The organism is Bradyrhizobium sp. 76 (assembly GCF_023073025.1).
In the GTDB taxonomy this organism is placed as follows: domain Bacteria; phylum Pseudomonadota; class Alphaproteobacteria; order Rhizobiales; family Xanthobacteraceae; genus Bradyrhizobium.
This window is the reverse complement of record NZ_JADPIS010000109.1, coordinates 1-112,903: the sequence shown is the minus strand read 5'-3', so window position 1 is coordinate 112,903 and position 112,903 is coordinate 1. Positions and strand designations below refer to the sequence as shown.

Below are 112,903 nucleotides of genomic sequence, written 5' to 3'. Positions count from 1 at the left end.
GTAGCCCCCCCAACCCTTAATGTCGATGCCGGGTAGAATGTTGGCACGACTCACCACCTTCCGACCATCACATGGGTAGAAAAAGTAGAGATGCTCTCCGCCGCTCGGCGTCAGAGCGGTCAAGGTACGGGGCAGTGGACCATGATGCGCCGTGAGTTCATCTAGGGATGCATGACCGTCGCGCCCTTCGCCGTGCCCCTTGATCGTATCGATGTCGACCACGAACACTCCCGAGTCAGGACCGGTTGCAAGACCGATCCATGCATTTTGGGCCCTCGGGCGAGCAAATAGCCTGTCGAGGTAGGCTGGGTCATTTGAACTGCCCCATCGACTGCCGTTCGTCTGGCGGCCGCTGAACGCGGGTATCTTCTTGGCGAGTCGTTGATCCTCTATTACGGGGAAGAGATGCCAGCCACGCGCCATCGCCAAGTGGCAGGCAGGGTGGTTGAATGTGGGTTGTGCGGCGAGTCGCTGTGCGCTAATGTTAGCCACGTTGATTTTCCTAGCTTGCCAGTTGGGAAAAGAGAGAAATGGCCCGCGCAGTTCGTAGCTGCTCGGGCCTTTTTATTGCGCTAAGCGGATCTCCTGTCCTTGCGATGCAGGTGAACTTGGCCCTTGTGGTGGACGGGTGCGTCAACTGCGGGCAAGAGACCGTTCAGGTATTCCGCGACCTCGTCCTCGTAGAAGCCTGTCGAGAACGTGCCCACGCGAAGGGGCTTGGGGAATCTTGGGTCGCGCTTCACGAGCCTGGCTACCGTCGCTCGTGTTTTCCCGATCGCGTCGCAGACCTCTCGGTAGCTGATGATGCGCCGCAGGCGCGGTGAATCAGCTCGAGATGAATGATTGCTGGCCATCGCCATGACATTCGCTCCTCTAAATAGGCGCGCGAAAGCGATCGCCATTGATCGCGAAAATCCGCGCGCGTGATTGGGGGGTTGCGTCCAAAGGACGCCGTCAGGATGCCAGGGCCAGCGGTAGACCTCGAGTGGTTACGGGTGCCGTGGCGGCTGCAGTGGGTAGCAAACTAGGTGCGCCCAAGTTCGCGCAAGCGCGCGCCTGGGCCGGGTGCAGTTACACACAGGTATTTTGGCTGCATTGGCCTGCAACTGCGTACCTCGCCAGGCACCGCGCACCAGGTGGCAGCGGGTTAGCGCCGCTGCTACAGGCACTTACGGGCTACTGCACGCCTGCGCACCTTATGCCAACAGCGTTTGCCCGCGGGGCAAGGGGTACAACAGCGCTAGGCACACCTTTTTCTCGAAGTAGGTAGGTAGGTTAGCAGGTTTGCAATGGTGGCACCGTTAAGCGATTTTTGCTGCACACCTGCATTGGCCTGCGCCAGGTTTGCAGCCTGGCTATTCTGCCATGCCTTGTGATGGCAATTTCAGGTGGCGGTCGGAAAATAGCGGCCAATTAGCGGCCCGCTTGCACAACAGACGGGCTTGCATTAACTTTCAATACAATCTGAAATTGAGCCTCGCTCTGTGGCGGACCTTTGACAATGGGCAACTCGCAGCTCGCTCGCACGACATCATTCAAGAAGGGCACGGCCAAGCCCGCCAAAAGCGGCCGAATGAAAGGTACCCGCAACAAGACAACCCTCGTCTTGAGAGAGGCGGCACTCTTCGCGGCCGAGGCAAGCGGTGAAGACGGCAGGGGCAAGAACGGGCTTGTTGGGTTCTTAACTTCCTTAGCGCAGCACGAGCCAGCCGTATTTGGTCGGCTGCTTGAGAAGATTCTGCCGATGGAAGCAGCGGCGACCGAGCGACGACAGGCCGGCTTACCGTGGCGGAAGCCGCAGCGCGGATGAAAGAACGGGGGCTGCCAGTACCTTCGCCCGTCGTCGTCCCGCCTGATGGCGCTAAGCATCGAGCGGAGATGCAGCCTTATTCAGCGTGAAGCATCGGTCTAGGTTCAGGAGCAGAACTTGCTTCACTCGGTCAGCCAGCCGGGATCATCCTGTGGGACATCCAGCTAATCTGGTGGCAATAAAAGGCCTGCGAAAATCCGACAGCTGGCGGTGGCCAGTGGCAGTGGCAGTGGCATGGAAAGATAGAGTTCATCCGCAGCCGCGTGCTTTGTAGAGCCCATCAAAATAGAGCAACGCTTTTGTGGAAACAAAATGGGCAGTGATGTCGTCGCAAACCTTTGCCTTGTTAATGCCCTCGAGTCTCGAATTGGCAATTCTCCAACCCTTGATCAGGCCGAGATTCCATTGGGCGAGAAGCTTGGCCGGTCCCTCAGCGCCATACTCCAGGATCTTTCCTAGTATCTCGATACCCTGAGAGCTATTGGCAAGCTGACGCAGGAATTCATCCCGCCCCTGCAAGTCTTTCAGAAATTTGATATCATCTTGGTCGAGAACATACTCGGTCTGGCTTGTTTGATCGGGCCCTTTTTCAACCTTTGTCAGCTTGGATGCACACCCATGTAGACCTCTAAAGTAACCGAGCGAAGCACATTGAACCCATTTTGAAGCTTCGTCGCACGGATTTTGGTAAGTCACCGGACCACCGTTCGTGTTTGGACAGCCGCCCGACACCGTTTGGAAGCTACCTTTATACGACTGCTTGCACAGCGCATCAGCGGCTCGCGCCCGCGATATGATTTCGTCGAAATGCGCTTGATAGGAACGTCCCCAATTCAGACACGCGTCCTCGCTCTTCGGCTTCGCCGGTATGTCTGGCGGCCCCGCTTGGGTGACGGCGGTCGTTAGCAGAACGACGAGGAAGCCAACCACCAAAAGCGGCAACACTCGCGAGCCACTCGCAGCAGGTACAAAGCCGTCGCACTTCGACCGCATCCGTAAGACCTTAAGCAAAGGTATCTGCAATGTTAGTTGCACGAAGACTTCAACAGACGGCAACGCACGCCGTCAGCATCTTTGCAGTTTTGGTAAGCTTCGGATTGAGCGTTAGACCCCGTCGCCCATCCTAACGATTTGCTACCGCCGAAGAGCACAAGGCAATCGTCGTCACGAACCCATCTCGCCACCTCGCAGTCAGAGGCGTGCTGGCTGCAGTATTCCAACGCAATTTTTTGCGCCTCTTCCACTGAAGGCTGCTGCGCTGACCATCCCCAGACTGCGGCAGTAGGCGAATAGGCTAACGCGACGAAGGTCCATGGCTTAGCATCAAGCCGCCAAGTATACGTTTCTCGGTTGTCGCCGAGGTTGGAATGGCGACCGAAGGTCTGACTTTGCTCATCACCTATACACTCGTCATCAGATACGTTTACCCGCGTAAAGGGTTTGCTTTCTGTGCAGAAGGATCGCTTTTCGTTTCCCATCCATTCGGCTCGCGCGCTTTTAGCACGCAGATAGAATTCTCCTCTTACCAATTTCGTGATTATTCTGCATTTGCCCGATCCGACCGAGTACCAGCCTTCCGTAGTCATCATTTGTGAGAAAACGTCTCTTCGGCCAGCGACGGCGACCTTAACGTCTGCGTAGTCGCTATTACAAATCTCCAGATCAAACACCTTGCCGTTCGCTTCTGCTACACGTTGGTTGATTTCGTCGAGGGCATCCCTAGCAAATTCACATACGCTGCAGCTCGCCACATACTGCTTGAGCGCTTTGAAGTCGCCCCGTGCAGTCCGATACTGGCCGTCCTCAATCTGCGCCTGAAGCTTGCTTTCTTTCTTTCTGCGAGTTCCATCTAATTCGGCCAGGGCGTCGCCAGCAAATTTGCATTTGTTGGTCTCACACGCAGAAAGGTACGCCCTCAGCGCTTCCTCATTCCCAAGTGCCGAAGTGAAGCTCTCAGAATCCTCGGTCTCGCGGCTAGCCCGTTCGATGGCCTCTAATGTTTCGAGGCGCGTCTTGTCCAGATCTGGCTTATCTGGACAGGACTCGCCGCATTCTTGCAATCGCTGTTCAAGCTCGGCTTGCTGAGCAGCGCCTTGCTGCCTTTTCATATGGACCGAACTCTGCGCGGCGACGACGTTTGGCGGCGCGGGCGGTTTAGGTAGCTGGCGTGCGGATGCAAGTCGTGCGGCATCAATGGCAAAGACTCTGAGCCTGCCGCGGCCTTGACCGTCATGGCTGCCTACCCATGCATAACCGGCACCGCCCTGTATGCTAAAGACGGGCAAACCTGCCTGAGCGGAGCGAGTATAGTCGCCGATATAGTCGACCAAAATGCCCTTTAAGACCCGCTCGTCGCGGCGCAAGATCGCCATGTCAGCGTCCGGAAGCGATGCTAGTTCAATCGTTCCCCACGTCGCGATGGTGGCCGTACGATTAGGGAGTTCCTGCCTATGTGGTTTCTCGCCGTATCTGCTCGAGAGCCTACTTATCTCGCTTTCAAGCTCTTCCCGCGTAAAGAAGGCGGGGTCGATGGATTGATTCACATAAGCAACGCTGCCATCGGCGGCGTGCAATATTGTCGTCGTCGTCGTGATGTTGCGGCCCCCCCGAACCTCAGACTTCACCCGCCTGCAAGATCTGAAATCGCGAAATTGAGAGCTGTCCTCGCACGTGTACTGGCCATAAACCGAACTCTCGGTGCGCACCTTCGCACCGAGCGCGAGGCCGTCGACCACAAACTTTTCGAGCTGTTGGGCATCAGCGGCAGATCCAATTGCACTCGCCGCCGCCACAGCGGCCAGCCAGATTAATTTTGCAAAACCCGCAGAGCCGTTAGTCAAATTCCGCCCCTCAAGCCGTGGTGATTTAACCAGAGCCTCGCAACGAAGGCAACGGGGGGTTGACGACGGTTGCGCGACGATAGGATATTCATAGTGGCGTCATGAGTATCGGGGTTCTCAGTGTGCAGAAAACTCGCGGCCGTATTCTTCATATCGATTTGCACAGCCCCGGCGGCGTTTGCCATCGACCAGCGTGAAATCGAGGGGGCCCTTCAGAAGCATGAATGCCCGGCAGAAGCGATCGACACCAGAGGAATGCCGAACTTCAAGCTCTGTACGCAATATGAGCCCGACTGGACAAAGGTAAACGAGTGCCAAGATGAGCAAAGCCATTTTTGGCAACTCGCCCTGAAGTACAACGCGCTGTACAGGGCGTGCCACCTGCCCAGCCACGGCGCTGCGGAAAAAGATCGGCCGTCGGGCATGGCACTTGCAAAGGCTGCTCAGGACGCGAGTCTTAAGGCCGAGGAAACAAGGCGCAAGGCCAGGGAAGCGGCTGCCCAAGCCGCGTCGTCCAGAAATCCAGACGACTCAGAAAAGGAGAGGCTAAAGACGCAATCAAAAGACGCTGGGACGTCGCCGGGTTGGTGTCCCCACATGGTTGCTGCATGCGAAGAGCGTACGAATGATATGAAGAATGCCGATCAGGCCGCCAAAACACAATGTGAAGATTACTGTCGGATGCTGAGGAGCGAAAATTGCGATAGCACGTCGGTCTCGTTGAGGTATACGGCCGGCGCTTGTACCGCTCGCGCAGAGCGCAGTCAGACGCAAGAAATTGCGAGAGAGCGGGTAAGGAGAGAAGAGAAAAGGCAACAGGAAGTGGAGCGTCAAGAAGTTCGCGAACAATCGTCAGGGCGGTACGTGCCGAGGCGGACTCACGAGCCACAGTATTTCGATGACGCACCTCTCGGGTACGGTACTCAGCAATCCGCTGCGCCGAGCTATCAGAACCCCGCCCCGTCGCCCCGATATAATCCTCCGGCGGCGCCTTACCGAGAACCTCGCCCTATCTACAGGGCGGCACCAGCTTCCCGCTATGTTCCGCCGCCGCCGCCGCGGTTTGTTGCGCCAGCCCCGCGACAGTGCGTCCAAGGTCCTGGTCGACCTTGCACCGTCCAATAGCCAGCTGAGGCGCCGATGCCGCGTTAGGACGCACGTCTCGGCCTGCGGTAACGATCTTCGGGGAGGATTAAGCCGCACAACCGGCGCGATCAGTTGCCACCGCAACGGGGCGTTTAGATGACCTATCGGCGGCCAGGACGATGCAGCCGGACTATTGGCTGAACGCCTGTCAAGCTGCACTGGGCGGGCCAGTGCTCGGAAACAAGAAGCCTCAGGCTCAGTCTTGGGCGGCCTACCTCGTCGGTCGGTTCGTAGGCGCAGCGATCACCCGGAGCAAGATTGCCGCATCGCTCGCTACCGCGATGAGGTTTAGACGACAACTGGCCCGAGCAGCGCAGGTGGCTTGCCAAAGAACCATCAACCTGCACCACACGGTCACGCGGCATTGTGAACGCTCTCAAAGCCGGCGTGACCGCGGTGGTCATGCTCGAAGGGGAGCGGCCGGCCTGGGCGGCATGGGCTGACCTGAACGGCCGGCGCACTTCTGCCAAACTGCCTAGCGGTAATATAATACCTGTTTGCGGGCGTAGGGGCGCGGCCGTGCTTATTTCCGTGCCGCCCTTTAGCGACTCTCTGGTGCTCGCAACTGGACCCGACCGGGCGGCGAGCCCGGCGCCTGCAGCCGCCGCACGCGGGCCTGCAGGACTCGCGGACCGGCGGTTAGCTAAACCGCGGCTCAGCGCTTCTAAGCATTTGCATCTGCACCATAAATGGCCAAAGCGGCAACAGCCGGGTAACAATGGGGTACATAAAAATCTACTTTTTCAACCCAAGGTTGAACGCTATAATGGTCCATGACTTATGCCGCTGCTCGCCGATTGGCTCGGTACCTGAGGGCCCTGGGCTATCGAGTGCGCCTTCAAAAGCACTCACCTCCCACGAGCGAACCTTTTTACACCGTTAAGGGGTTCTACGGACACACCTTCGGGTGTAGCGACCACGACGGTATGCGTGCTTGTCGCGCCAGAAGAACGCGCCCAAGTTGAACGAAGCTTGATCGCAGAATGCTCGGGCCATTTCGATTCGCGGAATCGTTTGCCGCTGCAAATGTCATAAAAGTCGGCACCCCTCGGCGAATAGTATTAACTCGGGCGCTAAGGAAGCGCTTCGACTTCAGCTCACAGCCTCCGAACTGAGCTGTTCCGCCTCCCACTCCTTATAGGTTTGTCCGCTTAGCGTTTTCCATTCCATCGTGCCGTTCGCCGGCCGTCCATAGACCACCGCCGCCGCAGCACTGGGACTTTTGAAGGCGTAATTTTTCGCGAAGACGCACACTGCGCCCTGGGGCTGCAGGACGCCTCGTTCCGAAGCTCCTGGTGAAGCTGGCCGTAGCTCGTCATCTCGGAGCCCACGCCTTCCCACGCGAGGCGCGCCGTTGATCCTGCTTCCACGACAAATTCGCCGTCCACCAGCACAGCTCTGGCCTTCAAGCTATGCTTCTTTGTTTCAAGAACGAACTCAGCTGAGGGAGCCTGTGCAGTTGGCGCTACGGTCGCCGTAGACCGTGTGCGCTGAATGAAGAGGTCAACGCGCACCGCGGGCAGAACAATAAAGATATTCTCCAGGAAGGCCTCCATCTTCGAGACGTCGGCTCGCTAAGGGTTGGACGAGGTGGATTGGTCCCGTTGTCGAGTGGGGTTCGTCCGACGGACTTGGCCTGCTCGATCAGCCGTGCTTCCAAGTATCGCACATGAGCCTTGTTAAGATCGTCTCGACCAGGGTTGAATCCACGGGCGCGAGCGGCTCCATTCCGATTCAACGACACCGCCCCGCCACCTAATCTGAAAATATTGACCTAGCGCGCGCGCCCTTCCAGAACCGCATCCTGCCGAGCCGCGTGCCCCCGCTGATGCAATGATCGCAGCCGCCCATGTGGGACTCCTTCCCGCCCTTGAACGCTTGGGTAGCATTCTCATTGACCTGGCGAGTCAATACGGCGCAGATGGGCGTCGGTGGTGCGGCGCTCTTGCGGTGAAAAACACCTGCATCGAAATTGCGAAAGCGGGGTCGCCAGCGCGGCTGAATTTTCTCGCCCCGACTGCAGACCGGCGACGATGGCAGGCACCCGGTCCGCCGGCTCGAAAGCGCCACACAAAATGCGGGGGCTACCTACCCGACACGTTGAATACTCCATTGAGTTACTTGGTCAACAGTAGTACAATTTAAAAGTGCGCATAAGAAAAATGCGAGGAGGGTTGTCGATGTGGCGCTTAACCTTTCCGTTTTTTGCATTTTTTCTTATGGGATTCACACACGCTGTCGCGCATGACGGTTGCGGACAGAATAAATGCTGTTGCGGATATACGAACAGCATTGGCGGCACGAGCTACGTCTGCACAGTGGAGTCGATTAACGAATGCGACGACGCTTATGGTGGGACATGCGGAAACATGGGAAAATGCCCGCTTCCCCGAAAGCGCTCTTCTAGTTTTGAATTACATAACTCGAAGCGTCCGGCAGCCACGTTTATTGCACATTTTCCGCGCGTTGATGATCTTTTACCTTAATAATTTGGGACAGTAAAAGTGAATAGAAACCTCCTGGTTCTCTTCGTTGGTCTTTTGCCTCTTTCTGCACCTGTACCCTCCGCAGCCTGGGAGCAAACGTACCCTCGCGGCCCAGTTCATATCGCGCCGACAAAGCACGTTGATAAGAGCGGCAAACCTGGGCCCGAGCTGGGAATAAGAACACTAGGTCCCAGTTTACCGCACCTTTCTAGGAGCACAGCAGAACGTACCGACCATCCTGATGTGGGCAGCGTTTTGTCCGTTCGGACGGTTACCTATCCTTCGCAGCATGGCGCTTCGGTCGGCGTAGGTTGGGACTTCCTGATCAACCAAAAAAAGTACGCTTCGTGCATCACATTCGACCAGATCGATGAAAATAAGTATCAAACCGCTGACGTAAGCCTCCAAGAAGTCACGGACGACGAGACCATCGATATAACTCTCAATGCGGAATTTTCTGGTTCTGTCGGAGGAACGATTGAGATAGTCGAGGCCAAGGCGGACGCCACATCGACTTTGAATTCGTTACACCACACGACGTCCAACGACCTGATCTTTACCAGTCATGCATCGATTACGAGCGGAATTAAGTACGCATGGAAAAAAGACGGGCAGAATAATCAAGCCGTCAAATTGACCTCTGAGATGGAGGCTCTCGCCAGGAAGGATCCACCAGCCTTTAGAGCTAAGTGCGGTGATGGCTTCGTAGGGTCTGTAGGTTTTGGAACAGACCTCAATCTACTTCTTCACTTCCACCACCTAAACATTCATGACCGTCTAGAGCTGTCGTTCGATTCCAAAGCATCTGCCGGAATTGCGGACGTTTTTAGCGCGAAAGGGTCGAGCAAGTTGAAGTCAACTATCGACCTGCTCTCCGATCGAGGATCACTCGAAATTAGTTTCATTCAAAATGGCGGTATCATTGAATCCATACCGACGAACCTCAATGATGCACGGTTGAAAATCCAAGGCTTGGCGAAAGAAGAGTTCGCGGGACCTCGTCCAATTTTTCTTGGTATCGTTCCTTACTCTGAGCTGCCGAACTGGCCGGGCTATTACTTGTTAGACACGTCTAACATTCGGCAGCGCGCAGTCCGATACGCCATCCGGTTGCGAAGCATTTATTTTGAGGTCATGAACATTCGAGAGGATTATTATCGCGACCGAGCAAGTCTTCCGTCCCAGCCGGATTGTAAGCCCGGTGGAATATGCCGTAGCGCCGATGCAGTAGATGATCTTTACTTCTATTCATACAGACACCGACTTCGTCTCGAAAATCTGGGAGAAATAGCTAAAGAGATCGCCGATAAATTGGCTCTGGTACAAAATGTTCTGGCGATCTTGAACGGCCCTAAGTGTAATCCAGCTCCGGTCGCGTCTTTTGCAGGTGATGGTTCGAGGAAATCCTTTGAAGATTCACTCAACCGCTTTAACAAAAGCAAGGATGATTGTGAAAACGCGTCAAATGACCTCATCAAAGAGACCAATAGTTTTGATGATTACTCTCTTTGGAGCTTGCTTCCGATCCCACAGAATTCCATTCCCCAGTCGGCAATCAACTCTCTTCTCGATATGAGTTCTGCAATTGATGTAAGAAGAAATGCGTACTCTCAGTACGTTTTTAGGCACTGGGTCGAACGTGTCGAACAGGTACGTTGTCGATTATTCAGTGAATGTCTCACTCCCGATGAGAGGCGGGTCCTATACGATGCAATCGTAAAAACGATGATCGGGAACGCCAATCCGCCGAGTGGTTCGACGCTACTGTTGGGAGAGCACAAGCTTTGCACCGGTCAATACCACTCGGAGGACGGGCAAATCGCTGATCCAGGTTGTCAAAGTGAACTATTTTTAGATTGCGACCACCGTACCGCTCAAGATTTCGAGCAAAAGGCGAAGGACACTTGCGAGATAAAAACCGGCGCATACTCTCACTCCTATACACCCGTCGGTGGAAGCATTGATGGCAATCAGTGCGGTTATCAATACTACAGCGTGGCCTGCTTTGGTTTTCAGCCTGCATTTCCTTGAAAACCAGGACTGGTACGTCTTCGTTTTACATGCCTCAACAAGGGCTGTTCTGCCCGAACGCACCTCGCCTGAATGTGCCTAAGTCGCGGCCGCCGATGGCAGAAGCCGTCGTTTCCATCGGGATGCGGTCGAGCAGACCGCAGCAGTATTCGCACCGTTTGGCCGCCGCAAATCAGGCGTTGGACGCCAAAGGATTGGCAGCGCAGTTCAAGCGAACAAAGACGACCGACAAGAAGGTCGCGGATGTGTTGGATTCACTCGCGCGGCTCGGGTACGTCAGTTCGGCTGATGGCAAAACATTCGCGTTGCTGCGTGTCGCGTGAATTCAGGCATCTTCGTGAGTCACAAGACGCTGTAAATGCTTGGTAAAATAGAATCAGTATATTTTTATGTCTTTTTGCAGATGCTGCCTTATAGTGAGCTACCGAATCATGGGGCTCCATTGCAAATGGCCACGCAAGACGACGTTCAGAAAGTTCTCGATCCCTATCACCAGCGTATCCGGGGCGTCGTGGAGAAGGCATGGGAAGAGCGTCGGGCGGAGGCTGCATGGCGCGCCGAGAACGGCATGGACCCGCTGCTCTATTCTCGCACGGTGGCGAATTACATCTTTGACGCGATTGCCCGTATTGCCGTGAACGAGTTTGCCGGGGATGCCTCGGTTCATGTGAAGGTCGAGCCGCAGACCATTAAGCTGTTCTTTAAGGGCGGCGTCTGCGCTCGCTTCAAGAAAGGCGACGACAACAAGCTCGGTCAGAACCAACCAACACAGGCGTCACTCGCATTCGAGATAGCCGATGCCGTTCTCCTTTGGTTTCCTCCAGAAACCGCAAAGGTTGAATTCATTTGGCTGGCCAACGAATTGAACACCCGACTTGAGCGTGTGCTGGTGATCGCACGCGATGGAGATCGCCTTCTCTGGGAATACGACATTGATTCTGTCGTCGGGATGCTGGTGGCGCTCCCTATCGCGCCCACACCCGAGCCGCCCAGCGTCGCCAGTTTGATCACGCCCAAGACCACCGAGATCAAGAAGACCGAAGAAAAAGAGTAAACGGCTAATGTCGTCACCGGGAGATATGCTGCGCCTCGCGCGGCAGCGATTGGGATTCAACCAGAAGACGGCTGCCGAGCGTATCGGTATTCCCCAGCCGGTAATCTCCCGAATCGAGAACGGCCTCTCCGCTCCCGACAGCGCCATCCTGCTAAGGGCAGCGCAGGTCTATCAGGTTCCACCAGAGTTTTTTGAGCAGCGCGACCCAGTATATGGGCCGCCCGTCAGCGTGCATGCGATGACCAGAGCAAAAAGCGATGTCACGGCCTATCAACTAGATCAGATAACAGCCGAACTAAATATCCGCCTCATGCACTTAACACGATTTCTAGAAGGCGTTGATTTCAACGCAACAGCGAATGTTCCCACGCTTGACGTCGAGCAATACGGCAACCCCGAGAAGATCGCGGCCACTGTTAGGGCGCACTGGGGCGTGCCTTCGGGTCCGGTGAAGAATCTGATGCAGTGGGTAGAGCGCGCCGGGGTTGTTGTTGGCTTCTCCAGATTTGGAGGCGCGTCCGTCAGCGGAGTCACGTTCAAAGTGCCAGGAAGGCCGCCTTTAGTACTGCTAAATTCGACCCACCCAGCAGATAGAGCAAGATTTACGCTTGCTCACGAGATCGGCCATTTGGTTATGCATCGCTTCCCGACCGACGACATGGAAACGGAAGCTAATACGTTTGCATCAGCTTTCTTGCTGCCAGCAGCCGAGATCAAACAATCTTTCCGTGGACGAAAGATAACGCTTGAACTGCTTGCTGCATTAAAGCCCGAATGGCAGGTCGCGATGCAGGCCTTGCTGATGCGTGCGAGCGGCCTTGGCCTCGTTAGCGCCAATCAAAGCCGCTATCTCTGGCAACAGATCAGCGCAAGAGGATGGCGGACAAGCGAGCCGGCAGAACTGGATTTTGCGAAAGAGATGCCCACGGTATTGCCCTCAATCGTAAAGGCTTATCTTTCCGACCTCGGTTACTCGATGGAAGACCTTGCAAAACTCGCCCGACTTCATGAAAGCGAGTTCGTTGAGATGTACGGAGTGCCCGGATCGTCGGCTCCAGCACGAGCTAAACTTCAAATTATTAGATGAACGCATTGCGGCTGCCCGGCGATATTGCATCAGTTCATTCAGAGGGGCGGTATAACGAATGAGTGATCCATGGGCGTGGTGGAGTCGTGGTTACACCAGTATCGATTTGATTGCAACTCTGGCGCGCATTTAGTAAAGGAACCGATCTTCATTCATGACCTGAGGGAATTGACTTGGATCGGGAGAACACAGAGGCAGCAGGAGGCGAATTGAAACTCCGGCTGGACGATCTGTACCGGATGACATCGTTTATTTATCACGATGGCAATCTCGGACGAAGCCGCGAAGCGACCTTGCTCCACTTCGTCGAGGTCTGCGGAATGCTGACGCTCCTTGATCGAAAGAAGAAACGTGATCGGGTTGATGTCCCTGGGGCACTTTGCAAGGCGTTGGGCTGGTACTTTCCTTTGCTGGCTAAAATGGGAGTGGAGAGCGTTGAGCGCCTCCTTTTCACGAAGTATCCGGCGGTCTGCCCTTACTGCCGGAAGTCGCCGCACGCCGAGCAGCAATGCAAGTTGGTCAAAGGAACGGAAGGAGTTGTGTCGCACGCGCTCGTTCGCGAACTGACCGAGGCCAATTGGGAGTCCCGACCTACGGGCCTTAACGACTGGCAGCGCATGTTCGCCGATATCTACCCACGCTCCCTAAATGCCACGGGAGGCTTTAGTATCATCGCTCTGCTCGAAGAACTCGGTGAACTGGCTGAGGCGATTCGCGTATTCGACCGCTATCCACATTATTTCTATGGGGAAGCCGCAGACGTTTTTTCGTACCTCATGGGGTTGGCGAACGAGTATGCGATCCAATGCGCGGAGCGGGGAGAGACGTTCAACTACGAACTGGAGTTTCTGTCCCGATATCCGGGGCTTTGCATTGCTTGCGGGGGCCGAGTTTGCATATGTCCCACGGTACCTCCGGCAACGGTTGGCCGGATGGCTAAGGAGATGCCGATTAGCGTGCCCGGCATCTTAGATGCTGCTAAGTTTGACGCTGCCGGTCGTGAGACCGCTGATAAGGTCCTTGAGAGCATTGGCCGCGTACCGGCGCTTGCCAAGTACTTGCCCTACGACCGTGGCGACATGAATACGGCGCTAACTCAACTCGCCTTTCGGCTCGCCAATGCGCTGGAGATCGACCACAAGGATACTGCCGACCGCTTACTCGCATTAGCAATTGAATTGGGACGCGAGAAGCGGCCAAGCGGAACGGTTGCGCATAAGATCACCGCTGACATTCTCGACGTCCTCAAGGAAGCATGGCTTCAGGCCGATCCCGCCGTGCAGCAATCGATCGTGATTGAACAACCCGAGCTCGGTAAACTGGCCCATATCTTAGAAACCCGCGTTCTAATCGTTACCGGCAATCCGCGCGGCAAGAATGAAGCCCTTCGGCTGGATAAAGAGGTCAGTGCTATTCGCCTTAGGGTAAGGCTCGGAGCGGCTCGAGATCGAATTCATATCGAGACGTTGACAGCGGCCACCGTGGACAGTTTGCGCCTCGCCCTACTATCCCACAATTACGACATCATCCACTTCGCGGGACACGCCGATGCGGCGGGCCTAGAATTGGTTGGCGACGATGGGGTCCATAACCTTACGTTCGACGCTTTTGGAAAGATGCTTGCCGGACAAGAAACTTTGAAATGCGTTGTTCTCAATGCATGTAGCGCGATGCAGGGGTTAAGCACAGCATTTGCGCCGCTTGTGATCGCGATGGTCGATGACATAGACGACGAAGAGGCAATCGTATTCGCCAAAGGGTTCTACGATGCAGTCGGTGCTGGCCAAAGCCCGTTGAAAGGATTTGAGAGCGGAGTTACTGCCCTCGAGTCAGAGGGACTCGATCCGCACCTTGTAGCCAAGATGACACGTTGATTGTCCCACATCGGGGCCAAACTGACATTGCCGGACTTCCGCAGAGCCAACCGAGCAGCCAGCGCCGATGATGATTTCCCTGAGAATGGACGACTGGGCCCGAAGCTCTGGCCATGGCGACCATTGCCTTCTATTCCTGCGCCGTGCTCGCCGAGCGACGCGCAGCCGGTGAGCTAGACGCCACGCCTATCGTCAGCACCCCGACCGGGGACAAGCCGAGCCCATGGCTCCCGGTGTGGCTTGGAGCGCTCAGGGCCTGCACGACATTGGCGCGACGGCTGAACATCAACCCGGCCGGTCGCGTGGCAACAAAGCCCGCCGAGCCAGAGCCGCCGCGCTCGTACTACGAACGCCAGCGCCTACTGGAGGCGCGCGATGATCACTGACACCGATCTCGATGCCCTGCGGCGAGCCGTCGAGGTCAACTGCCACGACCCGGCACGACTGCGGCAGGTTGCCGCCAAGCTCGCCGCCGGTGAGGACTGGGCGCGAGCCGCAAGATCCTGCCTACCGTTGCTAGATCGAGGCGCTGCATCTGCAGCCGTGGGAATCGACAGTGGTCTACGCCGGTACGCCGGAAGCTCACGCCTTGCTGCGCCGGTTGAAGGCCGCCGGCTTGTCGAGATTCGAGCCCGATCCGATTGCCGCGCTAGGCCATGTCTAGGGTCTCTAGCTATCGCCATAGGTTGGCACTTCATATTTTCATCGTTTTGAGCGGTTCAGGGCTTCAGTATATCTCGCAGAGGTTGTACGATCTCTTTTTTACTGAGGATAGGCCCTTTGAAACATGGCAGACATAAAGTCCGGTGAACCCTTTGGCATGGAGTCCAGCTATCTCGCAAAGATCGATTGGGATTTAGCGCGCAGGAGGATCACACAGGATTCCCGCTCCGATTTCATCTACGCACCTCACCTGAATTTTATCTATAGCAAAGCGGGAGTTGAGCTGGAGACCGCACTGGTAGCCGAGTTGAAGGCAGGGAACTACAGTCCGGGTCTCCCTCTCACGATTGAAGTTCCGAAATCTTTTCGAATTCGTGTGGCTGCCCAAATAAAACGGCTAGGCCCTAATTACTCTAGACCTGGCAGCATATTGTTGCCGCGAGATCGGATGCTCTACCAAGCCTTAGCTGATCAGGCCGCTCCCATCATAAAAACGAAAACTAATCCATCCCGGTCCTTCAGTCACAAACTCGCTGCATCTGACAGCGCTAGTATGTTCATGCCGACCAGGACGTGCTGGAGCGAGCTGCAAAGCGCGCTGCGCAAATACTCTAAGGATGAGGAGCTGCGATATATATTGAAAGTTGACGTAGCGAACTATTTTGGATCCCTGAACCAGCACATCCTGATTAACGTTCTAAGTGATTCCGGCTTTCCCAAAGCGCTTCATTCGCGGCTCGAGGCCATTTTGACAAGTTTCACGGGAGAAAGAAGCTCCCGTGGCATACTCCAAGGAATGTATCCATCCGACTTGTTTGGAAATTTCTATCTGGCTCCCGTTGACAAAATCTTGCGAGAGTTGGGGGTGCCGTCGGCGCGATATGTCGATGACATCTATATCTTTGTCAGAACAATGAATGGAGCCGAGAGGCTCTTGAGGGAGTTGATTCCCGCGTTACGCAGTTACGATCTTGTCTTGAATGAAGCGAAATCAGTGGTGATGCCAAAGTCATCTCTCATGACCGAGGAGCCGGACTTAGAATCCTTGTTTGCTGACGCCGTGAGTGAGATCGCGTCGCAAGTGGACGATGAGGACTTTGATGCTGACTACGGATTTCAATCCGATTGGGATGAGGCCGAGGTCGCTGAAGATGACGACGATCTAGAACTAAAGGCCACCAAAGGGCTGTTCGATTCTATTGAAGCGTATCCGGGCCACGAAGAGAATATTGAGAGATTTTGTCTCCCCCTGTTCTCCAAAGCGGGATCTGATTATGCCGTTGCGAGTGTGTTAGACGCCTTTGAAAAAAGGCCCGCAATGTCCCAAATTTATGCGTCATATCTTGCCAAGTTTCTAGATAACAACGAGGTGCGCGAATTTTTGCTGGAATTGCTCGCGAATAGGTCCCTTGTGGACTGGCAAAAACTTTGGATCTTGGCGGCCTTGTCGCAGGTCTCAGAAGCTGATGATTCCTCGGTTAAGGTCGCCATGGGCATCCTCAAGGATGGCGACCGGCACGAAACACTGCGAGCGGTGGCTGCTATCTATGTGGGTCGATTTGGTGATCATCAGCGGCGGAAGGCGCTTGTCTCCTACTACGGTTCGGTTTCTCCTTACATTCAGGCGGCGATTTACTTCTCCACGCGGGGTTGGCCGGGTATGGAACGGTCGAATGCTAAAGCGAGTTGGGGCAGCCAAAACCAGCTTAATGTTCTTTTGACTGCGGGGATGGCAAACAAGTGATCTCGTTGCGACGTGGTCACGGCGCTCCGCCACGCAAGGGTGCAGTGTCATCAATGGTGCCGATGCCTCTGCAAGTCTGACACACACCGTATCGGACACGTTCTTATTTTGGCTGCTGCACACCGGACAAGTGAGCCATTCCTTTTTGCCCTCGTTGTAGATTTCCATCCGCCCGTCACATGCGACGCACAGGCACTTCCCTTTGCAGACGGGACATAAAACGATTGCCATGTATTCACCCGTAAAACAGCCATTTCAACCCGAAGAACAGCGCTACCAAAAGGAGCAGAAAAAAAAAGCCCGCACCGCCCACCGCTGCCACGACGGTGCGGCGGACCGCAGTAGCTCGCGCTCGATGCGGTGCGTGTCACGCTCAATGTTGCGATGGCCCCTGCGTCTCACTTCCTCGCGCAGTTGCTGTTCCCATTCGGGTGAGCCGAAGGGTGGCGTTTCCGGAGGCGTGTTCATCTTGGTCATCGCGGCGAGCAGGCCTTTAGCGACTCGCATCGACTACACACGCCCGCACTTTGGGATGGTGCCATGACCATGCCGAAGGGATCGATTGAATGACGTGAATTGATCACACGCAAGTCCTTCTGCACCGTAAGCAATCCGACTGGCGTGCCGTCAGTATTCAACTCAACAAACGCGACAGCGCCCATGCGGTCCGCAACAACAAAGGCCTTGTTTCCGATGCCGGGGGATACGCCGATCCGCGCGTATTGACCGTCATTTTGATTGGTGTCGGGCGCAGAAGTGATGAAAATGTTGTCGCTGAGGCCGTCGATTTTGCACTTCAACACGTCGGCTGAAGCGTCGGTCGCTAGAACGTTGAACGTCAGGAATGCGAGCAGTATCTTGGTCATTGATTGCGTTATCACTCCAAGTATTTTGCGGTGAATGCATCGAATTCCTCACGGGACGCGCAGAGGACCCTTGCTTTGCCGGGCGGAGATAGATCGCACGTCAACATCGTTCCGCCGGTATCCGTCCAAAAGGCGTAACCGTGGCGCGAGATCGCGTCGGTCAGGTCGACTTGCGTGGACAGCCTGCGGTTCATGTCAGTGAACGATCTCTCGAGCATGATGAAGCAACGCTGCAAGCGGGTGTTCAGATAACTGGCGAACGTGCTGCTGATGTCGGTGTTGAGATATTTCAGCATCTCCGGCCTTGTGCGTGTCTCGATTTCATTGAACGCGAGGCGTGCTTGTGCCGCGCATTTTGCTTGGTCATTTAGGGTTTGCGCTTGAGCCAGCCCGCTACCCACACAAATCGCCGCAGCCAACAGCGCGACCACAACCGCTTTCATGAAAGATCCCGTCCCCAAAGTGTCATCGTAGCGCGACCGTCAGGCCCACCGCCAGCCTCTAGCCTTATCCACAGCGCTTGATAGGCATTCATATAATTTTCTCGCAGCCGGACCGCACCGGATCGCGACACAAATGTAGATACAACGTCACACGGCATTGATAAATCTGTGTTTTGCCTTTGCACCTTCCCTGCGCAGGGGAAAGACTCCTTACTGTCCAACAACTGAAGTTAGCATCCTTCGGGAGCAAGATATTTTGCAAACCTCTTCGAGCCCAAAATCGGGCGCTTAGACTACGAATTCAAGTGCATCACGATCCGTGTGTCTGACTAGCCATTTTGCATCCGGCGGCTTAGGATGGTTTGTGAGCTACCGAGTCCTTATCGACGACAATTATCATTACCAGGACGAATCAGGACGCGTCCTCCATGGCACTTTCGAAACCAGAAGAGGCGGTGTCAGCCTGCCAGAAGATTATTGATGAATGGCTGGCTGATGCCCATAGGCCAGATATGGCCTCAGCGGCCTTGTACGAGGTCTACATGCACTTTGGCGACGATCCCTTCGTTATCCCCGTCGATCCCAAAGACGCACCAGCGGTCGATTTTGACGCCTGGGCGTATGCTCGGGAACGGTGTGAACTTGTGGGAAGGAGCGCGGATGAGACTGATCTTCCAGCGCGGTAAGATTGAGATATGGGAAGTCGGTTCAGAGTTCTTCGTCTATGGCATTACGAAGAGCGGCGACCCTATTTCATGTCCTTCAATCGGCATGGCCTATGAGGTGGCCGCTCGTTAGGCCGATCAGGACACGGCTATGCGCCACCGACTCCCTTGTCACCTTGCCGCTGCCGCTAGAGTTCGAGCAGGTGGGTGCGATCGACCTTCCCCCTTGCCGTTACACGCTGGGCAAACATCTTCACCCGTTCCGACAGTCCCCAGACCCGCATGCTCTCCCGCGTTTTGAAGCGTCGGTCTGATTCGTCTACATCATCTGACACTCCTGATCAGGACAGCAACGCGCCGTCGCACACCACAGCTTCTGGCAGTTCAAACGCAAGCCGCTTGCTTCTTTTTCCTCGCCCGGAACGCTAACCAGTTTTCGGCGTTCTTTTCGTGCATCGGGGAGGCGCGCGGCATGGCATCGAAGGCAAGCATTTTCTTCGCAGGAGTGGGAACTACGTTCCTTATCCTTGGCGCGGGGTTCGGTAGCGGACTGCTCATGGCGAACTCGGCGCTGAAGGACCCCAACAGTTACGTCGGGGCGAAAGAGGAAGTACCTGCCGCTATTCGCGTGGTCTTGCCTTCTTCAGCCGAAGCCGCAGAGCCGAGGATGATCGCGCGACCGGAACAGCACGCCGCGACACCGCAAATTCAGTTACCGGCGAAAGAACCGCAACCGGCTCCCGACAATGCTGAGAAGTCGGATAGCAAGAAGGCCGATGCTGATAAGCGGCGGAAGCGAGTCGCAGAACGCAAAGCCAAACGGTTGGCTGCCCGGCCCAATCATCGGTCTCAAGAAGCGCCTGTCATGGCATCCGGCGGCGATGAGGCGCGCCCGGCCGGGACAAGCTTCAACTTGTTCACCAATTGATCAGCGCCGCAACTCAACCTGAGGCGTCCGGACGTTGAGCGCGGCGGCCCGGCAGGTGGTGAAAGCTATCGGCCGGGGCTTGCCTTGGAACGAAAGCGGCATGGCTGATTTAAAGCGCATGCCTCGCTACCATTTCGATCTAGTCGACAGCAAAACGGTCGCCGATCAGGGCGGGCAGTTGCTTGAGGACTCGTCGGTTGCCATCCAAGTCGCTAATCGGTTGGCTCAGGAATTATCCGAGACCCGGCCCGAATTGCAGGGCAAAGGTTACAAGGTCCTCGTCACCGACGCAGATGGCGAGCTTGTTCACCAAGCACCGCTAGACAAGTTCAAGCTGGTTTAGCGGCGTCAACTAGTCATGACACGATTGCGGCCTGCATCCTTCGCCTTGTACAGGGCTGCGTCAGCGCGCGCCAAGATGTCCTCCGGCGCATCATTGGGGCGAACCTGCGCTATGCCTGCGGAGAACGTCACGCGTAATTCGTCTGAAATAGAATTCCAGTCCAGTTCTGAAATAATTTGCCGCAGTTGGTCCATTGCCGAAAGGGCTTGATCCTTCGAGCCAAGCGGCATGACCACAAGAAATTCTTCGCCGCCATATCTGCCAAGCTTGTCTATGGAACGCATGTTGGCAGCAAGCGTGATTGCAAAGCCTCGCAGAACCTCGTCACCGGTTGGATGACCATAGCCGTCGTTGATGCGTTTGAAGAAATCTATGTCCAAAATAGCGACTGCGCACGGCGTACCTGCACGTTGCGCCCGTGCCATTTCATCGTTCAAACCGCGCAAGATGTAGCGCCGGTTTAGCACACCGGTGAGTTCATCGATGTGTGCAAGCTCTTCGATCTTGGCGTGCGCAACCTTCAGTTCATTGCCGCGCTTGTAAAGCGCTTCGCGGAGAGAAGCGCCATAGAGACCGGTGAACGCGCATCGGCCAAGAGCAGTGACAAAGCACAGCAAAGTTAGATGCCGCTCTGCAAACGACTCCATAGGCATGGCGATGGGCTGGTGAGTCAGAGTAAAGATGGACGTAAGGCCAATCGCAGCATACGCCCAAACGATGCCGGTCTGCCGAGCAGACATACGGAGTGCCCCAAACCCAAGGACCACGAAGACGATGCAGGCGAAATAGAATCCGACCTGGGGAATGAAATAGATTGCGGCTAGTTGGATGCCTATGCTTCCGAGACTCTGCGGCACCGTGAGGTAGTGATCCTGGAAGCGGTCATTGAAGTGCATTTCTGACAGGATCAACGTTATCGCGGTCCACCCAACTCCTGCCGCGAGGTACCAGGCTGAAGCGAAAGCCGGTATGGTGCCGTTGAGGGAGTAGAGAAATAGGATAGCAGCATCCAAGATGAAGCTGACCATCTGCGCAAGGTACATCTGCCGCCGCAAGCGGGCGCGCTTTTTAGAAGACTTATGATTGAAGGTGCGAGCGTCCGCCACCGCCGCACTTTGAATAGCAGACTCCGCCATGCCGGATTTTCCCGATTTCTGCCAAGGAAACCCGAAATGCGTTAAAATTCAACGGAAGACCGTTGGTTAGCGGATGGTTAAGCGCGCCTCATCGACGGAGTGCAAATCTATTTCGCATGGCTGTGAGAGGAAGGGCCGCCTGGCGGGCGATCCCTCCAAGGCAGCGCTAGTGAGGAGAGACCAACGCCGCCAAACTGAATGCCACCACGGAGGCGGCGGCTAACGACCACAATGCTATTGCTATCTCTCGCGGCATACGGATTTAACGGGACTCAATTCTTCGCGTTCCTAGCCGCTCCCCTAATTAGCTTTGGTTACAAAGTGCACACTCGCCACGCGAGCTTCCCAAGGAACATACGCCATTCACATATGTTAACCTGGCGAGGGGCCGTCGCCATGACCCACACGGTTTTGATAGTAGACGATGATCCTGACGTGCTCGATGTGATCGCAAGCATGCTGGAAAATATTGGGTGAAGTAGTCACCGCCCATAGCGGCTTCGAAGCTTTGGACAAGCTTCGCACTAACGAAAAAATCTCGATCCTGATCACCGACATAAACATGCCGGGGATGGATGGTCATGAACTGGCCGAACGAGCGCGACGCATTCGTCCATCCCTGAAGATGCTTCAACTGTCAGGGCGCGAGCAACGGAAGGGTGGACTACCATTGCTTAGAAAGCCTTTCACCGAAAATGACTTGGCTCGAGTGATGCAACAAACGACCGGCATTTGTTAGGGCAACAGCGACCCTAAGCATCGCTGAAGCTCTTCAAGTGGAAGGGGCTTCTGAAGAACGGGGCATTCCGCAAAGCTCTGCAGCCCCCCGGCACCATATCCGGTCGCTAAGGCGAATGGGATGCCCCTCGCCTGGGTGGCCCTTTTCGTTGAGCGCCGGAAGATGCCTCTGAGTCATTGCGTTGGCGACGGGCTTGGCTCAGGCGCCATAACAGCGCCGGGTCCGTCATGCACGCATGTGCCGGTGTTGCTCAACAAGCGCTTGGCTTGCGCAGGCATACGGCGGGCTTCGCTGCACAAGTCGTTCAAGCTGAACTTCGATGATTGGTTCTACGCGATTGATGATCGCGCGTGCATTGTCCGTGGAAGTGCCAGTCGTGCTGGCATTCCGTTCGCAACGGCGCACGTTACTTACAGGAAGCTCTAAACCTTTGGCGTGAACTCACGCATGAACTGGCTTGCGTGCTCGATTTGATTCCGCAGGTATTCCGCCTGAAGTGAAACAACCTCTTGAAGGCTTTTCGCCGCCGCAAGCTGCCGCGCGTATTCCAATGAAGTGGCGACGTTCTGTTGCGCGAAGTTCAGTGCAAGATCGCCCGGCAATTTGGCATGCTCAAAAAAAGAACGAGAATGCCTCTCGGTCTGGTCAATAGTCTTCTCAACAAGCTCGCGCACGTCGGGCGGCACGTCCAAATATTGATGTCGCATTTTATTGCCAGCGGATGGGCGTATACCGCAACTTGCGGTGCTCAATTTCGTTTTGAAGCTGTTCGGCGTAAGCGCGAACGTTCGGTCCAATGAAGCGGTAGCGACCACCGGTGGCATCATCGGCGGCCACTTGCCGCCGAATGCTCTGCCACATGGCAAGCAAGCTTTGATCTGTACTGCTTTTAAAGTTCATGTTCGCTCCGTTACTGATCCCTTCCAGATCGTAAACGGATGCGCAAGACCGAAGCGCGAACAAAAGCATGGCTAACCAGCTCGTCCGGTTAGCCAGGCGCTATTGCTAAACCTATGTAGTTTCTGGATTTCACTTGACGGATGGCGCTCCCTAGGGGAATCAAACCCCTGTTACAGCCTGGAGAGGTTATCGCTCTTTCAACAACCGTTGCTGCTAGTGGCAAGGGCCCGCGGATGCCCGGGTAAGGACTCCGTGCGTTACCCCGTTTGTTACCCAGGCCGCGTGAATCTACTAATCTTCGACAGCCAGTTCTTTATAAGTGACTGTTTTAGCTGGCGATCCCGGCATGACTCGAACATGCGACCTACGGTTTAGGAAACCGTCGCTCTATCCGGCTGAGCTACGGGACCGCGGAACCCGCAGAGCGGGTTACCGGGGCTTCATATCAAAGCGGAGGCGGGATCGGAAGCCCTCACCTCGATCAATGCAAACGCCAGCCGGACAGCCTCACGCCCGGATATTGTTGTCCTTCACCACCTTACCCCAAGTGGCGACCTGCCTGTCGAAGAAGGTCTTGAAGGCGGGACCATCCTCAAGCAGCAGCGTCATCTGCTGGGTCTCCTTGAGCTGCGCCGCGGTGGCGGGCTCGCTCAGGATCTCCTTGGACGCCGTCGTGAGGGCTGCGACGATGTCCGGCGGCGTCCCCGTCGGCGCGAAGATGCCCCACCAGGCCAGCGTCTCGAAATCCGGGAAGCCGGCCTCGATCGCGGTCGGCGTATCCGGCAGGCCGGGCAGCCGCTCGCGGCCGAGTTGCAGGATCGGGCGCAGCATGTTGGTGCCGAGCTGGGCTGCGACCAGCGCCGCAGATCCCGCGATCAGATCGACGTGGCCGCCGAGCACGTCGTTCATCGCGGGGCCGCCGCCGCGATAGGGCACGTGCATGATCTCGACGCCGGCCTTGTTGCCGAGCACGGTCATGGCGAGATGGCCGAGCGTGCCGATGCCGACGGAGGCATATTTCACCGCGCCGGGCGTCGCCTTGCAGGCCGCCACCACGTCGGCGAAGCTCTTGTAGGGACGGCCCGCACCGGCCGCGATCACATATGGCGCGGTGCCGACCAGCAACACCGGCATCAGCTCGCGCTCGACATCGACGGGCGGCTTGTCGAGGATGGAGGGGATCACCGCGTGGGAATCGAAGGTGACCAGGAACGTCGAGCCATCAGGCGGGCTCTTGGCGACCTGCGCCGCACCGAGCGCGCCGGCGGCGCCCGACTTGTTCTCGACGATGACGATGCGGTTGAGCTTGGTTTGCAGATGGCTCTGGAGCAGCCGCGCCATCGCATCGGTCGATCCGCCCGGCGGAAACGGCACCACCAGCGTGATTTTTGAAGCCTGCGCCAACGCCGGCGTCATCGCGAGAATAGCCGGCGCTGCGAGCAGCGTCCGTCGTGTGATCGTCATGGTATCCCTCCCCTGTTTTCTCGCGCCCGGCTTTTGCTCTTGGCGCTTTAGGTCGTTCCGAAACCGGATCCCGCTTTTCTGTATTCTGGCCGCGGCGGACTGAAGATGTCCAGCACGCGAGCGCCGTCGGGGCCGGCGCGCATGGTGTGCGGCACGTTGCCGGGCGTGCGCCAGAAATCGCCCTTCTTCACGGCAATCTCCTCATCGCCCTGGACACGGATGGCGGAGCCGTCGAGCAGCACGCCCCATTGCTCCTCGGGATGATGGTGCAGCGTGCCTTGCGCATGCGGCGCCAGGGTCACCACCGACAGCATGGCCTGCTCGCCGGAGAAGATGCGCGTGGTCACGCCTGCCGCGAGCTCGCGAAACAATCCGCCGGCTGTGTCGTCGAGATTGTGGAATTCGTCCTTCTGGCTCACGCCATCCTCCCCTTCTTTTTCTCTGTTCAGGATTTGCCATACGAGCCCTGATAACGGCCCTCGCGGATCGCCTTCAGCGTCTCCTCCTCGCGCGCGACCTGGGCCCGCACGGCATCCAGCAACGCCGCGGCACCGGAGGCGGCAAACGACACCACGCCGTCCTCGTCGCCGACGACGATGTCGCCGGGCGAGATCACGCTGCCGCCGATCGAAACAGGCACGTTGATCTCGCCGGGGCCGTTCTTGTAGGGGCCGCGGTGGATCACCGCGCGGGCGTAGCAGGGGAAGTCGTCGGCCGCGAAGGATGCGACATCGCGGATGGCGCCGTCGATCACATAGCCTTCGGCTTTGCGCCACCTCGCGATGGTCTTCATGATCTCGCCGACCAGCGCGCGCGTCTCGTCGCCACCGCCGTCGACCACGATGACGTCGCCGGGGCCCACCAGCTCGAGCGCGCGGTGGATGGCGAGATTGTCGCCGGGACGGGTGCGGACCGTGAAGGCCGTGCCCACCAGCTTGGCGCCGTGATGATAGGGCTTGAGGCCCACTGCGCCCGGCAGCCGCCCGAGATTGTCCGAAATGACCGAGGTCGGCGCACCGCGAAAACCCTCGATGATCGCGGCCGGTGGCTTCGGCACGGAGTTCGCAGCGATGGTGATGGTCATGTCCCAAAATCCTTGTCATTGCCTCACTTGGCGTGCGCCCTTTACTCTGCGTGCGCCCGCGCCTTCGCCGGCCAAATCCGGAAGGCGCGCCCTTCCTTCATCCATGTTGCGCGCTCGTCGCGCAACATGGTGCGGCGAACTTTTCCGGAATCATCGCGCGGCGGGGCGCTGACGATCTCAAAACTTTCAGGATGCTTGTAGCGGCTGAGCCGATCCTTCAGGAAATCCGCCATGCCGTCGGCGATCGTCTGGCCGTCCGCGTCGGGCTCCGGCTCGACGATGGCATGCACGCGCTGGCCCAATTCCGGATCGGGCAGTCCTACCACCACGCAGGACCGCACGCCGGGGAACTCGGAGACCGCCGCCTCGACCTCGGCCGGATAGATGTTGGCACCGCCACGCAAGACCATGTCGGCAAGGCGGTCGCCGAGATAGAGATAGCCTTCGGCGTCCAGCCGGCCGATGTCGCCGAGCGATTCCCAGCCATCGGCGCGCCGCTTCGGCTCGGCGCCGAGATAGTGATAGGTGGCGTCTTGGCCGTCATTGTTGAGGAAATAGATCTCGCCCGTCTCGCCCGGCGCGACGTCGTTGCCGTCCTCGCCGATGACACGCAGCTTCGCCGTCTCGCCGATCTTGCCGACCGAGCCTTTATGCGTCAGCCATTCCGTGCCTGATATGATGCAGGAGCCTTGGCGTTCGGTGCCGCCATAGAGCTCCCAGACCCTGTCAGGTCCGAGCCAGGCGATCCAGTTTTCCTTCAGCCAGGGCGGCATGGGTGCAGCCATATGAAACACGGTCTGAAGGCTCGAGACGTCGTAGGCGTTGCGCACGTGCTCCGGCAGCGCCCAGATCCGGTGCATCATGGTGGGCACGAAATTGACCCATTGCACGCGCTCGCGCGCGATTTGCCGCAGCGCCTCCTCGGCATCGAACTTGACGAGGCCGGTGAGCTGGCCGCCGGTGAACAGCGCGTAATGCGACACGATGAACGGCGCATTGTGATAGAGCGGACCGGGATTGAGCAGCGAGACCCCGAAGGGGATGTTGAGCGGCGGCGTGGCGATGGTGTCGGTCACCGCCGGCTGGTGATCGAGGATCACCTTCGGGCGGCCGGTCGATCCGCCGCTGGTCATGGCTTTCCAATAGCGCGCCACCGGTGCGGTGAGCGGCTCGTCCGAAAAGCCTTCCGGCACGAAATCCGCAGGCAGTCGGTTCGGCGCGTTCCAGTCGACTTCGCCGCCAGCCACCAGGGCCGGCTTCAAGATGTCGAGCACCGCGGCGGCTTCGCCGCGCGGCAGCCGCCATGACAGCGAGGTCGGCGTCGCTCCGCATTTCCACACCGCAAACGAGGTCTCGAAGAACGCATTGCCGTTCGGCAAACCGATCGCGACGAAGTCGCCGGGCCTGACGCCCTTGGCCATGAACGCCCGCGCGCGCCGGTTGGCGCCGCGCTCGAGCGCATCCCATGTCAGCGTATCCTGCCCGTGACGGACGGCGATCGTGCCTTGCGGTTTGCGCTCGGCGTACCAGCGCGGCACATCGGACAGGGGCAGCAGCATCAGGCGTTTCCACTTCGTTTTCTTGGCGTCGCCAATGAGGCGACCGCAGGATGAAGTGACGCTGTGACTCCTGAGCCACGTCAAGCAAAAAATGTCAGCATCGCAGCCATGAAATTCCCGGGTTCCATGGGTGACAAGCCGGCCATAAAGGGGCAAAAATCAGTCCGACTCAGCTCGGGTTGAGTTTTGCAAGGAATGCTCTCGTAGAATGTCGGACGTAGTTGCATCGCGTCGTGCGGCGCTTGTGGTTGCCGCAGCAGGATTTTTCCTGCTGGCGCCGTCGCATGCCCAGGCACAATGGTGGAAGCGCGCGCCTGTTGACTTCGAGGCCTGCGCCGACGCCGCCGAAAAAGCCACGACCAAATCCGAGAAGACGGCTGCGCTTGCCGACTGCAACGCCAAATTCGCCGGCCGGCGCAAGGCAGGCGGCGGCTATTCCTATTACGATTTCCTCCAGGACCGCACCTTCGATATCGCCGGCCCCAATCCGACGCCGGAGGAGCAGAAGAAGATCGACGAAGCCTACACCGCCTATCTCGCCAATCAGCGCCGCAGCAATGAAGCCGCGCAGGCCACCGCGCGCCAGCAGCGCGAGCAGCAGGAACAACAAGTGCAGCAGCTCCAGCGGGTCGCGTTGCGAACCGAGGTCGAGCGCGTGCCGGTGCCGGTCGAGCGGCCGAAAGTCCAGCAGGCCGCCATCGGCGACGCGCGGCCGCGGCCGAAGGGCGCGCCCTGCACCAAGGGCTCGTTCTCCTGCGAATGGCCGCGGCTGTCGGATGGTTTGAACGACATCAAGAAGCTGTTCAGCCCGACGCCGAGCAAGCCGGCGAAGAAGGGCTGAGTCTCCGCCGTCATTGCGAGCGCAGCGAAGCAATCCAGGGTCTTTCCGCGTGGGGATTCTGGATTGCTTCGCTGCGCTCGCAATGACGGGGTGATGGAGACCGCGCTTACATCCTCAGTTCGGAGGCTTCTTCTTGCTGCGCTTGGGAGACGCAACGGGCGCATTCGCAGGCGCCGTTGTCGTCGGAGAACTGCCCAATTGCGACCTGCTCTCCTGCAATCGCCTGTCATAGCCGGGAGAGTTCATGACCGTCGGCGGCCGGGCCTCCGCGACCGAGGACGCGGCGCAGAGCACGGTCAACGCGAATCCGATCGTCAGACGACGTTTCATCGTTGCTCCTCCCGTCGCGCAGCCTGAACTCATGCGTTATCCGCGAACCTGCTGCGGCGTCAGCCGCGGTGAGCCCTTGCCCGCAGCCTCAGCCTCTTTGATCAGCGCAACAATGCGGCGCGACAGCGGCACGTCGACATTGTTTTGTTCGGCGAGCGCGATGATCGCGCCCTGGAGATAGTCGACCTCGGTCTTGCGGCCCTGCTTCAAATCCTGCCACATCGAGGAACGCGCCTCGGGATCGATCTTCATGGTCCGTCCCAGGATCAGCTTGAAAATCGAATCAGGCAGTCTCAGCAAGCTGGGCGTCCAGGATGACGGGATCGGCGTCGCCGAGACCGGTGTAATGCCCGCGGCCCTCATCGCAGCCAGCCCTTCCGCCATCTGGTCGGCGAACAGCCTTCGCCAGTCGCGGTTCGCCAATTGCGCGGCAAGCGGCATATCGGACAAGGCGCTGAGCGCGTTGTTCAAATTGATGATCAACTTGCCCCATTGTACGCCGGTGATGTCGCGGCTCGCGCGCATGGCGAGCCCCGGCACCGACAGCGCTGCGGCCGTGTTCGCGTCGTCTTCGCCAACATGAATGTCGCCGGAGGTCGAGCGGTGGAAGCGGCCCTCGCCCATCCCGACCACGTTGAAAGGCACCATGCCGGCGAGCACGCGGCGGTCGCCGAGGCGCTCGCGCAGCACCGCGACATTGCCGACGCCGTTTTGCAGCGAGACGATGACGGCGTCCTGCGGCGCATGCTGCGCGATCTGGTCGGCGACACCTGCCGTGTCGGCGCTCTTCACCGTGACCAGCACGATGCCGGCGCTGTGAAAGATCGCGGGATCTTCCGACAGCGCGAGGCGGCCTGGGTCGAGCTTCGTCTCGGAGCCGTCGAAATCGGTCAGAACCAGGCCGAACCGCTCGATCTCGGTCTTCACCCGCGGCCGCACCAGGAACGCGACGCGGTGGCCGGCAGCCGCCAGGGTGCCGCCGACGAAACATCCGATGGCGCCTGCGCCGGCCACCACGATCGGTCGATCCGTCATCACCTCGGCTTGCCCCCTTTAACGATCTGCCCTCGATAGCAGAGGCTGTGCCTGCTGCCCATTCCCGCAGTTGCGGCGCAATCGCCTTGTAACCGTCATGACAGCCTCATATGTTTTCGAACGGGGCTTGTTACCGGCAAGAAAGCGCCAAAGGAGAACGCCATGGGTTTGCTCGACGTCCTCAACGGCATGCAGAACGGCCCGCGCGGCCCAAGCACGCCGAGTTCACAATCCTCATCCAGCGGCGGCATGTCGCCCATGACCATGGCCCTCCTTGGCCTGCTCGCCTGGAAGGCATTCAAGCATTTGAGCGGCAACCAGACCGGCAGCGCGCCGCAGCCGTCTCCGGCACCGACGCATCTCCCCCCGCCGGTGAATGCGGGCGCTGGCGGTGGCCTCGGTGACCTGTTGAAGGGCGGCCTTGGCGGCCTGCTCGCGGGCGGCGCGGCCGGCACCGTGCTCAGCGGCGGGCTCGGCGATCTCCTCAACCAGCTCCAGCAGAGCGGTCATGGCGACGCTGCCAATACCTGGGTCGGCAAGGGCGAGAACAAGGCGATCGCACCAGGCGATCTCGCCAATGCGCTCGGCGCCGACCAGATCGAGAGCCTGTCCGCCCAAAGCGGCCTGTCTCGTGACGAGCTGCTCTCCGGCCTCAGCCAGTATCTGCCGCAGGTGGTCGATCATCTGACGCCGGACGGACGGCTGCCGACCGAACATGAGATCGCGGGCAGAGTCTGATTTAGTTTAGTCAAACGAGGGAAGCACGGACATGAGCATGGGTGGCTTGTTGTGGATCATCGTCGTCGGCTTCGTCGCCGGCCTCATCGCGCGTTGGCTGGCGCCGGGACCGAACAATCCGAGCGGCTTCATCCTCACCACCATCCTCGGCATCGCCGGCGCGTTTCTCGCGACCTTCATCGGCCAGGCCATCGGGCACTACAGTCCCGACCAGGGCGCGGGATTCATCATGGCCACCATCGGCGCCGTGGTGGTGCTATTCATCTGGCACCGGCTGGTGGCGAGCGGCGTGATCAAGGGGTAGCGCGCCAGTGTGAGCTATCAACATACTCGGTGTCGTCCCGGCGAAGGCCGGGACCCATAGCCACCGAATTCAGTTTGGCGAAGACTAGCAATTCCCGGTTTCGCGCCTCACTACCTCTTGTGGTTATGGGTCCCGGCCTTCGCCGGGACGACGCCCGTATTTGCCGCGCTAGCCGCGCCCTCACGTCACCAAATGCATGCCCGCATCCATGCGCACGACCTCGCCGGTCATGTTGCTGGAGGCCGGCATCGCCAGGAAGCAGACGAGTTGCGCGATGTCTTCCGCCGATGATGCGACCTTCAGCGGCACCTTGGCCACGACGCTGTCGCGCACTTGCTTGGCGCCCGCCTCGCCACGGCCTTTGGTGAACCAGGGCGTATCGATATAGCCCGGGCATACCGTGTTGACACGGATCAGCGGCGCCAGCGCGCGCGACAGCGACAGCGTCATCGTGTTGAGCGCGCCCTTGCTCGCGGCGTATGCGATCGACGATCCGACGCCGCTGATGCCGGCGACGGAGGAGATGTTGACCACGGCGGACGGCCGCCCAGAGGCCTTGGCGCCCGCCTCGAGCAGGCTGCGCGCCGCGCGCACCATCTGGAACGGGCCGATGGTGTTGACGCCGTACAGGCGCTGGAAATCTTCCGCCGACAATCCATCGAGATCGGCATGAGCGACATGCTTGGTGGTGCCGGCATTGTTGACGAGCACGTCGAGCCGGCCCCAGGCGCCAGCTGCCGCAACGATCTTGCGGCAATCGTCATCCTTGGAGACGTCGCCCTGCGCGACCAGAACTTCCGGTGAGCCCGCTTTGCGGCACAGCTCAGCGGTCGCCTCCGCTTCCTTCTGGCTCGAGGAATAGTTGATGACGAGCCGCGCTCCGCTCCGTGCGAGAATTTCCGCGGTCGCAGCACCCAGGCCGGAGGCGGACCCCGTCACGATTACGCACAAACTGTCCTTTGCCATCCGGATTTCCTTCCCCTTGATTGAGTATCGACATTCTGTTTAGCGAGTTTGCCGCGCCCTGCAAATCGAGCAAACTCCGCTAAGCGGAATTAGCTCATCGCCCATGCCCGCGCCGCAGGTTGACCTGCGATCAGCGCTTGTCAGGGCCATGGCTTTTTTGGATCATCGGGCGCAAGAAGAACCTGCGCGTCCGCCCACGGGGCGGGAAGCGCCAATGGCAAAACACGGGGAACGCTGTGGCGGAGAGTGACAATATCGTCGTCGAGACCGCGGAGAAAATCTTCGCCAATCTCGCCGATCCGCAGACCGTCAACAACGACAAGAAGGATTCGTGGCAGGCGCCGCTGTGGCAGGCGCTGAGCGAAGCCGGCTTGCCGTTGGCCTGGGTGCCGGACGATCTCGGCGGCTCCGGCGCGAGCCTTGCCGACGGCTTTGCGCTGCTGAACGCGGCCGGCCGTTTCGCAGTCGCGGTTCCCCTGGCCGAGACCATGCTCGCCGGCTGGCTGCTGGCGCAGGCGAAGATCGCCTCCCCCGAGGGCGAGATGACGGTGCTGCCGGCATCCCCGAAGGATCGGATCACGCGCGATGCCGATGGTGCGCTCTCCGGCCGCGCCCGCGGCGTGCCCTTCGCAAAGGCGGCAAAGCACTTCGCAGTGCTGGTCCACGGCAAGGACGGCGCCTCGATCGCGCTGGTCGATGCGAGCAAGGGCCGGATCGAGACCGGGCTCAATGTCGGCTACGACCACAGCGACACCGTCACGCTCGACAAGGTGCAGCCCGTCACCGCCAAGCCCGCCCCGAGCGGCTTTGACCAGACCACAATGATGCTGATGGGCGGCGCCGCGCGCAGCCTTCAGATCGCGGGCGCGCTGGAATCGATGCTTGACATCTCCGTGCGCTATTCCAACGAGCGCGTCGCGTTCGAAAAGAAGATCTCGAAATTCCAGGCCGTGCAGCACAATCTCGCCCGCCTTGCCGGCGAGTCGGCTGCCGCCCTGGCCGCGGCGACCTCCGCGGCCGACGCCATCGCCAACGCAAAGTCGTTCGACGACGCGGTCTATCTCGAAGCCGCCTCGGCAAAAATCCGCTGCGCGGAAGCCGCGGAAAAGGGCGGCGCCATTGCGCATCAGGTCCATGGCGCGATCGGCTTCACCTTGGAGCACATCCTGCACCGCTATTCGCTGCGTGCACTGGCCTGGCGCGACGATTTCGGTTCGGAGAGCCACTGGGCCGTCGAGCTCGGCAAGCTCATTGCAAACCGCGGCGCCGACGAATTGTGGCCGCTCGTGGCTTCGCGCTGACCAGGGACGAGACAACAATGACCGCTGCCCTCCGTTTCGATCCGATCCGTCTGCCCGAGAAATGCGAGCAATTGCGCAAGGAAGTGCGCGCCTTCCTCGCCGAAGAGATCGCCGCCGGCACCTTCGATCCGCACAAGCCCAACCGCGAAGACACCGACGCGCCGGAATTTTCCCGCCGGGTCGGCGCCAAGGGCTGGCTCGGCATGACATGGCCGAAAAAATATGGCGGCCAGGAACGCTCCTTCCTCGAACGTTACGTGGTGACGGAGGAGATGCGCGTCGCCAACGCGCCGACGCGGCGATTCTTCGTCGCCGACCGCCAGAGCGGGCCGGTGCTGATCAAATACGCGCCCGAGCACATCAAGATGGACATCCTGCCGCGCATTTGCCGCGGCGAGATCTGCTTCGCGATCGGCATGAGCGAACCGAACTCCGGCTCGGACCTGTTCGCCGCGAAGACGCGAGCGACCAAGACCGACGGCGGCTATCTCATCAACGGCACCAAGATATGGACCTCGTCGGCGCATATCGCCGACTACATGATCGCGATCTTCCGGACGTCGCAGCCGACCAAGGAAAACCGCCGTCACGGCCTGACCCAGTTCCTGGTCAAGATGAAGCAGCCGGGCATCCAGGTGAACCCGATCGGCCAGATCACCGGCCAGTACGAGTTCAACGAGGTCGTCTTCACCGATTTCTTCGTGCCCGACGACCATGTGCTCGGCGAAGTCGACGGCGCCTGGAAGCAGGCCACCAGCGAGCTCGCCTATGAGCGTTCGGGCCCCGAGCGCTTCCTGGAGACCTATTATGTGCTGACCGAGTTGGTTCGCGCTGTCGGCCCCGATCCTGATACCCGCAGTGCCGAAGGCATCGGCCGGCTGGTGGCGCAGCTCCACACCATGCGGCGCATGTCGGTCTCGGTCGCGGGCATGTTGCAGGCCGGCAAGGAGCCGGTCGTGGAAGCGTCCATCGTCAAGGACATCGGCACGGTGTGGGAGCAGCAGCTGCCGCATCGCGTGCGCGATCTCGCCGCCTTCGTCGAGGAGACCGCGACCAACCGCGAGACGCTGGAGCGGCAGCTCGACTTCGCGATCAAGACCGCGCCGAAACTCACCATCCAGGGCGGCACCACCGAGGTGCTGCGCGGCATCATCGCCCGCGGGCTTGGTCTGCGCTAACTCTCCGAGGACATCATGAGCACTTACAAAGATATCGGCGTCGAGAAAGTTGGTCACGTCGGCACCATCGAGATCCGCCGCCCGCCGCTGAACTTCTTCGACATTTCGCTGATCAACCAGATCGCGGACGCGCTCGACGCGTTCGATCGCGACATCGAGATTCGCGCCTCGGTGCTGTCGGCGCAGGGCAAGGCGTTTTGCGCCGGCGCGAATTTCCAGGATCCGGCACGGCAGGCGCAAGAGGCACGCGAAGCCGACAAGACGGCAAAGGGCGATCCGGCCGACAGCCTCGGGGCGATCAACCATCTCTATATCCAGGCCGTGCGCATCTTCCGCGCCAAGAAGCCGATCGTCGCGGCCGTGCAGGGCGCCGCCATCGGTGGCGGATTGGGCCTCGCGGTCTCGGCGGACTTCCGGGTCACCTGCCCCGAAGCGCGATTCTCCGCAAACTTTACCAAGCTTGGCTTTCATCCCGGCTTCGGCCTGACCGTGACGCTGCCCGAGCTGATCGGCAAGAACAACGCCGAGCTGATGTTCTACACCAGCCGCCGCGTCACCGGCGAGGAGGCCTTCAAATGGGGCCTCGCCAACGAACTGGTGCCGCAGGACCAGGTCAAGACGGCCGCACTGAAGCTCGCCAGCGAAATCGCCGAATGCTCCCCGCTCGGCCTCGTCTCCACCCGCGCCACGATGCGCGCCGGGTTGGCCGACCGCGTCATGGCCGCGACCAATCACGAGCTCGAGGAGCAGACCCGCCTGCGCGCGACGGAAGACTTCAAGGAAGGCGTGAAAGCCACGGAAGAGCGCCGCGCGGCGAATTTCAAGGGAAGGTGATTGCGGCAGGGTCGCGCCGCACGCCCTCTCTCAATCCGTCATCCTGAGGTGCTCCCAGCGCGATGCCTAGCATCGCGCTGGGAGCCTCGAAGGATGAGCGGCCCCGCTGGTGGCCGTCGCCCTTCGAGGCTCGCCCAAGAGGCGAGCACCTCAGGGTGACGGATCACTACCAAGCACTCAACTGACGCGGAACGTCACCCCGCCGAGCAAGAACTCGTTGCCCGCCACGGCATGTCCCTTCGCCCTCGCGGCGTGCAACACACCGGCAACATCAGCGACCCGAAACTCCAGCGCGCTCATGATTTCGCTGGCGCCCTTCACGAAACGGAAGGTCGCGTTGGGCAACTTCAGTTCAGCATCGCCGCTCGGCGCAACGCCGATGATCTTGCCCCAATGCTCGGCCAGCCCTTGCGGATCCGGGCTCTGCATTTCCACGCTCGTCAACGCCTGCGTCACGTCCTTGCGGATGAATTTTTGCCAGTCTGGCCCCGCCGGTGGATACGGACCCAAAATGTCGTCGCTGCCTTCGGTGTGGTTGAACTCGATGAAGGCGGCGCGGCAGTCGCGGGGATGGAGCTGCACGCCGTGATAGGGCGCGTGGTCGATGACGTTGGCGGTGCGCACGCCAAGCGCGTTGGCGTTACGACCGCGCTCGTCGGGATCGTTGCAGCAGAAGATCGCCATGTAGCCGCCGCGCCCGCCGCTCTTCTCGATGAAGCGGCCGGCCGTGGTGCCGTCCTTGAACGGCGCGACCACCTCCAGCAGGATCGTGTCGACCGGCAGCAGCGCGTTCTCCAGGCCGTACTTTGCGACATTGCCATCGCGGTAGCAGACAGCGAGACCCATGATATCAGCGATATCGGTGATTACGGGCGCGAGCTGCGGCGCGACCAGGCAGATCTGCCGCAACCGCATATAGGGCGCCATCGTCATGCGCCCTTGAAGGTCGGCTTGCGCTTCTCGACGAACGCCTTGGTGGCCTCCTTGTGATCCTCGGTATCGCTGCAGCGGGTGTGGTGGATCGCCTCGCCGTCGAAACAATCCTCCAGCGCCAGATGCTCGGCATTGTTGATGTTGCGCTTGATGAAGCCGAGCGCGATCGAGGGCCCCTGTGCCAGCGACAGTGCGAGCTCGTGCGCGGCCGCGTCGATCTCGGCGTCGGGCACGACCTTGGTCACCATGCCGATCGCATGCGCTTCTTTCGCCGTCAGCACCGGCGAGGTCAGATAGAGCTCGCGCGCCCGCGCGCTGCCGAGCAGCTGGGTGAGGAAATAGGTGCCGCCGTAATCGCCGGAGAAGCCGACCTTTGCGAACGCGGTGGTGATCTTGCAGGATTCGGAGGCGACGCGGAGGTCGCACGACAGCGCCATCGACAGACCCGCGCCGGCGGCAGCGCCGTCGAGCTGCGCCACCACGGGTTTTGGCATCTGGTGCAGGATGCGCGACACCTCCATGCCGCGGCGCAGGTTCGCCATCTTCACTTCGAACGGCAGCGGCGCCCGGCCCTCGGCCATCGACTTGACGTCGCCGCCGACGCAGAAGCTGCCGCCCGCGCCCTTGAACAAGACCGCACGCACCTCCGGATCATCAGCCGCGCGCCGTGCCGCCACGACCAGCCCGGCGACCATGTCCGGGTTGAGCGCGTTCTTCCGCTCGGGCCGGTTCATGGTGATGGTGAGCAGCCCGCCTTCGAGCTTCTGCAGGACCATGTCGTTCATGGGACGTCTCCCTTGCTGTTCTTTGCTTCGGTCTATCGACGCTCGTCATTGCGGGCGAAGCGAAGCAATCCAGAAATGTTTCCGCGGAGACAGCCTGGATTGCTTCGTCGCTTCGCTCCTCGCAATGACGAGGTTTATTTCTTCACCAACGGGCAGCGCGACTGCTCCAGGGACTGGAACGCTTCGCTGCCGGGCACGGTGGCGAGCAGCTTGTAGTCGTCCCAGCGGCCCTTGGATTCCGACGGCTTCTTGACCTCGAACAGGTACATGTCGTGCAACATGCGGCCGTCCTCGCGGATCTTGCCGTTCTTGGCGAAGAAGTCGTTGATCGGCGTCTCCTTCATCACTTTCATGACTGTTGCAGCGTCCGTCGTGCCGGCCGACTTCACGGCCTTCAGATAGTGCGTCACGGAAGAGTAGACGCCGGCTTGCGCCGAGGTCGGCGGCCGCTTCATGCGTTCCTGGAAGCGCTTCGAGAACGCGCGGGTGTCGTCGTTCAGATCCCAGTAGAAGGCTTCCGCCAGCAACAGGCCCTGCGCGGTCTCCAGCCCGATCGAGTCGATGTCGGTCACGAAGGCGAGCAGCGGCGAGACCTTCTGGCCGCCCTTGGTGATGCCGAACTCGGCGGCCTGCTTGATGGCGTTGACGGTGTCGCCGCCGGCGTTCGCGAGCCCGATCACCTTTGCCTTCGAGGCTTGGGCCTGGAGTAGGAACGACGAGAAATCCGACGTATTGAGCGGATGGCGCACGCTGCCGAGCACCTTGCCGCCGGTCTTGGTCACGACGGCGCTGGTGTCCTTCTCCAGATCCTGGCCGAAGGCGTAGTCGGCGGTGAGGAAGTACCAGGTGTCGAGGCCGGACTTCACGGCCGCAAGGCCGGTCACATTGGCCTGACCGTAGGTGTCGAACACGTAGTGGATGGTGTAGGGACCGCAGGCCTCGTTGGTGAGGCGGATCGAGCCCGGGCCGTTGAACATGATGATCTTGTTACGCGCTTTCGCGATCTCGCCGGCGGCAAGCGCAGTCGCGGAGGCCGCGACGTCGTAGATCATCTCGACGCCCTGATTGTCGAGCATGTCGCGAGCGATGTTGGCAGAGAGATCGGCCTTGTTCTGATGGTCGGCAGCCAGCACCTGGATCTTGCGGCCGAGCACCTCGCCGCCAAAGTCCTCCACGGCCATCTTGGCCGCGGTCTCGCTGCCGGGGCCGGTGATGTCGGCATAGAGGCTCGACATGTCGAGGATACCGCCGATCTTCAGTGGCGGCTTGTCCTGCGCCTGCACGGCGCTTGCACTCAGCGCCAGCGCAGCAGCGAAAATGCCCGACAAAACATGCTTCATCGAAAAAGACCTCCCTTGATCGCCTGTCTCTAATGGCGGCTTGGTTATTGGTGTTGTCGCAATCATGCCGCATGCGCGACAGCGCAGCAAGCGCGCGGGACGATGCAGATGAACGATCAACACGCGCTTTCCGCAAAGCGGAATGACGAGATGCGGAAGAGTGCCTCCGCCGTCATTGCGAGCGCAGCGAAGCAATCCTGGATCTTTCCTCGGAGGGACTCTGGATTGCTTCGCTGCGCTCGCAATGACGGAGTATGAACAAACAGTCTTCGCGCCCCACCGCGCTTGAGTTATGGTTGGAGCGCAACGCAACCTTTCCGGGCAACGTGACGCGACTGCTTCATCTCATCGTCGCATGTCTTCTGGTCGCGGCTCGCGGTGCGTCCGCCACGCCGTGCCAGTTCGAGTCCCAGGGCGAAGGCCGCGTCGCCGCGATCGATGCGCGCAGTCTGCGTCTCGATGACGGCCGGGAAATCCGCTTGACCGGCATCGAGCCGACTGCGACCACGAAGCAGGCGCTGACCACGCTGCTCGTCGGTCGCGACGTTATTTTGCGCAGCGCTGACGACACGCCCGACCGCTATGGCCGTCAGGGCGCGCTGGTCTTTGTCGGCGAGGGTGACATCTCCGTGCAGGCGACGCTCCTCGCCCAGGGCGACGCCATCGTCTCCGCCGAGATCGCCGATAAGGACTGCGCGGCCGCCCTGATGGCGTCGGAGGCCGAGGCGAGGCGCCAAAAAAAGGGCAGCTGGGCTGACCCGTCGGCCATAAAAAACGCGGAAAGTCCGGACGATATTTTGGCGGGGATCGGGCGTTTTGTGGTGGTCGAGGGCAAAGTCCTGTCGGTCCGGCAAGCTGGGGCAATGACCTACCTCAACTTCGGACGGAACTGGACACGCGGCTTCGCCGTGACTATTTCAAGGCGCATGGTACCCGCGTTCGAAGGCGCCGGGATCGTCCTTAAGTCTCTGGAAAATAAACGTATTCGTGTCCGGGGCTGGGCTGAGGGGAATACGGGGCCGCGTATCGATGTACGCCTCGTGGGACAGATCGAGTTGCTGGGCGCAAACGAGCCGACAGGGGTAAGGCCCTAAAAGGGGCCAGGCACGGGTTAAGCGACGTGAATGGGGTGCTAGGACGGCACGGACGAGGTGAACGCCGCCGCCTGCGGGCAGCGCCGGCTGCGCTATGCCTCGTGCTGGGTTCAGCCCTCGCCGGCTGCGGCGATATGGGCCGGTTCCAGACCGCGGCGGCCCCGCCGACCGTCGCGATGCCCAAGCCGAAGCCGGCCGTCGCGCAGACCCCCGCCACCGAGAAGGAGCACGAGCGCATCCTGGCGAGCTATGGCGGCACCTACGACGACCCCAGGCTCGAATCGCTTGTCACCAAGACCGTGGACCGGCTGGTCGCGGCGTCCGACCGCCCCGATCAGGGTTACCGGGTCACGATCCTCAATTCCGGCGCGGTGAACGCCTTCGCGCTGCCGAACGGTCAGCTCTATGTCACACGCGGCCTTCTTGCGCTGGCCAGCGATACGTCGGAATTGTCCTCCGTGCTCAGCCACGAGATGGCGCATGTGCTGTCCAAGCACGCCGCGATGCGTGAGGACCAGGCCCGCCAGGCGGCGATCGTCACCCGCGTCGTCACCGACATGAGCAACGATCCCGATCTCACCGCGCTCGCGCTCGCCAAGACCAAGCTGACGATGGCGAGCTTTTCGCGCAATCAGGAGTTCGAGGCCGACGGGGTCGGCGTCGGCATTTCCGCCAAGGCGCATTTCGACCCTTATGGTGCCGCACGCTTTCTCTCGGCGATGGAGCGCAATGCCGAGCTGAAGGTCGGCAAGACCTCGCTCGATCCGCGCGCTCAGGATTTCACCTCATCGCATCCGGCAACGCCTGAGCGCGTGCAGAACGCGCAGACCATCGCGCGGCAATACGCAGCGCCAGAAGGCGGCGAGCGCGACCGCGAGACCTACCTCGCCGCGATCGACAATCTCGTCTACGGCGAAGACCCCAGCGAAGGTTTTGTCCGCGGCCGGCGCTTCCTGCATCCGAAGCTCGGCTTCACTTTCCAGGCACCGGACAATTTTACGCTCGACAACACCGCGCAGGCCGTGATCGGCGTGCGCGACGGCGGCTCGCAGGCGATGCGTTTCGACGTCGTGCGGGTGCCGGCCGAACAGTCGCTCGGCGATTACCTGAATTCCGGCTGGATGGAGGGCGTCGACAAGGCCTCCACCGAGGACATCACCATCAACGGTTTTCCGGCTGCCTCCGCCACCGCCAAGGGCGACCAGTGGCAGTTCAAGGTCTATGCGTTGCGCTTCGGCAGCGACGTCTACCGCTTCATCTTCGCGGCCCGGCAGAAATCGACCGAGAGCGAGCGCAATGCGCGCGAGACCGTCGGTTCATTCCGCCGCCTGACGCTCGACGAGATCCAGGCCGCGCGCCCGCTGCGCATCAAGGTCATCACCGTGCAGCCCGGCGACACCGTGGAATCGCTCTCCCACCGCATGGCCGGCGTCGATCACCCCGCCGAGCGCTTCCGCGTCCTCAACGGGCTCGATCGCAACGCGCAGGTGAAGGTGCGCGATCGTGTGAAGGTCGTGGCGGATTGACATACACTAAACTGCCGTAGGGCGGGCAAAGCGAAGCGTGCCCACCATTTCCGGCCAGGATTGTCGAAAGGTGGTGGGCACGGCGCTTACGCGCCTTTGCCCACCCTTCAAGCTCCGCCCGATCAGCGCCCCGCGTCCATATCGCCGGCCTCGCGCTGGCCGCTGAGCCAGAGCGCGAGCAAGGTCCAGAACGCGCCTGACAGCAGGTACGCTCCCGAGGCGATGACGCCGAGATTGGTGGCAAGCAGCAGAGCGACCAGCGGTGCAAAGCCGGCGCCGAACAGCCAGGCCATGTCGGAGGTCAGCGCCGAGGCCGTGTAGCGATACGCCTGCTTGAAGTTCGACGCGATCGCGCCCGACGACTGGCCGAACGACAGACCGAGCAGGATGAAGCCGATCACCATGTAGATGGTCTCGCCGAACGCGCCGGCATCGAGCAGCTGCGGGGCAAAGCCGCTGTAGATCGCGATCGCGATCGCCGATCCCATCAGCAGCGACTTGCGGCCGACGCGGTCGGCGATGACGCCGGAGAGCACGATCGCGCCGACGCCGAACACGGCGGCGACGATCTCGATGATCAGGAAGCGCACCGGGCTTTCGCGGGTGAACAGGAATACCCAGGACAGCGGAAACACCGTAACCATGTGGAACAGCGCGAAGCTTGCCAACGGCGCGAACGCACCGAGCATGATGTTCTGGCCTTCGCGCGCCACCGTCTCGGAGATGCGCGAGGGCTGCAATTCGCGGGTCTCGAACAGCGAGGCATATTCTTCCGTCGTCACCATGCGCAGGCGCGCGAACAGCGCCACGACGTTGATGGCAAAGGCGACGAAGAACGGATAGCGCCAGCCCCAATCGAAGAAATCGTCGGCCGAGAGATTCCCGGCGAAATAGGCGAACAGGCCGCTCGCCACGATCAGACCGAGCGGCGCGCCAAGCTGCGGCACCATCGCGTACCAGCCGCGCTGCGAAGGCGGCGCGTTCAGAGCCAGCAGCGAGGCCATGCCGTCCCAGGCGCCGCCCCAGGCCAGACCCTGTGCGATGCGCGCCAGCGCCAGCAGCCAGATCGCGGCAGCGCCGATCTCGTGATAGCCGGGCAGGAACGCGATCGCGACGGTGGCGGTGCCGAGCAGAAACAGCGCCGAGATCAGCTTGGCCGTCTTGCCGTACCCGCGGTCGACCGTCATGAAAATGACGGTGCCGATCGGCCGGGCCATGAAGGCCAGCGCGAAAATCATGAAGGAATAGAGGGTGCCGGTCAGTTCGCTCGTGAACGGAAACACCAGGCGCGGGAAGACGATCACCGAGGCGATCGCAAAGACGAAGAAGTCGAAGAATTCCGAGGTGCGGCCGATGATGACGCCGATAGCGATCTCGCCTGGACTGGCCTGGTCGTGGCCGTGCTCGCCCGAGTGGTCTGCCATTGCGGGGGTCTGTGCCGTCGCCATTCGCGCGCCCTTAACGTCCTGAAACCAAAGCCGACCGCCCGGCGAGGCGCCAGGCAATCGAGCCCTGTCTGACGTAACATCCCGCACTGCAACATTGGACAAATTGTCCAATGTCCGGATTGCTGCGCCGCAGCTACCCCTTGGCCCCGCAAAAGAAACTCATTCTCATAAGGCTCGGCCCGTGTCCCGTTTCAAGATCCTGGCGCTGCTACCCCTGGCGGTTGCGCTCAGCGGCTGCAACTACGTCGTGCTGGCTCCGGCCGGCGATATCGCAGCGCAACAGCGCGACCTCGTCATCATCTCCACCGTCCTGATGCTCCTGATTGTCGTCCCCGTGATGGCGCTGACTGTGCTGTTCGCCTGGCGCTACCGCCAGTCCAACACCGACGCCCGTTACGAGCCGGAATGGGACCACTCGACCAGCCTCGAGCTGGTGATCTGGTCGGCGCCGCTCTTGATCATCGTTTGCCTGGGCGCGCTGACCTGGATGGGCACGCATCTGCTCGACCCCTATCGCATGCTCGGCCGCATCCATGCCGACCGCGCCGTGGACCAATCCAAGGCCCCGCTCGAGGTCGACGTCGTCGCACTCGACTGGAAGTGGCTCTTTATCTATCCGGACTACGGCATCGCCACCGTCAACGATCTGGCAGCTCCGGTCGATCGCCCCATCAACTTCCGCATCACCGCGTCCTCGGTGATGAACTCGTTCTACATCCCCGCGTTGGCCGGCCAGATCTACGCGATGCCGGGCATGGAGACCAAGCTCCACGCCGTCGTGAACCACGCCGGCACCTACCGGGGCTTTTCCGCGAACTACAGCGGCGCCGGCTTCTCCGGCATGCACTTCAACTTCCAGGGTCTCGACGACAAGGGCTTTGACGCCTGGATCGCAAGCGCCAAGTCCGGCGGCGGCTCGCTCGGCCGCGCCGAATATCTCCAGCTCGAAAAGCCCAGCCAGAACGAGCCGGTGCGGCGCTACGGCACCGTCGATTCCGATCTCTACCGCCTGATCCTCAACATGTGCGTCGAGACCGGCAAGATGTGCCAGAGCGAGATGATGGCGATCGACGCCAAGGGCGGCCTCGGCCATGAGGGCCTGAACAACACCCTGCCGCTGGCCTACGACAAGTACGCCCGCCGCGGCACGGCGCTTGGCCCGGAGCCGACCTTCGTCGCCGGCACCTGCACGCCCGATGCGCCGCAGGGCAGGACCACCGCCTCCATCACGGCACCTGTCGACACCGCGCCGCTGCTCGGCGCCGGCCTGAAGCGGCCGACTTTCACGCCGCTGAAGTCCTCGTCCTTCTTCCTCGGACAACGTCCGAAGTCAGATTCGTAAAGAGATCCCGCATGTCTCCTGATCTTCTCAAGCTCATCTTCGGCCGGCTCACCTTCGAATCGCTGCCGCTGCACGAGCCGATCGTCGTCGGCACCTTTGCCGTGGTGGCGACCGGCGGCCTCATCATGCTTGCCGGCCTGACCTATTTCCGGGTCTGGGGTTATCTCTGGAGTGAATGGTTCACCAGCGTCGACCACAAGCGCATCGGCATCATGTACATGATCCTCGGCATCGTGATGCTGCTGCGCGGCTTCGCCGACGCGCTGATGATGCGGTTGCAGCAGGCGCTCGCCTTCGGCGGCTCCGAGGGCTACCTCAATTCCCATCACTACGACCAGGTCTTCACCGCCCACGGCGTGATCATGATCTTCTTCGTGGCGATGCCGCTGGTCACCGGCCTGATGAACTTCGTCGTGCCGCTGCAGATCGGCGCGCGCGACGTGTCGTTTCCGTTCCTGAACAATTTCAGCTTCTGGATGACAGTCGGCGGCGCGGTGCTGGTGATGGCTTCGCTGTTCATCGGCGAATTCGCCCGCACCGGCTGGCTGGCTTATCCGCCGCTGTCGAACATCGGCTACAGTCCGGATGTCGGCGTCGACTATTACATTTGGGGGCTGCAGGTCGCGGGCGTCGGAACGACACTGTCCGGCATCAACCTGATCTGCACCATCGTCAAGCTCCGATGCCCCGGCATGACCATGATGCGGATGCCGGTGTTCACCTGGACCGCGCTCTGCACCAACGTACTGATCGTCGCTTCCTTCCCGGTTCTGACCGTCGTGCTCGCGCTGCTCTCGCTCGACCGCTACGTCGGCACCAACTTTTTCACCAACGATTTCGGCGGCAGCCCGATGATGTACGTGAACCTGATCTGGATCTGGGGTCATCCCGAGGTCTACATCCTGGTTCTCCCGGCCTTCGGCATCTTCTCGGAAGTGACCTCGACCTTCTCGGGCAAGCGGCTGTTCGGCTACACCTCGATGGTCTACGCCACGGTGGTCATCACCATCCTGTCGTACCTGGTCTGGCTGCACCACTTCTTCACGATGGGGTCGGGCGCCAGCGTCAACTCCTTCTTCGGCATCACCACGATGATCATCTCGATCCCGACGGGCGCGAAGATGTTCAACTGGCTGTTCACGATGTATCGCGGCCGCATCCGCTTCGAGCTGCCGATGATGTGGACGATCGCGTTCATGCTGACCTTCGTGCTCGGCGGCATGACCGGCGTGTTGCTCGCGGTGCCGCCGGCCGACTTCGTCCTGCACAATAGCCTGTTCCTGATCGCGCACTTCCACAACGTGATCATCGGCGGCGTGGTGTTCGGCGCGTTCGCCGGTATCGGCTACTGGTTCCCGAAGGCATTCGGCTTCAAGCTCGATCCGTTCTGGGGCAAGCTGTCGTTCTGGTTCTGGGTCACGGGTTTCTATCTCGCTTTCATGCCGCTCTATGTGCTCGGCCTGATGGGCGTGACCCGCCGGCTCCGTGTGTTCGACGACCCGAGCCTGCAGATCTGGTTCATCGTCGCCGGCATTGGCGCCTTCCTGGTCTTCCTCGGCATCCTCTCGATGCTGATGCAGTTCGCAGTCAGCTTCCTCAGGCGCGAGCAGCTCAAGGACGTCACTGGCGATCCCTGGGATGCGCGTACGCTGGAATGGGCGACCTCCTCGCCGCCGCCGGCCTACAACTTCGCCTTCACTCCCGTCGTTCACGACAATGACGCGTGGTGGGACATGAAGAGGCGCGGTTATCAGCGCCCGCTTACCGGGTTCAAGCCGATCCACATGCCCAGCAGCACCGGCACCGGCATCATCCTGGCCGGGTTCGCCACCGCGATGGGATTCGGTTTGATCTGGTACATCTGGTGGCTGGCGGCCGCGAGCTTCATCGCGATGCTCGCCGTCGGCATCGGTCACACCTTCAACTATCACCGCGATTTCGACATTCCGGCCGAGGACGTCATCCGGGCCGAAGACGCGCGCACCAAGCTGCTCGCCGGAGCCAAGTAAATGACTGTCGCTGTCAATCCCACGCAAACCGGCGAGCCGGTCTTCTATCTCGCCGACGAACACCCGCATCCGGAAGGCTACAGCACGTCGCTCGGATTCTGGATCTATCTGATGAGCGACTGTCTCATCTTCGCGATCCTGTTCGCCACCTTCGGAGTGCTCGGCGGCAACTACGCCGCCGGTCCCGCGCCAAAGGATCTGTTCGAGCTGCCGCTGGTCGCGGTGAACACCTCGATGCTGCTGCTGTCGTCGATCACGTATGGCTTCGCCATGCTGACGATGCAGCAGAACAAGATCGCGCAGACCCAGATCTGGCTGGCGATCACCGGCCTGTTCGGCGCCGCCTTCATCGGCATCGAGCTGTCCGAGTTCGCCCACATGATCCATGAGGGCGCGACGCCGCAGCGCAGCGCCTTCCTGTCCGCCTTCTTCACCCTGGTCGGCACCCACGGCCTGCACGTCAGCTGCGGCCTGATCTGGCTGGTGACCCTGATGGTGCAGGTCTGGAAGTTCGGCCTGATCGAGGCCAACCGCCGCCGCCTGATGTGCCTGTCGATGTTCTGGCACTTCCTCGACGTGGTCTGGATCGGCGTCTTCACCTTCGTCTATCTGCTGGGAGTTCTGCGATGAACACCGATACTCACGCCGCCCATGCGGGCGATCATCACCGCGGCGATAGCCACGCGCAAGCCCACGCCCACGGCTCGTTCTCGACCTACATGCTCGGCTTCGTGCTCTCGGTCGTGCTCACCGCGATCCCGTTCTGGCTGGTGATGAGCGGCGCGCTTCCGAGCAAGCAGATCACCGCGCTCGTGATCATGGCCTTCGCGATCGTGCAGATCGTCGTGCACATGATCTACTTCCTGCACATGAACACGACGTCCGAGAACGGCTGGAGCATGATGGCTCTGATCTTCACCATCGTCATGGTGGTGATCGCGCTGTCGGGTTCGCTGTGGGTGATGAACCACCTCAACAGCAACATGATGCCGATCCACCAGATGACCGGGATGAAATGAGCGAGAACGGGACCATGACGAGCAAGGCAAACGAGGTGCGCGGCGACGCCGCGCGCCTGTCCTTGTGGCTCACGGTCCTCTCGCTCACGGCCTTTGCGCTTCTGATCGCGCTCGGCGTCTGGCAGATCGAGCGCCGCGCCTGGAAGCTGGCGCTGATCGATCGCGTCGAGCAGCGCGTTCATGCCCCAGCCCAACCGATCCCCTCGCCGGCGGCATGGCCGACCGTCTCCGCCGCAAACGACGAGTACAGGCACGTCAGCGTCACCGGCCGCTTCCTGCATGACCGCGAGACGCTGGTTCAGGCCGTCACCGAAGAAGGCCCGGGCTATTGGGTGCTGACGCCGCTTCAGCGTAGCGACGGCACGCTGGTCCTGGTCAACCGCGGCTTCGTGCCGTCCGAGCGGCGCGACGCCTCGACGCGCCGGGACGGCAATCCGCAAGGCCCGGTTGAGATCACCGGCCTGTTGCGCGTGACGGAGCCAAAAGGCGGATTCCTCAGGACCAACGTGCCGGAGCACAATCGCTGGTACTCGCGGGATGTCGCCGCGATTGCGGCGGCACGCGGCCTCGACCACGTCGCGCCCTTTTTCATCGATGCCGACGCTCGATCACAATCCGGCAGCAGCCCAATCGGCGGATTGACCGTGATCAGCTTTCCCAATAACCACCTGATCTACGCGCTGACGTGGTTTGCCCTGGCTTTCATGCTGGCCGGTAAACTTTTCGTCACATTCGGCGGCGGGCTGTTCCGCCGCAAGGAGCCCTGGAGCGGCTTCGTCCACGAAGCGGCCGGCGGCTCCGATGCCGTCGCCCGCAAGACGGGATCAGATGCTGGAACGATCGTCGAGCCCACCTGACGACGGAAGAACGCATGGCGCCGTCACGCTGCAATCGCAGGCGGACGCGCGCAGCGAGCTGATCGGCGCTGCGCCGACCGACGACGAGACCAACCGCAAGAACATGGCGCTGCTGATCCAGCTGCGCTGGACTGCAGTGGTCGGCCAGATCGTGACCATCGGCGGCGTGCATATGTGGCTCGGCATTCCCCTGCCCCTCACCCGGATGGGCGCAGTGATCGGCGCCCTGATATTTCTCAACATCTCCAGCCTGGTCTGGGTGCGCCATCGCGCCGCGATCACCAACAACGAGCTGCTCGTCGCCCTCATGCTGGACGTCGCCGCGCTGACCGCGCAGCTTTACCTCAGCGGCGGCGCCACCAATCCCTTCACCTCGCTGTTCCTGCTTCAGGTGACGCTGGGCGCGGTGCTGCTCGATGGCCGCTCGACTTGGTCGCTGGTCGCGCTGACCTGCGCGAGCTTCGTCTGGCTGACCGTCGCCTATCGGCCGCTCGAGCTGCCGCCGAACCCGCTGAGCGAGACCTACACGCTCACAGTTGCCGGCATGCTGCTGGGCTTCGTGCTCAACGCCGTGCTGCTGGTGGTGTTCGTCACCCGCATCAACAGGAATTTGCGCGAGCGCGACGCGCATCTGGCGGCGCTGCGCCAGCATGCGGCCGAGCAGGATCATATCGTGCGCATGGGCCTGCTCGCCTCCGGCGCGGCGCACGAGCTCGGCACGCCGCTCGCCTCGCTCTCGGTCATCCTCGGCGACTGGCGCCGCATGCCCGACCTCACCGCCGATCAGGAGCTGGCCGAGGACCTGGCGGAGATGGAGACCTCGCTGCAGCGCTGCAAGTCGATCGTGACAGGCATCCTGGTGTCGGCGGGCGAAGCCCGCGGCGAGGGATCGTCGCCGACGACGGTGGCGGCTTTCGTCACTGCACTCGTGGATGAGTGGCGCGACGCGCGCTCGGCGCGCACGCTGTATTTCGTCAACACCTTCGGCGAAGACGTCGCGATCGTCTCGGACGTCGCGCTGAAGCAGGTGATCTTCAACGTGCTCGACAACGCCTACGAGGTCTCGCGCGACTGGGTCGAGCTCGTTGCCGGGCGCGAGGGCGACAATCTCGTGCTGTCGATCAGCGATCGCGGCCCCGGTTTTGCGCCGGAGATGCTGGCACAAATCGGAAAACCTTATCAGTCGAGCAAGGGCCGCGCCGGCGGCGGGCTCGGCCTGTTCCTGGTGGTGAACGTGGCGCGCAAGTTAGGGGGCAGCGTGACCGCCGAGAACCACAGGAAGCGCGGCGCCACGGTGCGCCTCACGCTGCCGCTCGCAACGCTCGCGATCGGAGGCAGCTTTGACGCCTGATCGTTCGCTCATCGTCGTCGAGGACGATGCCGGCTTCGCGCGCACCCTGAAGCGTTCGTTCGAGCGCCGCGACTACGAGGTCGTGCTCGCCGCCTCGATCGAGGAGGTGCGGAAAGTCCTGGAGGAGCGATCGTTCGGCTATGCCGTCGTCGACCTCAAGCTCGGGGGAGCTTCGGGCCTGGCCTGCGTCGAGCTCTTGCACACGCACGATCCGGAGATGTTGATCGTGGTGCTGACGGGCTTTGCCAGCATCTCCACCGCCGTCGAGGCCATCAAGCTGGGCGCATGCCACTATCTGGCCAAGCCGTCGAACACCGACGACATCGAGGCCGCCTTCAACAAGGCCGCAGGCAATGCCGAGGTCGCGCTCGATGCCCGGCCGACCTCGATTAAAACGCTGGAATGGGAACGCATCCACCAGACGCTGATCGAGACCGACTTCAACATCTCGGAGGCGGCGAGGCGGCTCGGGATGCACCGGCGTACGCTGGCAAGGAAGCTCGAGAAGCGGCCGGTGAAGTAGGGAGGAGCGAATCGAAGCCGCTCCTCCTCTCCACTGGTTAGGCTTGCTTGCCATATTGCGCGATGACGTCGGCCAGCGCGATATGGCCTGCACAGGATCCTGCTCCCGGATCATTGCTCCCGCTCTCCACGGCGGTGGCGTAGATGACCGCGGGATCGGCCTCGAGTTGTTGGCGCAGCGCCGCCAGCTTTGGCCAGCGGCTCCTCTCCGCGACGGCGTGGAAGTCGAGCCAGCGCGCCACGCCTGCCAGCAAGGCGTCGGCAAGGGTCGGCCGGTCGGCCAGCAGGAATCTTGCCGGCTCGATCATGCCTTCGAGCTTGTCGTGGCGTTCGATCACCTTTCTCCTTCCGAACTCCCGCAAGGCCGAGCGCATGGCGTCGTCCATCGCCACGCCTTCCATTGCGACCCAAAGCGGCGCGAAGGCGCCGGTAAAGCCGGTATTCACGAACGCCATCAGCTGATGCATGCGATCGGCTTTCGGCGACAACGGATCAAAGCTGATGCGCCGTTCGGGATCCCTGGCTTCGAGCCAAGCTGCGATCGCCATGGTTTCCGTCAGTACATCACCCTGGTCCGTGATGAGTGCAGGCGTCTCGTGTCGCGGATTGATCCTGGCGTATGACGGGCTCAGCATCTCGCCCAGCATGTCGGCGCGACACAGGCGATATGGCCTGCCAAGCCATTCAAGAGCTGCAACGAGTCCCATGGAGCTTCCCATCGGGAAGCCGTAGAGTAGGATTGGATGCATCGATCTATTCTCCGTGATTTCTGATGATCACGCTGCGCAGCGGTCCCGAACCCTAGTCGCTCGCTCCATCAAGTAAATTGCGAACATTTTTGTAACCTGGAGTCCGCCGATGAAAGACCTCGTTTCCAGATGTCCCATCGAGGAAGTGATGCAGATCCTGAGCGGCCGGTGGCCTACGCTTCTGATCTACTATTTGAAGCAGGGCACCAAACGGTTCAGCGACTTGCGTCGGGACAATCCGACCATCTCGCACAGGATGCTCGCCCTCGAGCTTCGCAAACTGGAGGACGCCGGGATCGTGACCCGCACGGAATTCGACGGATACCCGTTGAGGGTCGAGTACGATCTGACCGCCGCCGGCCACACATTGGTGCCGTTGATCGATGCGTTGGGCGCTTGGTGGTCGACGGTTGCGACTGACGCGGGCGGAGACGACCGCGAGACGGGGCGCGGCGCTTCGGGAAGCGCGTCGCGGATTTGAGCCCGCTCAGGACCGCATAGGCTCAAAGCAAATTCGGCCGGCTGACCGTCCCTCCGAAACAAAAAGCCCGGCCAAACGGCCGGGCTTTTGATCTGTTGCGATGAACGCGTGAGACGCTTACGCGGCCTCGTCGGCGACCGTGGCGCCGCCATCGGTCTCGTCGCTATCGCCCTCGGCGTCCGCATCGCCTTCGCCTTCGGCGGCTTCGGACTTGGCGCCGGTGCGGCGCGGGCTCTTGGCGAGCTGGGCCTCGATCTCCTTGACCGCTTCGGTCTCAGTCGAGTGCTGCACCACCGCGATCTCGCGGGAGAGACGGTCGAGCGCGGCTTCATAGAGCTGGCGTTCGCTGTAGGACTGCTCCGGCTGCGACTCGGAGCGATAGAGGTCGCGCACGACTTCCGCGATCGCGACGATGTCGCCCGAATTGATCTTCGCTTCGTATTCCTGGGCGCGGCGCGACCACATGGTGCGCTTGACGCGGGCACGGCCCTTGAGGGTCTCGAGCGCACGCTTCACCAGCGCGGGGTCCGACAGCTTGCGCATGCCCACATTGGCGACCTTGGCGGTCGGCACGCGCAACGTCATCTTGTCCTTGATGAAGTTGATGACGAACAGCTCGAGCTTCGCGCCGGCGATCTCCTGCTCCTCGATGGCCAGAATCTGGCCGACACCGTGAGCGGGATAGACGACGAATTCGTTGGCCTTGAAGCCCTGACGCTGGGTCACGACCTTCTTTTCTTCGACCTTCGGCGCGACAGCCGCTGGCTTCACGGCCGGCTTGGCGGCAGCGACAGGGGCCTTGGCAGGAGCAGCAGCAACGGGAGCCTTCGGCGCGGCGGGCTTGGCAGCGGGAGCCTTGGCAGCGGGCGTCTTTGCAACAGCGGGCTTGGCGGCAGGCTTGGCGGCAACAGGCTTGGCAACGGTCGCTTTCGCGGCCGGCTTGGCAGTCTTGTTAGGCATTGCGCTTCTTTTGTTCTTCGAGGACTTTGCAGCCGGCGCCTTAGTCGCGGTCCGACCCTTGGATGCGCTACGGCTGGCCGCGGCGACTTTCTTGGCATCCTTATGGGAAGCCTTCGCTGAAGTACTCTTTTTACGCGTTTTCTGTGACACAGCCTGCGCGCGGAAACTGCCACGCCCCTGTTCGACATTTGGTTTCACGGGAACCCAACGGGGCCGACGGGGCTAACCAGGGTTCGGCTCAATGTGCCCAATATAGCACATTTCCCGCAAAAATCAATGATTTAGGGGTCTTAAGGGCTGGTTTTCAGCGATAACGCCGCTAATAGGGTTAAGTTTGACCCGAATTAGTCGCCGGAGCCGGGGTTCGAGGAGAAATACTTGTCGAACTTGCCCTCCATGCCGTCGAAATCCTTGGCGTCGGCAGGTGATTCTTTCTTCTGGGTGATGTTCGGCCAGCTCTTGGCGTAGTCGGCGTTGACCGTGAGCCACTTTTCCAGGCCCGGTTCCGTGTCCGGCTTGATGGCATCGGCGGGGCATTCGGGCTCGCACACGCCGCAGTCGATGCACTCGTCAGGATGGATGACGAGCATGTTCTCGCCCTCGTAGAAACAGTCGACCGGGCAGACCTCGACGCAGTCGGTGTACTTGCACTTGATGCACGCTTCAGTGACGACGTAAGTCATCCAACGCTCCGAAAAGCTCTTTTAAAAGTCGCGGCTTGCGTAGCGCGGATGGCCCGGCGCCGCAAGCTCAGGAACGGCCGATCATGACGGCTTTATGCGCTTGATCGACCAAGAAATGAATTCAAAGCGCAATTAATTGCGCTGAGAATTCGGATGGCCTTCGCTGAGCTCTTCGTAGAGCACACGGGCCGAGGCGGCATCGCCGCGGCGCTCGTTGAAGGCGATGACTTTCAAGACGCGCACGGTGCGATCGAGCGCGACGGTGAGCACGTCGCCGATCTTGATCGCATGCCCTGGCGATTTCTCGCGTGCGCCGTTGACGCGAACATGGCCCGACTCGACAAGCTCGGCAGCGGAGGTGCGCGCCTTCACCACCCGCGCGTGCCATAGCCATTTGTCAATGCGCTGCCGCTCGGTCGTGGGCTCACTCCTTACGCCCTGACAGCTGCTCCTTCAGCGCAGCGAGTTTTGCGAAGGGCGAGTTCGGATCGACCGGGCGATCGCGCTCGCGCGGGGTGGCGCTCGATGCGTAGGGACGCAGCGACGGCCCGCCCTGGCGGTCGCGGCCCTTGTCGCGGTCGCGGCCACGGTTGTCACGGCCCTTGTCGCGATCACCGCCACCGAACTTGCCCTTGTTGCGATCCTTGTTGTCGCGGTCCTTGCTGCCGCCATTCTTGCCCTCGAACCGGCGGTTCTTGTCCTCAGGACGCGGCGCGGCTTCGGCGCCACCTTCGCGCGGCTTGCGGAAGTCCCTGCCGCCATCGCGACCGGAATCGCGACGATGACCGCCACCATGGCGATGACGCTCACCGCGCTTCTCGCCGTCGGCGGCAGGCTGGGCTTCGCCTTCGGCAGGCGCGGCGCCGGCTTCAGCAGCCGCCTGCGGGCGCGGCTGGTGACGCGGGTTGCGATGGCGCTCGTGGCGCGGTTTGCGATCGTCGTGACGGCCGGCGGGACGCCAGACCTCGATGAGCTCGGGCTCGGCGGGCGTCGCCGCGGCCTCCACGGGTGCTGCCGCATCGGCCGACGCAGCGGCTTCGGTTGCAGCAGTCTCTGCAGGAGCGGTTTCGGCGGGGACAGCTTCAGCGGGAGCGGTTTCGGCAGCTTCAACGGGCGCAACAGCCTCTTCCACAGGCGGTGCGATGCCGGGAGCGTCTTCGGGCGTGACGGAAGCCTCAAGCGCCGGCTCTTCAGGCGCGGGCTCGTCGTGCTGCTCCATGCCGGGCGCGTCTTCGACGGTCACAGGCTCGGCGGCGGCTTCGATCGCGGTGTCCGCGGGCGCGGCGGCGTCCTCGACCGACGTTTCGGTTGCGGGCGTCTCTTCGCTGGAGGCTTCAGCAACAGGGGTCTCGGCAACAGCCGCAGCGGGCTTCGCCGGCAGCGGCGGGCGCTTGTCCATGCGATAGCCGAGCGCACGCAGCACCGACGCAAAGTCTTCGCCGGCCGAACCGGTGAGCGAGGTCATCGCCTGCGTCACCACGAAGCTGCGGCCGTCGAACGCACCGGCGGGCTTTTCGCCGGACGCGTTCTCGCGCCAGGCCAGCGCCGGACGGATCAGGTCGGCCAGGCGCTCGAGGATATCGACGCGCACGGCGCGCTCGCCGGCCTGCTTGTAGCCGAGCACGCGATAGGCATCGCGCGGCAGCTGCTTGTCGACCGGGAACGAGGTGCGGCCGGAGCTTGCCAGATGCTGCGCGCCCGACAGCGCGGAGGGATCGACATTGTCCTGCTTCAGCGCCCAGAGCAGCGCGGCCAGCGCACGCCCGGCCGGCTTGAGCAGGCCGGGAAAATAGAGGTGATAGGCGCCGAAGCGGACGCCGTATTTGCGCAAGGTCGCGCGCGAGGGCTGGTCGAGGTCCTTCAGCTCGTTGGCGATCTTCGGGCGCTCCAGCACGCCGAGCGCCTCGACGAGCTGGTAGGCGATGCCGCGGGCGATGCCGGTGACGTCCTCGGCCTTGCTGAGCTCGAACAGCGGCCCGAGCAGCTTTTCGATATGCGTCTTGAGCCAGAGCTCGAGCCGGGCCTGTACCTTGTCGCGAGGGGCGCCCGTGAGGCGTTCGTCGGAGATGATGCGGATGCGCGGATGCAGCGCGTCCTCTGCGGCAGACAGCCGCGCCACGGCATCGCCGGTCCAGCGGATCATGCCTTCCGAGGTCAGCACGAACTGCTCGTCCGGCGCATTGCCCAGTTTTTCGGCGCGCGCGTTGATCTCGCCGGCGAGCACGGCCTGCGCTGCAGCCTGCAACGCTTTCGCATCGGAGCCGGCTTCCGCCGCATCCGGTGCAAAGGTGAAGCCATCGAGGCGGCCGATGACATGGCCTTCGACGATGACTTCGCCGGTCTTGCCGATTTCCGTATTCAAGCTCGTGTTCTCCCGCAGGCGGCGCATCAATACACTGGTCCGGCGATCAACGAAACGCTCAGTCAAGCGTTCATGGAGCGCATCCGATAATTTATTTTCGACCTCGCGGGCGATCCCCTGCCAGCGTTCGGGGTCTTTCAGCCAGTCGGGACGGTTGGCGACGAAGGTCCAGGTGCGAATCTGCGCAATCCGGGCCGACAGCGTGTCGATATCGCCGTCGACGCGGTCGGCCTGGTCGATCTGGGTCCTGAACCAGGCGTCGGGGATGCATCCCTTCCGCATCAGGAAGCCGTAGAGCGTCGTGACCAGCTCGGCATGGGCGGCCGGCGACAGCTTTCGATAATCCGGGACCTGACAGGCCTCCCACAGCCGTTCCACGGCGTCCTTGCCATGTGCGACATCGCGCACCTCGGCGTCGCGGGCGGCGTGGTCGAGCACGCGCATGTCCTCGGCGATGGGCGCGCGCGTCAGCGCCTCATGGCCGGGGGCCAGGTTCAGGGAGACCTGGAGCGCGCCGAGGGACGCGAAATCCAGCTTCGAATTGCGCCATTGCAAAACCTTCACGGGATCGAAGGTGTGGTTCTGCAGCGCATTGACGAGCTCGGGCTCGAACGGTGCGCAGCGACCGGTGGTGCCGAAGGTGCCGTTGCGGGTGGCGCGGCCGGCGCGGCCGGCGATCTGGCCGAATTCGGACGGCGTCAGGCGGCGGAACTGGTAGCCGTCGAACTTGCGGTCGGAGGCAAAGGCGACGTGGTCGACGTCGAGATTGAGGCCCATGCCGACGGCGTCGGTGGCGACGAGGTAGTCGACCTCGCCGTCCTGGAACATCGCGACCTGCGCGTTGCGGGTGCGCGGCGAGAGCGAGCCCAGCACCACGGCGGCGCCGCCATGCTGGCGACGGATCAGCTCGGCGATGGCGTAGACCTCGTCGGCCGAGAAGGCGACGATGGCGGTGCGGCGCGGCTGCCGCGTGATCTTGCGGTCGCCGGCGAATTCCAGCTGCGACAAACGCGGCCGCGTGATCATGGAGACGCCCGGCAGCAGCCGCTCGATGATCGGACGCATCGTGGCGGCGCCCAAGAGCAGCGTCTCGTCGCGGCCACGGCGGTTGAGGATGCGGTCGGTGAAGACGTGGCCGCGCTCCAGATCAGATGCGATCTGCACCTCGTCCACAGCAAGAAACGAGACGTCGAGATCCCGCGGCATCGCCTCGACGGTCGAGACCCAGTAGCGCGGCGCTTTCGGCTTGATCTTCTCCTCGCCGGTCACGAGCGCGACGGCATCGGGGCCGACCCGCGCGGCGATCTTGTTGTAGACCTCGCGCGCGAGCAGGCGCAGCGGCAGCCCGATCATGCCGGAGGGATGCGCGAGCATCCGCTCGATGGCGAGATGGGTCTTGCCGGTGTTGGTGGGACCAAGCACCGCGGTGACGCCGGCGCCGGGGAGTCGCTCGGAAGCGAAGGGGGAGGAGGAAAAAGGCATCTGGGGGATTAGGTAATGGCGATTGGGGCGAATGTCAGTGCTGTTTTGGGGCGGTGGCGCGAAGGGCCTGGAAGTCACCCGGCTTCGGCTTCTCCGCTGTCATGCCCCGGCTTGACCGGGGCATCCAGTACGCCGCGGCTTCTCGGCTCAATCACAGACGCCTCGGTGTACTGGATCGCCCGGTCAAGCCGGGCGATGACACCGAGAGTGTGGGAGCATTCTCCCCGAACCTCGCGCAACTGTCTCACTTTGCGACGCTTTTCCCGTTGGCTTTAAGCTTCGGAACGAGTTGAGAACGAATCGCGGCCGAATCGCAGACTCCCCCGTGAGTCCTGTTCCGTTCACGCAACATGTCGCGGGAGGCTTATGGGTTCGCACTAGATGGAGTTTTGCCCCGCCGCACAAGCGACGTTTCGATGGCGGATTCGTTAAAGCTGGGGACGGCGCGGAGTCGAATCAGAATCGGGGAGGAGTCAAATGGATTCCCCGATCCTCGGCCCCCTCCAAACAAAAGTGCGAAAACAACCCCATGCACAGTAGGCATGTCATTGAAATCGCTTGCGTTTATTTTTGCCAAAATGGGGTCAGCGCGGGGAGCCGGCCTACTGCGTCTTCGCGACCTTGGGCGGCTGCGCGCTGGTGATGAAGGACGTCGCTTCCAGCATGGCCGGCCCGAGCGGCGTCGGCACCTTCAGCCAGAACGGGACCAGGATGCGCGTTCCCGCGATCGGCGCGAACGCGACCTCGATGTTGCGCTGGGCGGCGAGATATTTGATCACGGGACGGTCGGGGATGTAGCCGGCGATGGGGACGAAATAGAGCGAGCAGACCACGACCTGGCCGTGATAGCCCTTCTCCGCCTTGACGTTTTCCATGCGCTTGAAATCGAGCTTGAGCTCGTAGCGCATGCGGCCGTCGAACACGGCGGCGCTGCCGTGGCAGGCGTCCGCCGACAGCACGTCGCCGGTGCCGGATACGCGCACCAGCGAGGCCGTCATCGGGTCCCAGACGCCGCGGCGATGCGCATCGGTGACGACGATGCGGTCGGGATCGACCGGCGGCTCCGGCACGATGGCAAAATCCTTCACATTGCCCTTGTCGAGCGTGATGCGGATCTCTTCGGTCTTCTTCGAGGTGGTGGTGGAAGCCTGATAGCCGGTCGCGACCAGCGCGCCGTTGACCACGCGGCCCTGCGAGGCGCCGGTGCCCGACCCGCCCGCGAAGGATTTCAGCAGCCCCGAGGTGCCGCCGGAGGCCGCGGCCGCGAACACGTCGTCCTGGATCTCGATATTCCAGGCGCCCTTGCCGACAGGAATGCCGGCCAGCGTCGCCTCATATTGCGCCTCGAGCTTGCCTTGCGCCGCCGCGGGCTCCGCCGCCCACGCCAAAACCAGTCCGCCAAGGGCCGCCATGACCCAGCGTCCGGCAGAGCGCGGATGATTTGCGCGCGGATTCCTTGCGCGCCGCTCCGCTGAGCGCAGCTCTTTCGGGCGCAGCTCCGTTGCGCGCAGGCTTGGCGCAAGATGTGGCGTTGTGAGCACGAAACAATCCAATCGGGGCGCGAACGGTTGTTACTTAAGCCAAAAACCGCGCCAAGCAATGCATCCGGGCCTATCCGCGTCCGGAACTCCACCGGACTCTTCGGGCGCGAATACGCCCTTTATGTGATGGTAAGACGCGATAATCATTGCCGTTTTAGTGATCCAGACGGGTCAGAAGCGCGCACCTCACCCCGCCACCTCCACCACTGTCATGCCCCGCGAAAGCGGGGCATCCAGTACGCCGCGGCCCCTCTGGTCAGCCGCACCGGCTCGGAGTACTGGATCGCCCGCCCCGGCGCGCGAGTGCGCAAGGCGGGCGATGACACCGAGTGCCGGGCGCGAAACTGGCGTGCCAGACGCCCCAAAACCTTGACGTCCCGCCCCTTCCCCCTTATACGTCCGCCCGCTCCCTGCAAGGACAGAGAATTTGCCCGTGGCGCCCCGAATGGCGGCCGCACATCGTTGGGAAAGATTGAGGATTTTACCATGTCTCGCCGCTGCGAATTGACGGCCAAGGGCCCCCAGGTCGGCCACACGGTCAGCCACTCCAACATCAAGACCAAGCGCCGCTTCCTGCCGAACCTGGTCAACGTGACCTTCATCAGCGAGGCGCTGGGCCGCAACGTGCGCCTGCGCGTCTCCACCAACGCGATCAAGAGCGTCGACCACAATGGCGGCCTCGATCCCTATCTGCTCAAGGTCAAGGCCGACCTGCTGTCGCCGCGCGCCCTCGAGCTGAAGCGCGCCATCCAGAAGAAGGTCGGCCCGACGCCCGCGCCGGCGAAGAAGGCGAGCTAAGAATTTCAGGATTGGGCGGAGGCTTGCGTCGCGTGACGTAGGCTTAGCCGGATTGAGTTTGCGAGACGGCCGGATCGGAAGATCCGGCCGTTTTTGTTTTGGACCGCTACACTTCAGCTGCGTCAGCTCCAAAAAATGCCGGTTGCGGTATCCACAACATCTACGAGTATCTCAGAAGCCTGCCCTCCGTCGCCTCGATCGCTGCTGTATAGTTGTAAATTCATAGCTGAGTAGAGATTCGAAGTGCGAAGCCTGTCTGCTAGAAAGAAATCGAAGGTCACATCGACTACGAACGAAGAACCGATAAAGTTTTATCGGGCCAACGAACGTCCCTATGGAATTTTCAGCAACTTGTTTCGTTGCGAGATAGAATTCGACGGGAAGACATACCCAACCGCTGAACACGCTTATCAAGCAGGCAAGGCTCTGAAGCCGGCCGTTCGCGATTGGATTCTAGCTGCACCAACACCGGCGTTGGCGGCGATGGCTGAGTGACGGAGCGCACACCAATGATCTACGTCGTGCCAGTAACGGAGCGATTAGCAACGAACAGATCTGGCAAGCATACGAATTGGGAGAAGCCAAAGCCGAAGATATGTTGGAGGAACTAAAGGCCTCCTTAAAATCATCCTCGGTCTTTCGTCCCGGCGCCCATATCCCACCGCGTTTCAGTTTGATTTGGCTAGTGGATGACTTCTCCGGAAGCGGCAATACCTATATTCGCTTCGACACCAAAGACAGACGATTCAAGGGCAAAATCAAAAAAATCTACGAACGCATCTATAGCGGCGACCTGATAGATCCTAATTATTACGAAGTGTATCTACTACTATACGTCGCGACCCGCCAAGCAATTGATCATATCGAATATTGGTCCGAACGTTTCACGTCTGAACAAGGGTTCAAGCCGCTAAAGCTTCACGTCCTTTGCCCTATTGAAAAGAGTATCGCTCTTTCCCCATCAACGGACCCAGCTTTAATGAGCATGCTTTCGAAATCGAAATACTATGACGACAGAGCGTCGGATCGGCACATCTCCGTCGGAGGGACAGAGAGCGCGCGACTCGGGTTCGCTAACTGCTCGCTTCCTTTAGTCTTGTCACACAATACGCCAAACAATTCAGTCTATGCTCTCTGGGGTCCCGAAGACTACCAATTCTTTGGATTATTTCCCAGAGTAAGCCGCCATCGGCAAACCTAATGGCATATCGCGCAAACCCCTTTCTAGAGCGAATGTCCGAGCGAACAACCTCGGATCAGGAGTTCGTGCATCTTTTTTCCCCCAAAGTCCTCGAGAAGCTGGAGGAGGATTGTCTAGAGGGAGCAGTCCACGTTTTCAGAAGTCCGCCGGGGGGCGGGAAGACTACGATTCTAAGAGCATTCACTCCAAACGCGCTGAGAGCCTTTTGGCATGCGCGACCCACGCAAGCCGAGTCTTATCGCCAACTGATTGAGTGGGGAGTCCTAGACGAAGAAAGAGGGCCTCAACTGCTTGGTGTCTATCTCTCCTGCGCCGCAGGTTATGCAGATATTCCACCTGGCGTCTCCTCTGTCAAAGAAGGCATGTTTCGAGCACTACTCGACACCCGCATTGTTTTGAGAACTCTGCGTAGCTTACCTGATCTCATCGAGGGAGTCGCCAGCGATGTCTTGCAGGACATCCGCCTCGAATATCAGCCCCCCGCGAACGAACTTAGTTCAATCCCACTCCATGATACCGCGCTTGAAATGATCGCTTGGGCAGAGCAGCGCGAGCGCGAGATCTACAGCTTGCTAGATTCGATAATTTCGTCGCCCAACATCAGAACCCCGTCCCAGGTTCGCTTTGAAGCCGTCTTGTGGCTCCAGGCAGTTCAGTTCACCCATAATGGAAGAACAATTGCGCCAAAGCGCCTGTTAATGATCGACGATACACAGAAGCTGCGGAAGAGCCAACGCACACTCTTGTTGGATGAACTGGTAAACATCAGACCGTCCATTCCGATCTGGGTTGCGAGCAGGAGCATAGCGTTCATCGATTCGTTTCTATCCCAAGGAGCGCGCGAAGGTCGTGACATACGCGACTATCCCTTGGAAGAACTTTGGGGAGGACGAAGTGGTCAACAGTTCGCGGTCTTCGCACAAAACATTCTTGATCGAAGATTCGCCCAGCAAACGACTGTGCCCGCCGGCTCATTTGCTCAGTATCTATCGGACAACCTTAATTCGTCGGAGATTGAAGAAGCCTACGCGCAGGCCAAAGCGATTTTCGAGTCGAACATGAGTCGCTTGCGTGACAACCTCCGCTATAGGGAATGGCTTGCAAGAGCTTCGCAACGACCGAGCTCAATCAACCCACAAGCTTTGACGGATCTCTACATTACGCGGATTTTAGTGGCACGGGACGAAGCCAATAAGCAACTTTCCTTCGAATTGGTCCCCTTGTCAGAAGATGAACTAGACGAGCGCGACAGCTCTTCAGTGCAATCCGCCGCCGAAATATTCGTTCACCGAGAAGTCAAGCTTCCCTACTATTACGGCATAGACCGACTCTGCGCCATGGCAACGAACAATCCTGAGGAACTTCTCAACTTGGCGGCTGCCCTGTACGAGGGCATGAAAGCCAAGCAAGTTTTGCGACGCCAGACTCAGCCTCAATTGCAACCTCGGGAGCAAGAAAAGAGGCTACGAGACGCTGCGAGCAAGAAGAGAGATTTCATTCCACAAAGCCACAGCGAGGGCACTTTAGCTCAACGGCTCCTTGACGCTATTGGCGTCTTTTGCCGAGAGAAAACTTATTCCATCAATGCCCCTTACGCGCCGGGCGTCACGGGCGTTCGCCTCTCCAATAGCGAGATTTCCAGACTCAAACGAACTCCAGATTCTTCAGATTTCCTTTTTGGTACACTCCGCCAAGTCTTGTTTGAATGCGTTGCCGAGAATCTTCTCGTACCGCGCGAGAGCAGCGCGAGCACATCTCGTGAAGGGGGCACAGTCTTTTACCTAAACAGAACGCTCTGTGCGCACTACGACCTGCCGCTCCAATATGGAGGATGGCAAGACACATCAGCTCAGGCCTTAGTTGAATGGATGGAGTTTGGCCTGCAGCCTTCACGTGGTCTCGGTTTAGAGGTCGCCTAGATGATCTGGAAAAACTATGTGTTTAGGCGAGGACCTGAAGTGGAAGATCTTTGGGATCAAATTCTCGCGGACCGAAAGAAGAGCAGCAGGAAGTTCAACCTACTCTATATCTCGGGCGCCGGCTTTGACGCTAGGGCAGCTATTGTGATGTCCAAGTATGTCGAAAGAGTTCGCGAATCGGGGTGTGAGGTTCAGAATGCTCAACTTCTTTTAATTAGCTTTTCGAGCTATCAGATGTCCGAGGAATTGAAGGCCCAAACTAGAAAAAACAAGTCCGAGCTGGAAGAATGTTTTTCAGAAATCGGGAGCTGCCATTCGATAACTTTCGGTCGATCCTCCGTAGGAGAAGATGAAGTCAGCGCGACGATTGGCTTGAGACAAGTAGCTGACGACGTTCTAAGGTTTGTGGACAGCCAAACAGATATTGTCCTTGATGTGAGCTCTCTACCTCGTATCGCATATCTCACCGTTCTACTCAGCCTCCTTGCAAAATTATTGCCTACCTGCAAGGACGGATCCGAGCTAGCCGCGAACGGCACCTCGCTTCAAGTGCTCGTGGGCGAAGACGCCGCGCTCGACAGCCTTATAAGTTCTGAGGATCCAAGCAACGACCTTGTCTTGATCCCTGGGTATTCCGAAGCGTTGCAATCGGAGGCTCTACGAGATTTACCGCTGGTGTGGTTACCAATTCTTGGTGAGAATCGCCTAGCTCAGGTTCGCAAAATTGAAGAAGTCATTCCGTCTGACGCGGAAATATGTCCCGTATTGCCTTATCCATCGAAGAATCCAAGGAGGGGCGATATGCTATTGGTCGAGTATGACAGCATATTGTTTGCACGACGCGAAACGCCGTTATCGAACATCATGTACGCTAACGAGGCCCATCCTTTCCAAATGTATAGGCAACTACTTGGAGCTATGGAACGGTATAGAAACACGCTAAAGATAGTCGGAGGCTGTCGCTTAGTTGTCACGCCCTTGGCGAGCAAGTTGATGACCATTGGAAGCGCGCTTGCGTGCTTTGAGATGAAGATGATCTCTGCAGATCGAGTATCCAGCGTGGCTATCCCTTACGCGGAGCCAAGACGATACGTTGCCAACATCGATTCCTTGCTAGCGTCGCGTCCGGAGATTTCAGCCTTGTTGCTTACAGGCGACGCATATGGCTAGCCACTAGGGTTATGGCATTGATAGCCGGGTGTACTCACACCGGTAGAATCATCGAGAAGTGACATACCTCCAGCACAAAGACTAAACCCAAGGCTTATTGTCTGACGTGATGTATCGGCGACGAGATCGGCAAGAACGTCTGAAGTTTGGCGGTCTTTCGCTGCTTACCCACGACGGGCAAAACATCGCCCTAGCGGATGGCGTTCGTCAGCGTCGATCTCTCTCCTACCCCCGAAAATCAATGCTCCGCAGCACGATCCCCGGCGGCGTGCCTTCGAACTCCGTCGCCTGATATTTGCGTCCGGTGCAGGCTTCGATGCGTTCGCGCAGGCGCGTGAACTGCTCTTCGCGCTCGCTCGGCCGGGCGCGCGGCCCGCGCTCGAGGTCGTCCATGGCGGAGGTCGAGATCGCGCAGGCGATCTCCTTCGCGCCGTCCTGCATCGAGAACTGGACGATGCCGCGGTCCTGGTCGTGGGCGATGAAGCGGCTGGTGGTGAGTGTCATGGGGTACTCCTTTTGCGTCCGCGTGTCGTGCCGGCCTTGTGGCAATCGCGCACGGGGGACGAGGATCAGCGTTATCGAAGCACGATGTGGCACAAGGGTGCACAACAATGCGCTTCGGTGGTTATGGGTCCCGGCCCCCGGGCGCCATTGCGCCCTCGGTCGGGACGACGCCTGAGTGGCCTGCCTTCAGGTGTCCCCGTTGAGTCTTGCGAAATCGTCGAACAGCGCGGTCACCAGCGCGCGGTGGCGGGTGTCCTCGGCGGGCAGGCTCGCGGCATAGAGGTTGAGCAGATGGCGGGCCTTCACGGCGGCCTCCGGCCAGGACGCGGCCGGCACCGACATCATGCGGTTTTCGAGATCGGCCTCTCGCTCGCGCAGCTCCCTGACCTGGGCCTCGACATCGGCCAGCGCGCGGCGCAGATCGGTTGCCTTCTGGGCGGCCATGCCGCGATGGCTGTCGAGATCGACCGGGATATCAGTCATTTCAGGCACTCGCGTCGATACGTTGGGCATCCGCCAGGTCGACCGAGCCGATCGACAGCATCTCCGTCGCACCGCGCACGCCTTCGGAGGGCACCGTGATCATGGTGGCGACGCGGCGATAGGACGCGAACGACAGGCCCTCGATCATCTCCTCGTCGGTGATGACCTCATAGGCGCCGGCCGGCAATTCGCGATCGAGGCCGCGGATGTGGAATGGATGCTTGAAGGTGATGGTTTCTCGCCGCGAGCGGATGGTCATGCGCGCCTGCCTTTCGCAAAGAAGGGGCCCCGAACCGACGCCAGCTGTGGCGAAGCATGCGCTTCTTGCGCGGCAATAGCCAGCATTATGTCAGCGCGGGCCGGGACTTAAGGCGCAATCGCGGCGCTCGCGCGCGGCGTTTTAGTCCTCGCAATCGGCATGGCGCGGGCGTACGCTGGACCACGTCAGCGCAGCTCACGCAATTGCCGCGCGTCGATGTTGCGCTGCATCTTTCGCGCCTCGTGTGCGCGGCGGCGATCTTCAATGGCTCGGGCAGTTGTATCTCGTAGCCCGCCAGCGACCATTGCAGCGCCGATCTCGCACGCGGACGAACTCGAAACCCAGGAGGAGACGACGTCATGGCCAAGGGACAGCAACGCAGCAACCGCGAGACCAAGAAGCCGAAGAAGGACAAGATCAAGACCAGCGCCGCAGCGCCGAGCCGCAAGGATGCGGCGTGGCAGCCGGAGATCGGTCAGAAGAAGAAGTAGCGGGCGCTGTTTTCCCTTCTCCCCTTGCGGGAGAAGGTGGCGTAGGCGGTCTTCGGCCGCCGTTCTTGAAAACGCCGATGCTTCGCATCGGCTATGGCGCCGGATGAGGGGTCTGTCTCCGCGGAGCTCCGACGCGGGAGATTCGCGCGCGGAGAGAGACCCCTCACCCGTCTCGCCGCTTCGCGGCGATCCACCCTCTCCCGCAAGGGGAGAGGGGAAGAAGCACCATCTCCCTCTCCGCACCCTTTTCCGCTATACTCGCCCGGGTAGCATCAGCGGGAGGGGCATCCTGTGGATCACGAGCGCAACGCCGACCACACATCCGAGCCGAAGAACCTCGTCATCTGCTGTGACGGCACCGGCAACGAGATCTCGGAGAACATCTCCAACGTCCTGAAGCTCTATCGCTGCCTGCGCAAGACCGACAAGACGCGGCCGCGGCAGATGGTGTTCTACGATCCCGGGGTCGGCACCGTGACGGAGCCGTCGACGTGGCACCGCTGGAAAGCCAACGTCAATCTGGTGCTGGGGCTCGCCACCGGCTACGGGCTCGATGACAACACGCTGTCGGCCTATTGCTTCCTGGTCCAGCATTACGCACCGGGCGACAGGATCTATCTGTTCGGCTTCTCGCGCGGCGCCTATACGGTTCGCGTGCTGGCGGGGCTGATCCACAAGATCGGCCTGATCTCGCCGGAGCAGGCCAACCTCGCAGGCAGTGGCCTCGTCGCCTACAAGCAATATTCCGGCACCGGGCGCGGCAACGATGTCGAGGACCTCAAGGACATCGCTGTCGACGAACAGGGACCGCTGCCGAAAGACCAATTCGACCTCGCCGCGCAGTTCGCGCGGATCACCTCGACGCGCTGGCCGACCATCCACTTCATCGGCGTCTGGGACACGGTGGCGAGCGTTATCGTGCCGCGGCGCGACGTCTTCTTCCTCGTCTTCAGCCTGGAGGAGCTCGCCTTCACGCTGCGCAATCCGAGCGTCAACATCTTTCGCCAGGCGATCGCGATCGACGAGCAGCGCCGCATGTTCCGCCTCAAGGCCTATGAGGAGCCGCAGGATTATTGGCGCAACCGCTATGTGCCCGACGAGAAGAAGGAGCCGCAGGATATCCTGCAGGTGTGGTTCGCCGGCGTGCATTGCGACGTCGGTGGCGGTTATCCGGAAGCCGAGAGCGGCGAGTCCAAATATCCGCTGCTCTGGATGATCGAGGAGGCCACCAAGGCCGGGCTGAACTTCAACCCGCGCACGGTGAACCAGCTCGCCTGGGGCATCCAGCGCACGAACTCGCCGTTCCAATACGTGCCGCCGGCTTACACCGGCAAGACGGGCGAGCTGCACAATTCGATGACGGCGGTGTGGCGCGTGCTGGAGTATCTGCCGAAGAGCGCGACCTACAAGGAATGGCCGGAACGGAAAGTGTTTCTCGGGCTCTACATCCCCGATTGCGAACCGCGCCCCATCCCCGAAGGCGCGCATGTGCATGAGAGCGTGGTGAAGCGGATGGCGGTGGAGCCGGGCTATCGGCCGGTGAATCTGCCGAAGGATTATGTGACGGTGCCGATGCCGCTGCCGCTGCCGCCCCATGTGGGCATGGCGGCCGAGGCGGGGGAGATCGTGGTGGGGTGAGCCCACTCGTCATTGCGAGCGCAGCGAAGCAATCCAGAATCTTTCCGCAGAGGCAGTCTGGATTGCTTCGCTGCGCTCGCAATGACGATGGTTGAGGCAGCGTCGCACGACACCATCCCTGTCGTGCCTGCGAAGCAGGCCCCGCCCCACCCCACCAGGCTACCACCAATATTCATTAAAATTATCGCCCCCGCTTTAGCCGGATCGAATCACCTCTCGTTCATCATGGTGCCCTGACCACCCGCGCCATCCGCGGAAATTGGAGGAGAGTGCCAATGCATCCGCGACGACATGCCCGCGTCAAACCCGCAGGCCTGGTGTCCCGCCAGGCCAAGATCATCACCGACCCGCGCGCGCCGGTGATCCCCTGCACGCTGATCGACTATTCGCCCGGCGGCGCCTGCGTCGATCTCGGCGGCCAGGTGAAGATTCCGGACCGCTTCGAGTTGCTGCACGTCAACACCAAGAAGCGCTGCCGCGTCGCGTGGAAGCGCGGCACGAAGGTGGGCGTAGTGTTTTAAGACGGGCGCCGCTACTTCCGCATCCGCGCCTTCGCGCCCGCGACGATCTGCATCGCCACGCCGGCGATCCAGCCGAACAGGGCGAACCAGCTCCACACGATGTGCGGTTCGAGGCGGAGCACGATGATGGCGACGGAGGCGAGCGCGGTGAGCGTGGCGCAGAGCGTGCCGGCGGAGCTCAAAAGCTCCGCGGCGTCGATGTCGCCGTGGGCCTCGTCGAAAGGCAATTGCGGCGTGTCGATGCCGAGATAGAAGCCGACGAAGCCCAGCACCATCATCAGCAGCAGGAAGCCCTCGGTGGTGAGCGCGGGAATTGCCGATCCCACGTAAGCGCCGACGAACAGCCCGCACGCCGCGCCCGCCATCGCAAGCCCCACGCGCTCGATGACGTGGGCAGCCTTTCGAACACGAAACCGCATGGCGGGCCTCCGCGAGGAGTTGGACGCGCGCGAGGTTAGGCCAGATTTGGCGGGGGTGGAAGCTGAGAGGGTTTACGGATGCGTGAGGCGGGGTGCTGCCTCCCTCTCCCCGTCGTCCCGGCCTAGTGCGCAATTGCGCACTAGGCCGGGACGACACCGTAATTGGGGCCGCGAATTCGCCCCCTCACCGCGCCCCGAACGTGGTCTTGCCGAACAGCGCCTTCTGGGTCGAGGGCTGCGAGCGCCAGAATTGAGGCGGCGCTTCGACCTCGCCGCCGAGCTCGGCTGCGGCGTGCCAGCCCCAGCGCGGGTCGTAGAGCAAGCCGCGGGCGAGCGCGACCATGTCGGCCTTTCCGGATGCGACGATCTCTTCGGCCTGCTTCGGCTCGGTGATCAGGCCGACGGCGATGGTGGGCAAACCCGTCTCGCGCTTGATGGCCTCTGCAAACTGCACCTGGTAGCCGGGGCCAAGCGCGATCTTCTGCAGCGGCGAGACGCCGCCGGAGGAGGCATCGATCCAGTCGACACCGCGCGCCTTCAGCGCGTTGGCGAACTCAATCGTCTGCGCCAGGTCCCAGCCGCCCTCGACCCAGTCGGTCGACGACACCCGCATGCCGACCGGCTTGTCGTGCGGGAACACCGCGCGCACCGCGTCGTAGACCTCCAGAGGGAAGCGCATGCGGTTCTCGAGCGAGCCGCCATATTCGTCGGTGCGCTTGTTCGAGATCGGCGACAGGAATTGATGCAGGAGGTAGCCGTGCGCGCCGTGCAGCTCGATCGCATCGATGCCGATGCGGTCGGCGCGCTTCGCCGACTCCACGAAGGCGTCGCGGATCCGCTTGAGGCCGGCGGCATCGAGCGCCAGCGGCGCGGCTTCGCCCTCCTTGTGCGGCAGCCCCGACGGCGCCACGGTCTGCCAGCCGCCCGCGTCCTGCGGGATCAGCTGGCCGCCGTCCCAGGGCCGCGCGCTCGAGGCTTTGCGGCCCGCATGCGCGAGCTGCATCGCGATCGCGGTGGAAGAATGTTTCCGCACCGAGGCGAGGATCTGCTTCAGCGCGGCCTCGGCGGCATCGCTGTAGAGCCCGAGGCAGCCCGGCGTGATGCGGCCGATCGCCTCGACATGGGTCGCCTCGATGCAGAACATCGCCGCGCCCGACAGGCTGAGATTATTGATGTGGGTGAAGTGCCAGTCGGTGGGAACGCCGTCCTCGGCCGAATATTGGCACATCGGCGACACCACGACGCGGTTCTTCAAATTCAGGCCGCGCAGCTTGATCGGAGAAAACAGGGCGCTCATGCGGGGGAGTTCCGAAAGGGAGGGAGGGCGATGCAGGGGAGTGTAGTGAGGGAAACGCGGATTGCCAGCCGCGCCGGGGGAATGGCCGCCCGTAGCGTCATGCATTGCGGCCGCCGCCCTACTCCACCAGCGCGAACTGCAGCAGCAGGGTGCGCTGGAGCATCGAGAAATTATCGTCGGACACCAGCGTCAGCACGGTCTCGCCGTCGGCCGTGACGTGGGCGTCGATGCCTTCCATGTTGTCGATCTCGTGGCCGAGATCGGCCTTGAACAGCACAGGGCCGTCGACCAATGCGCCCGGCGCGATCGATTTCAGGGGGATCGCACGGATGCGGATGTCGACGCCGGTGAACCAGGAGAATTTGCGTTCGAGGATCAGGAGATCGCCCGAGGGCAGCAGCACGGCGTCGCTGATGAGCTGCTGGTCGGTGCGGCGAATGCTGAACTGGCCCGGCGTCGGGCCGCCGATCAAGAAGCCGATCAGATTGCCGTCGGCATCGAAGCCGCCCTCCGACAGCGCGATCAAGGTCCCCGCGAGCGGCTGCCCCTTTGGTAGGTCCCTGGGGACAAACACCAGCGCCTCGAGCCCCTTGTTGTAGGGCAGCTTGCGCACCGCCGGCGGCGTCGGCAGCACCTCGCCGCGGGCGCTTGTGCCGCCCTTCGAAAAATCGAACCGCATGATCTGGTTGACGCGCTCGAGCCCGACATAGACGAGGTCGCCGTCGCGCGCGAGCGCTTCGGTGTCGTACCACAGCCGCTTCTCCGTGATCGGCCGCCCCTCCGCATTGAGCAGCGGCGCGGCCACGACGTCGTCGAGACCCGTCATGCTCCGCCCGGAATAGCGGATGCGACCGGTGAACCAGGTGCCCTGGTCGGAGACCGCGAGGAAGCGCTCGCCTTTGCTGTCGAGAAAGCGGAAGCCGGACAGGCCGCCGAAGCCGCGATGCGGCGAGGTCAGCACCAGGCCGCCGCGATAGTCCAGCGAACCGAACCGCGTGCGCGCGCGGTCGCGCGGCTCGAAATTGGGGATCGGCCGCGCGTTGACCTCGATGCCGACGGGCGCGGCGACGGCGTGCTCGATAAGCGCCGGCTTCGGCGCGGGCTGCGCCTGCGCCAGGCGAGACAGTGCGAGAGTGGAAAATCCCGCCGCCGCGTGGCCGATAAAGCTGCGGCGGGATCGATGCTTGCTCACGAATGCAGTTTGCGTCGCGGGCGGCCGGCCGGTTGCGTGGGCGCGGTGTTGGTCTCGCTGAACAGTTCGGCGAGCTTTTCAGTGATGGCGCCGCCGAGCTCTTCGGCGTCCACGATCGTCACCGCGCGGCGATAATAGCGCGTCACGTCGTGGCCGATGCCGATCGCGATCAGCTCGACCGGCGAGCGGGTCTCGATCTCCTCGATGATGTGGCGCAGGTGCCGCTCGAGGTAGTTGCCGGGATTGACCGACAGCGTGGAATCGTCGACCGGCGCACCGTCCGAGATCATCATCAGGATCTTGCGCTGCTCGGGCCGGCCGAGCAGGCGCTTGTGCGCCCAGTCGAGCGCCTCGCCGTCGATGTTCTCCTTCAACAGCCCCTCGCGCATCATCAGGCCGAGATTTTTTCGCGCACGGCGCCACGGGGCGTCCGCCGACTTGTAGATGATGTGGCGGAGATCGTTGAGACGGCCCGGACTGGCCGGCTTGCCGGCGGCAAGCCACGCCTCGCGCGATTGCCCGCCCTTCCAGGCACGCGTGGTGAAGCCGAGAATCTCGACCTTGACGCCGCAGCGCTCCAGCGTGCGGGCGAGGATGTCGGCGCAGGTCGCCGCGACCGTGATCGGGCGCCCGCGCATCGAGCCGGAATTGTCGAGCAGCAGCGTCACCACGGTGTCGCGGAACGTCGCCTCCTTCTCGTGCATGAAGGACAGCGGGTGATAGGGATCGGTCACTACGCGCGACAGCCGCGCCGGATCGAGAATGCCCTCTTCGAGATCGAACTCCCAGGCGCGGTTCTGCTGCGCCATCAGGCGCCTCTGGAGGCGGTTGGCGAGACGGGCGACGATGCCCTGCAGATGCGCGAGCTGCTTGTCGAGATAGGCGCGAAGGCGCTCCAGCTCGTCATGGTCGCAGAGGTCCTCGGCGGCGATGACCTCGTCGAACTTCGGCGCGAAGGCGTGATATTCCGGCCCGCGCGGCTCGTTCTTGCCGTGCGAATTCGGCCGCGTCGCCTCGCCCGGCGTCTCGTCGTCGCCGAGCTCGCCGTCGTCGAAGGTATCGGAGGTCGAGGCCTGCGCGCTTTCCATCGCGCTCTCGCTCATCTCCTCGCTCGAGGCCTGCGCCTGGTCGGCGCTCATCTCCTGCGCAGCGTCGGAATCGGGCGAGCCCTCGGCGCCGGACTGATCGTTGTCGCCGTCCTGGTTCTCGTCGTTCTCGTCATTGTCTTCGCTGTCGGCGCTGCGCTCGTCACCGATCTCGAGCGCCGTCAGCAGATCATGCACGGCATCGCCGAACCTGGTCTGGTCCTCGACCACGGTATCGAGCCGGTCGAGCCGCCTGCCGATCTTGTCTTCCAGGATGGGACGCCAGAGATCGACCATCTTCTTGGCGGCCGTCGGCGGCGCCATGCCGGTCAGGCGTTCGCGCACCAGCATCGCCAGCGCGTCGGCGAGCGGCGCGTCGGCGCGATCGGTGATCTCGTCGAACTTGCCGCGATGGAAATGGTCGTCGAGCATCGCGGTGAGGTTTTTCGCAACGCCCGCCATGCGCCGCGCGCCGATCGCCTCGACACGGGCCTGCTCCACCGCCTCGAACACGCCGCGCGCCTGCGGATTGCCCGGCATCAGCTTGCGATGCACCTTTGGATCATGACAGGCGAGCTTGAGCGCGATGGAATCGGCGTGGCCGCGCACGATCGCGGCATCACGCCTGGTCATCTTTCGCGCGGGTTCGGGCAGCCGCGCCTTGCCCGGCGCGAGCCCGGGACGCTCGGCGGCGAAGCTGACATCGAGCTCGGGCGCCTTGGCGATCGCCTTCAGGCAGGAGGCCACCGAGCGCTTGAACGGCTCGGTCGGGGCTTCCTTGGTGTTGCGGAACTTGGAGTTGGAGGTGGTGCTCATCTCGATCTCACCGTCGTCCCGGCGAAGACCGGGATCCATAGCCACCGACGGTTGTTGCGTCAGGGAAAACTATCAGCGTCGCTTCACCGAGAGACCTCGCGGCATGGGTCCCGGCCCCTGTGCGCAATTGCGCACTCGGCCGGGACCACACACCGAGAGAGATCAGCTGAGCGCCACGTTCACCGCCGATTCCGGCAGCTCCGCGTTGAAGCAGCGCTGGTAGAACTCGGCGACGAGGGGGCGTTCGAGCTCGTCACATTTGTTGAGGAAGGTGACCCGGAACGCAAAACCAATGTCGCTGAAGATGTCGGCGTTCTCGGCCCAGGTGATCACCGTGCGCGGGCTCATCACCGTCGACAGATCGCCATTGGCGAAGGCGTTACGGGTGAGGTCGGCGAGGCGAACCATCTTGTTGACGATGTCGCGGCCCTCCGTGGTGCGATAGTGCTTGGCCTTGGCCAGCACGATCTCCACTTCCTCGTCATGGCTGAGATAGTTCAGCGTGGTGACGATCGACCAGCGGTCCATCTGGCCCTGGTTGATCTGCTGGGTGCCGTGATAGAGGCCCGAGGTGTCACCGAGACCGACGGTGTTTGCGGTCGAGAACATGCGGAATGCCGGGTGCGGCTTGATCACCTTGTTCTGGTCGAGCAGCGTCAGCCGGCCGGAGACTTCCAGAACGCGCTGGATCACGAACATCACGTCCGGACGGCCGGCGTCGTATTCGTCGAACACCAGCGCGACATTATGCTGGAGCGCCCAGGGCAGGATGCCGTCGCGGAATTCAGTGACCTGCTTGCCGTCGCGGACCACGATCGAGTCCTTGCCGACGAGGTCGATACGGCTGATGTGGCTGTCGAGGTTGACGCGCACGCAGGGCCAGTTCAGTCGCGCGGCGACCTGTTCGATATGGGTGGATTTGCCGGTGCCGTGATAGCCCGTGACCATGACGCGGCGGTTGTGCGCGAAGCCGGCGAGAATTGCGAGCGTGGTGGCGCGATCGAAGCGGTAATCGGAATCGACTTCGGGGACGTGAGGATCGACTTCGGAATAAGCGGGGACTTCGAGATCGCTGTCGATCCCGAACACCTGGCGCACCGACACCTTCATGTCGGGCAAACCGGAAACTTCCTCAACTTTGGACATCGCGGCGGTCGTCATCAATCCTCCGAGGTCCCGGGCGATCCCGAGACCAGTTATTGCACGTTGGCTGCGGCTGGGTGCGATCGCGAACCTATCAGAGACAACGTGCGGGCAGAAGCCCGCCCCTCAATCAAAGTTCCGTTGTCTTTTCATTTAGATAGGCAAGGAACGCGATTTTTGGAAGGCTGCCCTGCGAATCACGCCTGAATTTCATGCCAAGGGCGCGGTCCTGCCCACGCGGGTGGCACTTTTACCGCCGCTTGTTACTTATGTAGGGTCCGAATGCAGGGCCCGAACCCCGAGGCCCAATCCCACCACAGAGACGACGTGACGTCCTTTCTCGATCCCCTCATTTCATTCGTCTCGGCCCATGCGTGGCTGGCCTATCTGACCCTGTTCCTGGCGGCCCTGCTGGAGGCGGTTCCGGTGGTGGGGTCTGTGATCCCCGGCTCGACCATCATCCTGGCGCTAAGCGCCCTGGTCCCGGGCGGCGAGCTTAGGCTGCAATGGGTGTTGCTGGCGGCAGCCCTCGGCGCAGTGCTCGGCGACGGTTCGGCCTACTGGATCGGCCACCGGCAGCAACGGGAGATCCTCAACACCTGGCCGTTGACCAATTATCCGCGCGTGGTCGAGCAGAGCGAGAATTTCTTCCACCGCTTCGGCACCTGGGCGGTGTTCTTCGCCCGCTTCGTGCCGCCGATCCGTGCCTTCGTCCCGGTCACCGCGGGCGCGCTGGGCATGCCCCCGGCCCGCTTCTATGCCATCAACATCCCGGCGATCCTGGTCTGGGCGCCGGCGCATGTGCTGCCGGGTGTTTTGGCGGTCTCAGTGCTGCACGAATATGCCGGGCTGCACCACCATGGACATGTCGGCAAGCACATCTGGATCCTGACCGTGATCGGCGTCGCGATCGTTCTGGGCCTGGCGGTCTGGATCTATCGCCGCCGGAATGGCGGCGGCGTCGCGGTGGCGAAGCCGCGAGGGTGATCTATCCAAGCACACCACCCTCATCCTGAGGACCTGCCAACGACGGGCGTCTCGAAGGATGGCCGCGGGCGACAGCGGGGCCTGCATGGTTCGAGACGCGTTCCGCGCTCCTCACCATGAGGTTTCTTGATCATCCTTTGGAATCCGCAACCCCCGCCCTCCGCCCCGGCGCAGGCCCGACATACCTTGCCCGCGGCCTGATCAGCTTGCCGTGCTGTAATTGCTCGCTCGCATGAGCGATCCAGCCGACGCTGCGGGCCATCGCGAACAAGGCGAGCTCGCTGCCTGGGGGCAAGCGCAGCGCGTGCACGAGCACCGCGAGCGCGTAGTCGATGTTGACGAGCTCGCCGGTCGCCTCCGCGATCCGCTCGGGCACTTCCTTGGTGAATTTGCGCGGCGCGCCGGCGCGGGCCAGGGCATTCAGGAGCGACTGCGCGCGCCGATCGCCCCGCTTGTAGACGCCGTGACCGAAGCCGGCAAAGCGTTCGCCGAGCGCGACGCGTTCGCGGACCAACGGCTCGACGTCACGATCCACCAGCGCCTTGACAAGCTGCGAGGCGAGCACGCCGGCGCCGCCGTGCTTCGGTCCCTTCAGCGCGGCGAGGCCGGCGATGACGGAATCATAAAGATTGAGGCCGGTGGAGGCCGCGCAGCGCGCGGTGAAGGTGGACGCGTTCAACTCATGCTCGGCGAGCAGAACCAGCGCGCGACGTATGAGATCGGCCGCGTGCTTGTTGTCGGGCGCCCAGGCCCTCGCGATCTGCTGGTGTAGCGGCTCGGCGGACGGCTCCGTGTTGAGCATGGTCGCGACCAGGAGCCGGACGATGCGCGCACCGACCATGGCGCGGCCATCCGGTGCACGCGTGAACGCGCGGGGATCGGCGCTCGACGCGAGCGCCAGCACGGCAATGGCACGATCGATCGGCGCGGCGCGACGCGCGGCCTGCGCGATCAGGCGCATCTCATCGGACATCGCAGGCTGATTATCCGGCGCGAACGGATCGACGCCGGAGACGTCCCACAGAAGCGTGGCCGTGTGCTCCAGCGTGTCGTGCTCGGCGAGATCGACGCAATTGACACCGCGATAGATCGCGCCCTCCTCGGTGATGGTGGAGATTTCCGTGTCCATGACCGGCAGATCGGCATCGAAGCTGCGCAGGCCGCGCGGCTCCGGCGACGGCACCCGCCGCTCCTTCAGGGCCCGGACGTCCTCGGCGCGATAGCGGTTCTTGCGCGAGTCCGGCGTCGGCTCGGAGCGGACCAGGCCGCGGCTGACATAGGCGTAGAGCGTGGCCGGCGAGATCGCGAGCTCGGCGGCGGCTTCCCGGGCGGAGAGGTAAAGCCCCTCGGAATTTTTCATATTGATTTATATAATCAAGATTGATCAATCTGTCGAGAGGCCCGACCTTTGGCTGGTGCAAAGGAGATTTGGGCCATGAACATCCACCTCACCAAAAGCCAGATCGGGCTGGACGGCGTTCCCGCGGCCGAAACCGTGCTGAGCCATGTCGACGGCGAGCGCGGCGAGTTGATCATCGCCGGCGAGCATGTCGGCCGATTGGCGAGTCAGTCGAGCTTTGAGGGCGTCACCGCCCGGCTCTGGAACGGCGCCAGCACGACCACGCTGAGCGAAGCCAATGTGCGCGCGAGCCTCGGCGCGGCACGCGAGCGCGCCTTCGCGCGGCTGGATGAACTGCTGCCGGCAACGCGCGGCATGGGCATCGTCGACGGGTTTCGCGCGGCGGTCGCGGGACTTCGCGCCGAGCACGACCTAGCCCATGAGGCGACGATCGTAGGCGCATTCCCGGTAATTGCGGGCGGGCTCGTCCGCCGCGCTAGGGGTCTCGATCCCGTGGCGCCCGATCCGAACGCGAGCCACGCCGCCGATACGCTTCGCATGCTGCACGGACGCGCGTCCGAACCACGCGAGGTCACGGCGCTGGACGCCTATCTCGTCACCGCCAGCGACCACGGCATGAACGCCTCGACCTTCACCGCGCGCGTGGTGGCCTCGACGCAGGCTGATCTATTCGCCGCCGTCACCGCCGGCTATTGCGCGCTGACGGGTCCGCTGCATGGCGGCGCGCCGGAGCCGGTGCTGGAAATGCTCGACGCCATCGGCTCGCGCGAGCGCATCCAGCCCTGGGTGGACGCGGCACTCGCCCGCGGCGAGCGGATCATGGGTTTTGGTCACCGCGTCTATCGCGTGCGCGATCCGCGCGCCGACGTGCTCAAGACCGCGATCGAGGCGCTGGCCTCGGACGGCGCCGACCTGCCCTTTGCCGGCGAGGTCGAAGCCTATATCCGCGCAGCCTTGCGCAAGAAGAATCCGGAGCGGCCGCTGGAGACCAATGTGGAGTTCTTCACCGCGATCCTGCTCGATGCGCTGGCGATTCCGAGGCAGGCCTTCACGCCGATCTTCGCGGTGGCGCGCGCAGCCGGCTGGACGGCGCATGCGCGCGAGCAGCAGCGGACGGGGCGGCTGATCCGGCCGAGCTCGTCATATGTGGGGGCGATGCCGAAGGCGTGAGGCTAGTGGCGTATAGCGGGAGCATGACGGCGGGGCCAATCGCTCCACCGTCGTCCCGGCGAAGGCCGGGACCCATACCGTGTGATCTATCGGTAAATAGAGATGTCAGTACCGCGTGAAGACCTGTTCACTGCGAGTCTTCGCCAAACTTCTCCCTGGGGTTATGGGTCCCGGCCTTCGCCGGGACGACAGCGGAGAATTTGGCTAGAGGCCTATGCCTCGCGCACCACGGTCTTCAGATAATTATACGCCTTGATGATTTCGATCAGGCGATCCTCGGTGGAGCGGTCGCCGCCGTTGGCGTCGGGGTGGTGCTGCTTCACCAGCGCCTTGTACTTGGACTTGACGTCAGCGAGGGTGGACTGGGGGCCGAGGCCCATCACCTGGAGCGCCTTGCGCTCGGCGTTCATGATCTTGCGCGTCTCGGCTTTGGGCGCGGCCTGCGGGCCGGCGCGCCAGCCGGTGCGGCCGTTGAGCTCCTGGAACATGCTGAACGGATCGAAGGCACCGTCGATCTCGGCCTCGGCGCCTTTCTTGACGCCGCCATTGGCGCCCATCTTCCAGGTCGGACGATGACCGGTCAGCGCATCTTTCTGATAGCGCGCGACAGCGTCGGCATTCATGCCGGAGAAGAAATTGTAGTTCTGGTTGTACTCGCGCACATGATTCAGGCAGAAGTGCCAGTACTCACGCTGATTGTCGCGACCCTTGGGCGCACGATGCGCGCCCTTGTTCTGACACCCGGTCCATTCGCAATTGACCACGGCGTCGCGCGGCTTCACTTCCGGCTGCTTGCCTTTCGGCTTGATCCGGATGGAGTCGAAGAACTTTGATGAATCGATCGGCATGGCTGACTTTGACTACGCAATGCAAAAACCTTCAAGTCTTGACATTGCAATTAGCTGAAAAGCATAGCCGAAACTATGCTGAGGCGTCCTTGAACGACCGCCAGAGGCGGCCTATGCAATACGGAGAGCGATCTCGCACCGTAATGACCCAGATGGCCATCAGAGACACTATCAGCAACAAGTTGCAGGAAGCTTTCACGCCGGAAAGCCTGCAAGTCGTCGACGAGTCACATTTGCATGAGGGCCACGCCGGCCATCGGCCGAGCGGCGAGACGCACTTCCGCGTTTATATTGTGTCTTCCGCCTTCAAAGGGAAGAGCCGGGTTGATCGGCACCGCATGATAAATTCGGCGCTCGCCGCGGAACTCTCCGGCAGCGTGCACGCACTGGCGATCCACGCGCAAGCGCCGGGAGAAGGCGGGAGCTAGCTCGCCGATACGGCTGTCATGCCCGCGAAGGCGGGCATCCAGTACTCCGAGGCGGCGCGGCCAGAATCGAGCCGCTGCGGCGTACTGGATCGTCCGCCTTCGCGGACGATGACAGCTACCGCGTCAAAACGACGTCCCGGCCCGCCGCCGCTTGGCTTCCTCCATCTCCGTCTCGCGCGGCACCGGTGAAATACGGAGTGCGGTGATGCGGTTGCGTTCGCGGCGGAGGACGCGGAAGCGGAAGCCGTGAAAGGTGAAACTCTGGCCCCGGTCGGGAATCGAGCGCGCCTCGTGAATGACGAGGCCGGCGACCGTCGTTGCCTCTTCGTCAGGCAGGTGCCAGTCCATGGCGCGGTTGAGGTCGCGGATCGGCACCGAGCCGTCGACGACGACCGAGCCATCCGGCTGGGCGCGCACGCCCGCGACCACGACGTCGTGCTCGTCGGAGATGTCGCCGACGATCTCTTCCAGAATGTCTTCCAGCGTCACGAGACCTTCCACTTCGCCGTACTCGTCGACGACCAGGGCAAAATGGGTCTTGCGGCGGCGGAACGCCTTGAGCTGCTCGGAGACGGGCCGCATCTCCGGCACGAACCACGGCGGCAGCGCGATGGTGGAGACGTCGATGCGCGAGGTCTCGCCGTCGGCCGCGCGAATCGCGCGCAGCAAATCCTTGGCGTGGAGCACGCCGATGATGTTTTCCGGCTTCTCGCGCCACAGCGGAATGCGGGTGTATTCGGCCGCCAGCACCTCGCGCACCAGATCCTCCGGCGGCAGGTCGGCGTTGATCATCGTCATCTCGGTGCGATGGATCATGACGTCGGAGACCTGGAGCTCGCGCAGATCGAGCAGCCCGCCGAGCATGTCGCGGTCGTGCTTCTCGAACTTGCCTTCATGGTGCAGCAGGTCGACCGCGCCGCGGAGGCGCTCGGTCGGCGACAGGATCGCCTGGTGCTCGCCGGCAAGGCCAAACAGGCGCATCAACAGCCGCACGATGACTTCCACGATCCGCAGCAGCGGCCCCAGCACGTACATCGTCAGCCGCATCGGGCGTGCCACCGCCAGCGCCATGCGATCAGGCGCGTTGATCGCAATGGTTTTGGGCAGCACCTCGGCGAAGATCACGACCAGCGCGGTCATCAAGCCGGTGGCATAGAGCACGCCGACGTCGCCGAACCAGGCCGTGAAGATGCTGGTGGCCAGGGCGGATGCACTGATATTGGCGATGTTGTTGCCGAGCAGCAGCGCGCCGATCAGGCGCTCGCGCATGTCGAGCAGCTGCGAGACCACGTCGGCGTCGCGATTACCCTGCTTGGAGAGCCGCAGCATGCTGGCGCGCGAGGCGCCGGTCAGTGCGGTCTCGCTCGCGGCGAAGAAGCCGGAGACGAGCAGGCAGAGAATGACGATGGTGAATCCGAGCCAATCCATGAACCACTCTGGTTTCTTGTTTTGACGCGTTTTCTTGACGCGAACCGGTACCCACTTCGCTCGAAAACGCTTTAGCGCCGTTCAACCGCGTGTCACGCCTTGTGGGCGAGCTTGTCCTTGAGGAAGTCGCGCACCGGAGCCGGTTCGACGTTCTTCGCGACGACGGCGCGTCCCACAGCCTCCAGCAGGATGAAGGTGAGCTTGCCGCGCACGACCTTCTTGTCCTGCGCCATCAGCGCCATCAGCGCGTCGGCATCGGCAAGCCCCTCCTGCGCGAAGCCCGCGATGTCCTGCAAGCGCGTCGGCAGGCCTGCCTCAACGAGGTGACGCTCGACGCGCGTCGCATCCGCTTCGCCGATCATGCCGAGCTTCGCCGAAAACTGCGCCGCCAGCGTCATGCCGATCGAAACGCCCTCGCCGTGAAACAGGCGGTCGGAGAAGCCGGTCGCGGCTTCCAGCGCATGGCCGAACGTATGGCCGAGATTGAGCAGCGCGCGCTCCCCGGTCTCGCGCTCGTCGCGCGAGACCACGCCGGCCTTGGCGCGGCAGGAGGTCGCGATCGCATGCTCGCGCGCCGAACCGCCTTTGGAGATGTCGGAATGGTTCTTCTCGAGCCAGGCGAAGAAGGCCTCGTCGCCGAGCACGCCGTATTTGGCGACCTCGGCATAGCCGGCGCGGAACTGCCGGGGCGACAGCGTGTCGAGCACGGCGGTGTCGGCAATCACCAGCACCGGCTGGTGGAAGGCGCCGAGCAGATTCTTGCCCTGCGGCGAGTTGATGCCGGTCTTGCCGCCGACGGAAGAATCGACCTGCGCCAGCAGCGAGGTCGGCACCTGCACGAAATCGACGCCGCGGCGCAGGATCGCCGCCGCAAAGCCGGCGAGATCGCCGACCACGCCGCCGCCGAGCGCAATGACGAGATCGTTGCGCTCGATCTTCGCGGCGATCAGGGCTTCGCTGACCTTTTCGAGACCGGCATAGGTCTTCGAGATCTCGCCTTCCTCGACGACGATGCGCGATGTCGCAATGCCGCTGGCTGCGAGCGAAGCCTCGGCGGGTTCGAGCCAGTATTTCGCGACGGTACGATCCGTCACGATCGCGGTGCGCACGCCGGGGCGCAGGCCCGCGACGCGTTCGCCGAGCGAAGCCAGCACGCCGCGGCCGATGACGATGTCATAGGCGCGATTCTCCAGCGCGACCTCGACGTTGACGGGATCGGAATGTTTCAAAGGCGCGGTCATCGTGCGGCACTCGCGACGTCGGCTGGTGGCGGGGACGCCCGTTCGCCGCAAAGATGCGCGCGTAGCGTCTCGATGGTCTCCTCAACGATCTTGTCGTGCGGCACGTCGCGCGAGGCGATGGTGAGGTCGGCATGGCCGTAGACCGGCTCGCGCTCGGTGAGCAGGCGCGTCACGGTTCCTTCGGGATCGGCGGTCTGGAGCAGCGGACGGTCGGCGCGCCGGCGCACGCGGCGCATGATGACGTCATGATCGGCCTTGAGCCAGATCGAGATCGCCTTTGCCGCGATACGGCTCCGCGTCTCCTCGCGCATGAAGGCGCCGCCGCCGGTCGCCAGGACGATGGGGCCGCCGTCGAGCAGACGCGCGATCACGCGGGCTTCGCCGTCACGGAAATGCGGCTCGCCATGACGCTCGAAGATTTCCGGTATGGTCATGCCGGCCGCGGCCTCGATCTCGGTGTCGGCATCGACGAAGGGCAGCTTGAGCCGGAGAGCCATGCGGCGGCCGATGGTGGATTTGCCCACCCCCATCATGCCGACGAGCACGATCGAGCGCGTCCCCAGCGCCGACAGGATGTCGGCCTCGGGCGAAGCTTGGATCGGCAACGCGGCGTCGGGCATTTGTCTCGCTCGAATGGGTCTCGCTCGATCTGCCGCCAAAGGCGGCATCCTTTGGCCACCTATACGACCCCAAAGGGGGCCTCGCCAGAGGACTCTTGCCACGAAACGGCGAACGTGTTGGATGATTTCATTGGTTAATTTGCCCGCCAAGCCACCTGACCGAGACCCTCTCCGAGATCCTGCCGATGCCCAGCCTGTTCCGCTTCCTGACGGTCGTCGCCGTGATCGCCGGCATCGTCTATGGCGTGGTCTTCGCACTGGCGAACTTCGTCAATCCCAAGCCGCGCGAAATGACGGTGACGATCCCGCCGGACAAGTTTCTCAAGAAATAGGAGGTAGCCTCCGGGGCATGCGTGCAAAGCCCTCAGACACAAAGCTCACCGGCCTGTTCCTCGACATGCTCGCGGCGGAACAGGGCGCCGGCCCCAATACGCTCGACGCCTATCGCCGCGATCTCACCGACTTCTCCGAGTTTCTCGGCCGCGTCGGCCATGCATTCGCGGACGCGGAAACACAGACGCTGCGCGACTATCTCGCCGATCTCGACACGCGCGGCTTCAAGTCCACCAGCGTCGCGCGACGGCTGTCGGCGATGCGGCATCTCTATCGCTTCCTCCTGAACGAACGCATCAGAACCGACGATCCCGCGGCGATCCTGTCCGGGCCGAAGCGCGGCCGCGGCCTTCCGAAGGTGCTGTCGATCGCGGATGTCGACCGCATGCTCCGCCGCGCCAAGGAATTGAGCGAGGCGGAGGCTGCCTCGCCCTCGAAACGGCTGCGCGCCCTGAGACTCTATTGCCTGCTCGAGGTGCTCTACGCCACCGGCTTGCGCGTCTCCGAGCTGGTGGCGCTGCCGCGCACGGCCGCGAAGCGCGACGCCCGCATGATCGTGGTGCGCGGCAAGGGCAACAAGGAACGGCTGGTGCCGCTCAACGAGGCCTCGCGCCAGGCCATGGCCGATTATCTCGCGGCGACGGAGGCCGCCAAGGACAACAACAAGACCGACAAGAAGAACAGCGTGGCGGCGTCGAAATGGCTGTTCCCCTCGTTCGGCGAGAGCGGGCATCTGACGCGGCAGCATTTTGCCCGCGACTTGAAGGAGCTTGCGGTCGCTTCAGGGCTGCAGGCCCGGCTGGTCTCCCCCCACGTGCTGCGCCACGCCTTCGCCAGCCACCTGCTTCACAATGGGGCCGATTTGCGCATCGTGCAGACGCTGCTCGGCCATACCGACATCTCGACCACCCAGATCTACACCCACGTGGTCGAGGAGCGGCTGAAGAGCCTGGTCCGCGACCTGCACCCGCTGGCGGAGAAGTAGGTCTGGCGCGTCGCCCCGCTACAGGCCAAGGCCGAAACCGCCTTGACTTCGGCCACATCTCCGCAGAAAGAGCCGGGGCCTCACGATGATTGGCCTGCGCTGGTTGCGAACACACAAGCCAACTCATTGACGGACCTACATTTCTTTCCACGACATCGAATCCGCTTCGCCGCCTCGCCCCGTTCTCCCTATATTGAGTTGATGCCAGACCAGATGCGCAGCTATCTCGATTTCGAAAAGCCCGTCGCCGAGCTCGATTCCAAGCTCGATGAATTGCGGACGCTTGCGGCCTCCGGCAGCGACATTGCCGAGGAGATCGGGCGGATCGAGGACAAGGCGGCGCAGGCGATGGCCGACCTCTATCTGAACCTGACGCCGTGGCAGAAGACGCTGGTCGCGCGGCATCCGCAGCGGCCGCATTTCAACGACTTCATCAAGGGCCTGATCACCGAGTTCACCCCGCTCGCCGGCGACCGCAAGTTCGGCGAGGACGAGGCGCTGGTGGCCGGCTTCGGCCGCTTCCGCGGCGAGGCCATCTGCGTGATGGGCCAGGAAAAGGGCGATTCCACCGAGAGCCGCATCAAGCATAATTTCGGCATGGCGCGGCCCGAGGGCTATCGCAAATGCGTGCGGCTGATGGAGATGGCCGAGCGGTTCGGCCTGCCGGTGCTGTCGCTCGCCGATTCCGCCGGCGCCTATCCCGGCATCGGCGCGGAAGAGCGCGGCCAGGCCGAGGCGATCGCGCGTTCGACCGATGCCTGCATGGCGCTGACCGTGCCGAACGTCGCCATCATCACCGGCGAGGGCATGTCGGGCGGCGCCATCGCCATCACCACCGCCAACAAGGTCCTGATGCTGGAGCACGCGATCTACAGCGTGATCTCGCCCGAGGCGGCGTCCTCGATCCTCTGGCGCGACGGCTCCAAGGCGCAGGAAGCAGCCAACAACATGAAGATCACGGCACAGGACATGCTCCGCTTCGGCGTGATCGACAGCATCCTGAAGGAGCCGGTCGGCGGCGCCCATCGCGACCCCGCCGCCATGATCGCCACCACGGGCGACGCCATCGCCAAGGCCTTCGACGAGCTCCGGGGCCTCGACGGCGACGCCATCCGCAAGCATCGGCGGCAGAAATTCCTCGATATCGGCCGGAAACTGGGCTGATTCGGGCGGTTTGGGACCCGTTGGACGCGTTACCCTCCGCCGTCGTCCAAGCTTTCGTCAGGACGACGCTGGATTTGAGGCCGGCCAAGCCCCGCAGGCGTCCGGTAACCCCGCGTTAACCCTTTTTTTGCCCAAATCAGCGATCTCTGTACCGGTTTGGCCGCGAGGCCCAAGTTACGGCCCAGTTTAAGTCTTCGTTGACCACGCCTTTGGGCCAACGGGCTCGTGATCCCCGTTCGGGTTGCGACCACATGACCCAGAGGTTAGAATTTTAATCAATGGCTTCAGGGCATAAGCGCTGGAGCGTGATTGCGAAAAAGCCCGTCGCGACGGGTCCGGGTCTCCGGTCGGATCATGCTTCAAGATGGGTTTGCGCGCGCTGCCCTGGACGGTGTGGGGTCCATCTTGATTTCTCGTTCGCTTGCTCGCGCGTTTCTGGTTTCGGTGGCGCTTGCCGCCAGCTTCGTGCTGGCCGGCTGCGATACTGACCAGGTTTCGCTTGCGACCAATGCCAAGGCCAACCAGCCGGTGCCGCCAAAACTTCTCGCCGCGATGGTCGAGAAGAACATGGACCTGCAATCGCCGATTCTGGTGCGCCTGTTCAAGCAGGAGGCCGAGCTCGAGGTCTGGAAGCAGACCCGCAACGGCCAATTCGCGCTGCTCAAGACCTATCCGATCTGTCGCTGGTCGGGCGACCTCGGCCCGAAGGTGCGCGAAGGCGACCGCCAGGCGCCGGAAGGATTCTACTCGATCAATCCGGGCCAGATGAATCCGCAGTCGGCGTATTATCTGTCGTTCAACACGGGCTATCCGAACGCGTTCGACAAGGCTTTGGGCCGCAGCGGCTCGCAGCTGATGGTGCATGGCGATTGTTCGTCGCGCGGCTGCTACGCGATGACGGACGAGCAGATCGCCGAGATCTATTCGCTCGGGCGCGAATCCTTCTTCGGCGGCCAGAAGGCGTTCCAGCTGCAGGCCTATCCGTTCAAGATGACCCCGGTGAACATGGCCAAGCACCGGAACAATCCGAACATGCCGTTCTGGAAGATGATCAAGGAAGGCTATGATCATTTCGAGGTGACGCGGCAGGAGCCGAAGGTCGATTTCTGCGAGAAGAAGTACGTGTTCGACGCGGCGAAGGCGCCTGACGCCAAGCGCGATCCGGTGTTCGACGCGTCCGCGAAATGTCCGGCCTATGTGGTCCCCGAGGAGATCGTCAGCGCCGTGCGCGAGAAGGATGCGCGCGACCAGGCTGAGTACAACAAGCTGGTTTCGCGCGGTACGCCCGTTGCGCGCATGAACACCGGTATCGACGGCGGCATGAACAAGATCTTCGCCGCGAAGATTCCGGAAGGCTCGACCGGCCTGTCGGAGGGCGCCGAAGGCACCACCTTGCAGATGCTGGCGATGGCGAAGGCGCCCGGCACGATCCCTGGACACGTCAATCCGCCGAAGCCGAATCTCGATGCAGCCGCGCCCTCGCCGCAGGAAGAGCCGGTCGTCGCCGTCAGCACGCCCGCCGCCAACGCCCGCGTCGCCACCGCAGCTGCGCCTGAGAAATCCGGCTTCTTCTCCAACCTCGGCCGCAAGATGGGCATGGGCAACGCCGACGCCACGGCAACCACGCCTCCGCCGCAGGCCACGGCATCCGTCGCTCCGGCCGCGACGACCACGACACCGCCGACCGCAGCGTCCCGGCTGAAGGCCGCGGTGACCCGGTTCGTACCGGGTCGCGACACGTCCAAGGATGCAGCGAAGGATGCGCCGAAGCCGGCTGTTGCCGCAGCCAAGCCCGCCGAACCTGCGAAGCCCGATACCCGCCTCGCGGCGACGCGCCCGACGCTGAAGCCGTCGGTGTCGGATGGCGCGGGTGAAGCGACCCAGATCATGGGCGCCGCGCCGGTCGTGCAGTCGAACTCGTTCGACAGCCGGTTTGGGGCGGTGAAGTAAGCGGGCGCTCCGCTTAATCTCTCCGATCCATCCCAGCCTGACGCCGTCATTCCCCGCGATGGCGGGGAATCCAGTATTCCAGGCACCCCTTATCGATCGAGAAGCTGCGGCGTACGGGATGCCCCGCCTCCGCGAGGCATGACAGCCGAGTTCGGTGTGAGAGCGACGCGCTTCACGCGCGCTCTCCTACGGCGCCAGATACCGCAGCAGCTCCGGATTGCCCCTCACCTCGCCTGCCTCGCCTTGTAGTGCGACGCGGCCGCGGTCGAGCACGTAGGCGTAGTCGGCGACGCGGAGCGCGAGGTCGAGGTGCTGCTCGACGATGATGACGGCGATGGTTTTCGCGAGTTCGATCAGGCGCTCGGTGATCTCCTCGATCACGCCGATCCAGACGCCCTCGGTCGGCTCGTCGAGCAGAAGCAGTTTTGGATCGCCCAGCATGGCGCGGCCGATGGCGAGCATCTTGCGTTCGCCGCCGGACAGCGTGCCGGCGGGCTGGTCGAGGCGCTGGCCGAGCTTTGGGAATATGGTCAGCACGTGGTCGACCGCGTCGGCCTTCCTGCTCGCGAGCGAGCCGACCGCGAGATTGTCGCGCACCGACAGGCGCGCGAACACCGAATACTCCTGCGGCACGTAGCCGATGCCGGCGCGCACGCGCTCCTGGGTCGCGCGGCGGCTGATGTCGCGCCCGTCGAAGGCGACCTCGCCCTTCCACGCCGGCAGCTCGCCGACGATGGTCTTCATCAGCGTGGTCTTGCCGGCGCCGTTGCGGCCCAGCACGGCGACACCGCCGCGCCAGGGAATGCCGAGGTTGACGTCGAACAGGACCTGGCTGCGGCCATAGCCGGCGTCGAGATGCTTGATGTGCAAAAATTCAGGCACGGCGCAAATAGATCTCCTGGACGGCCTTGTTGGCCTGGATCTCCGACACCGTGCCGGATGCCAGCACCTTGCCCTGGTCGAGCACGGTGAGGCGATCGCAGATGTCGCGGATGAAATCGAGGTCGTGCTCGACGATGACGAGCGAGCAATGCTTTTTGATCGGCTGCAACAGTTCGCCGGTGACGCGGCGCTCCTCCAGGCTCATGCCGCCGGTGGGCTCGTCCAGCAGCAGAAGCTTCGGCTTGCAGGCAAGCGCCATCGCGATCTCCAGCCATTGCTGCTGGCCGTGCGACAGCGCCGCGGCCGCATCGAAAGCGCGGCCGGCAAGGCGAAATTGCGTCAGCATGGTCATGACCTGATCGTGCAGGAGCCCGCGCGTGCGCGAGAACACGAGATCGAACAGCGAGGACTGCGCCTGCAGCGCGAGCAGGATGTTGTCGTACAGCGTCAGCGTCGGCAGCACACTGGTGATCTGGAATTTCAGGCTCATGCCGGCGCGGGCACGTTCGGTCGGCGTGAACGCGGTGATGTCGGTGTTGATGAAACTCACCTTGCCCTGCGTCGGCACCTCGGCGCCGGCAATGCACTTCATCAGCGTGCTCTTGCCGGAGCCGTTCGGGCCGATCAGGCCGTGAAACTCGTTCTCGCCGACGGTCAGCGCGGCGCCATCGAGCGCGGTGAGCTTCCCGAAGATCTTCTTGACGCCGGTGGCTTCAAGGAGCGGCATCGCGCTTCTCCTTCCCGGTCTTCCTGGATTTCCCGCCAAAGCTGCCGACCCGCTCGCGCTCGCCCAGCACGAAACTGATCAGGCCGAGCGGCCGGAACAGGATCACGAGCAGGAGCAGCACGCCAAGGATGATCGGCCAGACCTCGCGGTAATTGTCCGAGAGCCAGAAGCTGACGCCCTCGACGATGACGGCACCGATGACGGCGCCGATCAGCGTGCCGGAGCCGCCGAACAGCACATAGAGCACGACTTGCGTCGAGACCACGACGCCGACCATGTTGGGCCAGACGAAACCTTCGTGGAAGGCGTAAAGACTGCCGGCAAGACCCGCCACCGCGCCGCCGATCGCGAAGATGATCGCCTTCAGGTGCTGCGTCTTGTAGCCGAAGAAGGCGATGCGCTGCTCGTTCTCGCGCAATCCCGCAAGCGCCAACCCGAATTGCGAGCGCACCAGAAAACGGCAAAGCAGATAGACCACCACAAGAAGGCCAAGCACGAGATAATAGAACGGCGGCCCTTCCGAGAACTCGTAGCTGCCGAGCGTCATCGACGAGATCGAGGGAATGCCGTTCTGGCCACCGAGATAGTACCAGCCGCGCGCGAGCCGGTCGGCGGCGTAGGATCCGGTCAGCGTGCCCAGCGAGACGAAGATCACGCTGGAGGGATGCCGTCCCAGCAGCAGGAAGCCGCCCAGCAGCAGCGCAAAGGTGAGGCCGATGATGGTGCCCGCAGGCAGCACTAGGAAGATGTTGGTGATGTTGAGGTCGCGCGCGAGCAGCGCCACGCCATAGCCGGCCGAGCCGAAAAACAGCGCCTGGCCGAAGCTCATGATGCCGGCATAGCCCCACACCAGGTCGAACGACAGCGCGAACAGCGCGAGGATGATCACACGCGTCGCGAACACTGTGAGATAGTCCTGCAGCAGCAGCGGCGCGAACAGCGCCGCGACCAGCACGACGCCCTCCACGATCGGCAAGACCTTTCGGCCCGAAGCGGCTTGCTTCGTTGGTCCGTGCTCAGTCATGGCGGCGGCCGCCTCCCCGCCGATCTCGGCGGGGATCGCCTGTTTCACTGCGCCCATCGACTTCAGCATTCCGCCTTAACATTCCTTGGGATCGACGAGCCCGTCGCTGCGTCCGACGATCTCGTAATTCCCGCCCTTGGCGACCGCGGTGTACATCTTCATCTTGCAGTGCCGCTTGCCCGGGACCATCTCGGCCGGTCCACCCGGGCCCTCGGCGATCTTGGCGTGGTCGAGCGTAGCCGCGACCGACTCGCGGTCGATCTTGCCGGCTTCCTTGACGGCGGCTTCCCACAGCTTCAGCCCGCGATAGGTGCCGGTGGCGGCGCTGCCGGCGGCGAACAGGAAGTTGCCCGGGAAATCCTTCTCGTAGGCGGCCTGGATTTTTGCGTCGAACGGGTTCTCCTTGGTCAGCACCTTGAAATAGTCGAGACAGCTGGCGAGACCCTCGATCTCGGCGGCCTGATTGATGTTGAGCGTGTTCTCGTCATAGTAGACGCAGGCCAACCGTCCGCCGTTCTTCAGGAAGCCGGCTTCATAGAGCTGCTTGAAGAACGGACCGACGCCCGGCGGGATGACGGTGTTGAAGACGACGTCGACCTTGTTGGAGATGATGCGGTTGACGGTCGAGGAGAAGTCGACCTGGTCGAGCGGATAATATTCCTCGAACACGACCTCGCCGCCGTTGGCCTCGATCACCTTGCGTGCGTAGACGTTGAGCGTGTGCGGCCAGACGTAGTTGGCGCTCGGCAGCGCGAACTTCTTGCCGCCGTTCTTGATCAGCCAGGGAATGAACTCGTCGCACTGCTGCGCGGGCGTCGGCCCGGTGCAGAACAGATAGGGCGTGCACTCCTTGCCTTCGTAGAGCTGCGGATAGATGTAGAGCGTCTTGCCGCGCGCGACGATCGGGTCCTTGATCGCGTTGCGCATCGACGAGGTGATGCCGCCGAGCACCATGTCGACCTTGTCGCGCTGAATCAGCTTGCGGACGTTGCCGACCGCGACGGATTCGTTCGAGGCGGTGTCCTCGATGTAGAGCTCAAGCGGGCGACCGAGCAGACCGCCGCCGGCGTTGATCTCCTTGATCACCATCTTGGCGACGTTGGCGTCGGCATTGCCGGCGTAGGCGATCGGCCCCGTGAGGTCGGTGGCGATGCCGACCTTGATCGGGGCTTCGGCCGCATTGGCCCAGGGCGCCGGGATCACCCAACTGCCGACGCCGGTTGCGACCGCGCCGGAGGCAAAGGCGAAATTCGAGAGGAAGCGGCGACGGGAGAGCTGAGTACGATCGGACATGTGACTAAACCCCTTTTCCAGCAATGAGGCCCTGCGGCCGGAATTTGATGAAGACGATGGCGAGAACGAAGACGAGGACATCGGCGACGACCGGCGCCATCACCCAGGGCAGCGCGGCACTGAGCGTGCCGATGACGCCGGCGCCCGCGACCGGCCCGATGAAGGAGCCGACGCCGCCAACCATGACCGCGACAAAGCCCTGGATCAGGAAGCGCAGGCCGAGATCGGCGAACAGGCTGAACACGGGGACGATCAGCGCGCCGGCAAGGCCGGCAAGCGCCGCGCCGAACGCAAAGGTGGCGCCGTAGATCAGCGGCGTGGAGATTCCGGAGGCGCGTGCCAGCGACGGGTTTTCCAGCGTGGCGCGCACGCGCAGGCCGAAGCTGGTGCGCGCCAGCAGCAGATAGCAGCCGCCCATCACCAGCGCCGTGATGACGATGATGGTGAAGCGCCAGGCCGAGATATGCATGGCGCCGATGTCGATCGAGCCGCCGATCGGCTCCGGCACGGTGAGATAGAAGCCGCCGATCAGGCCGCGCACGGATTCGCGGATGATCAGGCCGAGCGCATAGGTGCCGAGCATGGCGACGATGGGGGCTGCGTAGAAGCGTCGGATGATCAGCGCCTCCAGCACGAAGCCGAGTGCGCCGACGAGGAAGGGCGCGGCGACCATGCCGGCCCAGATCGGCAGGCCCTTGGCGTAGGCAAGATAAGTGATGTAGGCCCCGAGCAGGACGAACTCGCCCTGCGCGAAGTTGAAGATGCCCATCATGCTGGCGATGATGCCGAGACCCAGCACGATCAGAACGATGATCGCGCCGAAGCTCAGGATCTCGAACGCCGCGACGAACGCGTTAGCCATGCGCCGGAGCCTTTCCCGTTCCGATGGAATCGGAACGGGGCTCAGGCTTGTTGTCTTGACACGTTTTCCTGGCGCGAACCGGTATCCACGTCGCGCGGAAACGCTTCCCTGTTCCGTTGGCCCGCATCAATGCCTCGCTCACATCTTCTTCCAGTCGCCGATCTGCTCGAAGGCGTGGGCGGCGCGGTAGATGGTGGATTCCTCGAACATGCGGCCGACCAGCATCAGGCCGACGGGCAGACCGTCGACCATGCCGCAGGGCAGCGACATCGCGGGATGATGGGTGATGTCGAACGGCGCAGTGTTGGAGATCATCTCCAGCGCACGTGCGACATAGTCCTCGCGGCTGGCCGTGGGCTCCGGCAGCTTCGTCGCCTTCATCGGCGTGGTCGGCAGCAGCAGCAAATCGTAGTCTTTGAAGGCCTTGTCGTAGGCCGCGGTCAGGCGTCGCGAGATGTTGAGCGCCTTGCCGTAATAGCGCGGACCAAAAGTGTTGTTGATGTAGGTGCCGAGCAGCAGGAACAGCTTTGTGGTCTCGGACAGGGAATCCGCCTGCCGCCGCCAGCCGCGATGGAAGTCCATCAACGTGGTCGAATAGAGATCGGACCGGCTCAGCCCATAGCCGTCGCCATACATCATGGTCTGGGTCATGCCCTCGGTGCCGATCGGCGTCCAGATCGCGGGACCCATGAGATGCATCGGGATCGAAACGGTCTCGACCGTGGCGCCGAGATCCCTGAAACGCTTTGCGGCCTCCCGCACGCTTTCGTTCACGGCGGCCTCCGCGTTCGCCTGCTCAAAGCCTTCCTTGAGGATGCCGATCTTCATGCCCTTGACGCCCTGGCCGAGCGCCTTGGTGTACTCCTCGACCTTGGGCGCCTTGATGCGGGGATCGTAGCCGTCGTCGCCGGCCAGCACCTCCAGCAGCAGCGCGTTGTCGGCGACGGTCGCCGTCATCGGGCCGGTGTGATCGACGAACACCTCGATCGGCATGATGCCGGTGTAGGGCACGAGGCCCCAGGTCGGCTTCATGCCGTAGGTGCCGCAGAACGAGGACGGCATGCGGATCGAACCACCCTGGTCGCCGCCGATTGCCATGTCGACCTCGCCGAGCGCGACGACGACGCCTGAGCCTGACGACGAGCCGCCGGCCGAATAGCCCATCTTGTGCGGATTGTGGACGGCGCCGACCGCGTTGGTGTGGCTGCCGCCGGACATGCAGAAGGATTCGCAATGGACTTTTCCGGCGATCTCGGCGCCGGCATCGAGCATGCGCGTGACGATGGTGGCGTCGAAATCGGGCACGTAGCCTTCGAGCGTCGCCGAGCCGTTCATCATGGGAACGCCGGCGAGCATGATGTTGTCTTTCAGGGCGACCGTCTTGCCCTTGAGCTTGCCGCTCGCCGCACCCTTCACGGTCGACTTGCGATACCAGGCGTTGCGCGGGTTCTCTTCCGGCGAGGGCCGATAACCCGGCGTGCGCGGATATTTGACCTCCGGCACCTCGTCCGGCATGGCTCCGACCAGATTGTAGGCTTCGATCGAGCCCTGCATCAGGCCGCGGAACGAGGCGACGTCGTCGTCGGTCAGCGAAAGGCCGCACTGGTCGGCGACGCTGCGCAATTGGGCTGGCGTGGGAAGGACAACTGTCACGGCGCTCTCCTGAAGTTTCTTGATCCCTGGCATCGGACGGAAGCCGTCCTGCGCCGGCATGGCGTCGGTCGGGGGGCTTCGCCTCGATATTACAGACGGAAATATTTTCCTTTTCAAGTATTATTTTGGATTTCCGCCTGTGCGCGTCACTGCGCCCGCATCAGATCGGTTTGATCAGCTTGAAGTCGAGGCCATCCGCCCCGGCGAGATACATTTGCATCCGGGTGTGACCGTTGCTGACCGTGACGGGGCCGCGCGCGCCGCCATAGACGATGTTGCGGCCGGCCGCGAGCATCGGCCCCATCGCCAACGTGCCCGCCTTGTTCGCCACGGCCTCGAGGAAGCGCAGTCCCTCATAGCTGGATTGACCGAGCGACCCGATCGGGGGCCCGTTCGGCCCGAACATCGCGCGATAGCGGCTCTGGAAGTCGTCGTTGGCCCGCGATCCGATGCCGGGGAAATAGCCGGAGGCGCAGAACAGGTTCTCGCTGTTGTCGGCGCCGATTCCGAGCAGCACGGTCTCGTCCATCGCCCCGGCCAGCCGCAGCGTCGTGGCGCCGAGGCCGCATTCGCCGAACGCGCGATTGAACGTGATGCTGTCGGTGCCGATCAACGAGATCAGGACGACGTCCGGCCTCGCGGCACGGATGCGCTCCAGATGCGGCTCGTGGTTGTCTTCGCCGAGGGGAACGAACTCTTCGCCGACGACATGGCCGCCGGCCTCCTTGATGTAGCGCTTCACCGCGCGGTGCGACTGCCATGGCCAGACATAGTCGCTGCCGATCAGGTACCAGCGCGCCGCCTTCTTGACCTCGGCGAGCCAGTGGATCGAGGGGCGGCTCTGCCAGCGCGGCGTCTCGCCGATCGCCATGACACCCGGCGTCTGCTCGCCGCCCTCGTAAACGGGCGTGTAGATGTAGGGGATGCGGTGGCGCGTGGTGACCTTGCGCAGCGCCACGCGCACCGCGCTGGTATGCAGTCCGACGATGAGGTCGATCTCATCCGAAGCGATCGCCTGCTCGGCGCGGCTCAGAATCCCGTCGAGTGGGCCGCCCGCGTCATAGATCGAAAGCTCGATTTCGCGCCCGAGAATGCCGCCGCGCTTGTTGATCTCGGCGACCGCGAGTTGCGCGCTGCTTGTCGCGCACGGGCCCCAAACGCCGGGCGAGCCGGTGCAGCACATGAAGCCCCCGATGCGGAGCTTGTTGTGTGCGCCGCGGCGCTTCATGAAATGCGCGTCAGTCGGCGACAGGTCGAAATCCGCTGCCGCGGACGACAGATTCCTGAACAGCAAGGACGGCGGTAACGCCGGACCGCCGTGAGCCGGGAAGTTTACCGTCGCGCGCACGCCAACTCCTGTCTGAGACCAGACTTGAAAGCTCATTCGAGAGGCGGCCGCGGCACCCGCCCTATTGTTGGGCAATATCCTATTTTGAAAATATTGAATATTCAAGAATTGAAGTGCATATAGATGCAGCATCGATTGCAAGACATTCACTCATTTGGGTCAAGACAAAGTCTTAGCCGTGGCAAAACCGAACACCCCGATCACCGAACACCTCGCCTACCTGCTCGCGCAAGCCAACCGGGAGATCAACCGGCAGCTCGAACTGCGGTTGAGCAAGGAAGGCGTGCCCGTCGAGCAGTGGCGCATCCTGAAAGTCCTGTCGGATGGCAACGGCCATTCGATGGGCGAGCTCGCGGATGCCGTGCTGCTCAACCATCCGACGCTGACCAAGATGATCGACCGCATGGTCTCCGACACGCTGGTCTACCGCGTGCAGGACCCGAACGATCGTCGCAAGGTCCTGATGTTCATCTCCGATCGCGGCAAGGTGCTGAGCAAGAAGCTCAACTCGCTCGCGGTCGACCAGGAGGAGCACATCCTGGAGAGCTACGGCGACAAGTCGACGAGCGAATTAAAGCGGCTGCTGGAGAGCTTGATCGACAGCTCGAATTGAGTGGTGCGTTTAGCTAGCTCCCTCGACACGGCCGTCCCGACGATGGAGATGGAGCTGCGCGCCACATACTCGCTGTCATCGCCCGATTTAAACGGGCGATCCAGTATTCCAGAGACTGATGTGATTTGAACCGAGAAGCCGCGGCGTACTGGGTCGCCCGGCTAAACCGGGCGACGACAGCGGAGAGTGAGGCACCGACGTCGGCGCCTCACATTCAAGCCTTAGGCATACCGCCCGTGGCAGTGCTTGTACTTCTTGCCTGAGCCGCAGGGGCAATCCTCGTTGCGGCCGATCTTGCCCCAGCTTGCCGGGTTCTTGGGATCGCGCAACGCGGCGTCGGTGGCCTGCGCTCCGAGGGTGACGCTGGCGAGCGCCATTTCGTCCTCGCCGGTGTTCGGATCGAACTTGTGCGCTTCCATCGGCGGCAGCACCGGGGCTTCCTGCTCCGGCGGCACGATCTCGACCCGCATCAGCTGCGCCGTGACGGCCTCGCGCAGATGCGCGCTCATCTCCTGGAAGAGGTTGAACGCTTCGGTCTTGTACTCCTGCAACGGATCGCGCTGGCCGTAGCCGCGCAGGCCGATGACCTGGCGCAGATGGTCGAGCATGATCAGGTGCTCGCGCCAGAGATGGTCGAGCGTCTGCAGCAGGATGGTCTTCTCGACGTAGCGCATCACGTCGGGACCCCATTGCCCGACCTTTGCGGCCATGTGCTCGTCGGCGCGGGTCTCGATGCGCGTGAGCAGCTCCTCGTCGGCAATGCCCTCTTCCTTGGCCCAGTCCTCGACCGGCAGGTCGAGATCGAGCACGCGCTTGAGCTCTTCCTTCAGGCCCGCGACGTCCCACTGCTCGGCATAGGCATGCTCGGGCACGTGCTTGGCGACGAGGTCGTCGATGAAGGCGTGGCGCATGTCCGCGACGGTCTCGGCGACGCTGTCGTCCTTCATCAGGTCGACGCGCTGGTCGAAGATCACCTTGCGCTGGTCGTTCTGGACGTTGTCGAACTTGAGCAGGTTCTTGCGGATGTCGAAGTTGCGGGCCTCGACCTTCTGCTGCGCCTTTTCGAGCGCCTTGTTGATCCAGGGATGGATGATCGCCTCGCCCTCCTGCAGGCCGAGACGCTGCAGCATGCTGTCGAGGCGATCCGAGCCGAAGATGCGCATCAGATCGTCTTCCAGCGACAGGAAGAATTTGGAGCGGCCGGGGTCGCCCTGACGGCCGGAACGGCCGCGGAGCTGGTTGTCGATGCGGCGGGATTCGTGGCGTTCGGAGCCCATGATGTAGAGGCCACCGGGCTTCTTCACGGTCTTGGCCGGCTTCGAACCCTTCGCCGGCTCGATCTCGACCTCTTCCTCGGCCTTCAGCACGATCTCGCGGAAGTGCTCGATGTCGGCCTTGATCTGCTCGATCTTCAAGGCCTTCTCGGCCGGGTCCTCGATCGAAGCGGCCTCCTGCTGGATGCGCATTTCCAGCGAGCCGCCGAGCTTGATGTCGGTGCCGCGGCCGGCCATGTTGGTCGCGATCGTGATCGCGCCGGGGACGCCGGCTTCCGCGACGATGTAGGCTTCCTGCTCGTGGAAGCGCGCGTTCAGCACCGCGAACAGCTTTGCCGGTTTGCCGGCGCGGGCCGCGGCGTACAGCTTCTGCATCGAATTTTCGTTGCCGAAATCGATCTGCCGATAGCCGTGCTTCTTGAGATATTCGGCGATCACTTCCGATTTTTCGATCGAGGCGGTGCCGACCAGCACGGGCTGCAGCCGCGCATTGGCGCGCTCGATCTCGGCCAGGATCGCGGCGTATTTCTCGTTCTGGGTGCGATAGACCTCGTCGTCCTCGTCGAGACGGGCGACCGGCAAATTGGTCGGGATCTCCACGACCTCGAGCTTGTAGATGTCGAACAATTCGTCGGCTTCGGTCAGCGCCGTGCCGGTCATGCCGGCGAGCTTTTCGTACATCCGGAAATAGTTCTGGAAGGTGATCGAAGCCAGCGTCTGGTTTTCGGGCTGGACCTGCACGTGCTCCTTGGCTTCCAGCGCCTGATGCAGGCCTTCGGAATAGCGGCGGCCCTGCATCATGCGGCCGGTGAACTCGTCGATGATGACGACCTCGTCGTCGCGGACGATGTAGTCCTTGTCGCGCGTGAACAGCGTATGGGCGCGCAGCGCCTGGTTGATGTGGTGCACGACGGAGACGTTCTCGACGTCGTAGAGCGACTCGCCCTTGAGCTGTCCGGCATCGCGCAGCAGCGTTTCGATCTTCTCCATGCCGGCTTCGGTCAGCGTCACCGTGCGCTGCTTCTCGTCGACGTCGTAGTCGGACTTGTCGAGCTTGGGCAGGAAGCCGTCGATGGTGTTGTAGAAGTCGGAGCGGTCGTCGAGCGGGCCGGAGATGATCAGCGGCGTGCGCGCTTCGTCGATCAGGATGGAGTCGACTTCGTCGACGATCGCATAGAAGTGCGGCCGCTGGACCATGTCCTCGAGCCGGTACTTCATGTTATCGCGCAGATAGTCGAAGCCGTATTCGTTGTTGGTGCCGTAGGTGATGTCGCAGGCATAGGCCATCTTGCGTTCGGAATCGTCGAGGCCGTGCACGATCACGCCGGTGGTCAAGCCGAGGAAGCCGTAGATCTGGCCCATCCAGTCGGAGTCGCGGCGGGCGAGGTAGTCGTTGACGGTGACGACGTGGACGCCCTTGCCGGCGAGCGCGTTGAGATAGACCGCGAGCGTTGCAACCAGGGTCTTGCCTTCGCCGGTCTTCATCTCGGCGATGTCGCCCTCGTGCAGCACCATGCCGCCGATCAGCTGGACATCGAAATGGCGCTGGCCGAGCGTGCGCTTGGCGGCTTCGCGGACCGTGGCGAAAGCGGGGACCAGGAGGTCGTCCAGCGTCTTGCCCTCGGCGAGCTGCTTCCTGAACTCGGCGGTGCGGGCCTTGAGGGCCTCGTCGGAGAGTTTCGAGACCTCGGGCTCCAGCGCGTTGATCGCGTTGACGCGGGACTGATATCCCTTCACCCGCCGGTCGTTGGCGGAGCCGAAAAACTTGCGGGCGAGCGCGCCGATCATGCTTAGTTCCTGTGTTCGCGATTCAACCGCGTTCGCGTTGCAGCCAAGAGGTTGTCACCCGCCTGCCTATCAACTCACCGTGACGCCTGCTGGGCGCCGGAGCCCCGTCTGCGGGGGGTCCATCCGCCATATGGGTGGGAGTTGGGCAAGTCTGGGTTCAACGGCCAAAAACGCAGCAAAATAAACGCCATCGCATGGACGCGACCGGGCAGAGATATGGCCCGGTCAGGGGCTTGTCAACGGCGGGTGCATTGCGGCTAATTCATCATTTTGACAGACTTTTCGCGTTGCCAAGGCCCCCTGAATTGGGCGAGTGTCCGCCCCGCTCGAGCAGCCCCCTGCTTCAACAAAAGGATTTTCCATGACCACCTCGTTCCCGGTAACCAAAACCGGCCTGCGCTTCGGCCTCGCCACCGCCCTCGTGGGCTGCCTTGCGCTGGCGCTGATCGCGGGTCCCGGCCGGGCTGCCGACGATCCGGTGCTGGCGAAGGTCAATGGCGCTGAAATCAAGAAGAGCGACGTCGCCATGGCCGAAGAGGAACTCGGGCCGAGCCTCGCCCAGATGGACCCGGCGACCAAGGACGAGAACGTCCTGTCCTTCCTGATCGACATGAAGATCGTCGGCAAGGCCGCCGAGGACAAGAAGCTCGCCGACGGCGAGGAGTTTAAGAAGCGTCTGGCGTTCGCCCGCAACCGCCTGCTGATGGACAGCCTGCTCGCCGGCGAGGGCAAGGCCGCCACCACCCCGGATGCCATGAAGAAGGTCTATGAGGAGGCCTCCAAGCAGATCACCGGCGAGCAGGAAGTGCACGCCCGCCACATCCTGGTCGAGACCGAGGACGAGGCCAAGGCGGTGAAGGCCGAGCTCGACAAGGGGGCCGATTTCGCCGAGCTCGCCAAGAAGAAGTCCAAGGATCCCGGCTCGGCCGACGGCGGCGACCTCGGCTTCTTCACCAAAGAGCAGATGGTGCCGGAATTCTCGGCAATCGCCTTCGCGCTCGAGCCGGGCAAGATCTCCGACCCCGTGAAGTCGCAGTTCGGCTGGCACGTCATCAAGGTCGAGGAAAAGCGCAGCCGCAAGGCACCTGATTTCGAGCAGGTCAAGGCGCAGATCGAGCAGTATGTCACCCGCAAGGCCCAGGCCGACTACGTCGCCAAGCTGCGCGCGGAAGCCAAGGTCGAGCGGCTGGACCAACCGGCGGATGCAGCAAAGGACGCCAAGCCGGCTGATGCGGCCAAGCCTGCCGATGCCAAGCCTGCTGATGCGAAGCCGTCCGACAGCAAGATGGCGCCGCCCGCGAAGAAGTAAGAATTCGCTGTCACTTCGGTGACGTGAAGAGTATCTAAGCCTTTGTGATGCCCGGCCCCCGCGCCGGGCATCTGCATATCCAGATCCCATCAAGGCGCCCGCGATGTCCTCCTCCGTCTCTCCCCTCGCCCCGAAAAACGTTCCCGACATGCCCGTGATCGCGGGGGTCCGTCTGGCGACGGCCGAGGCCGGCATCCGCTACAAGAACCGCACCGACGTGCTGCTGGCAGTGATGGACAAGGGCACCGCGGTCGCAGGCGTCTTCACCAAGTCGAAATGCCCCTCCGCGCCGGTGGAATGGTGCCGCGCCAAGCTCAAGGGCGGCAAGGCGCGCGCGCTGGTGGTCAATTCCGGCAACGCCAATGCCTTCACCGGCAAGACCGGCCGCAGCTCCACCGCACTGACCGCCAAGATCGCGGCCAAGGCCGTCGGCTGCAGCGAGGGAGAAATCTTCCTGGCCTCGACCGGCGTGATCGGCGAGCCGCTGGACGCGACCAAGTTCGACGGCGTGCTTGGTCGGCTCGCGGAAACCGCCGAGGCCGGCGATTATCTCGCCGCCGCCAAGGCGATCATGACCACCGACACCTTCCCGAAGGTCGCGACAGCGACCGTGAAGCTCGGCAAGGCCAAGGTCACGATCAACGGCATGGCCAAGGGCGCCGGCATGATCGCGCCCGATATGGCGACGATGCTGTCCTTCATCTTCACCGACGCACCGATCGCGCCTGCCGCGCTGCAGGCGCTGCTCAAGAGTGGCGTCGAAGACACGTTCAATGCGGTCACGATCGACGGCGACACCTCGACCTCGGACACGCTGCTGGCCTTTGCCACCGGTGCTGCTGCAGAACACGGCGCGCCGAAGATCAGCCGGGCCAGCGACCCGCGCCTGAAAGCCTTCGTCAAGGCCTTCAACCAGGTGCTCGCCGATCTTTCCGAGCAGGTGGCCCGCGACGGCGAAGGCGCGCGCAAGCTGGTCGAGATCACCGTCGAGGGAGCCAAGACCAAGGCCTCGGCGCGCAAGATCGCTATGTCGATCGCGAACTCGCCGCTGGTGAAGACCGCTATCGCCGGCGAGGACGCCAATTGGGGCCGCGTGGTGATGGCGGTCGGCAAGGCCGGCGAGCCGGCCGACCGCGACAAGCTCTCGATCTCCTTCAACGGCATCCGCGTCGCCAAGAACGGCGCACGCGATCCGTCCTATGACGAGGCGCAGGTGTCGGAAGCGATGAAGGCGCCGGAGATCGCGATCAAGGTCTCGCTCGGCCTCGGCAAGGGCCGTGACCGCGTGCTGACCTGCGACCTCACCAAAGAGTATGTCGCGATCAATGGGGATTACAGGTCGTAGAGTCTACGGCTGCCTCACCCCGCAATCCGCGCGTCGGCGACCGCCTTCTTGAACAGCGCGTTCATCGCGGCCGAAATGCCCTGGGTGGGGCTAACCTCGAAATAGAATCCCGGCGAAGCGCAGCTCTCCATGTTCTGCGCGATCTTGCTGTTCGGAGACGGCCCCCACGGCCCGGAATTAAAGGGCGATATCCATGTGTTGTACCAGCCGTCAGTAGGCGGTTGGTATGTCGTGTACAGCACCGCGATCTTGATGCCCCGGTTCTTGATGGTCGTGCAGAGCGCCGGATTGATCGGCGACTGACAGCGGTTCGATGACGCGAGAGGATACGAAGAAGACGAGACACTACACATCGTCGTGCCCGAGTTGGCTTCGTCAGCGACCCCATCGGATACAAAAAACAGATATTTCAGCGGTGACGCGGACGTACCTGCTCCAGGCGAGGCGATTGCGCTGTTGATTGCGGGAAAAATAGTGGTGAGGGGAGTATCTTTGTCGATAGTGTACACGTCATTCTGACCGGCAACCGCCATCAGGTCGATGTTTCCCGCCGCCGTCTTGGCGGAGGTCAGGCTCGACGAGAGCGCGAACAGATTTCTCAATCCGATCGTCGCCGACGAAGCGCCGAAATCGTAGATCGCCATTCTGAACTGGTTCGCGTAGGTCTGCGTGCTCTGGGCCGTGTCCATCAAGTTCGCGCTCGCCTGGCGCACCACGTCAATTCGGGTCGTGATGCCATTTGCTTTGGCGATGTCGTAGTTGCTTGTGCCGGCCGCCTTGGTGGTGTCGTGACAGGCAAATGCACATCCACCCGTCTTCGCCTGCAAATTCGTGATGTCGGTCGGTGTCGCTGCGACACCCATCGACGGAGAATTGTCCAGCAGGAGATAGAAGTCGACATAGAGCGGCATATTGACCGTCGACGCCGACGTGCCGCTCATGGTCAGCGTGGTCTTGCCCATCAAGCCGAGAAACATGGTGTTGATGGAGGCGGTGAACGAGACGGTCGAGTTGATGGTCGAGCCGGTCTTGACGACGGTCTGGGTGACGCTGTTGAGCGTATAGCCGGTCAGGTTGGCGCGATTGGCATCGAAGATTTTCTGGGCGTCGGTGACGCCGACCGCGATCGAGCCGTCCGTGGTCATCGAGCCCGCGGCGGCAAACCCCGGCGAGGCTTTGGCGATGGCACCGACGCTGGCCGCGTCGGCCGCGCCCTGAAGTTTCGCCCGGACCTGCGTCGCGCGGGAGTAGTCGATCGCACTGCCGACGAACGTGATCAGAGGCACGCAGCAGATTGCGAAGATCACCGCCACATTGCCGCGCCGGTCGCGGAGGAACCGGCGGAAGATGGTACGACACTCAGCGCGCATGGATCTGGCCCGGATTGATTTCGGCGTTTCCACTCTAGGAACCGTGGATTAAATATGACTTATGGAGACCTCGGAAATACGGGCCTTAACAGGGTTAACGAACTGTTGCGAATGACCTTCAGCGAGCGACATTCCAGGCATGGCTGATCTCAAACTGACGCTGGTGGTGGCCTGCGCGCTGGTCGACGCCGACAACCGCGTCCTGATCGCGCAGCGCCCCGAGGGCAAGACGCTGGCCGGCCTCTGGGAATTTCCCGGCGGCAAGTGTGAGCCCGGCGAGCGGCCGGAGCAGAGCCTGATCCGCGAACTCCACGAGGAGCTGGGCATCACCGTCGCGGAGCCCTGCCTGGCGCCGCTGACATTCGCAAGCTACGGCTACGAGACCTTTCACCTCCTGATGCCGCTCTACATCTGCCGGCGCTGGGAGGGACAGGTCATGCCACGCGAAGACCAGACCCTGGCCTGGGTCCGCGCCAACAAGCTGCGCGACTATCCCATGCCGCCCGCGGACATTCCGCTGATCCCGCATTTGATTGATCTGCTGATGTGAGCTCAGACCTCATCCTGAGGAGACCGCGCAGCGGTCGTCTCGAAGGATGGCTGCGGATGAGAGCCGGGCCTGCATGGTTCGAGACGGCGCTGACGCGCTTCCTCACTATGAGGATTACTCTTTCCCCGCCTTCTTCACCGCCTCCGCCAGACTCGCCTTCGCTGAGCCGGGCTTGAGCGGCTGCTGCTGGCTCGCATGCGGGGCCCAGCCGGAGAGCCAGATGATATCGAATGTCGCACGGATGCGGCCGTCGGCATCGGCAAAGCGGTCCGCGTAAATTTCCGCCATCCGCAGCAGCGTCGATCGCCGGCTCGGCGTGCGCCGCCGTTCGATCAGCACATTGGCGGCGCCCATGCGCCTGATATCCTGCATCAGCGCGAACGCGTTGGCGTAGCGCACCACGACGCGGTCGACGTCGGTGACCGGCAGCGCAAACCCCGCCCGCTGCAACAGCGCGCCAACGTCGCGCAGATCGGCAAACGGTGCGACGCGCGGCGACACGCCGCCCTCGCATTCGGCCTCGGCGGCGGCAAAAGCCTGGCGCAGCTCGGTCAGGCTGTCGCCGCCGATCATCGCCGCCAGCAGCAGCCCGTCCGGCCTCAGCGCGCGACGGATTTGCGCAAGTACCCCCGGCAGATCGTTGACGAATTGCAGCGCCAGCGCCGAGAGCACGAGGTCGAGGCTTTCGGGCGCAAAGGGCAGCTTCTCCGCACCCGACGCATCGAGATTAATGCGCTCGATCGAAGGCAGTCGCGCGCGCAGCACCGCCAGACCCTCGCCGGGCGTCCAGAGATCGACCGCGGTATGAAACTCCCGCATCACCGCGGCCAGCCGGTCGGACATGTCCTCGGCGACCCGATCCAGCAGGAAGCTCACGGCACCTTGCGCCTGCGCGCGGCGCTGTCGCGCATGCAGCAAAGCACGATCGAACAAAGCGGGCGGGGTTTGCGGATCTTGAGCCATGCCGCTGGTTACGCCGATCGCGACGGTTCTGGCAATCCGGTGCGTGGGGCGCTAGCTTTCGGCCATGGCATCCGACGCCGCCCCTTCTCGTTCCATCGCCGCCCCCTTGCGTGCCGCATGGACGGCTGGCCGGCACGTGCTGTCACGTGCGGCACGGCTTGCGCTCGACATCGCGCTGCCGACGCTATGCGTGTCCTGCCGCGAGCCGGTTGACGGCGAGGGCGTGTGCGCGGCGTGCTGGGCGCGGCTGTCGTTCATCGAACGGCCCTACTGCCCGCGGCTCGGCATTCCTTTTGTGTACGATCCCGGCCCCGACATGCTGTCGATGGAGGCGATCGCGAGCCCGCCCGCCTACCAGCGTGCGCGCGCTGCGGTGCGTTATGACGACGTCGCGCGCACCCTGGTGCATGCGCTGAAATACCAGGACCGCACGGATCTGGCGCCTGCCATGGGCCGCTGGATGGCGCGCGCGGGCGGCGAGTTGCTCGCCGAGGCCGACATGCTGGTGCCCGTTCCCCTGCATTGGCGAAGGGCCTGGCGCCGCCGTTACAACCAATCCGGGGCGCTGGCGCGGATCATCGAGCGGCAAAGCGGGGTGAAGGCGAAGGCTGAGGTGCTGCGCCGGGTACGCGCGACCGAGCAGCAGATCGGCCTGTCGCGAGCCCAGCGCGCCACCAATGTGCAGGGCGCATTCCAGGTATCCCCCGACCGTCAGGCGGAGGTTCAGGGTCGGCGCATTGTCCTCATCGACGACGTCCTGACGTCCGGTGCGACACTGGGTGCCTGTGCGCGGGCCCTGCTCCGGGCCAAGCCGGCGCAAGTGGACGTGCTGGTGTTTGCCCGGGTTGTCGAGAGCCGGTGAAGTCCCATATAATTCAATGAATTCATGACATGAGAGCGCCAGACAAGATGACCGCTGCTGTCGAGATCTACACGAGGCCGGGCTGCGGCTATTGTTCCGCCGCCAGGTCGCTGCTGACCCGCAAGAAAGCGACCTTCACGGAGTTCGATATCGCCAAGAACCCGTCCTGGCGCCAGGAGATGTACGATCGCGCCGGCGAGGGCTCGACCTTCCCGCAGATCTGGATCGGCGGAACCCATGTCGGAGGCTGCGACGAGCTCTACTCGCTCGATCGCGAAGGCAAGCTCGACGCCATGCTCGAAAGCGTCAGGGCGGAGTCATGAGCGACACCAGGACCTTCACGGCGGCGATGGTGCAGATGCGCACCGGCCTGATGCCCGAGCCGAGCCTCGCGCAGGCCACCCGGCTGATCCGCCAGGCTGCGGCCAATGGCGCCGACTACGTGCAGACGCCCGAAGTCAGCAACATGATGCAGCTCAACCGCAAGGCACTGTTCGAGCACCTCCAGAGCCAAGACGACGACAACTCGCTGAGGGCCTACCGGGCGCTCGCGGCCGAACTGAAGATCCACATCCATGTCGGCTCGCTGGCGCTGCGCTTTTCGGACGAAAAAGCGGTCAACCGCTCCTTCCTGATCGGGCCCGAGGGCAATGTGCTCGCGAGCTACGACAAGATCCACATGTTCGACATCGAGCTGCCGGACGGCGAGAGCTATCGCGAATCCGCCAATTACCAGCCGGGCGAGACGGCCGTGATCTCCGACCTGCCCTGGGGCCGCGTCGGCCTGACGATCTGTTATGACGTGCGCTTCCCCGCGCTCTACCGCGCGCTGGCCGAAAGCGGCGCGTACTTCATCACGGTACCCTCGGCCTTCACCCGCAAGACCGGCGAGGCGCATTGGCACGTGCTGTTGCGTGCGCGCGCGATCGAGACCGGGTGCTTCATCTTCGCCGCGGCGCAGGCAGGCCTGCATGAGAACAAGCGCGAGACCTATGGCCATTCGCTGATCATCGATCCCTGGGGCGAGATCCTCGCCGAAGGCGACGTCGAGCCCGGCATCATCATGGCAAAAATCGACCCGGCCAAGGTCGAGACCGCGCGCCGCGCGATCCCCTCGCTCCAGCACGGCCGCCGCTTCGGCGTCGCCGACCCCAAGGCGGGGCCGGACCATCTGCACCTGGTGCGGGGATCGGCATGATCCGCTACGCGCTCCGCTGCGACCGGAGCCACGACTTCGAGAGTTGGTTCCAGTGCTCGGCCGCGTACGATTCTCAGGTGAAGCGCAAGCTCGTGACCTGCCCGATCTGCGGCTCGGCCAAGGTCGAAAAGGCGATCATGGCGCCGCGCGTCGTCGGCAAGAAGGGCCGCGGACGCGCCACGCCGCCGCCTGAGCCCACCGCCACGACGCCCGCGCCCGAGGCTGCGCAATCCGCACCGACCTCGCTGTTGATGGCGCAGGAGCGCGAGCTGCGTGCCAAGCTCAAAGAGCTGCGCGATCACATCGTGAAGAACGCCGACAATGTCGGTGAGCGATTCGCCACCGAAGCCCGCGCGATGCATTACGGCGACAAGGAGCACCGTCCGATCTACGGCGAGGCCTCACCCGACGAGGCCAAGTCGCTGATCGACGAAGGCATCGAGGTGTCGCCGCTGCCGACGCTGCCGGAAGATCGGAATTAGGCTCCCACCAGCACCGCCACGCCGAGCACGATCAGCGCGATGCCAATGATCTCGCGCGGCGCGATCGGCTGCTTGAACGAATAGTATGCCACACCTTGCGCAAACAGTACCTCGATCAAGGCGAGCGTGCGGACATTGGCGGCGGCCGTCAGCGCAAAGGCGAGGAACCAGAACTGCGAGGCGAAGGCGCCGGTGAAGCCGGCCAGCATCGAGGGTCGCCACATCGAGAGGATGCCCTGAAGCACTTTTGGCGCGCGCCAGAGCAGGTAGATCGTCAGGATCAGCGTCTGCACGAACAGGCCGAGCACCAGGGTGAACGATGCCGCCGTCACGAACGAGACATCAGGCACGTTGATGATGGCGCCGCGGAAACCGACCGCTGATAACGCGAACGCTGCCGCCGCGACGAGGCCGGTGATGGTCGGCTTCAATTCGGCAAAGCTCTTCTCGCCACCGGGACGCAGCGCGGTGATGACGACGCCGATGGTCGCGATCACGATCGCAAGCACCTTGAGCCATGTCAGATGATCGCCGAGGAAGACGAATCCGAAGATGGCGGTCTGGATCGCCTCGGTTTTCAAATAGGCCGTCGTCACCACGAAAGAGCGGTCGTTCATGGCGAGCAGCATCAGGCCGGTCGCGACGATCTGGCTGAGGGCGCCGAGCAGGAGCCACGGCCAGAACACGCCGGGCGGCATGCCGAGATGATCGCCGGTGGCGGCCAGCACCACCGCGAGAAACAGCAGCGAGAACGGAAAGCCGAACAGGAAGCGGATATTGGTTGCGCCCCAGGTCCCCAGCGGCTTCGTCAGCGACCGCTGCATCGCATTGCGCGCGACCTGGCCGAGCGCGGCAATGACGGTGAAGGGAATCCAGAGGCTGGCGATGGTGAACATGGGGGATGGGGTGCGGGGGCCAGAGATCGCGGCCAACCTGCCGCTAGCTGTTCGATGGGTCAACCACACGAACGTCATGGGAGCGATGCTATCGCCACAAACTCAGTGTCGTCCCGGCGAAGGCCGGGACCCATAACCACAGGGAGTGATTTGGCGAAGATTCGTGGTTGCCTGCTTCGCGCCGCAACTTCTTCCTGAGGGTATGGGTCCCGGCCTTCGCCGGGACGACACCTATATTTGCGGAGACAGCTAGGCCGCCACGAGCGGCGCGGCCTCACACCATGCCTTCCGCCACCACCATGTAGTTCACGTCCATGTCTGACGAGAAGGTCCATTTGTCGGCGAAGGGGCTGTAGACGACGCCGGTCTGCTCGGTGATGACCAGGCGATTGTCGAGCAGGTATTTCGTCAGTTCGTCGGGGGTGACGAACTTGTTCCACTCGTGAGTGCCGCGCGGCAGCCAGCGCAGGACGTATTCAGCGCCGACGATGGCGAGCGCAAAGCTCTTCCAGTTCCTGTTCAGCGTTGAGACCACCATCAGGCCGTTCGGCTTCAGCATCGCCGCGCAGCGCTTCAGGAAAACGCCGACGTCGACGACGTGCTCGACCACCTCCATCGCCAGCACGATGTCGAAGCGCTCGCGCGGGTCGATCTCCTCCACCGTGGTGCAGCGATAGTCGATCGCGAGATGCGCCTTGTCGGCATGCAGCTTCGCGGCCGCGATGTTGCTGACCGACGGATCGACGCCGATGACCTGCGCGCCCAGGCGCGACAGCGGCTCGCAGAGCAGGCCGGCGCCGCAGCCGATGTCGAGCACGCGCAGACCGCCGAGGCAGTTGAGGCTGCGCACGTTGCGCTCGAACTTGCGGCAGGCGGCATCGCGGATGTAGCCGAGCCGCAGCGGGTTGATCCGGTGCAGCGGCGCCATCTTGCCGTTGGGGTCCCACCACTCGGCCGAAAGTTTTGAGAATTTCGCGATCTCGGCGGCGTCGACGGTCGAGCCCGGCGGGGTGGTTGCGGTTGCGGAAGTATCTTGCTGCATGCTCATGGTTACGCGCGGTCCTACCGCGTGGTGATCGAACTACGGAAGGCGAGCGGCGAGGCGATGGTCCGGATGGTTTCGCGACCTTCCCCCACGCCATTGATGGTCACATCGCCATAGTTGAGAATACGTCCAAGAATGGTCTGATTCACATCGACGCTCTCGACCTTGTCCAGCGCCATCTCGAAGGTGCGGCGCTTGATGAAGCCGGTCTTGTGCACGACCCGCAAATTGGTCACGTCGGTCTCGGTGGTAAAGCGATGGAACCAGCCCTTCACAGTCCAGTACAGCGCCGCCAGAGCTACCAGGCCGGCCGCGACGAGACAGAGCAGGACAAGCCCCTCGACGATGGTTTGCCGGGACAGGACGAACAGGATCAGCGCCACGATCCAGGCCAGGATCGCCGGGAAATAGAAGATCCAGTGCGCATTGGTCGAATACAGCACCTTCTCGCCAGGCTGCAGGATCTCGTCGATATAGCGCGCCATGATCTCGGTTAACCCACTACCCCCGCACCCTGCCCCGCAGGAACCCGCTTGCCCCCGGCCCCGCCGCTATGTATACGCGCGGTCGGTGTCCGCGAGGCCCGTCCAGTGCGGGCCACCATACTGATCCTTATGAAGGAATGCACGCGTCGTCATGAGCCGCCTCGTGATGAAATTCGGCGGCACATCCGTCGCCAACATCGAACGTATCCGCAACGTCGCACGCCATGTGAAGCGTGAGGTCGACGCCGGACATGAAGTGGCCGTGGTCGTCTCGGCGATGTCCGGTAAAACCAACGAGCTGGTGGGCTGGTGCACCGAGGCCTCGCCGATGCACGACGCGCGCGAATACGACGCCGTGGTCGCCTCGGGCGAACAGGTGACCTCCGGCCTGCTTGCCATCGTGCTTCAGGGCATGGGTATCCAGGCCCGCTCCTGGCAGGGCTGGCAGATCCCGATCACGACCAGCGACGCCCATGCTTCGGCCCGGATCGAGGGCATCGACGGCAGCGAGATCATCAAGCGCTTCAGGGAGCGCAAGGAAGTCGCCGTGATCGCCGGCTTCCAGGGCATCAACCCGGAGACCAACCGCATCACCACGCTCGGCCGCGGCGGCTCCGACACCTCGGCCGTGGCAATCGCCGCCGCCGTCAAGGCGGACCGCTGCGACATCTACACCGACGTCGACGGTGTCTACACCACCGATCCGCGAATCGTGCCGAAGGCCAAGAGGCTCGACAAGATCGCGTTCGAAGACATGCTGGAGCTGGCCTCCCAGGGCGCCAAGGTGCTCCAGGTCCGCTCCGTGGAACTCGGTATGGTCCACAACATGCCGATTTTCGTCCGCTCGAGCTTCGACAAGCCCGAGGATATCGATCCGCATGCCAACCAGCCGCCCGGCACGCTGATCTGCAGCGAGGAGGAGATCATGGAAAGCCACGTCGTCACCGGCATCGCCTTTTCGAAGGACGAGGCCCAGATCTCGGTACGCCAGATCGAGGACAAGCCCGGCGTGGCGGCGTCGATCTTCGGCCCGCTCGCGGAGGCCAACATCAACGTCGACATGATCGTGCAGAACGTCTCCGAGGACGGCAAGACCACCGACCTCACCTTCACGGTTCCGGCCGCCGACTACACCAGGGCCAAGGAGACGATCACCGCGGCCAAGGGCCAGATCAATTATGCCCGGCTCGACACCGCGACCGACGTCGCCAAGATCTCGGTGATCGGCAGCGGCATGCGCAGCCATGCCGGCGTTGCCGCCCAAGCGTTCTCGGCCCTCGCAGGACGGAATATCAACATCCGGGCCATTACAACCTCCGAGATCAAATTCTCGGTCCTGATCGACACCGCCTATACCGAGCTTGCGGTGCGCACCTTGCACACGCTCTACGGTCTCGATCAGGCTTAGGCTAATTTTCTCTTAGCGGTCGCAGCAAACGCGAAGTGTCCACACTTTCGTGTTTGGCAGGCGTTTTGCTTGGCAAAACAAACCCCAATTCGCTATACGGCGAACAGGGTGGGCTGCCGGAAACTGTGCCCCAGTTGAGGCGGTGCTGATTCGGCCCAGGCAACCGCCGGGGCTGGCGCCGGACGAGCAAATTTGTTGTTTTTCTGGATTTCTGGGCGAGCCGCCGCGGGCCCTTTCGGCCCCGGCAGACGGAGGAGATTGACGGTCCATGCGGAGCGCGTCGGGAGGTCCCCGCGTCTTGTTGAGACGGCTCCGCGAAACCATGGCGGAGCAGGTCTCGGCCCAGGAGCGGCTGGACAAGATTGTGGTGCTGATCGCCGCCAACATGGTGGCCGAGGTGTGCTCGGTCTATGTGCTGCGCGTCGACAACACGCTCGAGCTCTATGCCACCGAAGGCCTCAACCGCGAGGCGGTGCACCACACCGTGCTGACCGCCCATGAGGGCTTGGTTGGCCTTGTGGCCAGCGAGGCGACCCCACTCAATCTGAACGACGCACAGAGTCACCCGGCGTTCTCGTTCCGCCCCGAGACCGGCGAAGAAATCTACCACTCCTTCCTCGGCGTGCCGGTCCTGCGCGCCGGCAACACGCTCGGCGTGCTGGTGGTGCAGAACCGTGCCAAGCGCAACTATGTCGAGGAGGAGCTCGAGGCGCTTCAGACCACCGCGATGGTGCTGGCGGAGCTGATCGCCTCCGGCGAGCTGTCTGCGCTGGCCCAGCCGGGCCATGAGCCCGCGGCACGTCATTCGGCGCAGAAGGTCGGCGCCATCCTGTCGGAAGGCATCGCGCTCGGCCATGTCGTGCTGCACGAGCCGCGCGTCGTCATCAAGGACTACATCGCCGAGGACCTGCCGAAGGAGATCAAGCGGCTCGACACCGCGCTCGCCAAGCTGCGCGCCGATCTCGACCGCATGCTGGAGCGCGGCGACGTCGCGGAAGGCGGCGAGCATCGCGAGGTGCTGGAAGCCTACCGCATGTTCGCCAACGACCAGGGCTGGTCGCACAAGCTGCACGAGGCGGTCGCCACCGGCCTCACGGCGGAAGCCGCCGTCGAGCGCGTGCAATCCGACACCCGCGCGCGCATGCTGCGCTCGACCGATCCCTATTTGCGCGACCGACTGCATGATCTCGAGGATCTCGGCTATCGCCTGATGCGGCAGCTGGTCGGCCAGGATCACGCGCCTTCACGCGAACAATTGCCCGACAATGCCATCGTCATCGCGCGCGCGATGGGCCCGGCGGCGCTGCTCGACTACGACCGCAAGCGCCTGCGCGGCATCATATTGGAGGAAGGCACCGCCAATTCCCACGTCTCGATCGTGGCGCGCGCGCTCGGCATTCCCGCGGTCGGCGAAGTCCCGAACGCGCCTGGCATCGCCGATCCCGGCGACGCCGTCATCGTCGACGGCACTTCCGGCATGATCTATGTGCGCCCGTCGCAGGAGGTCGAAGCGGCCTTCGCCGAGCGCGTGCGCTTCCGCGCCCGCCGCCAGGCGCAGTATCTGGCGCTGCGCGACCGGCCCTGCGTCACCAAAGACGGCCAGAAGGTCGAGCTGATGATCAATGCCGGGTTGGCGATCGACCTGCCGCACATCGAAGACACCGGCAGCGCCGGCATCGGCCTGTTCCGCACCGAGCTGCAATTCATGGTCGGCCAGAGCCTGCCGCGCACCAGCGACCAGCTCGCGCTCTATCGCACCGTGCTGGATGCCGCCGGCACGAAGCCCGTCACCTTCCGCACCCTCGACATCGGCGGCGACAAGGCGCTGCCTTACATGGAAGCGGTGATCGAGGAGAATCCCGCGCTCGGATGGCGCGCGATTCGGCTCGGGCTCGACCGTCCCGGCCTGTTGCGCGGCCAGATCCGCGCGTTGCTGCGCGCCGGAGGTGGCCGCGCGCTGCGCATCATGTTCCCGATGATCTCGGAGGTCGCCGAATTCGATTCGGCGAAGGCGCTGGTCGAGCGCGAGCTGACCTATCTGCGCCAGCACGGCCACACGCTGCCTGAAAGAATCGACATCGGCACCATGGTCGAGGTGCCGGCGCTGCTCTATCAGCTCGACGAACTCCTCAAGAAGGTCGACTTCATCTCGGTCGGATCCAACGATCTGTTCCAGTTCCTGTTCGCGGTCGACCGCGGCAACGCAAAAGTCTCCGAGCGCTTCGACACCATGTCGGCGCCGATCCTGCGCGCGCTTCGCGACATCGCACGCAAGACGCAAGCCGCGAAGAAATCGCTGTCGCTCTGCGGCGAGATGGCTTCGAAGCCGATCGGCGCGCTGGCGCTGATCGCGATGGGCTATCACTCGCTGTCGCTCTCCGCCACCGCGCTTGGCCCGGTCAAGGCGATGGTGATCGATCTCGACGCCAAGAAGGCCGAAGCGATGCTCGGCCCGTTGCTGGACGCGCCCGCCGGCAGCGTCTCGATCCGGCAGAAGCTGACGGAATTTGCCGAGGCCGAAGGCCTGGCGTTGTAGCGGGCCTGTCGCCGCTTCCTGCCGCCTCGCCCTTTTCCGCATTTTGAGACTGAACCGATGTCGTCACTCCCCGAAGCCAAACTGGACGTCCTGCTCGCGCATCACGCCTCGCTGGAGGCCGAATCGCTCGGTCAGCTCGCTTCCGAACGCTATGTGCAGATCACACGTGAGCTCGCCGAGCTCACGCCATTGATCGAAGCGGTCAAGACCTATCGATCGGCCGTCAAGGAGCTCGCCGACACCGAGGCACTGATCGCCGACCCCGCGACCGATGCCGAGATGCGCGCCATGGCGGAAGCCGAGCGCGGCGAGCTGACGCCGAGGATCGAGGAGCTGGTCCAGAAGATCCGCGTCGCGCTGCTGCCGAAGGACGCGATGGATGACCGCAACGTGGTGCTGGAAATCCGCGCCGGCACCGGCGGCGACGAGGCTTCGCTGTTCGCCGGAGACCTGTTCCGGATGTACGAGCGCTTCGCGGCCCTACAGGGCTGGAAGGTCGAGGTGATCTCGGCCAGCGAAGGCAGCGTCGGCGGCTATAAGGAAATCATCGCGGAGGTGCAGGGCCGCGGCGCGTTCTCGAAGCTGAAGTTCGAATCCGGCGTGCACCGCGTACAGCGCGTGCCGGACACCGAGACGCAGGGGCGCATCCACACATCCGCCGCCACCGTCGCCGTGATGCCCGAGGTCGAGGAGGTCGATGTCGAGATCCGGAACGATGATTTGCGTATCGAGACGATGCGCGCCGGAGGCGCCGGCGGCCAGCACGTCAACAAGACCGAATCGGCGATCCGCATCACCCACATCCCGACCGGCATCGTGGTGATGATGCAGGACAGCCGCTCGCAGCACAAAAATCGCGCTTCCGCCATGAACATCCTGCGTTCGCGCATCTACGACGCCGAGCAGCAACGCCTCGACGCGGCGCGCTCGGCCGAGCGCAAGGAGAAGGTCGGCTCCGGCGACCGCAGCGAGCGCATCCGCACTTACAATTTTCCGCAAGGACGCGTCACCGATCACCGCATCAATTTGACGCTCTACAAGCTGCCGCAGGTGATCGCGGGCGAAGCGCTGGGCGAACTGACCGACGCGCTGACCACCGAGCACCAGGCCGCGCAGCTCGCCGCCCAGGGCGCGGCGGCGTAAAGCTCGCGGCTTCGCGCTTTCTTCAGCGTGTCCTCAGCGTCTCTTTGCTCGAAACGCTCGCAGGATCTTGCCCAAACCGGGCGCGGCGGCGCTGAGCTCGTCCAGATGGATGCGCGAGAGGGATCGCAGCTTCCGCTCGCCCTTCGCTGTCAGCTTGACCAAGACGCGCCGCGCATCATCGGGGTCGGCTTCCCGGCCAATCAGCTTCAGTTTCGCCATGCGATCCACCAGCTCCACCGCGGTGTGGTGCCGGATCAGCAGGAAGCGCGCGATGTCGCCGACGCTGGCGCCATCAGGGGCAGCCAATCCCTTGATCGCCAGCAGCGCCTGGTGCTGCTGCGGCGTCAACCCGGCGCTCTGAGCCGCGGCTTCGCTGAAGGCCAGGAAGGTTCGGAGCTGATAGCGAAACTGCGCAAGCGCCGCGTAGTCGGCCTCGCGCATCGCGCCACTCTTTGTGGGCACAGCACGCGCCGGGCGTGTCGTCTTCCGCTTCGATGGGGCCATTCCCTGCCTGCGACGTCGAGCCAGCCGGTGCAACGGGCGGCCTCACCGAGACTAGCAAGGAAGGTCAGGCCGAACCAACCGACCGGCGCCCCGGATGCACAAATATCGCCACCTATTCGAAGCTGGACAGCAGGATCTTCACCAGGATGACCTGTAACGCGATCGGGATGCGGACGCTCTTCCGCCGGATCGAGCGCTGCAGCGCGCCGGCAATCTCGGAGCTGGTCAAGGTACCGGCGGATGCATTGGTAATCATCTCCGCCCACATCTGCGACAGCGAGCCGCCGGGTGGGATCACCGGCTTGATGGTCACGCCGCAGCCCTGCGCCCAGTCGATGATCTCCCTCATCGTGTGAGGGCCGCAATTGCGCGCGGTGGCGAGGCGTTCAGCCGTCAGAGCAAGCAGCAATTCGCGCGAGGGCGACCAATTCCCCTTCGGCGGCTGCTCGGCAGTGAGCTCGACCGCGAGCTCCTTGAGGACGTTCTGGGCGCGCACGCTCAGCTTCTGCATCGGACCGGGTGCGCGCTTCGCCTGAACGGGGCCGACGGCGGGCCCGCGCCGGCCGGCCGGCCAGTTGCGCGGATCGGGCATGCGCGAGGCATCGCCGGACTGCGGTGTCGCTCGCTGTCCGTTCGCCTCTTCCACTGGCCACCCCGCCTCCTGCCGCTCCGCACCTTGCGGCCAAGACCGTCGCTTCCGGGTACCCGCCACCGTCGTCTGCCGCGCCATTTCTCTCGCCGAACCCGCCAGCCTCGTACTCACAAAGACTAATATATATCGTGATGCGATATGTTTTCACGAGATAATTTTCGGCGTTCGACCAAAGACGAAATTGACAGAAGGCGTTCACAAGCAATGCTTGCGTCCAAGGGCTACACGCGGATGTGACGTGCCCGGCGCGGGCAGGCCCTCGAGGCCGGCTGCCGCCGGACAGGTCGTGCTTTGCCTGCAAACAAGAACGATGTTCGGAGGAAACGATCATGACTGACAATCTCATCCGCCGCGGCCTCTCGCGCCGT

The 112,903-nt window shown here is 62.5% G+C and carries 107 protein-coding genes, 1 tRNA gene and 1 pseudogene; 54 read left to right on the top strand and 55 right to left on the bottom strand.

The window, feature by feature from the left end:
• Positions 1-572 precede the first annotated feature (572 nt).
• Positions 573-860 carry an AlpA family phage regulatory protein gene (locus IVB48_RS30285; RefSeq protein ID WP_247405871.1) on the bottom strand — a complete coding sequence of 96 codons (288 nt, stop codon included), beginning with the start codon at positions 858-860 and terminating at the stop codon, positions 573-575.
• Positions 861-1,501: 641 nt separating this feature from the next.
• Here IVB48_RS30285 and IVB48_RS30280 point away from each other — a divergent pair.
• Entirely contained in the window at positions 1,502-1,810 is a 309-nt protein-coding gene (locus IVB48_RS30280; protein ID WP_247405870.1) for a hypothetical protein, read from the top strand.
• 249 nt (positions 1,811-2,059) lie between these two features.
• Here IVB48_RS30280 and IVB48_RS30275 read toward each other — a convergent pair whose 3' ends face one another.
• From IVB48_RS30275 to IVB48_RS30265, 3 genes are all read right to left on the bottom strand, one after another.
• Positions 2,060-2,755, bottom strand: a complete 696-nt coding sequence (locus IVB48_RS30275; protein WP_247405869.1) for a hypothetical protein — start codon at positions 2,753-2,755, stop codon at positions 2,060-2,062.
• 80 nt (positions 2,756-2,835) lie between these two features.
• Positions 2,836-4,650, bottom strand: a complete 1,815-nt coding sequence (locus tag IVB48_RS30270) for a DUF1036 domain-containing protein (RefSeq protein ID WP_247405868.1) — start codon at positions 4,648-4,650, stop codon at positions 2,836-2,838.
• Between the two features lie 117 nt (positions 4,651-4,767).
• The gene (locus IVB48_RS30265) at positions 4,768-4,983 is read right to left on the bottom strand and encodes a hypothetical protein (RefSeq protein ID WP_247405867.1); all 216 of its coding nucleotides are present in this window, start codon (positions 4,981-4,983) and stop codon (positions 4,768-4,770) included.
• Positions 4,984-8,300: 3,317 nt separating this feature from the next.
• Here IVB48_RS30265 and IVB48_RS30260 point away from each other — a divergent pair.
• The 7 genes from IVB48_RS30260 (at position 8,301) to IVB48_RS30230 (ending at position 16,735) form a co-directional block, all read left to right on the top strand.
• Positions 8,301-10,313, top strand: coding sequence for a hypothetical protein (locus IVB48_RS30260; protein WP_247405864.1), 2,013 nt, complete (start codon positions 8,301-8,303; stop codon positions 10,311-10,313).
• A gap of 95 nt (positions 10,314-10,408) precedes the next feature.
• Positions 10,409-10,636 carry a hypothetical protein gene (locus IVB48_RS30255; RefSeq protein WP_247405861.1) on the top strand — a complete coding sequence of 76 codons (228 nt, stop codon included), beginning with the start codon at positions 10,409-10,411 and terminating at the stop codon, positions 10,634-10,636.
• 125 nt (positions 10,637-10,761) lie between these two features.
• Positions 10,762-11,367, top strand: a complete 606-nt coding sequence (locus IVB48_RS30250; RefSeq protein WP_247405858.1) for a hypothetical protein — start codon at positions 10,762-10,764, stop codon at positions 11,365-11,367.
• 7 nt (positions 11,368-11,374) lie between these two features.
• Positions 11,375-12,454 (top strand): XRE family transcriptional regulator, encoded by a 1,080-nt coding sequence (locus tag IVB48_RS30245; protein ID WP_247405855.1) that lies wholly within the window; start codon positions 11,375-11,377, stop codon positions 12,452-12,454.
• Between the two features lie 209 nt (positions 12,455-12,663).
• Positions 12,664-14,328 (top strand): CHAT domain-containing protein, encoded by a 1,665-nt coding sequence (locus tag IVB48_RS30240; protein WP_247405852.1) that lies wholly within the window; start codon positions 12,664-12,666, stop codon positions 14,326-14,328.
• A 113-nt stretch (positions 14,329-14,441) separates the two neighbouring features.
• On the top strand, positions 14,442-14,714 hold the full coding sequence (locus tag IVB48_RS30235; protein WP_247405850.1) for a hypothetical protein: 273 nt from the start codon (positions 14,442-14,444) through the stop codon (positions 14,712-14,714).
• Between the two features lie 401 nt (positions 14,715-15,115).
• On the top strand, positions 15,116-16,735 hold the full coding sequence (locus IVB48_RS30230) for an RNA-directed DNA polymerase (protein WP_247405847.1): 1,620 nt from the start codon (positions 15,116-15,118) through the stop codon (positions 16,733-16,735).
• Between the two features lie 473 nt (positions 16,736-17,208).
• On the opposite strand, the gene IVB48_RS30225 is transcribed toward IVB48_RS30230, so the two are convergent.
• Both IVB48_RS30225 and IVB48_RS30220 read right to left on the bottom strand, forming a co-directional pair.
• Positions 17,209-17,601: a hypothetical protein gene (locus IVB48_RS30225; protein ID WP_247405844.1), complete on the bottom strand. Its 393-nt coding sequence runs from the start codon at positions 17,599-17,601 to the stop codon at positions 17,209-17,211.
• Between the two features lie 11 nt (positions 17,602-17,612).
• Entirely contained in the window at positions 17,613-18,044 is a 432-nt protein-coding gene (locus tag IVB48_RS30220) for a hypothetical protein (protein WP_247405843.1), read from the bottom strand.
• A 660-nt stretch (positions 18,045-18,704) separates the two neighbouring features.
• Here IVB48_RS30220 and IVB48_RS30215 point away from each other — a divergent pair.
• From IVB48_RS30215 to IVB48_RS30205, 3 genes are all read left to right on the top strand, one after another.
• Positions 18,705-18,842, top strand: a complete 138-nt coding sequence (locus IVB48_RS30215; protein ID WP_247405841.1) for a hypothetical protein — start codon at positions 18,705-18,707, stop codon at positions 18,840-18,842.
• Positions 18,843-19,181: 339 nt separating this feature from the next.
• On the top strand, positions 19,182-19,637 hold the full coding sequence (locus IVB48_RS30210) for a hypothetical protein (RefSeq protein WP_247405839.1): 456 nt from the start codon (positions 19,182-19,184) through the stop codon (positions 19,635-19,637).
• Between the two features lie 34 nt (positions 19,638-19,671).
• Positions 19,672-19,980 (top strand): hypothetical protein, encoded by a 309-nt coding sequence (locus IVB48_RS30205; protein ID WP_247405837.1) that lies wholly within the window; start codon positions 19,672-19,674, stop codon positions 19,978-19,980.
• Positions 19,981-19,985: 5 nt separating this feature from the next.
• Here the strand turns inward: IVB48_RS30205 and IVB48_RS30200 are convergent, their stop codons facing one another.
• On the bottom strand, positions 19,986-21,116 hold the full coding sequence (locus IVB48_RS30200) for a GGDEF domain-containing protein (RefSeq protein WP_247405835.1): 1,131 nt from the start codon (positions 21,114-21,116) through the stop codon (positions 19,986-19,988).
• A 469-nt stretch (positions 21,117-21,585) separates the two neighbouring features.
• On the opposite strand from IVB48_RS30200, the gene IVB48_RS30195 reads away from it, so the two are divergent.
• Together IVB48_RS30195 and IVB48_RS30190 are read left to right on the top strand one after the other, a co-directional pair.
• On the top strand, positions 21,586-21,855 hold the full coding sequence (locus IVB48_RS30195) for a response regulator (RefSeq protein WP_247405833.1): 270 nt from the start codon (positions 21,586-21,588) through the stop codon (positions 21,853-21,855).
• Positions 21,856-22,155: 300 nt separating this feature from the next.
• Positions 22,156-22,281 (top strand): annotated as a pseudogene (locus IVB48_RS30190) (DUF3833 domain-containing protein); the annotation flags it as partial.
• Here the strand turns inward: IVB48_RS30190 and IVB48_RS30185 are convergent.
• The 7 genes from IVB48_RS30185 to IVB48_RS30155 form a co-directional block, all read right to left on the bottom strand.
• Positions 22,278-22,541 carry a phasin family protein gene (locus IVB48_RS30185; protein WP_247406458.1) on the bottom strand — a complete coding sequence of 88 codons (264 nt, stop codon included), beginning with the start codon at positions 22,539-22,541 and terminating at the stop codon, positions 22,278-22,280. The pseudogene IVB48_RS30190 and the gene IVB48_RS30185 sit on opposite strands and share 4 nt — an antisense overlap.
• Positions 22,542-22,563: 22 nt before the next feature.
• Entirely contained in the window at positions 22,564-22,755 is a 192-nt protein-coding gene (locus IVB48_RS30180; RefSeq protein ID WP_247405830.1) for a hypothetical protein, read from the bottom strand.
• A gap of 333 nt (positions 22,756-23,088) precedes the next feature.
• Positions 23,089-23,165, bottom strand: a tRNA-Arg gene (locus tag IVB48_RS30175).
• A gap of 97 nt (positions 23,166-23,262) precedes the next feature.
• Entirely contained in the window at positions 23,263-24,219 is a 957-nt protein-coding gene (locus IVB48_RS30170; protein ID WP_247405827.1) for a tripartite tricarboxylate transporter substrate-binding protein, read from the bottom strand.
• Positions 24,220-24,266: 47 nt separating this feature from the next.
• Entirely contained in the window at positions 24,267-24,638 is a 372-nt protein-coding gene (locus IVB48_RS30165) for a cupin domain-containing protein (RefSeq protein WP_247405825.1), read from the bottom strand.
• 26 nt (positions 24,639-24,664) lie between these two features.
• Positions 24,665-25,303, bottom strand: coding sequence for an RraA family protein (locus IVB48_RS30160; RefSeq protein ID WP_247405821.1), 639 nt, complete (start codon positions 25,301-25,303; stop codon positions 24,665-24,667).
• Positions 25,304-25,344: 41 nt separating this feature from the next.
• Positions 25,345-26,862 carry an AMP-binding protein gene (locus IVB48_RS30155; RefSeq protein WP_247405818.1) on the bottom strand — a complete coding sequence of 506 codons (1,518 nt, stop codon included), beginning with the start codon at positions 26,860-26,862 and terminating at the stop codon, positions 25,345-25,347.
• 208 nt (positions 26,863-27,070) lie between these two features.
• On the opposite strand from IVB48_RS30155, the gene IVB48_RS30150 reads away from it, so the two are divergent.
• Positions 27,071-27,703 (top strand): hypothetical protein, encoded by a 633-nt coding sequence (locus IVB48_RS30150; protein WP_007599309.1) that lies wholly within the window; start codon positions 27,071-27,073, stop codon positions 27,701-27,703.
• 114 nt (positions 27,704-27,817) lie between these two features.
• Here the strand turns inward: IVB48_RS30150 and IVB48_RS30145 are convergent, their stop codons facing one another.
• Complete coding sequence (locus IVB48_RS30145) at positions 27,818-28,033, bottom strand: hypothetical protein (protein ID WP_247405816.1); 216 nt, start codon at positions 28,031-28,033, stop codon at positions 27,818-27,820.
• A gap of 36 nt (positions 28,034-28,069) precedes the next feature.
• Complete coding sequence (locus tag IVB48_RS30140) at positions 28,070-29,071, bottom strand: 2-dehydropantoate 2-reductase (RefSeq protein ID WP_247405813.1); 1,002 nt, start codon at positions 29,069-29,071, stop codon at positions 28,070-28,072.
• 159 nt (positions 29,072-29,230) lie between these two features.
• Between IVB48_RS30140 and IVB48_RS30135 the strand changes: the two genes are divergently transcribed.
• Complete coding sequence (locus IVB48_RS30135) at positions 29,231-29,806, top strand: YidB family protein (RefSeq protein WP_247405809.1); 576 nt, start codon at positions 29,231-29,233, stop codon at positions 29,804-29,806.
• Positions 29,807-29,837: 31 nt separating this feature from the next.
• Positions 29,838-30,110: a GlsB/YeaQ/YmgE family stress response membrane protein gene (locus IVB48_RS30130; protein ID WP_196236584.1), complete on the top strand. Its 273-nt coding sequence runs from the start codon at positions 29,838-29,840 to the stop codon at positions 30,108-30,110.
• Positions 30,111-30,290: 180 nt separating this feature from the next.
• Here the strand turns inward: IVB48_RS30130 and IVB48_RS30125 are convergent, their stop codons facing one another.
• Positions 30,291-31,076, bottom strand: a complete 786-nt coding sequence (locus IVB48_RS30125; RefSeq protein ID WP_247405805.1) for an SDR family oxidoreductase — start codon at positions 31,074-31,076, stop codon at positions 30,291-30,293.
• Positions 31,077-31,312: 236 nt separating this feature from the next.
• On the opposite strand from IVB48_RS30125, the gene IVB48_RS30120 reads away from it, so the two are divergent.
• From IVB48_RS30120 to IVB48_RS30110, 3 genes are read left to right on the top strand one after another with little or no spacing between them, the layout of a single operon-like run.
• Positions 31,313-32,377 (top strand): acyl-CoA dehydrogenase family protein, encoded by a 1,065-nt coding sequence (locus IVB48_RS30120; RefSeq protein ID WP_247405802.1) that lies wholly within the window; start codon positions 31,313-31,315, stop codon positions 32,375-32,377.
• A gap of 17 nt (positions 32,378-32,394) precedes the next feature.
• The gene (locus IVB48_RS30115) at positions 32,395-33,555 is read left to right on the top strand and encodes an acyl-CoA dehydrogenase family protein (RefSeq protein WP_247405800.1); all 1,161 of its coding nucleotides are present in this window, start codon (positions 32,395-32,397) and stop codon (positions 33,553-33,555) included.
• A gap of 15 nt (positions 33,556-33,570) precedes the next feature.
• Complete coding sequence (locus IVB48_RS30110; RefSeq protein ID WP_247405797.1) at positions 33,571-34,389, top strand: enoyl-CoA hydratase/isomerase family protein; 819 nt, start codon at positions 33,571-33,573, stop codon at positions 34,387-34,389.
• Between the two features lie 177 nt (positions 34,390-34,566).
• On the opposite strand, the gene IVB48_RS30105 is transcribed toward IVB48_RS30110, so the two are convergent.
• The 3 genes from IVB48_RS30105 to IVB48_RS30095 form a co-directional block, all read right to left on the bottom strand.
• Positions 34,567-35,316 carry a hypothetical protein gene (locus tag IVB48_RS30105; RefSeq protein ID WP_247283050.1) on the bottom strand — a complete coding sequence of 250 codons (750 nt, stop codon included), beginning with the start codon at positions 35,314-35,316 and terminating at the stop codon, positions 34,567-34,569.
• 2 nt (positions 35,317-35,318) lie between these two features.
• Entirely contained in the window at positions 35,319-36,107 is a 789-nt protein-coding gene (locus tag IVB48_RS30100) for an enoyl-CoA hydratase (RefSeq protein WP_247405795.1), read from the bottom strand.
• 134 nt (positions 36,108-36,241) lie between these two features.
• Positions 36,242-37,447 (bottom strand): ABC transporter substrate-binding protein, encoded by a 1,206-nt coding sequence (locus tag IVB48_RS30095; protein WP_247363033.1) that lies wholly within the window; start codon positions 37,445-37,447, stop codon positions 36,242-36,244.
• 254 nt (positions 37,448-37,701) lie between these two features.
• Here IVB48_RS30095 and IVB48_RS30090 point away from each other — a divergent pair, with 254 nt between their 5' ends.
• Positions 37,702-38,541: a thermonuclease family protein gene (locus IVB48_RS30090; RefSeq protein WP_247405792.1), complete on the top strand. Its 840-nt coding sequence runs from the start codon at positions 37,702-37,704 to the stop codon at positions 38,539-38,541.
• 134 nt (positions 38,542-38,675) lie between these two features.
• Positions 38,676-40,067, top strand: a complete 1,392-nt coding sequence (locus tag IVB48_RS30085; protein ID WP_247406456.1) for a M48 family metalloprotease — start codon at positions 38,676-38,678, stop codon at positions 40,065-40,067.
• 122 nt (positions 40,068-40,189) lie between these two features.
• Here IVB48_RS30085 and IVB48_RS30080 read toward each other — a convergent pair whose 3' ends face one another.
• On the bottom strand, positions 40,190-41,515 hold the full coding sequence (locus IVB48_RS30080) for an MFS transporter (RefSeq protein WP_247405790.1): 1,326 nt from the start codon (positions 41,513-41,515) through the stop codon (positions 40,190-40,192).
• A 181-nt stretch (positions 41,516-41,696) separates the two neighbouring features.
• Between IVB48_RS30080 and cyoA the strand changes: the two genes are divergently transcribed.
• Genes cyoA through IVB48_RS30045 form a run of 7 tightly spaced genes read left to right on the top strand, consistent with a single transcriptional unit; the run spans position 41,697 to position 48,616 of the window.
• Complete coding sequence (gene cyoA / locus IVB48_RS30075; protein WP_247405788.1) at positions 41,697-42,857, top strand: ubiquinol oxidase subunit II; 1,161 nt, start codon at positions 41,697-41,699, stop codon at positions 42,855-42,857.
• A gap of 11 nt (positions 42,858-42,868) precedes the next feature.
• A complete protein-coding gene (gene cyoB, locus IVB48_RS30070; protein WP_247405786.1) occupies positions 42,869-44,866 on the top strand; it encodes a cytochrome o ubiquinol oxidase subunit I in 1,998 nt (665 codons plus the stop codon).
• Positions 44,867-45,496 carry a cytochrome o ubiquinol oxidase subunit III gene (cyoC, locus tag IVB48_RS30065; protein ID WP_007599270.1) on the top strand — a complete coding sequence of 210 codons (630 nt, stop codon included), beginning with the start codon at positions 44,867-44,869 and terminating at the stop codon, positions 45,494-45,496.
• The gene (gene cyoD, locus IVB48_RS30060) at positions 45,493-45,885 is read left to right on the top strand and encodes a cytochrome o ubiquinol oxidase subunit IV (protein WP_247363038.1); all 393 of its coding nucleotides are present in this window, start codon (positions 45,493-45,495) and stop codon (positions 45,883-45,885) included. Before cyoC ends, cyoD begins: the two co-directional genes overlap by 4 nt.
• Positions 45,882-46,742: an SURF1 family protein gene (locus IVB48_RS30055; protein WP_247405784.1), complete on the top strand. Its 861-nt coding sequence runs from the start codon at positions 45,882-45,884 to the stop codon at positions 46,740-46,742. The genes cyoD and IVB48_RS30055 overlap by 4 nt, the downstream gene beginning before the upstream one ends.
• Entirely contained in the window at positions 46,714-48,093 is a 1,380-nt protein-coding gene (locus tag IVB48_RS30050; protein WP_247405781.1) for an ATP-binding protein, read from the top strand. Before IVB48_RS30055 ends, IVB48_RS30050 begins: the two co-directional genes overlap by 29 nt.
• Positions 48,083-48,616: a response regulator transcription factor gene (locus tag IVB48_RS30045; protein WP_027515183.1), complete on the top strand. Its 534-nt coding sequence runs from the start codon at positions 48,083-48,085 to the stop codon at positions 48,614-48,616. The genes IVB48_RS30050 and IVB48_RS30045 overlap by 11 nt, the downstream gene beginning before the upstream one ends.
• 37 nt (positions 48,617-48,653) lie before the next feature.
• Here the strand turns inward: IVB48_RS30045 and IVB48_RS30040 are convergent, their stop codons facing one another.
• Positions 48,654-49,364: a glutathione S-transferase family protein gene (locus IVB48_RS30040; protein ID WP_247405778.1), complete on the bottom strand. Its 711-nt coding sequence runs from the start codon at positions 49,362-49,364 to the stop codon at positions 48,654-48,656.
• 109 nt (positions 49,365-49,473) lie between these two features.
• Here IVB48_RS30040 and IVB48_RS30035 point away from each other — a divergent pair, with 109 nt between their 5' ends.
• Complete coding sequence (locus IVB48_RS30035) at positions 49,474-49,845, top strand: helix-turn-helix domain-containing protein (RefSeq protein ID WP_247405775.1); 372 nt, start codon at positions 49,474-49,476, stop codon at positions 49,843-49,845.
• A gap of 117 nt (positions 49,846-49,962) precedes the next feature.
• On the opposite strand, the gene IVB48_RS30030 is transcribed toward IVB48_RS30035, so the two are convergent.
• From IVB48_RS30030 to IVB48_RS30010, 5 genes are all read right to left on the bottom strand, one after another.
• Entirely contained in the window at positions 49,963-50,805 is an 843-nt protein-coding gene (locus IVB48_RS30030; RefSeq protein ID WP_081747863.1) for a CarD family transcriptional regulator, read from the bottom strand.
• A gap of 344 nt (positions 50,806-51,149) precedes the next feature.
• A complete protein-coding gene (fdxA, locus tag IVB48_RS30025) occupies positions 51,150-51,488 on the bottom strand; it encodes a ferredoxin FdxA (protein WP_027567965.1) in 339 nt (112 codons plus the stop codon).
• 132 nt (positions 51,489-51,620) lie between these two features.
• Positions 51,621-51,890, bottom strand: coding sequence for an RNA-binding S4 domain-containing protein (locus tag IVB48_RS30020; RefSeq protein WP_081747864.1), 270 nt, complete (start codon positions 51,888-51,890; stop codon positions 51,621-51,623).
• A 22-nt stretch (positions 51,891-51,912) separates the two neighbouring features.
• Positions 51,913-55,332 carry a helicase-related protein gene (locus IVB48_RS30015; RefSeq protein WP_247405773.1) on the bottom strand — a complete coding sequence of 1,140 codons (3,420 nt, stop codon included), beginning with the start codon at positions 55,330-55,332 and terminating at the stop codon, positions 51,913-51,915.
• A 602-nt stretch (positions 55,333-55,934) separates the two neighbouring features.
• Positions 55,935-56,744, bottom strand: coding sequence for a DUF3108 domain-containing protein (locus tag IVB48_RS30010; protein ID WP_247405770.1), 810 nt, complete (start codon positions 56,742-56,744; stop codon positions 55,935-55,937).
• Between the two features lie 615 nt (positions 56,745-57,359).
• Between IVB48_RS30010 and rpmB the strand changes: the two genes are divergently transcribed.
• From rpmB to IVB48_RS29990, 4 genes are all read left to right on the top strand, one after another.
• Positions 57,360-57,671 (top strand): 50S ribosomal protein L28, encoded by a 312-nt coding sequence (gene rpmB, locus IVB48_RS30005; RefSeq protein ID WP_027567969.1) that lies wholly within the window; start codon positions 57,360-57,362, stop codon positions 57,669-57,671.
• Between the two features lie 571 nt (positions 57,672-58,242).
• Positions 58,243-58,872 (top strand): hypothetical protein, encoded by a 630-nt coding sequence (locus tag IVB48_RS30000; protein ID WP_247405767.1) that lies wholly within the window; start codon positions 58,243-58,245, stop codon positions 58,870-58,872.
• Positions 58,872-60,791: a hypothetical protein gene (locus tag IVB48_RS29995; protein WP_247405764.1), complete on the top strand. Its 1,920-nt coding sequence runs from the start codon at positions 58,872-58,874 to the stop codon at positions 60,789-60,791. The genes IVB48_RS30000 and IVB48_RS29995 overlap by 1 nt, the downstream gene beginning before the upstream one ends.
• The gene (locus tag IVB48_RS29990) at positions 60,792-61,961 is read left to right on the top strand and encodes a hypothetical protein (protein ID WP_247405762.1); all 1,170 of its coding nucleotides are present in this window, start codon (positions 60,792-60,794) and stop codon (positions 61,959-61,961) included.
• 225 nt (positions 61,962-62,186) lie between these two features.
• On the opposite strand, the gene IVB48_RS29985 is transcribed toward IVB48_RS29990, so the two are convergent.
• From IVB48_RS29985 to IVB48_RS29975, 3 genes are all read right to left on the bottom strand, one after another.
• The gene (locus IVB48_RS29985; protein WP_085351675.1) at positions 62,187-62,465 is read right to left on the bottom strand and encodes a DUF1488 family protein; all 279 of its coding nucleotides are present in this window, start codon (positions 62,463-62,465) and stop codon (positions 62,187-62,189) included.
• Positions 62,466-62,651: 186 nt separating this feature from the next.
• Positions 62,652-62,948: a hypothetical protein gene (locus IVB48_RS29980; protein WP_247405758.1), complete on the bottom strand. Its 297-nt coding sequence runs from the start codon at positions 62,946-62,948 to the stop codon at positions 62,652-62,654.
• Position 62,949: 1 nt separating this feature from the next.
• Positions 62,950-63,207: a hypothetical protein gene (locus tag IVB48_RS29975; RefSeq protein ID WP_027567974.1), complete on the bottom strand. Its 258-nt coding sequence runs from the start codon at positions 63,205-63,207 to the stop codon at positions 62,950-62,952.
• Between the two features lie 359 nt (positions 63,208-63,566).
• Here IVB48_RS29975 and IVB48_RS41215 point away from each other — a divergent pair, with 359 nt between their 5' ends.
• The 3 genes from IVB48_RS41215 to IVB48_RS29965 all read left to right on the top strand — a co-directional run bounded on the left by IVB48_RS41215 (position 63,567) and on the right by IVB48_RS29965 (position 65,857).
• A complete protein-coding gene (locus IVB48_RS41215; RefSeq protein WP_007599247.1) occupies positions 63,567-63,698 on the top strand; it encodes a hypothetical protein in 132 nt (43 codons plus the stop codon).
• 291 nt (positions 63,699-63,989) lie between these two features.
• Entirely contained in the window at positions 63,990-65,336 is a 1,347-nt protein-coding gene (locus tag IVB48_RS29970; RefSeq protein ID WP_247405755.1) for a DUF2235 domain-containing protein, read from the top strand.
• Positions 65,337-65,611: 275 nt separating this feature from the next.
• A complete protein-coding gene (locus IVB48_RS29965) occupies positions 65,612-65,857 on the top strand; it encodes a PilZ domain-containing protein (RefSeq protein ID WP_007599245.1) in 246 nt (81 codons plus the stop codon).
• An 11-nt stretch (positions 65,858-65,868) separates the two neighbouring features.
• Here IVB48_RS29965 and IVB48_RS29960 read toward each other — a convergent pair whose 3' ends face one another.
• The 5 genes from IVB48_RS29960 to cobS all read right to left on the bottom strand — a co-directional run bounded on the left by IVB48_RS29960 (position 65,869) and on the right by cobS (position 71,827).
• Positions 65,869-66,276: a hypothetical protein gene (locus tag IVB48_RS29960; protein ID WP_247405752.1), complete on the bottom strand. Its 408-nt coding sequence runs from the start codon at positions 66,274-66,276 to the stop codon at positions 65,869-65,871.
• A 184-nt stretch (positions 66,277-66,460) separates the two neighbouring features.
• Complete coding sequence (locus IVB48_RS29955) at positions 66,461-67,573, bottom strand: NADH:flavin oxidoreductase/NADH oxidase (RefSeq protein WP_247405749.1); 1,113 nt, start codon at positions 67,571-67,573, stop codon at positions 66,461-66,463.
• Positions 67,574-67,691: 118 nt separating this feature from the next.
• Positions 67,692-68,765: an esterase-like activity of phytase family protein gene (locus IVB48_RS29950; protein ID WP_247405746.1), complete on the bottom strand. Its 1,074-nt coding sequence runs from the start codon at positions 68,763-68,765 to the stop codon at positions 67,692-67,694.
• Positions 68,762-70,666: a cobaltochelatase subunit CobT gene (gene cobT / locus IVB48_RS29945; protein ID WP_027567980.1), complete on the bottom strand. Its 1,905-nt coding sequence runs from the start codon at positions 70,664-70,666 to the stop codon at positions 68,762-68,764. The genes IVB48_RS29950 and cobT overlap by 4 nt, the downstream gene beginning before the upstream one ends.
• A 162-nt stretch (positions 70,667-70,828) precedes the next feature.
• A complete protein-coding gene (gene cobS / locus IVB48_RS29940; protein ID WP_007599232.1) occupies positions 70,829-71,827 on the bottom strand; it encodes a cobaltochelatase subunit CobS in 999 nt (332 codons plus the stop codon).
• A 309-nt stretch (positions 71,828-72,136) separates the two neighbouring features.
• On the opposite strand from cobS, the gene IVB48_RS29935 reads away from it, so the two are divergent.
• On the top strand, positions 72,137-72,796 hold the full coding sequence (locus tag IVB48_RS29935) for a DedA family protein (protein WP_027567981.1): 660 nt from the start codon (positions 72,137-72,139) through the stop codon (positions 72,794-72,796).
• 130 nt (positions 72,797-72,926) lie between these two features.
• On the opposite strand, the gene IVB48_RS29930 is transcribed toward IVB48_RS29935, so the two are convergent.
• Complete coding sequence (locus IVB48_RS29930) at positions 72,927-74,156, bottom strand: citrate synthase family protein (protein ID WP_247405743.1); 1,230 nt, start codon at positions 74,154-74,156, stop codon at positions 72,927-72,929.
• A 75-nt stretch (positions 74,157-74,231) separates the two neighbouring features.
• Between IVB48_RS29930 and IVB48_RS29925 the strand changes: the two genes are divergently transcribed.
• Positions 74,232-75,326 carry a citrate synthase/methylcitrate synthase gene (locus IVB48_RS29925; protein ID WP_247405740.1) on the top strand — a complete coding sequence of 365 codons (1,095 nt, stop codon included), beginning with the start codon at positions 74,232-74,234 and terminating at the stop codon, positions 75,324-75,326.
• A gap of 212 nt (positions 75,327-75,538) precedes the next feature.
• Here IVB48_RS29925 and IVB48_RS29920 read toward each other — a convergent pair whose 3' ends face one another.
• On the bottom strand, positions 75,539-76,174 hold the full coding sequence (locus tag IVB48_RS29920) for a DnaJ domain-containing protein (RefSeq protein ID WP_247405736.1): 636 nt from the start codon (positions 76,172-76,174) through the stop codon (positions 75,539-75,541).
• Positions 76,175-76,326: 152 nt separating this feature from the next.
• Here IVB48_RS29920 and IVB48_RS29915 point away from each other — a divergent pair, with 152 nt between their 5' ends.
• On the top strand, positions 76,327-76,602 hold the full coding sequence (locus tag IVB48_RS29915) for a BolA family protein (protein WP_026232423.1): 276 nt from the start codon (positions 76,327-76,329) through the stop codon (positions 76,600-76,602).
• A gap of 123 nt (positions 76,603-76,725) precedes the next feature.
• Here IVB48_RS29915 and IVB48_RS29910 read toward each other — a convergent pair whose 3' ends face one another.
• From IVB48_RS29910 to IVB48_RS29900, 3 genes are all read right to left on the bottom strand, one after another.
• The gene (locus IVB48_RS29910; RefSeq protein ID WP_007599226.1) at positions 76,726-78,030 is read right to left on the bottom strand and encodes an HlyC/CorC family transporter; all 1,305 of its coding nucleotides are present in this window, start codon (positions 78,028-78,030) and stop codon (positions 76,726-76,728) included.
• 92 nt (positions 78,031-78,122) lie between these two features.
• Positions 78,123-79,271: a 3-dehydroquinate synthase gene (aroB, locus tag IVB48_RS29905; protein WP_247405733.1), complete on the bottom strand. Its 1,149-nt coding sequence runs from the start codon at positions 79,269-79,271 to the stop codon at positions 78,123-78,125.
• Positions 79,268-79,891: a shikimate kinase gene (locus IVB48_RS29900; RefSeq protein ID WP_247363073.1), complete on the bottom strand. Its 624-nt coding sequence runs from the start codon at positions 79,889-79,891 to the stop codon at positions 79,268-79,270. Before IVB48_RS29900 ends, aroB begins: the two co-directional genes overlap by 4 nt.
• 185 nt (positions 79,892-80,076) lie before the next feature.
• Between IVB48_RS29900 and IVB48_RS29895 the strand changes: the two genes are divergently transcribed.
• From IVB48_RS29895 to IVB48_RS29880, 4 genes are all read left to right on the top strand, one after another.
• Positions 80,077-80,223 carry a hypothetical protein gene (locus IVB48_RS29895; protein ID WP_035669499.1) on the top strand — a complete coding sequence of 49 codons (147 nt, stop codon included), beginning with the start codon at positions 80,077-80,079 and terminating at the stop codon, positions 80,221-80,223.
• 17 nt (positions 80,224-80,240) lie between these two features.
• Positions 80,241-81,209, top strand: coding sequence for a site-specific tyrosine recombinase XerD (gene xerD / locus IVB48_RS29890; RefSeq protein WP_247405730.1), 969 nt, complete (start codon positions 80,241-80,243; stop codon positions 81,207-81,209).
• Positions 81,210-81,410: 201 nt separating this feature from the next.
• Complete coding sequence (locus tag IVB48_RS29885) at positions 81,411-82,373, top strand: acetyl-CoA carboxylase carboxyltransferase subunit alpha (RefSeq protein WP_007599220.1); 963 nt, start codon at positions 81,411-81,413, stop codon at positions 82,371-82,373.
• 405 nt (positions 82,374-82,778) lie between these two features.
• Positions 82,779-84,323 (top strand): murein L,D-transpeptidase family protein, encoded by a 1,545-nt coding sequence (locus tag IVB48_RS29880; RefSeq protein ID WP_247405727.1) that lies wholly within the window; start codon positions 82,779-82,781, stop codon positions 84,321-84,323.
• Positions 84,324-84,509: 186 nt separating this feature from the next.
• Here the strand turns inward: IVB48_RS29880 and IVB48_RS29875 are convergent, their stop codons facing one another.
• The 7 genes from IVB48_RS29875 to IVB48_RS29845 all read right to left on the bottom strand — a co-directional run bounded on the left by IVB48_RS29875 (position 84,510) and on the right by IVB48_RS29845 (position 92,112).
• The gene (locus IVB48_RS29875; RefSeq protein WP_247405724.1) at positions 84,510-85,205 is read right to left on the bottom strand and encodes an ABC transporter ATP-binding protein; all 696 of its coding nucleotides are present in this window, start codon (positions 85,203-85,205) and stop codon (positions 84,510-84,512) included.
• Positions 85,198-85,932, bottom strand: a complete 735-nt coding sequence (locus IVB48_RS29870; RefSeq protein ID WP_027567990.1) for an ABC transporter ATP-binding protein — start codon at positions 85,930-85,932, stop codon at positions 85,198-85,200. Before IVB48_RS29870 ends, IVB48_RS29875 begins: the two co-directional genes overlap by 8 nt.
• Positions 85,919-87,025: a branched-chain amino acid ABC transporter permease gene (locus tag IVB48_RS29865; RefSeq protein ID WP_247405721.1), complete on the bottom strand. Its 1,107-nt coding sequence runs from the start codon at positions 87,023-87,025 to the stop codon at positions 85,919-85,921. The genes IVB48_RS29870 and IVB48_RS29865 overlap by 14 nt, the downstream gene beginning before the upstream one ends.
• A gap of 6 nt (positions 87,026-87,031) precedes the next feature.
• On the bottom strand, positions 87,032-88,249 hold the full coding sequence (locus IVB48_RS29860) for a substrate-binding protein (RefSeq protein WP_007599205.1): 1,218 nt from the start codon (positions 88,247-88,249) through the stop codon (positions 87,032-87,034).
• A gap of 4 nt (positions 88,250-88,253) precedes the next feature.
• A complete protein-coding gene (locus IVB48_RS29855) occupies positions 88,254-89,111 on the bottom strand; it encodes a branched-chain amino acid ABC transporter permease (RefSeq protein ID WP_027567993.1) in 858 nt (285 codons plus the stop codon).
• Between the two features lie 138 nt (positions 89,112-89,249).
• Positions 89,250-90,764 carry an amidase gene (locus tag IVB48_RS29850; protein WP_247363084.1) on the bottom strand — a complete coding sequence of 505 codons (1,515 nt, stop codon included), beginning with the start codon at positions 90,762-90,764 and terminating at the stop codon, positions 89,250-89,252.
• Positions 90,765-90,924: 160 nt separating this feature from the next.
• Complete coding sequence (locus IVB48_RS29845; RefSeq protein ID WP_247405718.1) at positions 90,925-92,112, bottom strand: substrate-binding domain-containing protein; 1,188 nt, start codon at positions 92,110-92,112, stop codon at positions 90,925-90,927.
• Positions 92,113-92,290: 178 nt separating this feature from the next.
• On the opposite strand from IVB48_RS29845, the gene IVB48_RS29840 reads away from it, so the two are divergent.
• Positions 92,291-92,725 (top strand): MarR family transcriptional regulator, encoded by a 435-nt coding sequence (locus tag IVB48_RS29840; RefSeq protein ID WP_007599198.1) that lies wholly within the window; start codon positions 92,291-92,293, stop codon positions 92,723-92,725.
• 221 nt (positions 92,726-92,946) lie between these two features.
• On the opposite strand, the gene secA is transcribed toward IVB48_RS29840, so the two are convergent.
• Positions 92,947-95,787: a preprotein translocase subunit SecA gene (secA, locus tag IVB48_RS29835; protein ID WP_247405715.1), complete on the bottom strand. Its 2,841-nt coding sequence runs from the start codon at positions 95,785-95,787 to the stop codon at positions 92,947-92,949.
• A 361-nt stretch (positions 95,788-96,148) separates the two neighbouring features.
• Here secA and IVB48_RS29830 point away from each other — a divergent pair, with 361 nt between their 5' ends.
• Both IVB48_RS29830 and argJ read left to right on the top strand, forming a co-directional pair.
• Positions 96,149-97,096 (top strand): peptidylprolyl isomerase, encoded by a 948-nt coding sequence (locus IVB48_RS29830; RefSeq protein ID WP_027567997.1) that lies wholly within the window; start codon positions 96,149-96,151, stop codon positions 97,094-97,096.
• Positions 97,097-97,199: 103 nt separating this feature from the next.
• Entirely contained in the window at positions 97,200-98,441 is a 1,242-nt protein-coding gene (gene argJ, locus IVB48_RS29825; RefSeq protein WP_247405713.1) for a bifunctional glutamate N-acetyltransferase/amino-acid acetyltransferase ArgJ, read from the top strand.
• A 14-nt stretch (positions 98,442-98,455) separates the two neighbouring features.
• On the opposite strand, the gene IVB48_RS29820 is transcribed toward argJ, so the two are convergent.
• On the bottom strand, positions 98,456-99,811 hold the full coding sequence (locus tag IVB48_RS29820) for a TadE/TadG family type IV pilus assembly protein (RefSeq protein WP_027567999.1): 1,356 nt from the start codon (positions 99,809-99,811) through the stop codon (positions 98,456-98,458).
• A gap of 139 nt (positions 99,812-99,950) precedes the next feature.
• Here IVB48_RS29820 and IVB48_RS29815 point away from each other — a divergent pair, with 139 nt between their 5' ends.
• Complete coding sequence (locus IVB48_RS29815; protein ID WP_247405710.1) at positions 99,951-100,361, top strand: (deoxy)nucleoside triphosphate pyrophosphohydrolase; 411 nt, start codon at positions 99,951-99,953, stop codon at positions 100,359-100,361.
• Between the two features lie 114 nt (positions 100,362-100,475).
• Here IVB48_RS29815 and IVB48_RS29810 read toward each other — a convergent pair whose 3' ends face one another.
• Positions 100,476-101,324 (bottom strand): methyltransferase domain-containing protein, encoded by an 849-nt coding sequence (locus IVB48_RS29810; RefSeq protein WP_247405707.1) that lies wholly within the window; start codon positions 101,322-101,324, stop codon positions 100,476-100,478.
• A 64-nt stretch (positions 101,325-101,388) separates the two neighbouring features.
• On the opposite strand from IVB48_RS29810, the gene IVB48_RS29805 reads away from it, so the two are divergent.
• From IVB48_RS29805 to IVB48_RS29790, 4 genes are read left to right on the top strand one after another with little or no spacing between them, the layout of a single operon-like run.
• The gene (locus IVB48_RS29805; RefSeq protein WP_247405704.1) at positions 101,389-102,186 is read left to right on the top strand and encodes a ComF family protein; all 798 of its coding nucleotides are present in this window, start codon (positions 101,389-101,391) and stop codon (positions 102,184-102,186) included.
• Between the two features lie 47 nt (positions 102,187-102,233).
• Positions 102,234-102,509 (top strand): glutaredoxin 3, encoded by a 276-nt coding sequence (grxC, locus tag IVB48_RS29800; protein WP_247406454.1) that lies wholly within the window; start codon positions 102,234-102,236, stop codon positions 102,507-102,509.
• A complete protein-coding gene (locus IVB48_RS29795) occupies positions 102,506-103,384 on the top strand; it encodes a carbon-nitrogen hydrolase family protein (RefSeq protein WP_247405700.1) in 879 nt (292 codons plus the stop codon). The genes grxC and IVB48_RS29795 overlap by 4 nt, the downstream gene beginning before the upstream one ends.
• Positions 103,381-103,866, top strand: a complete 486-nt coding sequence (locus tag IVB48_RS29790; RefSeq protein WP_247405697.1) for a DUF1178 family protein — start codon at positions 103,381-103,383, stop codon at positions 103,864-103,866. The genes IVB48_RS29795 and IVB48_RS29790 overlap by 4 nt, the downstream gene beginning before the upstream one ends.
• Here IVB48_RS29790 and IVB48_RS29785 read toward each other — a convergent pair.
• The 3 genes from IVB48_RS29785 to IVB48_RS29775 form a co-directional block, all read right to left on the bottom strand.
• Positions 103,863-104,762: an EamA family transporter gene (locus tag IVB48_RS29785; protein WP_247363094.1), complete on the bottom strand. Its 900-nt coding sequence runs from the start codon at positions 104,760-104,762 to the stop codon at positions 103,863-103,865. The genes IVB48_RS29790 and IVB48_RS29785 overlap by 4 nt on opposite strands.
• A 274-nt stretch (positions 104,763-105,036) precedes the next feature.
• Complete coding sequence (gene ubiG, locus IVB48_RS29780) at positions 105,037-105,810, bottom strand: bifunctional 2-polyprenyl-6-hydroxyphenol methylase/3-demethylubiquinol 3-O-methyltransferase UbiG (protein WP_247405695.1); 774 nt, start codon at positions 105,808-105,810, stop codon at positions 105,037-105,039.
• Between the two features lie 14 nt (positions 105,811-105,824).
• Positions 105,825-106,292, bottom strand: coding sequence for a PH domain-containing protein (locus IVB48_RS29775; RefSeq protein ID WP_247405690.1), 468 nt, complete (start codon positions 106,290-106,292; stop codon positions 105,825-105,827).
• A gap of 151 nt (positions 106,293-106,443) precedes the next feature.
• On the opposite strand from IVB48_RS29775, the gene IVB48_RS29770 reads away from it, so the two are divergent.
• From IVB48_RS29770 to prfA, 3 genes are all read left to right on the top strand, one after another.
• Positions 106,444-107,700, top strand: coding sequence for an aspartate kinase (locus IVB48_RS29770; RefSeq protein WP_247405687.1), 1,257 nt, complete (start codon positions 106,444-106,446; stop codon positions 107,698-107,700).
• A gap of 268 nt (positions 107,701-107,968) precedes the next feature.
• Positions 107,969-110,236: a phosphoenolpyruvate--protein phosphotransferase gene (gene ptsP / locus IVB48_RS29765; protein WP_247405684.1), complete on the top strand. Its 2,268-nt coding sequence runs from the start codon at positions 107,969-107,971 to the stop codon at positions 110,234-110,236.
• A 57-nt stretch (positions 110,237-110,293) separates the two neighbouring features.
• Positions 110,294-111,379: a peptide chain release factor 1 gene (gene prfA / locus IVB48_RS29760; RefSeq protein ID WP_027568011.1), complete on the top strand. Its 1,086-nt coding sequence runs from the start codon at positions 110,294-110,296 to the stop codon at positions 111,377-111,379.
• Positions 111,380-111,412: 33 nt separating this feature from the next.
• Here prfA and IVB48_RS29755 read toward each other — a convergent pair whose 3' ends face one another.
• Complete coding sequence (locus tag IVB48_RS29755) at positions 111,413-111,883, bottom strand: helix-turn-helix domain-containing protein (protein WP_247284068.1); 471 nt, start codon at positions 111,881-111,883, stop codon at positions 111,413-111,415.
• Positions 111,884-111,995: 112 nt separating this feature from the next.
• Positions 111,996-112,529 (bottom strand): hypothetical protein, encoded by a 534-nt coding sequence (locus IVB48_RS29750; RefSeq protein WP_247282963.1) that lies wholly within the window; start codon positions 112,527-112,529, stop codon positions 111,996-111,998.
• Positions 112,530-112,903: the final 374 nt, after the last annotated feature.

What these genes read in the sequence shown, in the direction of transcription:
- IVB48_RS30285 (WP_247405871.1), bottom strand. Translation starts at nt 860, where the DNA reads ATGGCGATGGCCAGCAATCATTCATCTCGAGCTGATTCACCGCGCCTG.
- IVB48_RS30280 (WP_247405870.1), top strand. Translation starts at nt 1,502, where the DNA reads ATGGGCAACTCGCAGCTCGCTCGCACGACATCATTCAAGAAGGGCACG.
- IVB48_RS30265 (WP_247405867.1), bottom strand. Translation starts at nt 4,983, where the DNA reads ATGGCTTTGCTCATCTTGGCACTCGTTTACCTTTGTCCAGTCGGGCTC.
- IVB48_RS30255 (WP_247405861.1), top strand. Translation starts at nt 10,409, where the DNA reads ATGGCAGAAGCCGTCGTTTCCATCGGGATGCGGTCGAGCAGACCGCAG.
- IVB48_RS30250 (WP_247405858.1), top strand. Translation starts at nt 10,762, where the DNA reads ATGGCCACGCAAGACGACGTTCAGAAAGTTCTCGATCCCTATCACCAG.
- IVB48_RS30245 (WP_247405855.1), top strand. Translation starts at nt 11,375, where the DNA reads ATGTCGTCACCGGGAGATATGCTGCGCCTCGCGCGGCAGCGATTGGGA.
- IVB48_RS30235 (WP_247405850.1), top strand. Translation starts at nt 14,442, where the DNA reads ATGGCGACCATTGCCTTCTATTCCTGCGCCGTGCTCGCCGAGCGACGC.
- IVB48_RS30230 (WP_247405847.1), top strand. Translation starts at nt 15,116, where the DNA reads ATGGCAGACATAAAGTCCGGTGAACCCTTTGGCATGGAGTCCAGCTAT.
- IVB48_RS30225 (WP_247405844.1), bottom strand. Translation starts at nt 17,601, where the DNA reads ATGACCAAGATACTGCTCGCATTCCTGACGTTCAACGTTCTAGCGACC.
- IVB48_RS30220 (WP_247405843.1), bottom strand. Translation starts at nt 18,044, where the DNA reads ATGAAAGCGGTTGTGGTCGCGCTGTTGGCTGCGGCGATTTGTGTGGGT.
- IVB48_RS30215 (WP_247405841.1), top strand. Translation starts at nt 18,705, where the DNA reads ATGAGACTGATCTTCCAGCGCGGTAAGATTGAGATATGGGAAGTCGGT.
- IVB48_RS30210 (WP_247405839.1), top strand. Translation starts at nt 19,182, where the DNA reads ATGGCATCGAAGGCAAGCATTTTCTTCGCAGGAGTGGGAACTACGTTC.
- IVB48_RS30200 (WP_247405835.1), bottom strand. Translation starts at nt 21,116, where the DNA reads ATGGCGGAGTCTGCTATTCAAAGTGCGGCGGTGGCGGACGCTCGCACC.
- IVB48_RS30180 (WP_247405830.1), bottom strand. Translation starts at nt 22,755, where the DNA reads ATGAACTTTAAAAGCAGTACAGATCAAAGCTTGCTTGCCATGTGGCAG.
- IVB48_RS30170 (WP_247405827.1), bottom strand. Translation starts at nt 24,219, where the DNA reads ATGACGATCACACGACGGACGCTGCTCGCAGCGCCGGCTATTCTCGCG.
- IVB48_RS30160 (WP_247405821.1), bottom strand. Translation starts at nt 25,303, where the DNA reads ATGACCATCACCATCGCTGCGAACTCCGTGCCGAAGCCACCGGCCGCG.
- IVB48_RS30155 (WP_247405818.1), bottom strand. Translation starts at nt 26,862, where the DNA reads ATGCTGCTGCCCCTGTCCGATGTGCCGCGCTGGTACGCCGAGCGCAAA.
- IVB48_RS30150 (WP_007599309.1), top strand. Translation starts at nt 27,071, where the DNA reads ATGTCGGACGTAGTTGCATCGCGTCGTGCGGCGCTTGTGGTTGCCGCA.
- IVB48_RS30145 (WP_247405816.1), bottom strand. Translation starts at nt 28,033, where the DNA reads ATGAAACGTCGTCTGACGATCGGATTCGCGTTGACCGTGCTCTGCGCC.
- IVB48_RS30135 (WP_247405809.1), top strand. Translation starts at nt 29,231, where the DNA reads ATGGGTTTGCTCGACGTCCTCAACGGCATGCAGAACGGCCCGCGCGGC.
- IVB48_RS30130 (WP_196236584.1), top strand. Translation starts at nt 29,838, where the DNA reads ATGAGCATGGGTGGCTTGTTGTGGATCATCGTCGTCGGCTTCGTCGCC.
- IVB48_RS30125 (WP_247405805.1), bottom strand. Translation starts at nt 31,076, where the DNA reads ATGGCAAAGGACAGTTTGTGCGTAATCGTGACGGGGTCCGCCTCCGGC.
- IVB48_RS30115 (WP_247405800.1), top strand. Translation starts at nt 32,395, where the DNA reads ATGACCGCTGCCCTCCGTTTCGATCCGATCCGTCTGCCCGAGAAATGC.
- IVB48_RS30110 (WP_247405797.1), top strand. Translation starts at nt 33,571, where the DNA reads ATGAGCACTTACAAAGATATCGGCGTCGAGAAAGTTGGTCACGTCGGC.
- IVB48_RS30105 (WP_247283050.1), bottom strand. Translation starts at nt 35,316, where the DNA reads ATGGCGCCCTATATGCGGTTGCGGCAGATCTGCCTGGTCGCGCCGCAG.
- IVB48_RS30100 (WP_247405795.1), bottom strand. Translation starts at nt 36,107, where the DNA reads ATGAACGACATGGTCCTGCAGAAGCTCGAAGGCGGGCTGCTCACCATC.
- IVB48_RS30095 (WP_247363033.1), bottom strand. Translation starts at nt 37,447, where the DNA reads ATGAAGCATGTTTTGTCGGGCATTTTCGCTGCTGCGCTGGCGCTGAGT.
- IVB48_RS30090 (WP_247405792.1), top strand. Translation starts at nt 37,702, where the DNA reads ATGAACAAACAGTCTTCGCGCCCCACCGCGCTTGAGTTATGGTTGGAG.
- IVB48_RS30085 (WP_247406456.1), top strand. Translation starts at nt 38,676, where the DNA reads ATGGGCCGGTTCCAGACCGCGGCGGCCCCGCCGACCGTCGCGATGCCC.
- IVB48_RS30080 (WP_247405790.1), bottom strand. Translation starts at nt 41,515, where the DNA reads ATGGCGACGGCACAGACCCCCGCAATGGCAGACCACTCGGGCGAGCAC.
- cyoB (WP_247405786.1), top strand. Translation starts at nt 42,869, where the DNA reads ATGTCTCCTGATCTTCTCAAGCTCATCTTCGGCCGGCTCACCTTCGAA.
- cyoC (WP_007599270.1), top strand. Translation starts at nt 44,867, where the DNA reads ATGACTGTCGCTGTCAATCCCACGCAAACCGGCGAGCCGGTCTTCTAT.
- cyoD (WP_247363038.1), top strand. Translation starts at nt 45,493, where the DNA reads ATGAACACCGATACTCACGCCGCCCATGCGGGCGATCATCACCGCGGC.
- IVB48_RS30055 (WP_247405784.1), top strand. Translation starts at nt 45,882, where the DNA reads ATGAGCGAGAACGGGACCATGACGAGCAAGGCAAACGAGGTGCGCGGC.
- IVB48_RS30050 (WP_247405781.1), top strand. Translation starts at nt 46,714, where the DNA reads ATGCTGGAACGATCGTCGAGCCCACCTGACGACGGAAGAACGCATGGC.
- IVB48_RS30040 (WP_247405778.1), bottom strand. Translation starts at nt 49,364, where the DNA reads ATGCATCCAATCCTACTCTACGGCTTCCCGATGGGAAGCTCCATGGGA.
- IVB48_RS30035 (WP_247405775.1), top strand. Translation starts at nt 49,474, where the DNA reads ATGAAAGACCTCGTTTCCAGATGTCCCATCGAGGAAGTGATGCAGATC.
- IVB48_RS30030 (WP_081747863.1), bottom strand. Translation starts at nt 50,805, where the DNA reads ATGCCTAACAAGACTGCCAAGCCGGCCGCGAAAGCGACCGTTGCCAAG.
- fdxA (WP_027567965.1), bottom strand. Translation starts at nt 51,488, where the DNA reads ATGACTTACGTCGTCACTGAAGCGTGCATCAAGTGCAAGTACACCGAC.
- IVB48_RS30015 (WP_247405773.1), bottom strand. Translation starts at nt 55,332, where the DNA reads ATGCCTTTTTCCTCCTCCCCCTTCGCTTCCGAGCGACTCCCCGGCGCC.
- IVB48_RS30010 (WP_247405770.1), bottom strand. Translation starts at nt 56,744, where the DNA reads ATGGCGGCCCTTGGCGGACTGGTTTTGGCGTGGGCGGCGGAGCCCGCG.
- rpmB (WP_027567969.1), top strand. Translation starts at nt 57,360, where the DNA reads ATGTCTCGCCGCTGCGAATTGACGGCCAAGGGCCCCCAGGTCGGCCAC.
- IVB48_RS29995 (WP_247405764.1), top strand. Translation starts at nt 58,872, where the DNA reads ATGGCATATCGCGCAAACCCCTTTCTAGAGCGAATGTCCGAGCGAACA.
- IVB48_RS29990 (WP_247405762.1), top strand. Translation starts at nt 60,792, where the DNA reads ATGATCTGGAAAAACTATGTGTTTAGGCGAGGACCTGAAGTGGAAGAT.
- IVB48_RS29985 (WP_085351675.1), bottom strand. Translation starts at nt 62,465, where the DNA reads ATGACACTCACCACCAGCCGCTTCATCGCCCACGACCAGGACCGCGGC.
- IVB48_RS29980 (WP_247405758.1), bottom strand. Translation starts at nt 62,948, where the DNA reads ATGACTGATATCCCGGTCGATCTCGACAGCCATCGCGGCATGGCCGCC.
- IVB48_RS29975 (WP_027567974.1), bottom strand. Translation starts at nt 63,207, where the DNA reads ATGACCATCCGCTCGCGGCGAGAAACCATCACCTTCAAGCATCCATTC.
- IVB48_RS41215 (WP_007599247.1), top strand. Translation starts at nt 63,567, where the DNA reads ATGGCCAAGGGACAGCAACGCAGCAACCGCGAGACCAAGAAGCCGAAG.
- IVB48_RS29965 (WP_007599245.1), top strand. Translation starts at nt 65,612, where the DNA reads ATGCATCCGCGACGACATGCCCGCGTCAAACCCGCAGGCCTGGTGTCC.
- IVB48_RS29960 (WP_247405752.1), bottom strand. Translation starts at nt 66,276, where the DNA reads ATGCGGTTTCGTGTTCGAAAGGCTGCCCACGTCATCGAGCGCGTGGGG.
- IVB48_RS29955 (WP_247405749.1), bottom strand. Translation starts at nt 67,573, where the DNA reads ATGAGCGCCCTGTTTTCTCCGATCAAGCTGCGCGGCCTGAATTTGAAG.
- cobT (WP_027567980.1), bottom strand. Translation starts at nt 70,666, where the DNA reads ATGAGCACCACCTCCAACTCCAAGTTCCGCAACACCAAGGAAGCCCCG.
- cobS (WP_007599232.1), bottom strand. Translation starts at nt 71,827, where the DNA reads ATGACGACCGCCGCGATGTCCAAAGTTGAGGAAGTTTCCGGTTTGCCC.
- IVB48_RS29930 (WP_247405743.1), bottom strand. Translation starts at nt 74,156, where the DNA reads ATGAAAAATTCCGAGGGGCTTTACCTCTCCGCCCGGGAAGCCGCCGCC.
- IVB48_RS29925 (WP_247405740.1), top strand. Translation starts at nt 74,232, where the DNA reads ATGAACATCCACCTCACCAAAAGCCAGATCGGGCTGGACGGCGTTCCC.
- IVB48_RS29920 (WP_247405736.1), bottom strand. Translation starts at nt 76,174, where the DNA reads ATGCCGATCGATTCATCAAAGTTCTTCGACTCCATCCGGATCAAGCCG.
- IVB48_RS29915 (WP_026232423.1), top strand. Translation starts at nt 76,327, where the DNA reads ATGGCCATCAGAGACACTATCAGCAACAAGTTGCAGGAAGCTTTCACG.
- IVB48_RS29910 (WP_007599226.1), bottom strand. Translation starts at nt 78,030, where the DNA reads ATGGATTGGCTCGGATTCACCATCGTCATTCTCTGCCTGCTCGTCTCC.
- aroB (WP_247405733.1), bottom strand. Translation starts at nt 79,271, where the DNA reads ATGACCGCGCCTTTGAAACATTCCGATCCCGTCAACGTCGAGGTCGCG.
- IVB48_RS29900 (WP_247363073.1), bottom strand. Translation starts at nt 79,891, where the DNA reads ATGCCCGACGCCGCGTTGCCGATCCAAGCTTCGCCCGAGGCCGACATC.
- IVB48_RS29895 (WP_035669499.1), top strand. Translation starts at nt 80,077, where the DNA reads ATGCCCAGCCTGTTCCGCTTCCTGACGGTCGTCGCCGTGATCGCCGGC.
- xerD (WP_247405730.1), top strand. Translation starts at nt 80,241, where the DNA reads ATGCGTGCAAAGCCCTCAGACACAAAGCTCACCGGCCTGTTCCTCGAC.
- IVB48_RS29885 (WP_007599220.1), top strand. Translation starts at nt 81,411, where the DNA reads ATGCCAGACCAGATGCGCAGCTATCTCGATTTCGAAAAGCCCGTCGCC.
- IVB48_RS29870 (WP_027567990.1), bottom strand. Translation starts at nt 85,932, where the DNA reads ATGCCGCTCCTTGAAGCCACCGGCGTCAAGAAGATCTTCGGGAAGCTC.
- IVB48_RS29865 (WP_247405721.1), bottom strand. Translation starts at nt 87,025, where the DNA reads ATGCTGAAGTCGATGGGCGCAGTGAAACAGGCGATCCCCGCCGAGATC.
- IVB48_RS29860 (WP_007599205.1), bottom strand. Translation starts at nt 88,249, where the DNA reads ATGTCCGATCGTACTCAGCTCTCCCGTCGCCGCTTCCTCTCGAATTTC.
- IVB48_RS29855 (WP_027567993.1), bottom strand. Translation starts at nt 89,111, where the DNA reads ATGGCTAACGCGTTCGTCGCGGCGTTCGAGATCCTGAGCTTCGGCGCG.
- secA (WP_247405715.1), bottom strand. Translation starts at nt 95,787, where the DNA reads ATGATCGGCGCGCTCGCCCGCAAGTTTTTCGGCTCCGCCAACGACCGG.
- IVB48_RS29830 (WP_027567997.1), top strand. Translation starts at nt 96,149, where the DNA reads ATGACCACCTCGTTCCCGGTAACCAAAACCGGCCTGCGCTTCGGCCTC.
- argJ (WP_247405713.1), top strand. Translation starts at nt 97,200, where the DNA reads ATGTCCTCCTCCGTCTCTCCCCTCGCCCCGAAAAACGTTCCCGACATG.
- IVB48_RS29820 (WP_027567999.1), bottom strand. Translation starts at nt 99,811, where the DNA reads ATGCGCGCTGAGTGTCGTACCATCTTCCGCCGGTTCCTCCGCGACCGG.
- IVB48_RS29815 (WP_247405710.1), top strand. Translation starts at nt 99,951, where the DNA reads ATGGCTGATCTCAAACTGACGCTGGTGGTGGCCTGCGCGCTGGTCGAC.
- IVB48_RS29810 (WP_247405707.1), bottom strand. Translation starts at nt 101,324, where the DNA reads ATGGCTCAAGATCCGCAAACCCCGCCCGCTTTGTTCGATCGTGCTTTG.
- IVB48_RS29805 (WP_247405704.1), top strand. Translation starts at nt 101,389, where the DNA reads ATGGCATCCGACGCCGCCCCTTCTCGTTCCATCGCCGCCCCCTTGCGT.
- grxC (WP_247406454.1), top strand. Translation starts at nt 102,234, where the DNA reads ATGACCGCTGCTGTCGAGATCTACACGAGGCCGGGCTGCGGCTATTGT.
- IVB48_RS29795 (WP_247405700.1), top strand. Translation starts at nt 102,506, where the DNA reads ATGAGCGACACCAGGACCTTCACGGCGGCGATGGTGCAGATGCGCACC.
- IVB48_RS29790 (WP_247405697.1), top strand. Translation starts at nt 103,381, where the DNA reads ATGATCCGCTACGCGCTCCGCTGCGACCGGAGCCACGACTTCGAGAGT.
- IVB48_RS29785 (WP_247363094.1), bottom strand. Translation starts at nt 104,762, where the DNA reads ATGTTCACCATCGCCAGCCTCTGGATTCCCTTCACCGTCATTGCCGCG.
- ubiG (WP_247405695.1), bottom strand. Translation starts at nt 105,810, where the DNA reads ATGAGCATGCAGCAAGATACTTCCGCAACCGCAACCACCCCGCCGGGC.
- IVB48_RS29775 (WP_247405690.1), bottom strand. Translation starts at nt 106,292, where the DNA reads ATGGCGCGCTATATCGACGAGATCCTGCAGCCTGGCGAGAAGGTGCTG.
- IVB48_RS29770 (WP_247405687.1), top strand. Translation starts at nt 106,444, where the DNA reads ATGAGCCGCCTCGTGATGAAATTCGGCGGCACATCCGTCGCCAACATC.
- ptsP (WP_247405684.1), top strand. Translation starts at nt 107,969, where the DNA reads ATGCGGAGCGCGTCGGGAGGTCCCCGCGTCTTGTTGAGACGGCTCCGC.
- prfA (WP_027568011.1), top strand. Translation starts at nt 110,294, where the DNA reads ATGTCGTCACTCCCCGAAGCCAAACTGGACGTCCTGCTCGCGCATCAC.
- IVB48_RS29755 (WP_247284068.1), bottom strand. Translation starts at nt 111,883, where the DNA reads ATGGCCCCATCGAAGCGGAAGACGACACGCCCGGCGCGTGCTGTGCCC.